The sequence below is a fragment of the Aurantiacibacter odishensis genome, from assembly GCF_003605195.1.
Taxonomy (GTDB): domain Bacteria; phylum Pseudomonadota; class Alphaproteobacteria; order Sphingomonadales; family Sphingomonadaceae; genus Alteraurantiacibacter; species Alteraurantiacibacter odishensis.
Genome location: NZ_QYOS01000023.1, coordinates 1 through 112,160, shown reverse-complemented (window position 1 = coordinate 112,160; position 112,160 = coordinate 1). Strand labels below are relative to the sequence as shown.

The window sequence follows — 112,160 nt, the reverse complement described above, 5'->3', positions numbered from 1 at the left end:
ATAGCCGCCACGATTCGCATGGTGACGGCGGTTCCCCTGCCGTTCGTCCACGCCCGCCGAATACCCGCGCGCGTAGGAATCGTTGCGGCTGTTGTTATGGTAGGGATAGTTGTAGAGGCCGTCGCGGTAGCCGGCATCGAACTGCTCGCGGTTCTCGCCCCTGTCGTCCTCGTCGTTATCGCGGTGGTGCGACTTGCTGGAGAGGAGTGCCCCCAGGATCGCGGCACCCGCCCCGATGGCCAGCGCGGTGCCGACGCCGCTGCCGCCATGACCGCAGTCGCCATCCTCGGCATCGTTGATGGTCATCACCCGGCCGGCGTATTCCTCCACCACGACGCAGTTGTCGTCCTCGCGGTCCCACCAGTAGCTGTAGGTGTAGCCGTTGGCATGGCTGTCATGACTGGATTCGTGTGAGAAGCCGCGACCGCGCAACGCGCTTTCCGCCTCGGAGGCATACATGCCGTTGATGTCGACAAGCTGCCGCGCCTCTTCCGCTGCCGCTACGATCGGCAGTGCGGCGGTCGAAACACTCGCCAGGCTCAATGCTGCAATTCGTGAAAAAGTCATAAAAACCTCCCGTCCCGCGAAGCAGGGTGACGAGAAGTGGGTCACCCCTTCACCGAGTCGCGATGGTCAACAACAATATCGAGGGGGTCAATACCCCTAGCCTAAAGACTAGGTGCAAGGAAGCAGCGGTTCAGTACTTGTTGCATGGCGCGCATGCTGGAGTATCGTTCCTTCTCGTTCGCAAACGGCGGAAGACAAGGAGTTGGAAAATCATGCAATTGCGGAAACTGTTCTGTCTGACCATCGGTGCCGGCTCTCTTGCCGCCTGTGCCACGACCCCCGATCTCTCGCCCGACGAGGGTGCGCTCGTGTCCAGCGAATGGGCGCTGGTGTCGATCATGGACGATAACGAGGACGTGCGCCTGCGCCCGCAGTTCAGCGAGCGCCATACTCTCAACTTCGAGGCCGACGGCTCGCTCTATATCCAGCTCGACTGCAATCGCGGCACTGCCGACTGGCGCGCCTATCCCGGTTCGGCGGGCAGTGGCGATCTGAATATCGGCCCTGTGGCATCAACCCGCGCGCTGTGTCCCGAACCGTCCTACGGAGAGCGGCTCGCTTCCGCCCTTCCGGGTGCGACAGGCTACCGCGTCACGCCGGGTGTCGGCACGCTGACGATCATCACGCAGGACGCGGTATTCGGTTTCGAGGCGCGGCCCTGAGCCAAGCCCGCCGCGCTAGGCGCACTGGGCGCGGTGCAGTAGCTTTTGGTCCGCCAGCACCAGCGCCATCATCGCCTCGACCACGGGAACGCCGCGAATGCCCACGCAGGGGTCGTGGCGGCCCTTGGTCTGGATCTGCGTCGCCTCGCCTTCGCTGGTGATCGTGTCGACGGGCGTCAGGATCGAACTGGTCGGCTTGAACGCCACGCGGCAGGTGACGGGCTGGCCGGTGGAGATGCCGCCCGCGATGCCGCCTGCGTGGTTCGCCTGGAATTCCACCGTGCCGTCAGCGCCGGGGCGCATCGGGTCCGCATTGCTCTCGCCGGTGTTGGTGACGGCGGCGAAACCGTCGCCGATCTCCACGCCCTTGGTGGCGTTGATCGTCATCATTGCGGCGGCGAGTTCACTGTCGAGCTTGGCGTAGATAGGCGCGCCCCATCCGGCGGGCACGCCCTCTGCGCTTGCTGTCACCAGCGCGCCGAGTGAAGAGCCCGACTTGCGCGCGCTGTCGACCAGGTCTTCCCACCGCGTCACCGTGTCGGGGTCAGGGCAGAAGAACGGGTTGGAGCGGATCGTGCCCTTGTCGAAGCGTGCATAGTCCAGCGCCACGTCGCCGATCTGCTCCACCCATGCGGTGATCTCGACTTCGGGGATCACCTTGCGGGCGATAGCTCCTGCCGCCACCCGCGCCGCCGTTTCGCGCGCGCTGGAGCGCCCGCCGCCGCGATAGTCGCGGAAGCCGTATTTCGCATCGTAGGTGTAGTCCGCGTGGCCGGGGCGGTAGGCCTTGGCGACTTCGGAATAGTCCTTGCTGCGCTGATCGGTGTTCTCGATCATCAGGCTGATCGGCGTGCCGGTCGTCTTCCCCTCGAACACGCCGGAGAGGATGCGAACCTCGTCCGCCTCGCGCCGTTGCGTCGTATATTTCGACTGGCCGGGCTTGCGCGCGTCCATGAACGGCTGGATGTCTGCCTCCGACAGGGCGATGCCCGGTGGGCACCCGTCCACCACCACGCCCAGCGCGGGGCCGTGGCTTTCCCCCCAGGTGGTAAAGCGAAAGACGCGTCCGAAAGTGTTCCAGCTCATGGGGCCTGCCTTGGTCGATTTGTGCGCGCGTGTCGAGTGGAGCGAAACTTTCCTACTGCCGGGGCGGCCTGCAATATGCGGGCATGATGACACTCGGCCTCGCACTTGCTGACACTTTCCGGCCAATGGTTCCGCTTTCCGGGGCGAGGGTTACACTTTCGCCGACCAGAGTGACGCAAGGGCCGGCTTTTGCTCCTGGACAGTGTTCCATGTGTTCCAGGTCAGCGGCCCGGCTGCGGACAAAGCGCGCTTTGCACTGGCTTTCGGCGGCTTCCGCGGGCAGGAACAAACCATGATTGCAAAGCTATCGGGCAGGCTGGACGAAACCGGCGAGGATTGGGCTATCGTCGATGTGCAGGGCGTGGGCTACCTCGTCCACTGCTCGGCCCGCACCTTGAGCGCGCTGGGCGCGGTGGGCGATGCCTGCACCGTCCATACGGATTTGCAGGTGAGCGAGAACGACATGCGCCTGCTGGGCTTTGCCGAGAGCAGCGAACGCGACTGGTTCCGCCTGCTGACAGGTGTGCAGGGTGTGGGTTCCAAGGTGGGCCTCGCCATCCTCTCGGCGTTGTCGACTGCCGAACTGCGCGATGCTTGTGCGGCCGGTGACGCCGCCAGCGTGGCGCGCGCGAACGGCGTGGGTCCGAAGCTGGCAGGCCGCATCGTCAACGAACTGAAGGACAAGGCTGGCGCCATGCCGGGCGCGGCTGGCGGCGGAGCGACCCGCGGCACGGTAATGCCCGCAGGCGGGGCAAGTGCCGATGCGGTGAGCGCCTTGCAGAACCTCGGCTTCAAGCCTGCCGTCGCGGCGCAGGCGGTCGCGCGGGCGCAGGAGGAACTGGGCGAAGGTGCGGCAGAGGGTGACCTGATCCGCGTGGCGCTGAAGAAGGCGGCTGGGTGATGGAAGAACAACCCATCCACTCCCCCGACCGCCAGCCAAACGATCCGGATGCCGCGCTGCGGCCGAAGTCGCTCACCGAATTCGTCGGACAGGAAGCCGCGCGCGATAACCTGCGGGTCTTTATCGAGGCCGCGAAGGGCCGGTCAGAGGCGATGGACCACGTGCTGTTCTTCGGCCCGCCGGGGCTGGGCAAGACCACGCTGGCGCAGATCGTGGCGAAGGAACTGGGCGTTGGCTTTCGCGCCACCAGCGGCCCGGTGATCGCCAAGGCGGGCGATCTTGCCGCGCTGCTGACCAACCTCGAACCCAATGAAGTGCTCTTCATCGACGAAATCCACCGTCTCAATCCGGTGGTGGAGGAAGTGCTCTACCCGGCGATGGAGGACCGCGCGCTCGATATCATCATCGGGGAGGGGCCGTCGGCGCGCAGCGTGCGGATCGACCTGCCGCCCTTTACGCTGGTGGGTGCGACCACGCGGCAGGGCCTGCTCACCACGCCCTTGCGCGACCGCTTCGGCATTCCCGTGCGGCTGGTGTTCTACACCGAGGAGGAACTGATGCGGGTGGTCACGCGCGGGGCGGGCCTGCTCGGCATGGCGATAGACCCGACGGGCGCGCGGGAGATCGCGCGGCGCTCGCGCGGGACGCCGCGCGTCGCCGGTCGCCTGATGCGCCGCGTGCGCGACTTTGCACAGGTCAAGGGCGCCAGCACGGTTACCGCGCCCATCGCGGACGAGGCGCTGACGCGGCTGGAGATAGACAACCTGGGCCTCGATGCGATGGACCGGCGCTACCTCACCATGATCGCCACCACCTACAAGGGTGGGCCGGTAGGCGTGGAAACGCTGGCGGCGGGCCTTTCCGAACCGCGCGACACGGTGGAGGAAGTGATCGAGCCCTATCTCATCCAGCTCGGCCTGATCGCCCGCACCGCGCGCGGGCGCTGCCTGAACGACGGGGGCTGGGCGCACCTGGGGATGTCCGCTCCCGAATCGGGGCGGGGCGCGCAGGGCGGCCTGTTCGAGGACGATGGCTGAGGGGCGGTCGTAAGTCCGCGCTAACCATGCGGCCCTGCCATTCGGTTCCATAACGGGACAAAGCGCCGCGAAGCCCGGAAATCCCGCGATTTTTCTGGCTTCCTGCTGCTGAAATGATGGTTAACCCCATTGCCGGTAGAGGTTTTGCGCGTCTCATTGGCAGGAACTGGAGAAGACCGGGAGTGTCGCGCGGGCACTCTCGGCCTTCGCCCCGCCAAGCTGAGAGAGATTACGCATGTCGGTACGTATGGCCATTGCGAAGCTGACCGCCGCCGCTGCGGGCGGGGCTGTCGTTGGCGGAGGCGCGGTACACGTTGCCGAGCCGCAGTCGGCACAGGTCGCCTACAAGTCCGACAAGGATGCCGAAGACGAACTCGCCTATGTGAAGGGTGAGCCGACCGCGCGCCGGACCATTCCACCGCGCCCGCGCGAACAGATGCGACTGCGTCGCGTGATCGAAACCGAATGTTGCGAGGAAGAAGTGGTCGCCATGGGCGCCCCGCTTCCCCTGCCGCCCCTGCCCAGCGCGCCGATCGGCGGCGGTGGCGGCGGCCAGCCGATCATCATCGGCGGCGGCGGCGGATTTGGCGGCGGCTTCGGCGGTGGTTTCTTCGGCGGCTTCTTCGGTGGTTCGGGCGGAGGCGGCAGCGCCACCGTCGACATGAGCACCACGACGACGACCACAGGCGGCACATCGGGTGATTTCCCTCCGCCGTCGCCGCCGTCCAGTAGCGGCGATTTCCCGCCGCCTTCCCCGCCGTCGAGCAGCGGTGAGTTCCCGCCGCCTTCCCCCCCGTCCTCCTCGACGGGGTCCACCGGCAGTACGACAACCACGACGACGACCACGACCTCGGGTAATGTGAGCAGCACGACATCGGGCAATGTTTCCAGCTCGACTTCGGGCAATGTCAGCACGTCCACATCGGGCAACGTGTCGAGCACGACTTCGACGTCCGGCAACGTAAGCACATCGACTTCAGGCAATGTCTCGAGCACCACATCGACTTCAGGCAATGTCTCGAGCACCACTTCGACATCTGGCAACGTCAGCACCACGACAAGCTCGTCCTCAAGCTCGAGCAGCTCCAGTTCTAGCAGTTCCAGTTCTAGCAGTTCCAGTTCCTCCTCTTCAGGTGGCTCTGGCAGCAGTTCGTCGAGTTCAAGTTCGAGTACTGGAAGCACGACCGGCGGTCCGCCACCGCGACCGCCTTCGTCCAGCACGAGCACAAGCACGAGCAGCAGCACCAGCACGAGTTCGAGTTCCAGCAACGGAGGGCCGCCACCACCACCCCCTCCGCCGCCTCCTCCTTCGAGTTCAGGCACACAGGTTCCGGCACCCGGAATGTTGCTGCTGTTTGGCGGTGCTGCTGGCGCAATCGCGGTGCGGCGCAAGCGCAAGAAGCCGATTTCGGACAAGGAAGAACAAGCCGACTGAGGCTTGCTGACTTCAATGGGGGGAATGGGCGGTCTTCGGGCCGCCCATTTTGTGTCAATCGTTCAGCAACCGCCAGGGGCCTTCGCGGAACCATAATGTGACCACGTGCTTGATGCCGCGCAGCACCGGCATCCCGGCGTGAAGGGTCTTCATATTCGGCCGACCGTGACGATCCATATTGTTCCACATCAACAGTCTTCCGGCACGTGGCGTGAAACGGAACCCCAGGTGGGGGAAGTCGGTCTCCCCGCCTTCCCTTGGTTCATTCAGGGCCAGCATCGCTGTCCATGTGCGCTGGCCACCGCGCCGGGCTTCATCGTCCCAGTATCGCTGGCCGGTGTGAAAGAAATCGTGGTGATGCTTGTATTGCTGGCCCTTCTGATAGCGCTGGCCCTGCATTCGTTCTGCATGAAGAATATCCAGACCGCTGACCTGGCAGATGTAATGTTCCAGATCACGCGTAAGTGGATCGTCCTTGCCGAAATGGTGTGTGTGGCTGGTGCGGTATCCCGGCTCTCCGCCTTCGTAGAGCGTGGATGGCACCGCCAATTGGTTGATCGCCTGCACGATGCGCTTGCAGTCCGGACCGGTAAGAAACTTCTCGGCGACATACAAATCGGCGAGGTCTGATTCCACACGCTCAATTCCGCGGATGCGGTCCAGTCTTTGGTGAACATCATGGCCGATTTTCGCAAGCGCAACCGCATCGCTTGCGGGGCGCAACATTTCTGCAGATTGGTGCGACATGATCGCCGACATAACGCGGACTGAGCAAAATAGTCTTAACGCTGGTGCTGCCTATCTCTCGGCAGTCAGCGCAGTTCGAGCGACCAGGCTTCCTGCCGATACCACTGGGTGACGATGTATTTGTCCCCCTCGACCACCGGCGTGCCGGCATGCAGCGTCGCCGGGTTCGGGCGACCGTCACGGTCCATGTTGTTCCAGGTCAGCATGGCCCCGCGCTGCGGCTTGATGGACAGGCCGAGTTCGGGGAAATCGGTCTCGCCACCTGCGGAAGGCTCGTTGAGGAACACCATCGCCGTCCAGGTCCGCTGCCCGCCGCGCTGGCGTTCCTGCTGCCAGTAGGGCTGGTCGGTGGTGAAATAGTCGAAGTGGTGGCGGAATTGCTGCCCGGTCCGGTAACGCTGGCCCTGCGGCACCTCGGCGTGGCGGTGATCGATGCCGAGCGTATCGTCCATCCGCTGTTCCAGTTCCCGCGTCGCCTCGTCCTCGCGGTCGAAGTAGTGGGTGGAACTGGTGCGAAAGCCGTCGACCTGCGTCCCCTTGAAGAGGTCGGAAGGACCGAGGCGGGAATCCACCGTGCGCAGCAGGCGTTTGCATTCCTTGCGGGACAGGAAACCGGGAAGCAGGAAGATATCTGCCTTCTCTCCGCCGAGCGCTTCGGCTTGCGGATTGGCATCCAGCCGTGTCCGGACCTGCTCGCCGAAAGCGGCAAGCTTGGCCGGATCGGCCATCGGATCGTCAGAGTGTGGCGGGGAAGGGGCCAGCGGATTGCGCATGGGCCCAGCATATCGAACGGCGCGCCGCGATGCACCCTGTCCAGCGGAGACCGCCGCGCGGCTGCCTCTGCTCGTCGCCGTTATTCAGCAGGTTCGTCGGCAATCGTTTCCAGCCCGGCCTCGTTCCACGCAGCGATGCCGCCTTCGAGATGGCGAACAGTGGTGCCGAGGTATTCGGAGAGGGTCGTTGCCGCGATGCCGGAGCGGCGGCTGGATCCGCAGTAGAGGATCGTCTCGCGATCATCCTCGATCGGGATAGTGGCCGGCTCGAAAGTGCCGAGCGGCGCGTTGAGCGCACCGGGCAGGCGGCTTTCGGCAAACTCCGCCGGAGTGCGGACGTCGATCAGCACGACATCACCGGATGCCACCAGCGCCGCGAGTTCGGCGGCGGGCAGGGTCTCTACCGCTGCTACCGGGGTGGCCGCCGCGCTCGTAGTGGCCGGAACCGGGGCGCAGGCCGCAAGGCCCGACCCCAGAATTGGCAATGTTGCCAGAGCCAGCGAGAGCGCGGCGCGCCGCATCAGGCGGCGGCCAGCTTGCGCAGCACGTAATGCAGGATGCCGCCGTTGCGATAGTACTCCATCTCGTTGGCGGTATCGATGCGGCATAGCGCGGTGAAGGTGAAGGTGGTGCCATCCTCGCGGGTGACCTCCACGTCCACGTCCTGGCGCGCGCTGAGGTTGTCGAGACCCTTGATCGTGAAGCTGCATTCACCCGTCAGCCCCAGCGTTTCGCGCGTGTCGCCTTCCTTGAACTGCAAGGGCAGCACGCCCATGCCGATGAGGTTGGAGCGGTGGATACGCTCGTAACTTTCCACGATCACGGCGCGCACGCCCAGCAGGATGGTGCCCTTGGCCGCCCAGTCGCGGCTGGAGCCGGTGCCGTATTCCTTGCCTGCCACGACAACCAGCGGAGTGCCGTCTTCCTTGTGCTTCATGGCGGCGTCGTAGATCGCCATCTGCTCGCCCTTGTAGGTGGTGTAGCCACCTTCGACGCCGGGGACCATTTCGTTGCGGATGCGGATGTTGGCAAAGGTGCCGCGCATCATCACGTCGTGGTTGCCGCGGCGCGAGCCGTAGGAGTTGAAGTCCTTCTTCGCGACCTGATGACTGATCAGGTATTCGCCGGCGGGGCTGTCTTCCTTGATCGAGCCTGCGGGGCTGATGTGGTCGGTGGTGACGCTGTCGCCCAGCACGGCCAGCGGCTTGGCGCCCACGATGTCTTCCACCGGTGCGGGTTCCATGCCCATGCCTTCGAAGTAGGGCGGGTTGGCGACGTAGGTCGAGGACGGGTTCCAGTTATAGGTGTCCGAAGCCTCGACGTTGATCGCTTGCCAGTCCTCGTCGCCCTTGTAGACGTCGGCATAGCGGGTTTCGAACATCTGCCGGTCGATGTTGGCGGCGCGGTGCTGGCGCACTTCCTCGTTGCTCGGCCAGATGTCGGCCAGCATCACGTCGTTGCCGTCCTGGTCCTGCCCGATCGGGGTCTCGGTAATGTCCTGCGTCACGGTGCCCTTCAGCGCGTAGGCCACCACCAGCGGCGGGCTGGCGAGGAAGTTGGCGCGCACGTCAGGCGAGATACGGCCCTCGAAGTTACGGTTGCCCGAAAGGACGGAGGCCGCGACGAGATCGTTCTCGTTCACGGCCTTGCTGATCGGTGCGGCCAGCGGGCCGGAGTTGCCGATGCAGGTGGTGCAGCCGTAGCCGACGAGATCGAAGCCGATGGCATCGAGATCGTCCTGCAGGCCGCTCTTTTCCAAGTAGTCGGTGACGACCTGCGAGCCCGGCGCGAGGCTGGTCTTCACCCACGGCTTGGGCATCAGGCCCTTCTCGCGCGCCTTCTTGGCGACGAGGCCGGCGGCGATCATCACGTCCGGGTTGGAGGTGTTGGTGCAGCTGGTGATGGCGGCGATCACGACGTCACCATCGCCCACGTCGTGGCCCGCGCCTTCCACGTCGACGCGCTGCGGCGCATCCTTCTTGTAGACGCTCTTGAGGTCGCCGTTGAAGTTCTCGTCCACCAGCGGCAGGGCGATCTTGTCCTGCGGGCGCTTGGGACCGGCAAGGCTGGGCACCACGGTGCTCATGTCGAGCTGCAGGGTGGAGGAGAAGACCGGCTCCGCAGCCGGATCGAACCACATGCCCTGTTCCTTGGCGTAGGCTTCGACCAGCGCGATGTCTTCCTCGCTGCGGCCCGTCAGTTCCAGGTATTCCATCGTCTTTTCGTCGATGCCGAAGATGCCGCAGGTTGCGCCGTATTCCGGGGCCATGTTGGCGATGGTGGCGCGGTCGGCCAGCGTCAGGTTAGAGACGCCAGGGCCGTAGAACTCGACGAAGCGGCCGACAACGCCGTGCTCGCGCAGCATCTGCACGCAGGTGAGCACGAGATCGGTCGCGGTGACGCCCTCGGCCATCTCGCCGTCCAGACGGAAGCCGACAACTTCAGGGATGAGCATGGAAATCGGCTGGCCGAGCATCGCTGCCTCGGCCTCGATGCCGCCCACGCCCCAGCCCAGCACGCCCAGGCCGTTGATCATGGTGGTGTGGCTGTCGGTGCCGACGCAGGTGTCAGGATAGGCGACGAGTTCGCCGTTCTGGTCTTCGCTGGACCACACGCCCTTGGCGATGTGCTCGAGGTTCACCTGGTGGCAGATGCCGGTGCCGGGAGGCACGGCGTAGAAGTTCTTGAGGCTCTTGGCGCCCCATTTGAGGAAGTCGTAACGCTCCGCGTTGCGCTGGTATTCGAGCGCCTTGTTCGCCTCGAACGCCTTGGGCGTGCCGAATTCGTCGACCATCACGGAGTGATCGATCACCAGGTTGACAGGCACCTGCGGATTGATCTTGGCGGTGTCGCCGCCCAGCTTGCCGATGGCATCGCGCATGGCGGCCAGGTCCACCACGCAGGGAACGCCGGTGAAGTCCTGCAACAGCACGCGGGCGGGGCGATACTGGATCTCGTCGCCGGTAGTGGGGTTCTTCTGCCAGTCGGCAATCGCGCGCACGTGCTCTTCGCCGACGGTGAAACCCTCGTCCTCGAACCGCAGCATGTTCTCCAGCAGCACCTTCAGGCTGAACGGCAGGCGGCTCACGTCACCGACCTTCTCGCTCGCCGCAGCCAGCGAATAGTAGGCATATGTCTTGCCGTTTACATCGAGTGTCTTGCGAGTGCCGAGCGAGTTGGAGCCGACCTGGGTCATGGGCGATTGGTCCTCTAGAGTGTTGCGGATCGGCCCCGTTCTTGCGAGGGAGGGGCCTGTTCGGGGGCGACCTGCGCGTTTGCGCGCGTTTGGTCAAGTGGGCGATAGTGCAACGCGGCATCGCGACGGGTTGTTCCGCCGCGCCGCAAAGGGAATTTGAAGGCTTATGGCCATTGGAAGTCCACGAAAACGCTCGGCTTCGCTGAACGTCCTGGCAATGCTGATCGCGCTGGCGGTGTCGGCGTTCATCGGGGCAACGGCGGGCCTGATCTGGCAAAGCGCCGGCTGGTTCGAAGACGAGCCGGAACACGAGGTCGTCACGGCAGAAGCGCCCGGTGACTGATTCCGGACGACGGATCGAGGCGTCAGACGCTGGCGATTTCCGTGTTTGCGGCGCGTTTTGCGCGCGGGGCGGCGATCCAGCAGGCCAGCAGGATAAGCACCACACCGACGATGGTGGGCAGGGTCACCGCCTCGCGGAAGAAAAGCCAGCCGAACAGGGCGGCCCAGCCAAAGCCGGTATATTCCACCGGCACCAGCACCTGCGCCTCTGCCCGCGCATAGGCCCAGGCAATCGCCATTGATCCGCCCACGGTGAGCGCGGCGGCCCCGGCGATGGTCAGCATCGCCTCAGAACCTGGCATCACGAAGAAGAATGGCGCGGCGAGAAGCTGGACGATGCCGCTGATCCCGGCATGGAACGTCGCCACCTCCACCGGTCCTGCAACTTGCGACTGCTTGCGGATTACCACGAAATTGTAGGCATAGAGCAGTGCCGAGACGAACAGCGACGCGAGGCCCAGCAGCACGTCGTCCTCCATCTCGGTACGGCCCAGCCTGCCGCTTACGATTACAAGAGTTCCCATAAGCCCCAGCACCGATGCTCCGATAGCTCCCTTGCTGATCTGCTCCCCCAAAAATACCCGCGCGAAATACAGCGCCAGCAGGGGCGCCACGAAGCTGATCGCGATGGCCTCCGCAATCGGCAGCTTGGTGAGGGCGTAGAAGAACGTCAGCGCCATGAAAGCCGAGATCATCCCGCGCTCCACGTGCAGGCGCATCACCTTGGGGGCTGGCCATGCGCTCTTTTGCACCAGCCATAAAGGCGCGATGAAAGCCGCGGCCAGCAGGGAACGCAGCAGCGAGGCTGTGAACACCCCCGTTGCCAGCGAAGCGCTTTTCATCTGCGCGTCCATCAGCGACATCAGGCCAACGCCGATGAAGGCCGCGAGGAACGGCAGCAGGTGGCGTTGCGACATGCTCATGCAAGGTTCCTAATGGTGGTGCCGTACCGCGTCACCATTTGTGTGCGCCGCCTGTCCCCGTTCAGCCGCCGCTAAGCGGTCCTGCTTGATCGGAAGGACGTCAAGGGGCAGAATTACAGGGCTATCATGGTTAACAAAGGTTTGATTCGTATGCGCCGTGCGCACTTTGGCGGGATTGCCCTTGCGGCATTGCTGGTTTCCGCGCCGGTCGCGGGACAGACGCTGTTCGCGCAGGACCCGTTGCAGAACGAAGATGGCGCGCAAGTCACCTCCACACCCGAGTTCGAAAGCCGCGAGGTGATGCAGGAAGATCCGCGCGATGCGCTGGTGCAGAACTGGAGCGTCGAGAACGCAATGGCGCTGGCCGCCGTGATCGACGGTATCGCAGCCGAGGGACTGAACCCGGCGGACTACCGCGTGGATCTGCTGCGCGAGGAGATTGAACGCGGCGAGAGCCGGGCGCTGGACGTGCGTGCCAGTGGCGTGTTCACCTGGCTGGTGGAAGACCTGCGCGATGGCCGCACGCCGATGGACTCGCGTCGGCAGTGGTTCGTGGTCGATCCCGATGCGGACCTGCTGCCCACCGCGCGGCTGATGGAAGACGTGCTGGAAAGCGGCGACATTGCCGGGATCGTCGAGGCACTGGCACCCACGCATGAGGACTATGCCGCCCTGCGTGCCGCGCTGGCGGAGACACCGGGGGAGGATAGCGATACCCGCAAGCTGATCCTTGCCAACATGGACCGCTGGCGCTGGCTGCCGCGCGATCTTGGCGGTCAGTATCTCATCACCAATGTGCCGGAGTACCAGCTACGCCTGATGGTAAACGGGCAGATCATCCGCACCTATCGCACAATCGTGGGCGCGCCGGGCCGCACGGCCACGCCGCAGCTTGCAGAGACGGTGGAAGGCGTCGTGTTCAACCCCACCTGGACGGTGCCGCAGAGCATCGTGGTGGGCGAGGGACTGGGCAACCGGGTGCTCAATAACCCGGCTTGGGCGCGATCGCAGGGTTATCGCGCCACGCGCGGGGCCAACGGCTACATCAGCGTGGTGCAGCAGCCGGGGCCGACCAATTCGCTGGGCAAGATGAAGCTCGACATGCCCAATCCGCACGCGATCTTCCTGCACGATACGCCCAACCGCAACCTTTTCGACAGCGACAACCGCGCGCGCAGCCACGGCTGCATCCGGGTGGAGCGGGCGCTGGAACTGGCGATGACCGTGGCGATCCTTGGCGGCGGTGCTTCGCGAGACGAGGCCGTGGGCATCTCGCAGAGCGGCGATTACACGCGGGTGCCGGTGGAACGGACCATGCCTGTCTACATCACCTATTTCACCTATGGCCTCGATGCGGACGGAACCTTGCGCAAGTTCGAAGACCTTTATGACCGCGACGCGCCGGTGCTGGCATCGCTGGACGCGCCGCGCGTCGGCAATCGGGCAACTTTCTCGTCGGAAGAGATCATTCCGATCGAACGACCGGGCGCCTGATAGCGCGTCCGCTCAGCTGGCGCTGTTTTCGGCCGCTATTGCTTTGAAATCGGGCGTAGCCTGCTGCGGCTGGGCCACGCTTTCACCGTCCGGTCCGATGCCGAGCGAGTCGGCAAACAGCAACCGTCCGCCCATCATCCGGGTCAGGGCCTGCGGGAACACGTCCGGCCCGAAGGCAAAGCAACCGTTGGACCGGCCAAGGCGGCCCCAGCGCGCCACGTGTTCGGGTGTGGCGTAATCGGCGGCATGCATCACGATGGCGCGGGGGAAGGCGTTGGAATTGCTCTCGTCAAGGCCGCCGAGCCGAACGGAAGTGCCGAAACGCCCCTCGTACCATTCCCAGGTGATGTAGGCGCCGCGGCTGGTGGCCCAGCTGTCCTGCATGTTGGAATAGGCGTTGAGCCAGCCGTCATGCTCCGGGTCTGAGCCGCTGCCGTGAGTCACCAGCACGCTGTCCGCCGTGCCGTTTTCGAGGTTCACGAAGTGGAAGCGCGGCAGGCTGGAATGAAGGCCGAAATCGGCGATCCCCACGACATCGCGCCGCCACAATTGCGAGCCCGCGCGCGCAACCTCGCTCTGGGCGACTTCCAGCAGCCGGCGCGTGCGCGGATCGGGCGCGGCCTGCGCGAACACGCGGGCAGGCGCGGCGGCCAGCGCGGCCCCTGTGGCAAGAGCTCCGGCAAGAAGATCGCGGCGGTTCATAGCTGCATAATAGCGCACGAATGCTGAACCTTCCATATCAGCCTTTCAGCTGGTCGATAGCCTCGCAACTGGCGGCGATATAGGCGCCGTTGTCGTGCCGGTGTGTGCCGACGAAGTGGATGAAGCCGGTGTCCTTGCCCCACGGTTCGTTCCAGTAATTCATGTACCGGCCGTAGGGCAGCACCACCGGTTCGGGTTCGTTGGAGAGGTGGAAGTTGCTCGTCACCTGCTCGGTGCCCCAGATCGTCACGTCTTCCTCGCCGATCATGCGCTTCATCTCGTGGAGGAAGGCGGCGGCGAGCGGGCGGGAATTGCCCATCGCGGCAAACCCGGCAAAGCCCGAGCAGCCGCGCGTGTACTTCCACCCTCGTGCGGCATCGATGGTGTCGAGTCGGCTTTCGATCCGTCCCTGAACGTGGCCGTCCATGGGGCCGTCGGGATAGAAGCGTTCGCGAAAGTCCTGCAGCGGCAGCGGGCCAACCTCGGCATCCTTCCCGCCCAGGAACAGGAAGCTGCGATTGCGCGCGATGGCCTCGGCAATTTCCGGCACCGGGCCAATGGTGACGGTGTCGCTGTCCAGCTGGATCCAGTATTCGCCCGCGCGGTTGTCGAGGATGGTGAGCAATCGCTCCCACGTGCCGCCTGCAGGAAATTCGCCCAGCTTCACATCGGCGATGCGCATGATCTGCGGATCGCCGCAGTGATGCGCCAGGATCGCGCGGTCCTGCGCCGTCAGCGTGCCATCGTCGAGGATCGCCACGCGCCCGCGGCCAAGGTGATGCCAAAGCGATTTCACCGCCACGAGGTAGGGCAGCAGCACCGCCGTGCCGATCATCGAAAACAGCACGACGCCGTCCTGCTTCGGCGCGATCGGCGGGGTTTCCAGCACGCCGCTGATCGCCTCGGCATGGCGGTTCGCTTCCCGCTTGGTGCGCCAGCGGTGCGGCAGGAGGTTGCCCATGTTCATCGGGCTAGTTCTCCAGCACCATGCGATCGTCGGCGATGCGCACGTTACCGATGGTCTCGAGGAACGACTGGCCGAGCAGCGATATGCCAAGCCCTTCGGGAATGATGACGGCGCGCACGTCCTGCGCCTCGAAATCGCCGAGGCGCATCCGGGGAAGGGTGATGTTCACGCCGTAAACCGCGCCACTGGCTCCCTGAGCTACCGGTGCGACTTCGTTCTCGTCCCAGTATAGCCCCATGGCGAGCGCATCTTCGCCTGTCAGCGCCACCACACTGGCGCCGGTATCCACCAGCATCCGCGAAGGTACGCCGTCCACAGTCACATCGGCGTAGAAATGCCCGTCACGCTCGCGCTCCAGCGCGACTTCGTGTCCCCAGCCCGTGTTCGTCACCTGCTGCGCCGCGCCGAGCGTCAGTTCGCTCTCCTCGACCGCCGCTGCTTCGCTTGCCAGTTCCTGTTCCACCTGCATGGCGGGCACGGAGAAACCGATGGCGAGGCCAACGATCATTACACAGGCGAATGGCAGGCGCATGTCCATATGCGCGACAGGTTAGCGGCGAGGTATTGCCACGGGGTAAAGGCGGTTCTCGTCCGCCATGGCCAGCATGGAGGCGGCATGGCGCCGGGCAACGGCACGCTGGTCTGCCCCGTAGCCCCCGCCAAGGGCGCTGGCGACGGGCAGGCAGCGCCTGCGGGCCTCAGCCACAACAAAGCGATCGCGCCGCTCCAGCCCCGCGTCCGTCAGGGCCAGCCGGCCCAGCTTGTCCTCCCCGTGCGGATCGACGCCCGCCTGGTAGAGCACGATATCGGGCGCGAAGTTCTCGATCAGCGGCGGCAGTTCGCGTTCGAGGACGTCCATGTAGCCGTCGTCGTCCAGCCCGTCCGGCAGGCCCACGTCGCGGTTGGAACGGGCCTTGCGCGCCGGGAAGTTCTTCTCGGCATGGATGGAGAGGGTGAACACGTCGTCGCGCAAGGCGGTGAGGCTGGCCGTGCCGTCGCCCTGATGCACGTCGAGGTCGACGATCAGCACCCGGCTCGCATCGCCCTCTGCAATCAACCGGTTGCTTGCCACGGCCAGGTCGTTGAATACGCAGTAGCCCGCGCCGGTATCGTGCAGCGCGTGATGGCTGCCCGCCGCGGAGTTGGCCGCGTAGCCGTGCTCCATCGCCAGTTGCGCGGCGAGCCAGGTGCCACCGTTGGTGTGGCGCACGCGGCTGGCAATGTGCGGCGTGACGGGAAAGCCGATGCGCCGCTCCTTCTCGCGCGGCACGGTGCTGGTGAATACCTGCTCAACGTAGTCGGGACAGTGCACCGCCTCCAGCCACTCTCGCGGCATGGGATCGGGCGCGTGCTCGGTGACGGGCGCCTTGCTGGCCCGCAATTCCTCCATGACGAGGTAGTACTTGTCGAACCGGAAAGTGCCGCGCTCTGGCTGCGGGGCCATGTAATCGGCGTGGTGGACGACGTGGAGCAATGCCTCAGCCAGCGTCGGCCCAGCCTTGCAGCGTGGCCAGCACCTCTGCCGAAGTGCGGCTGGCCGAATTGCGCCAGCTGACTGCGTCTTCTTGCGAATTGAGAAGTCGCCCTTCTCCGTCCAGCACCAGCACGTTTGGCGTTCCTTCGGACGAGACACCGAACCGCTCTGCCACGTCGAGATTGAAGCCGTCGCCGGTCTGCGGCAGGCCGACGTCGATGGTGACGAGTTCGTACTCCGCCTCCAGCAGGGCGGCGAGTTCGGGTTCCATCAGGTAGCTCGCCAGCGCGCGGCTGTCGTGGCACCAGTTTGCGCCCATCACTACGAGGACGAGGGTGTCTTCAGATTGCGCCGTCGCCAGCGCCGCATCCACCGCTGCGTGGGCATCGACGGAGGGATCGAAAATCGCGCCTTCGGGATGGCTCATCGCCGCCGGACCGGCAGTGTCGTGCGTCGCGGTGGAGGCGCAGGCGCTCAGCGATGCGAGGGCGAGCAGCGCGGCAAGCGCGCTCTTGCCGATCATTCGGCGGCCTCTGCATGGGGATCGAAGGCCGTGGCGGTTCCTGCCTCGATCTGCGCGGCCTTTTCCTCCACCAGCTTCACGATGTGGTCGAGCATGTCCTCGCTCTGCACGTGGTGGTCGGTCACGCCGGAGAGATAGACCATGTGCTTGCCAGCGCCGCCGCCGGTGATGCCGATGTCGGTCTCGCGCGCCTCGCCGGGGCCGTTCACCACGCAGCCGAGGACCGAGAGGCTCATCGGTGTCTTGATATGCTCCAGCCGCGCTTCCAGTGCCTCCACCGTGCGGATCACGTCGAAACCCTGGCGCGAGCAGGAGGGACAGGAGACCACGCGAACGCCGCGCGTGCGCAGGCCCAGCGCCTTCAGCATCTCGAAGCCGACGCGCACTTCCTGCTCCGGCTCTGCCGAAAGCGAGACGCGAATGGTGTCGCCGATGCCCGCCCAAAGCAGGCTGCCGATGCCTATGCTGGATTTCACCGTCCCGCCGATCAGGCCGCCCGCCTCGGTAATGCCGAGGTGCAGCGGGCAATCCACCGCTTCGGCAAGACCGTGGTAGGCCGCGACGGCCAGGAACACGTCGCTGGCTTTCACCGCCACCTTGTATTCGTGGAAATCGTGGTCCTGCAGCAGCTTGATATGGTCGAGCGCGCTCTCGATCAGTGCCTCGGGGCAAGGCTCACCGTATTTCTCCAGCAGGTCTTTCTCAAGACTGCCAGCGTTCACGCCGATGCGGATCGCGCAGCCGTTGGCTTTCGCCGCGCGCACCACTTCGGCCACCCGCTTAGACGAGCCGATGTTGCCGGGATTGATGCGCAGGCAGGCCGCGCCCCTGTCGGCGGCTTCCAGCGCGCGCTTGTAGTGAAAATGGATGTCGGCGACGATCGGGATGTTCGCCGCTTTCGTGATCTGGTCGAAGTTCTCGGTCGATTCCGCCGTGGGGCAGGATACGCGAATGATATCCGCGCCCGCGTCCTCGCAGCGGCGGATCTGGTCGATCGTCGCGCCCACGTCCTCGGTCGGCGTGTTCGTCATCGTCTGGACGGTGATCGGCGCATCTCCGCCGACCGGCACGTTGCCGACCATGATCTGGCGGGACTGGCGGCGCTCTATCATGCGCCAGGGGCGAACCTTGGAAATGGCGTCTGCGGACATGGGCAGGGATATAGGCGCGCTTCGATGAAGGAGCAATGACAGGCTCTGGCCCATGTTCGCTCCCGCAATTTGACTTATCCGGCCTTTCGGGAGACATTCGCCGCACATTGCGGGTCGCAAGCACACTTTCGAAGGGGCGAAGGATGTTTGCGAACCCATGCATGACGGACAATCGCCCGATGCGCTTGTCGACAATTCTCGTCCTTTACCTGGCGCAGGGCATTCCCATCGGCCTCTTGGAATTCGCGATCCCCGCCTGGATGGCCGCGAGCGGCGCGACGGCGGGAGAGGTCGGCTACGTCATCGGCATGGCGGCGATACCTTGGAGCCTGAAATTCATCAACGGCGCGCTGATGGACCGCTATGCGTACCTGCCAATGGGACGGCGCAGGGCGTGGCTGATCGCTTCGCAGGTGGTGATGATCGCCAGCCTGCTGGTCTGCGCGCTGCTTGAGCCGGGCCCGCGCGACGAGGTGCTGCTGGGCGCAATCGCCTTCGTCGTCAGCCTGGCCGTGGTGTTCCAGGACGTGGCTGCCGATGCGCTGGCCGTCGACATCTGCGATGGCAGCGAACGGGGCTATGCAGGTGGGATCATGGCAGGCGGGCAGGCGCTGGGCATTGCCATCACGGCTTCCATCGCGGGGCTGATCATCTACCGGTTCGGCGTGGGCGCAGGCTATGTCAGCGCCGCCGTCGCCATCGTGTTCATCACCGCCTACCTCGTCTGGGTGCGGGAACGGACCGGCGAACGCCGCCTGCCGTGGAGCGAGGGCGTGGCATCGCCTGCATCCCTTGCCGTGCAGCCCGATAGCTGGGTGGAGTTGGTGAAGTCGGCGTTCCGCTACATGTTCCGCCGCGACAGCCTGATCTGGTCGGCATCGATCTTCCTGCGCGGAATGGGATACGGCACCATGGCCGTGGCAGTGCCACTGATCGCGGCCAACTACGCGGGCTGGAACGAGGCGCAGTTGGGCGTCGTCAACGGGACTGCGCAACTGGCCTCTGCGATCGTCGCCATTACGCTGGGCGGCTGGCTCTGTTCGCGGATGGGCGCAAAGCCGTTCCAGATCGTTACCTACGGCTTGTTCGCCCTTGTCATCGCTGCCATCGCTTTCGGCGAGCCGCTTTGGGACCAGGGCTGGATGATCTGGTTCATCGCGGTCGGCTGGACGGCGATGTACAATCTTGTCGGCACCGGCAACGGCGCGATCAACATGGCGTTCTGCGAGCCGAAGACCGGGGCGACGCAGTTCTCCATCTACATGGCCTTCGTGAATCAGGGCACCAGCTTTGCCGGGTTCTCCTTCGCGTTGCTGGCCGGCTTTGGCGGCTTGCAGGCCCCGCTGTTCTTCCTCGCCATCGGTATCCTCGTCGCGACGGGGCTGACCGTCCTCATCACCATTCCGGCGGACCACGATGAACCGCTGATTGCGGCCGAACGAGGCGCGCCCGCCTGACCGCCTTCGTGCAGCGATGACAGCAGCGTACAATTGCGGCATGGAAGGCAGCGATGGACGATCCCGAAACCGTTTCCGCACCCGATTGCCCCGACGATCACCCCCTGCTTTTCGCCCGCGTGCTGGACGGCGTTGGCGCAGGTCGCCCGCTGGAATGGGCGGAGGCGCGTAAATGGCAGCCCTCGCAACCGGGCGAAGTGCTGTGGGTGCACCTGTGCCGCAACCGCCCCGGCGTGATGGAGTGGCTGGAACAACTGGACATCCCCGAGCCGACGCGTGAACTGCTGGTGAGCGACCGCACCCGCCCGCGCGCCTTTCGCGAAGGCAATACGCTGGTAGCCACGCTGCGCGGCATCAATTTCAACCCCGGCGCGGAGCCGGAAGACATGCTCTCGATGCAGCTTTGGTGCGACGGCACGCGCCTGCTCACATTGCGCCGCCTGCCGCTGCAGACCCCGCGCCGCGTGCTGGCCATGATCGACCGCCGCGAGGCCGGGCCGACCGATGCGGGCGCGCTGATCACCGAGCTGACCGAGGCGATGATCAACCGCATGAATCGCTCCATCGTCGACATGAACGAGCATATCGACGAGCTGGAGGAGGCAGAGGCAGACGACGACGCGGAAGAGATGCTGGAGAAGATCGCCATCATCCGCCGCAATTGCCTGGGCCTGAAACGCCACATGGGCCCGATGCATGAAGCGCTGGAGGCGATTTCCAAGTACGCCCCGCCCTGGTTCGAGGAGCACGACCGGCGCGAGATCGCCGAGTCGATCGACCGGCTGCGGCGCTACCTCGAAGACCTCGATATCAGCAAGGAAAGCGCCGTCGTGCTGATGGACGACATTCGCGGGCGTTCCATCGCCCGTAACGAACAGGCCACCTACCTGCTCACCATCGTTGCAGGCATCTTCCTGCCGCTGGGATTCATCACCGGGCTGCTTGGCATCAACGTCGGCGGGATGCCGGGGGTGGACGATGGCGATGCCTTCTGGATCGTGGTTGCCCTTTGCGCAGGCATCCTTGCAGTGCAACTGGCGCTGTTCTGGAAATGGAAATGGCTTTGAGAATGGTCGCAGGGCAGGGGGCTGACTGATGGAAGAACACCACGCCGGACTGATGCTGCGCGATGCCATGCTGATGCTGGGCTTCGCGATGGTGGCCGTGCTCGCCTTTCGCCGCGCAGGGCTGGGGGCGACGCTGGGCTACCTTGTCGCGGGCGCGCTGCTGGGACCGCATGTTCTCGGGCTTGTCGGCAATGCCGAGGAAATGGCCGAGGTTGCCGAGCTCGGCATCGTCATGCTGCTGTTCGTTGTGGGGCTGGAACTGTCCCCGGCGCGGCTGTGGCGGCTGAAAGGCGCGATCTTCGGGCTTGGGCTGGCGCAGGTGACCGCCTGCGGACTGGCGGTGACGGCCACCGTGCTGGCGCTGGCAGGCTATCCCTTGGCCGCCGCGCTGGCGATCGGCCTCCCGCTCGGCCTCTCGTCCACCGCGCAGGTGCTGCCGATGCTGCAATCGGGCGGCAAGCTGCGCACGCCCTTCGGGGAGCGGGCCTTTGCCATCCTGCTGTTCCAGGACCTGTCGATCATTCCTCTCATCACGATTGTCGCGGCGCTCGGCAGCGGGGCCGAGGACGGGCCTTCGGGCTGGATGCTGGGCGCCCTCACGCTGGTCGCCGTCGTCGGGCTGGTGGCGGCGGGACGCCTGCTGATCCGTCCGCTGTTCAGCCTGATCGGCACACTGGGAGAGCGCGAGCTGTTTATCGTCGCCGCCCTGTTCACCGTGCTGGCGAGCGCGGTGGTGATGGAAGCGCTGGGCCTCTCCGCCGCGCTGGGGGCCTTTATCGCCGGGGTCATGCTGGCCGACACGCGCTACCGGCACGAACTGGAAGCCGATATCGAGCCGTTTCGCGCCATCCTGCTGGGGCTGTTCTTCGTTGCCGTTGGGATGATGCTGGATATCGGCGTGATTGCCGAAAACCCGCTGTTCGTCATCGGCTTTGCGGTGCTGCTGATCGTGGTGAAAGCGGCCATCATCATGGGGCTGGGGCTGCTCGTGAAGATGCGCTGGCGCGCCGCGCTGGCGCTGGGCCTGCTGCTTAGCCAGGGCGGCGAGTTCGCCTTCGTGCTCTACACCCAGGCGGTGCAGGGCGGGCTCATTTCCAACGAGCAGTCGAGCCTGTTCGGCGCCATTGTCACCCTGTCGATGGCGGCAACGCCGTTCCTGATGATCGCCACGCGCAAGATACGGCAGGAACCGCAACGGGAAGGCGGCGAGCGCGAGGGACCGCATGACGAGGGCGCCGGCGCGCTGGTAGTCGGCTTCGGTCGCTTCGGGCAGACGGTGGCGCAGACGCTGCTTGCGGGCGGGCTTTCCGTCACACTGATCGACAGGGACGACGCGCAGATCGACACCGCCGAGGATTTCGGCAGCAAGGTCTACTACGGCGACGGCACGCGGCTGGACCTGCTGCGGCAGGCGGGCGCGGCCGACGCGCAGCTCATCATGTTCTGCATGGACGAGGTGCCGGGCCGCGAATTCATCGATTCGGTTGCCGAGACATTCCCGAAAGCGACGATCTACGTGCGCGGGTTCGACCGCAAGAGCGTGATCGCGCTGGCAGGCAGCAAGGCCGAATACGTCATGCGCGAGGTCTACGAGAGCGCCCTGGCACTGGCGCGCATGGCGCTGGAAAATGTCGGCCTCAGCGAGCGCGAGATCGACGAGGCGGAGACGACCTACCGCGAGAACGACCGCAAGCGCATGGACGTGCAGATCGAGGGCGGCGATATCTACGCGGCGAAGGAAATGACTCGCCAGCAGCAGCGCGCCCTGCGCGGCGAGAGCTAGGGAAGCCTAGCCTCCCATCGCCACGCCCAGCAGGTGCTGCTGGGCGGCCACCACGGGTAGGGGGCGCGCGAACAGGTAACCCTGGCCGTAGTCCACGCCAAGATCCTGCATCACCGCGCGCTCGGCTTCGGTCTCGATGCCTTCCGCCACCAGCTTCGCGCCGATATCGCGGGAGAACTGCACCATGGCAGCAGCGATGGCGCGGCGCGCAGGATCGCTGTCGCAATCGCGGGTGAGGACCATGTCCATCTTCAGGATGTCCGGGCCCAGTTCGATCAGGTGGCGCAGGCCCGCGTAGCCGGTGCCGACATCGTCGATGGCGATTTTCGCAAACGGCTTCAGCGCCTCGATCTCGCGGGCGAGGGCGGCGTAATCGTCAACAAGCTGGTGTTCGGTCACCTCGATCACGAGGTTGGTTGCGTCCGATTGTTCCAGCACCTGGCGCAGGGTGCCCGACATGATCGTTTCCGGAGAGGCGTTGATGGCGGCGTAGATGCCTTCGGGCACCTGTCCCACCGTTTCCAGCGCGCAGCGCACGGCAGTCATTTCCAGCTCGTTGCCGAGGCCAGTCCGCTCCGCATCGTCGAACCACGCCTGCGGCCCGCGCTTCGTGAGGTCGGGGAAGCGGGCGAGGCATTCCACGCCCACCGGCTTCCCGCTTTTCAGGTCGTGGATCGGCTGCTGGAACATGGTGACGGCGTGGCCATCCAGCATCGCCTCCACCCGCCTGCGCGCCTGGCGCAGCATGACGTCTTCTTCCAGCGCGGCCTCGATCCGTTCGGCAGCGAGGCCGGCGAAGCTTTTCAGGATGGCAAGGTCACGCGGGGACAGCGTGCGGTCGGGCTTGCGGCCAAGAGCGCAGAAACTGCCCCACACGGTGCCATCGGCAAGGCGCAGCGGCGTGTTGACGTGGCAGCCCACGGGCAGAAAATCGGTAATCGCCAATTCCCGTGTCATAGGATGATCGGACGGGTCCTGGATTAGCTCCGGCAGGCGGCCATTGAGGATGTGCCAGCAGTAGCTTTCCTCCCGGTTCTCGCGGAAACCGGGGCCCATCGGCAGGTCCAGATCGGTGCTTACATGGGTGAGTTCGCGCTGCTCGTCCTCCACGTAGCGGGAGACGAAAGCGATCTCCACGCCGAGGTGTCCGCGAACGGAAGAAAGGATGCGATCTATTCCCGGATTGTTGACCAGTTCATCGGCCAGCGGGCGGGCAGGAGCCTCGAAGGCCGGTAATTTCAGTGCGACGTTTACCATTGATCCGGGCTATGACGGGAAAGCCCTAAGGCCCTCTTAACCCAAATCGCCTTTGCGCCAATTAAAGGCGCAATTCGTAGAGAAATTCGGCATCGCGCTGTTCGCCGACCCAGAAGCCGATGTCTGCAATTTTCGTAAAACCGTAGCGCTGGTAGAACCTCTGCGCGCCGGGATTTTCGCTGTAGACCGAAAGCTGGATCGCATCGCAGCCGCGATCTCTGGCAAGGGCGAGGCACCATTCCATCAGCGCGGCGCCCAGCCCTTCGCCGGTGCGCGCGGGGTGGGTGTAGAGCTGGCCCAGGCACAGCGGGCGGCGGGCATCCGAATGTTCTTTATAAGGGCTTTCGTACTTCACCTTGATGAAGGCGCTCAGCGGTTCGCCCGGCGCATCCTGGGTTAACTGGTGGCGAATACCGGGATCGGCGATTTCCTGCGCCACGGCTTCGGGCGAATAGACTTCGCGCAGGAACGGGCGCAAGTCTTCCGGCCGGTAGAGGTGCTCGAACGCGTGGCAGAAGCTGTCCCGCCCCAGTCGGGCGAGAGCCTCGGCATCTTCCGGCCTGGCATCGCGCAGGATCGTCATGAGAACTTGTCCTTCTTGCGCTTGCCGAAGCGCATGTTGCCTTCCAGGTGGCCGCGCAGCGCGGCGTAGAACGCCTCCAGGAATTCGCGCTCGTCACCGGTGCCCAGCTGCCAGCCGATCTTGCCGGTAATCGCCTCGGCCACCTCGCGCAGGGCCCCTGGCCGGTCGTCGCGCAATACTTTTTCCAGTACCTGCAGCTCGTGCTCGCCGTAGACGGAGAGTTCGGCCTCCCCGAAGCGATATGTGTCCTGTCTGTCTGGTGCGAGCGACATGGCTTCCTTCAACTTCGCGCGGCTGGCTTCCACCACCCAGGTGCCGGCCACGATGTCGCCCGCGCGCAAGGCATCCTTGTTGAAGAAGGGAAATAGCACGAAGACCGCGAGCCAAACGAACGCCGCCCAGCCCGCAACGCCTGCCTCCTGCCCGCCACCCAGCAGGAAGAACAGCGGCAGGAACACCTCCACGTCGCGCATCAGGTTGCGGGCGATCACCATTTCGGCAGACAGCCGCCCGCCGTCTCTCGCGGCGACGCGCAGGCCCACCAGCCGCTTGCCCGGCGTGGCGGCGCGAGGGCCCAGTTCGAACCACAGGAAATAGCCGTAGCGGGCGAGGAACATGAACAGGATAACCATGACCAGCACGCCCTGCAGCACCGGGTTCGTGTCCGGGCTTGAGCCCATGTCGAACAGGCCGAAGCCGATGGCGGAGAGGATGACAAGCACGACGATTGTGCCCGTCATGAGGATGACGAGATCGAGGATCAGCGCGCTTGCCCGTGCCCCCTTGCCGCCCACGGTCAGCGGCAGGGAAAGCCCCTCCGGCGTCACCAGCGTGCGGGCACGTTTGGAAAGGTTTGCCTGCATCGCGGCTCGGGGCGAAGCGGTCATGTCTCGCGCTCCTTCGGGGCGGGCATGGCGGCGAAATAGACGATCCACAGGGCCAGCATGGTACCGCCGATGGCAAGGCGCGAGGGCGTGTCTCCCACAAGTTGCCGCACATAACCTTCCAGCAGGCCCGCCACGATCAGCATGATCGTGCAGCCCACCATCACCTGCGCCGCGCGCACGCCTGCCGTCTGCATCGCGGCGAGGATGGAGCGGTCGCCGGGAAAGGCCATCGTGCGCCCCACGTGCAGGCCCGCTGCGCCCGACAGCAGGATTGCGCCCAGCTCGGTCGTGCCGTGCACGCTCAGCCAAGCGGCGAAATCGAGGCCGAGGCTGGCTTCCTGGAACACCCAGAACATCGCGCCCAGCAAGGCAAGGTTGTAGACCAGCAACAGCAGCGTGGGCACGCCGAAGGCAAAGCCCAGCGCAAAGGCCATGATGCAAACGCCGGTGTTGTTGGAGAACAGGTAGGCGGCGAACACGCCAAGCCCGTCCGAATTCTCTGCGGTGCCGAGGGTTTCTTGCAGGGCAGCTGGGTCAGCACCGGGCGCGCGGCCACCGGCCATGCCGCCGGGCACCAGCGAATAGTACCAACGCTCGTCCTGATCGACTAGCAGCCAGCCGACGATCGTGCCTGCCACCATGACGGCGAAGGCAATGCAGATATCCAGCCAGATAGCGCGCACCGCCGCGCTCCACCCGCCGCCGAGGAACCGGCGCAGCCAGCCGAACAAACCGATGCGCGGGCCGTAGACCTGAAACCACGCCCGGCGCACCAGCGATTCGAGGTAGGCGAGCGTGGCCGCATCGAGCGAGGTTTCGCGCGCCACGGCGAGGCTGGACGCGGTCTTGCGGTAGAGCACCGGCAGTTCGAGCAGGTCCTCGTCACTGATGCGGCGCGGGGCGTTCTTTTCCAGCGCGGTGACGATCCGGTCCAGCCGCTGCCATTCCACTTCCCGCTCCAGCCGGAACCGGTCGGAGCGCAAGGATGCCGCCTCGATATCGGCGGGCGGCTCGATCTCCGCTTTCCTGAACAGCGCCAGCACCATCAGCCGATCGCCTCCGCACGCTTGGTTTCGAGATAGAGGTCGATCAGGCGGTAGCCGATCGTCTCGTGCGGGGCCTCGATCACGTCGACGCCCAGCCGCTTCAGCCGTTGCAGCACCAGTTGCCGCTGGCGGGCAAGGGCATCGGCGTTCACCGCGACGGCGAGGTCGCCCAGCGTGTCGGGTTCGCCCGTGGTCAATTCTTCCAGTTCGGTGTCCACCATGGTGACGAAAATCACGAGGTGGTGGCGCACCAGCCGCTCCACGCTTTCCACCATCAGTTCGGCCGATGTCGGGTCGGAGAAATCGGAGAACAGCACGATCAGGCTGCGGCGTTTCAGGCGCGCGGTCAGGGTGGCGAGCGCCAGCGTGAAATTGGGCTCGCGCGCGGTGTAGTCGAGATCACCCGCCGCGCTTTGCAGGCGGTGGAAGGCACGGGTGTCGGTGACGAAGGGCGTCATCATCTGCGGCTGGTCGGCAAAGCCGAACAGGCTCACCTTGTCGCCGCCCTTCAGCGCCACGTAGGCGGCCATCAGCGCGGCGGAAACGGCGCGGTCCAGCCGGGGAAGGCCGTCCACCGGCTCGATCATCGACTGCCCGCAATCGAAGGCGAAGACGATCTGGTTGTCGCGCTCCGCCTCGTTCTCGCGGGCATAGAGCGCGGTATGGCGGGCGCTGGCTTTCCAGTCGATGCGGCGGCGGTCCATGCCGGGCTCGTACTCGCTCAGCGCCTCGAACTGGGTGCCTTCGCCGCGAATGCGCCGGGCGACGAGGCCGAACTGGCTGTCGCGCAGGAAACTCTGCAGCACGGGAGACCGCACCGGCGAAAGGTCCGGCCACACCCGGATGCGATCATCGAGGCGGGTGTGGACCTGCCGCACGGCAAGGCCCAGCGGCCCCGGCCAGCGCAGCCACAGGTCGTGCAACTCGCCAGGCCCGCGGCGGACAGGCGCAATGTGGCCCTCGCCTGCGAACATGCCAGCGTGGCCGGTCGGCTCGAGGCTGAAAGCGACCGCACCGCCTTCGCCAAGGCGCGGGTCGAAGCCGAGCGCGGCTTCGGGTGCGGGCGCATCGCTGTCGCGCTCGATTTCCGCCTCAATGCGGATCTGGGCCTGTTGCCCCACCTCGGCATCGGCGGGCGCGTGACAGGTGAAGCGCACCATGCGCCCCGCCAGCCATCCGTCGACCACCGCCAGCAGCATCAGCGCCAGCGCCGCCGCCGGAGCCACCACCCATGCGCCCGGCGCCGTCGCCGCGACCACCGCCGCCACCGGGGCGAGCAGCGCCAGCAGCACCAGCGTACGCGGCGTGGGCACGATGGGCACGGCAGGCAACCGGGCCAGCAGGGCGCGCAGGCGGTTCATGGGGCTCAGCGCGGCGCCTCGGTCTGCTCCACAAGGTCGGCGACGAGGTCTTCCACCTGCTTGCCCTCGATCTCCGCCGCCGGAGACAGCAGCAGGCGGTGGCGCAGGCAAGCGGTGGCGAGAGCCTTCACATCGTCAGGGATCACATAGGCGCGCCCTTCCAGCGCGGCGCGGGCGCGCCCTGCATTGGCCAGCAACACTGCGGCGCGTGGGGAAGCGCCGCTGGCGATATCGGCATTCTCGCGCGTGCTGCGCACCAGTGCGACGCAGTAGTTCACCACCTGGTCCGACAAGGTGACGCCCTTCACCGCGGCCTGCGCGGCGGAAATCCTGCCCGCATTGGCGACTCGTTCGATACCGAAATCGAGCGGACCCTGCGGCCCGGCGCGCTCGCCGAAGCGCTTGACGATGCGCACCTCCTCCTCCGCGCTGGGATAGGGCACCAGCAGCTTGAAGGCGAAACGGTCGAGCTGCGCCTCGGGCAGCGGGTAGACGCCCTGGTTCTCGATGGGGTTCTGCGTTGCCACCACCATGAAATTGTCGGACAGCGCGTGCGTTTCCCCGTCCAGCGTCACGCGGCGTTCCTGCATAGCTTCCAGCAGGGCGGCCTGCGTCTTTGGCGGGGTGCGGTTGATCTCGTCCGCCAGCAGCAGCTCGCGGAAGATCGGCCCGCGCGTCAGGGTGAACTGGCTGGTCTGGAAGTTGAACAGGTTGGAGCCCAGGATGTCGCCCGGCAGCAGGTCCGGCGTAAACTGGATGCGGCCGAATTCCATGCCCGTTGCATGAGCAAAGCACTGTGCAAGGAAGGTCTTGGCCGTTCCCGGCGGGCCTTCCAGCAAAACGTGCCCCTGCGCGATCAGGGCGATCAGCAGGTGGTCCACCACCTCGTTCATGCCGACGATGGCCTTGCCCACCTCGGCGCGAATGGCATTGGCCATTTCCGCGGTCTGTTCCAGCGTCATGGTCGCAGGGGTGTCACTCATTGCGTCAGCGTCCTTTCAAGTGTCCGTAGGCGCCGTGCCGCGCGCAGGATGTCGCGCGGTTTTTCGGCATCGCGCAGGTCGGCGGCAAGGCGAGAGAATTGCGGGCCATCGTGGCCGCGCCGGTGCAGTGCTTCATCGATGGCCTGTTCGCGGGCGCCTGTCTCGGCATTGCGCAAGCCCAGCGCCTTCGCCACGCGCCGCCCGACTATGTCTTCGTAGGGCCGTTTCAGGAGGTGCCAGCGCTTCACCCGCTGCAACAGCGCCGCACCGTTACGCGCCAGCTGCCGCTTGCCCTGCGACATTGCGGGCGCTTCCGCCACGGCCGGGCCGAAGCGGCGGAACGCGCGCCAGCCGATCACCAGCGCGGCGAGCAGCAGGCACAGCGTTGCGGCGAGGAACGGCGGCCGGAAAGCCAGCGTAAGCAGATTCTCGGCAGCGCCGAGGCCGTTGAGGGACAGGTCGAAGCGGATCGGCATGTCCTCGCCCAGCGTGGCCCGTTCCACCAGTTGCAGCGCCACTTCGGCGCGCGCCCGGTCTGCCATGCCGTAATTGTTCATCAGGTCCGGCTCGAACACCACGATGACCGGCCAGGGATCGTAGTTTTCGCGTTGCACCAGTTCGGCGGCGAGCACGTCGCCCTCGCTATCCGTCAACAGCGCGCGGAACGCGTTTTCCTCGTCAGAGGTGAGAGCCTGGACCTGCGTCTCGTCAGGCAGGTTCCCCGAACCGCCCAGTCCCTCCCAGCTTCCGGTTTGCCCGACCGTGAGGCCAGCGCCTTCGGCAATCTCCAGCTGATCGAACCACAGCGGCGACGTCGCGCCCAGCAGCATGACCCAACCATCCCCGCTCTCGACGTCCTGCGCATCCGGCACGGGCATGGCGATCCACTTCGGCAGGATGACGAGAGTCGGCCCCATCCCGCCGTCCATGCGCTGATCGAGGAGTTCGCCCAACTCCTCGGCGCTGGCCATCATTGGCGGGGTGAGGACCTGAAGGCCGTATTCGCGCATGTCCGCCGGATTGCGAGAGAGCGACACGTTGCTGCCCGTCCGCTCCAGCAGGGTGACAAGGCCGGAAAATCCATTCAGTCCGTTGGCCGCGGCATGGTTGCCGCCATCGCTCTCCTCGCTCCCGGTCCAGCCCTGACCCAGCGAATAGAGGAACAGCAGGAAGGCCAAGGCCCCCACCGCCAGCAGGGCCAGCACCGTGCCGGGACGGAAGGGGCTGGTCCGCCGGCTCATGCGACAATCGCCTTCCGCGCCAGCGCGAAATCGGCATAGGCGGCGCGGGCGGCCTGCCAGTCGGCCTCCTCCAGCTTGCGCAGGGCGAACAGGCTGCGCTCCACCGGAGCGGCGATCAGGGCGAAGGCCGTGCGCGCCGCATCGGGCAGTCGCGCTTCGGCGGCCAGTTCGCGCGCGGTGCTGCTCGGCTCCACCAGGTCGGGCCGCGCTTCGGCGATCTGGCTGACGGAGCGCTTTAGCAAAAGGTGCGTCGCTTCATCGAACTCGCCCGCCGCCGCCAGACGGTCCGCCTCCTCCAGCAGGGCCAGAGCCTCGCCCTCGCGCGGCGTCCATTCGGGCTCTTGCGAGGCTTCTCGCCTGCGCCGCCTGACGCCGGGCCCGAAGGTATCGTAGAGGAAATAGAGCACGGCCAGCACAGCGGCGCCGATCAGCACCCACATCAGGACCGGCCAGATATCGACCAGCGCATTGCCGACCGGGCTGAGCATTTCGCCCAGCCAGCGGATGAATTCGGTCAGCCAGTCGGGCGGGGGCTCCTGCTCCGGCATCTCGACAGGGGCGAACTGGACATCGCCATCGGCCTGCAGCTCTCGCCACGCCGATGCGAAATCGTCCGTCCCTGCGGGCGGGGCCGTGGTGCCTTGACCTGTCGTCACAACAGCTTGGATACACGGGCGGGCAGGTGACGCAACGCCTCCATTGCAAGGCTGCCCACAAAACCGCAAAAGGATGCGCATGACGCAGATTGCCAAGAACGAATACGCGCTCCAGTCCCCGCGAGAGGAGCGGGTGCGCAGGGTGCTGGTGGTGGGGGGCGGCTCCTCCGGCTGGATGGCGGCGGCAGTGCTGGCTACGGCGCTGGCGCGCGATGTCGAGGTGCAGCTGGTGGAGAGCGAGGCGATCGGCATCGTCGGCGTGGGCGAGGCCACGATCCCGCCGATGCAAAAGTTCAACCGCTTCCTGCAGCTGGACGAGGCGCAATTTGTCGCCGCAACCAACGGCACCTTCAAGCTGGGTATCGAGTTCCATAACTGGGGGCGCGTAGGCGACAGCTACCTGCACCAGTTCGGTGCCGTGGGAAGGGAGATCGACGCGCTGGTGAAGCTGCACCACTGGTGGCTGCTGGGCCGCCAGGCGGATGACGGCGCGGACTATCCAGAGTGGCAGGAATGCCATGTCGCCTACCACGCGGCAGTGCAGAACCGCTTCGCCCCGTCCGGCCCCCGGAAGGGCGATCTGCACAACCGCTACACCCACGCCTATCATTTCGATGCGCACCTTTATGCAGCGCACCTGCGGCAGGTGGCGGAAAGCCGCGGCGTCAAGCGGATCGAGGGCATGATTACCGGGGCGGAGCGCGATGGCGAGAGCGGCTTCGTCACCGGCGTCAAGCTGGAGGATGGCAGGGTACTGGAGGCGGACCTGTTCATCGATTGCTCCGGCTTCCGCTCGCTGCTGCTGGGCAGCGCGCTGGAAGAACCCTGGACCGACTGGTCGAAATGGATTCCCTCAGACCGTGCGCTGGCCGTGCCCTCCGTGCGGGCGGAAGGCGCGCTCACGCCCTACACGAAAGGCATCGCCCATCCGGTCGGCTGGCAGTGGCGCATCCCCCTGCAGCACCGCACGGGCAACGGCCACGTCTTCGCCAGCGCTTTCTCCAGCGAGAGCGAAGCGGAGGAAAGGCTTCTGGCAACGCTCGACACCAAGGCACTGGGCGATCCGCGCCTCGTCAAGTTCAGTACCGGGCGGCGCGAACGATCCTGGGTGGGGAACGTGGTCGCCGTCGGCCTGTCATCAGGCTTCCTCGAGCCGCTCGAATCCACTTCGATCCATTTCGTCCAGAGCTCGCTGGAGAGGCTGGTGGAGCTGTTCCCGACCCGCGCGATGGACCCGGAATTGCGCGACCAGTTCAACGCCCGCACCCGCCTAGAATGGGAGCAGGTGCGCGATTTCATCATCGCCCACTACAAGTTGACCGAGCGCGAGGATTCAGAATTCTGGCGCTACACCCGCAACATGGACGTGCCCGACACGCTGGCCCAAACGCTGGACGTGTGGCGCGCGCGCGGGCACCTCGCCGTAGATGGCGGGCACCTGTTCCAGATCGGCAGCTGGGCATCCATGCTGATCGGCCAGCGCTTCCTGCCCCGCGGCGTACATGCGCTGGCGAACAGGGCGGATCCGGCGGAAATCGCGCGGATGGTGCGCCGGATTGCAGCAGACTGCGCCGCCGCCGCCAGCCGGTTGCCGCTGCACGAGGAGTTCATCGCGCGCAATTGCGCGGCAAAGGCCGCTGCCTGACGGGCGATCAGCCCCTTTGGCGGGCGAGGGGATAGGTGCCGAACATGCGCACGCCCTTGCAGTGGAACGCCAGTTCCTCCAGCGCGCGGTCCACGGCCGGATCGCCCCCGTATGCTGTGGGAGCGCCGATGATATCGGCGTAGAACATGGTGGCAGCGAAGCTGGCGCCCTTCTGGTAGCTTTCCAGCTTCGTCATGTTGACCCCGTTGGTGGCGAAGCCGCCCATCGCCTTGTAAAGCGCAGCGGGGATGTTCTTCACCTCGAACACGAAGGTGGTCATGGTTTCCTGCCCCGCCAGCGTTGCCGGGTCGAGCGCCTCGCGCGCCAGCACCACGAAGCGCGTGGTGTTGTCGGCAGCGTCCTCCACGTTCTCCTCCACGATCTTGAGGCCGTAGAGATCGGCCGCAAGGTTGGGCGCGATGGCGGCAAATTCCGGATCGCCAAGTTCGGCCACATGCGCGGCGGCCCCGGCAGTGTCGGCATGGCTTAGCGGAACGATGCCCCGCTCTTTCAGGTACTGGCGCGACTGGCTGAGCGCGTGGGGATGGCTGTACGCGCCCTTGAACGGTCCCTTGTCATTCAACGCCATCAGCGAATGCTCGATCGACAGGAAGTGCTCGCCCACGATGCACAGCTCGCTCTCGGGCAGCAGGAAGTGGATGTCCGCCACGCGCCCTGCCTGCGAATTCTCGATCGGGATCATCGCACAGGACGCGCGCCCTTCCTCCACCGCCTCTATCGCGGCGGCGAAGCTGAAGCAGGGGAGCGGGAGGGCATCCGGGTCCCATTCGTTGATGGCGCGGTGCGAGTTGGCTCCGGGCGCCCCCTGGAAGGCGATGGCGCGCGCCGGGTCCTGCGCGGCGGCGGCGTGCATTGACTCGACCATGGCGAGAGCGGGTGCGGGATACGAATCCATAGGGCGAAAGTCGGTAGCGAGGCCGTGCGCCGCCGACAAGCGCGCATACGCCCTTGCGAAGCGCGGCCATGGGCACTAGAGCGCGACCGCATAGATTCTAACCGGCAGAAATAATCGACATGAGCAACACCAACACCATCTTCGGCTGGGTCCTTGCCAGCGGTATCGTGGCCTTGGGCCTCAACTCGGTCAGCGACAAGCTGTTCGCCAGCGAAGTCGAGGAATTCGGCTACGTGATCGAAGCTCCCGAGGAAGGTGCTGCCGCCGATAGCGGCCCCGATTTCGCCACCCTGCTGGCCAATGGCTCTGCCGCTGCCGGTGAAGCCGTGTTCGCGAAGTGCACCGCCTGCCACACGATCGAGCAGGGCGGCGCGAACGGCATCGGCCCGAACCTCTACGGCGTGCTGGGCACCGGCATCGGTGAACACGCGCCGGGATTCGCCTACTCCTCCGCCCTCGCCGACAAGGGCGGCACCTGGGACTACGCCGCGATGGATGCCTGGCTCGCCAGCCCCCGCGCTTTCGCCAACGGCACGAAGATGAGCTTTGCCGGTCTTTCCAGCGCGGAAGACCGCGCCAACGTCGTTCTCTACATGCGTGAATACGGCGGTGGCCCGGCGCTGCCCGAACCCGTCGCTGCGGTCGATGTCGAAGGCGAGCTGGATGGCGCAGGCGAAGGCCCCGGCCAGACCGAAGGCGCGCCTGCCGATTCCAACGAGGCGGCTGGTGCAATGGGTGCAGAGCAGCCCGTGCCCGAAGATGCGGCAGCCACCAACACTGGCAGTCCCAACTAGAACTGAGGTTTATGGATTGGCCGCCGCGGAGTCGGCGGCTAGTCTCGCCCCTTGAAATCCTGCGCCACGACGTACCACTCGCTTGAGCCCTTGCGGCTGGCGGGTGGCTTGGCGTGCTTCACGCTCCTGAAGTGCTTCTTCAGCAGGTCGAGCAATTCGCGGTCCGTCCCCCCGGCAAAGCCCTTCGCAATGAAGGCACCGCCCTTTTCCAGCACTTCCACCGCGAACCATGCAGCGGCTTCCACCAGCGCCATGGTGCGCAGGTGGTCGGTCTGCTTGTGGCCCACGGTGTTGGCCGCCATGTCCGACATGACGAGGTCGGGCGCGCCATCCAGCGCCTCGGTAAGGGCGGCGGGCGCAGCATCGTCCATGAAGTCCATCTGGAAGATGGTCACGCCTTCGATCGGATCGGTTTCCAGCAGATCGATGCCGACAATCGCGGCCCTGGGCGCGCGGCGGCGCACGACCTGCGCCCAGCCGCCCGGCGCAATGCCGAGGTCGACCACGCGTTTCGCGCCTTTCACCAGGCCGAACCTGTCGTCCAGCTCGATCAGCTTGAAAGCCGCGCGGCTGCGATAATCCTCGTCCTTCGCGCGCTTGACGTAAGGGTCGTTCAACTGCCGCTCCAGCCACCTCTGCGAGCTGGCCTTACGCTTCTTTCCGCTTTTCAGGCGGCGCTGCGAATCCTGTCCTGCCCGCGCCATCAGTTCGTCGCTCCCGCCTTTCCCTGGCCCTGTTTCAGGCGGCGAAGGGCGGCCTGTGTTTCCATGCCCTCTGCATCGGCGGCCATAAGGCTGCGAAGGATGCCTTCGCGAATGCCGCGATCGGCAACGCCCAGCCGGTCTGCGGGCCATATCTCCAGGATCGCTTCCAGGATTGCGCACCCGGCAACCACAAGGTCGGCCCTGTCGGAACCGATGCAATCGAGCTGGCTGCGTTCCTCGGGCGACATGCCCGAAAGCCGCTGCGAGATATCGCGCATGGAATCGGACGGCACGATCAGTCCGTCCACCGCCTTGCGATCGTATTGCGGCAGGCCAAGGTGCACGCTCGCCAGCGTCGTTACCGTGCCGCTGGTGCCCAGCAGGCGCTGGTCCGGCGCCTTGTGCGCCTCGATACGTTCGGCGAACTCGGCGAAGCTATCCAGAACGAGCTGTTTCATCTTCGCATACCGGGCAAGGCGGCCTTCGTCGTCGGCGGGTTCTTCTCCCACCGTTTCCGACAGCGAGACCACGCCCCACGGCACGCTCTGCCAGTCGAGAATGCGCGGCACGGGTGCGCCGGGTTCTATCAGCACCAGTTCGGTGGAGCCGCCGCCGATATCGAAAATGATCGCAGGGCCGATGCCGTCCTCCAGCAGGATGTGACACCCCAGCACGGCCAGCCGCGCTTCTTCCTGCGCGCTGATGATATCGAGCACGATACCGGTTTCCTCGCGCACGCGCTCTATGAATGCCTCTCCGTTCGATGCGCGGCGGCAGGCCTCTGTGGCGACGGAGCGGGCGAGGTGGACGTTGCGCTTGCGCAGCTTGTCGGAACATACCTTGAGCGCGCCCAGAGCGCGGTCCATCGCGTGGTCTGACAGCTTGCCGGTCTGCGCCAGCCCTTCGCCCAGCCGCACCACGCGGCTGAACGCATCGATCACCACGAAGTTCTCGTCATTGGGGCGCGCGATCAGCAGGCGGCAGTTGTTGGTGCCAAGGTCAATCGCGGCGTAGGCCTGCTTGTAGCTCTTGTGTGGGGGGCGGCGCCAGTTGCGGGTGTCCCGCTGCGTCCTGCCGTTCTGATCGCCGGAACTGCTGTGCTGGCCGTTTCGATTGTTCTGGCGCCCTGCTTGCCCCTGCGGCGCCGTTTTCCTGGCCTTTTCGCGTCGGTCCGGCGGATTGATATCCGCCATAACTTGCTTGCTTTCATCTATTCTATCACCCACCCAAACGGGCGGAACCTGGTTACAGGCTATACCAACCGGGGAAGGGGCACAAGTCGGGAGGGTTTCAGTGCGCTCCCGGCGTGTGGCGGTAGTGGGTAAGCGCGAAGGGCGCTTCCAGTGCGGGCAGCAGGGCGATGTCGCGCTCCGCCGCCGGGTCGTCCACGCCGATGGTGATGGCGTGCTGCGGCACGTCGGCGCGGAAAGTGCCGTGCAGCCTGTCCCAGAAACTGAAGCCGGAGGTCCAGTTGGAATCCATCTCGTCCAGCCTCTGGCTGTGGTGGATGCCGTGCATCCGGGGTGTCGTGACGACGGTGCTGAGTGCCTCGTCCACGCCTTTGGGCAGGCGCAGGTTGGAATGGTGGAACAGCACCGAGCCCAAGAAGAACCCGCGCCAGATATTGTGCGTGACGGGGTCCGCGCCCGACAGGCGGACCTGCAGCATCCGCATCGGGGTGGACAGCAGCATGTCGGCAGCGTGGAAGCGCACCGCTGTGCTCATGTCGAGATCGGGATCGACGTGGTGCACGCGGTGGAAGCGCCACAGCAACGGCACCTTGTGGGTGGCGACGTGCCACAGGTAATAGGTGTAATCCATCAGCAGAACGGCGGCGAAGCGCCCCGGCCACCCGCCGATCAGGTGCTGGAGGCCGCGTCGCTGCCGCCTGTTCTCCTGCGCGATGGCCTCCGTGATCGGCGCTTCGCTGGCCATGATCACGGCCTGGCAAGCAGCGCCCATCGCGGCGTTGCGGGCAAGGCGCGGCAATTCCTTGCGCGTGCGCTGGCGCAGCGGACGGGCGCGCTCTGCCAGCATCAGGGTGCCGACCGCGGCACCTGCCACGGCGATGCCTGCAATTTTCGCAAGACGGGAAGCCATGCGTCACATTGGGCCATCGCTTCGGGCGCGTCCAGCGGTTACAGCGACGGGCATGAATGTAACACCGACGATTGCCCTGTTCGCCAGATATCCGACTGCCGGAGAGGCGAAGACGCGGCTGGCCCCGCTGCTCGGCGATGCGGGCGCGGCGCGGGTCCACCGGCGGCTGGTGGAGCGCACGCTGGCGACGATGCGCGAAAGCGGCCTGCCGTTCGCTGTCCATCACACCGGGGCGAGTGCCGCGCACTTCGCCGAATGGCTGGGCGAAGATGTGCTGCTAGTCGAGCAGGGCGAGGGCGACCTCGGGACGCGGCTGGCGCGAGTTGCACCCCCGGCAATCCTGCTGGGCGCGGACATTCCGGCACTCACGGCAGATCACCTCCGCGCTGCCGCGCGGGCGCTGGAAGAGGTGCCGGTGGTGATCGGACCGGCCACCGACGGTGGCTATTACTTGCTCGGCTTCACGCAGGCCGTCCCGCAACTTTGGCAGGACATGCCGTGGGGCACCGACTCGGTGCTGGCAGAAACGAAGCGCAGGCTGGACGACCTTGGCCTCGCCTACAGCTTGCTCGACGAACTCGACGACTGTGACCGTCCGGAAGACCTTGCCCGTTGGCCGGAACTGACCGCGTGAGCGACACCTGCCTGCTGATCCCGACGCTCGACGAGGAAAAGGCGCTGCCCGCGCTGATTGCCAACGTCGCCCGGCTCGACCAGCAACCTGCCGAAGTGCTGCTGGTGGATGGCGGCAGCGAAGACGCCACCGTTTCGCTGGCGCGCGAGGCTGGATGGCGCGTGATCGAGAGCGAGCGGGGCCGCGGCGTGCAGATCAACACCGGCGTGGCGGCGGCCAGCGCGGCGAACGTGTGCGTGCTGCACGCCGACACTGTGCCGCCGATCGACATGGTGACCGTGATCGAGCAGGTGCTGGCGGACCCGAAGACCTCGCTCGCCGGGTTCACCCCGATCATACGGGGCCGGAAGACCCGCTGGGGCACCACGGCGCACAACTGGGCCAAGACCTGGTACGCGCCGCTCCTTTTCCGCCCCTCGCTGTTCTTCAAGGGAGGGCGGCTGCTGTTCGGCGACCACGCCATGTTCTTCCGCCGCGCCGATTTCATCGCCAGCGGCGGCTGTGACCCGGCGGCCAAGGTGATGGAGGAAGCGGACCTGTGCATCCGCATGACCGAACTTGGCCGGGTGCGGCTGGTGCCGCGCACTATCGAGACATCCGACAGGCGTATTGCCGAGTGGGGCGGCTTGAAGGCCAACTGGATCTACCTGAAGGTCGGTTTCCTCTGGGCCATGGGCGCTAGGCAGCGGCTTGAGCGCCACTACCCCCACGTTCGCTAGGGAGGTATCCCCTCGCAATCCCGTAGGCAATCAGCCGGTCGAGCCAGGCGCTGTCCGTCACCGGGCATTCCAATCCCGTCACGGCGCGGAACTGGCTGTCGTCGAACCGGGGATCGCGGGTGAAATAGGCGCCGAAAGTCGCCATCATCCGCTCCAGCAGCATCCTCTCCGCCGGGCGCAATGCCTGCGGATCGAATGCGGCAGGGTCGACCACTTGCGGGTCGGGGAAATGGTCCACGCGGGATACGCCGTGCGCGAGTTCGGTGGCGGGCGTCGGGCTGTTCGTTACAAGATGGAAATAGCCCTCCTGCGCCGCATCGAACCGCTCTGCCAGCAGCGCGATACCCTCCGCCACGTGGCACAGGGGCACGAGGTTCAGCGTTGAGGACTCGCGCGCAGGAAAGGTGCCGACCTTGCCCCGCGCCATCAGGCGAAAGACATTGCAGAGCGAGGGGAAATCGCGGATCGCACCGCTTTCGAAGTCGCCCAGCACGATGGAGGGACGCGCCACGGCGAAGGGCACGCCGCTGGCTGCCACCACAGCCTCGGCCAGCGCCTTGCTTTCCTCGTAATTGTTGGTGAACTGCGTTCCTTCCGGAACTGGCCCCTCAACAATTGCGCCATCGCGGGTGCCGCTGACGTAGGCGGTGCTGACGTGGAGGAAACCCGCACCAGCGGACCTGGCGAAGTCCAGCGCGTTGCGCGTCCCCTCGATATTTACCGTCGCCAGCACTTCGCGTGGGGCATCGAATTCAAGGCTGGCTGCACAGTGGATGACGAGATCGATATCGTGCGCTTGCGGGTCGAGGCCCATCATAGGCTCTGTCACATCGCCGATGACTATTTCGATGCCGTCGACAGTTTCGCCGTCGTTGCCGCGCACTTCCCGCGTCTTGCGCACCATGGCCGTCACCCGCGCACCGCGCGCCGAAAGACGTGCGCAGACTTCGCCGCCGATCAGGCCGGCGGCTCCGGTGACGAGGACTTTCAGCAACAGGGCGCTTCCGACTTGGCCGGGTTCGCGTCGGACTGGCCGAAAGGCACGGCCGAACCGCAGCCCGGAAAGACGCCGAAGTGCTTCGAGAAGTTGCCGATGAAGTCGAAATGCGGCGCGAAGCGGGTATCGCACAGCATCATCCAGGTGTTGCCGCACACCGGGAAGGCACGGCCCGCCTCGATCGCGTGATGAGCGTCGAGTTCGAAGACCTTCTCGTGCTCGGGCACGGTGCCCTGGTAGATCACCGCCTGCCCGTAATCCTCGCACTGCGGCTCCAGCCCATCCAGCTTGAACAGGCGGTAGGTGGCGGAAACGAAATTGATGCCCGCCAGCTTTTCCGCCGCTTCGGCATCGTTGATGGCCAGCGGGCGATCGGTAACGAGGCGCGGATCGGCAAAGCCTGCGGCCCTGGCGATTCGGTCGAAATCGCCCCAGTAGAGCGCGCCCGATAGGCATTCGCCGTGAAGGACGGGATCGTCCAGCAGGTGCGCAGGCACGCGGCGGTCGGCATAGACGTCGGAGAAATAGATTTCGCCGCCCGGCTTCAGGAGCCGGTGCGCGGCGCGGAAGACGGCCTCCTTGTCGGCGACGAGGTTGATGACACAGTTGGAGACGATCACGTCGAAGCTTGCCGGCTCCAGCCCCAGCTGATCGAGCTTCTCGATATCGCCTTCCACGAATTCGACGTTGGCATAGCCGAAGCGCTCCGCATGCCAGTCCTTATGGGCATTGGCGACGGCCAGTTGTTCGGGCGTTGCATCCACCCCGATGACGGAGCCTTTCGGGCCGACCAGCTGCGCCAGCAAATAGGCGTCCTGCCCGCTGCCCGAGCCGAGATCGAGCACCCGGCATCCTTCCAGCGCCTGCGGCACCACCAGTCCGCAGCCGTAATAGCGCGCCTTTACTTCCTCGTGCACGTTGCGCAGCGCTTCCCGCACGCTGGGCGAGGGCATCTCGAAAGTGCAGCACGCATCGGTGCGCAGGTCGGACGAACCTTCCAAAACCTTGCCGTAGTAGTTCTGCGAATTTTCAAGGTTCATGAAACTGAATCTCCTTGGGGACCGAAAGGATGCATGGACGAGTTCACTTTCGTCGGCCATCCTGAATTCGATAGGTGAAGGGAATTTTCTTGGATTACACGCATGACGTGATCGTGATCGGCGGCGGGGCGGCAGGGCTTACCGCGGCGGGCGGCTGCGCGCTATTCGGCCTAAAGACTGCCCTCATCGAAGGGCACAAGATGGGCGGGGAGTGCCTGAACAACGGCTGCGTCCCCTCCAAGGCGCTGATCGCCGCCGCCCGGCGCGCCGCTGAAGCGCGCGAGGAGAAGCGTGCAGGCGTGCAGCTTGCCCCGCCGATCGTGGAGTGGGGCAGCGTTCACAGGCACATCCACGATGCGATTGCCCATATCGAGCCGCACGACTCGCCCGAACGGTTCGAGGAGATGGGCTGCGAAGTCATTCTGGGCTGGGCGAAGCTGACCGGGCCGAAGAGCGTCGAGGTCGACGGCCGCACGCTCACCGCGCCGCGCATCGTGATTGCCACGGGCTCCGGCCCGCTGGTGCCGGACGTGGAAGGGCTAGGGGAGGTGCCCTACCTCACCAACGAGAACCTGTTCGACCTGACCGAGCAGCCGGAGCACCTCGTCATCATCGGTGGCGGCGTGATCGGCATGGAAATGGCGCAGGCGTTCTGTCGGCTCGGCAGCGAAGTGACCGTGATCGAGCCGGGCGAACTGATGAAGCGCGACGACCGCGACAGCGTGGCCGTGGTAAAAGCCGTGATGGAAGCCGAGGGCGTGCGCTTCGTCGACGGCAAGGCTGAGAAGGTCTCCGGCGGAGAGAGGGCAATCACCGTCACCACCGATAGCGGCGAGGGTATCACGGGTTCGCACCTGCTGGTCGCCGTGGGGCGCAAGGCGCGCACCACGGGGTGCGGGCTGGAGGAACTGGGCATCGAACTGGGCCGCAACGGCATCAAGGTGGACGAACGCCGGCGCACGAACCTCAAGCACATCTATGCCATCGGCGATTGCCGCGAGGGGCCGCGCCTGACGCACGTATCGGGCTACGAAGGATCGAACGTGGTGCTGGAAATCGCGCTTGGCCTGCCCGCCAAGGTGGACTGGCGCGCGCTGCCCTGGTGCACCTACACCGAACCTGAAATCGCCCAGATCGGCATGACCGAGAGCGAAGCGCGCGAGGCATTTGGCGACAAGCTGACCGTCGTCACCGAAGGTTTCGACCACAACGAGCGCGCCATTGCGGAAGGACTGGACAAGGGCCACCTCAAGGTGATGCTGAAGGGCAAGAAAGTGGTGGGCGCCTCCATCTGCGGTGTGAACGCGGGCGAATTGCTGCTGCCGTTCACCCAGATGATTACCGGCAAGAGCGGCACTTTCGACGTGGGCGGCGCGGTGATTTCCTATCCGACCCGCGCGGAAATCGTGAAGGCGGCCGCGTTCAAGGCGTGGGAGCCGACTGTGTTCGGCAAGTGGCCGAAGAAATGGGTCGCTCTGCTGGCGAAGATGCGGCGAGCGTTCTGATGGCATCGCGTGCGAAGACGAGAAATACGCCAGCGGGCGCCTCGCCCTTCACCGTGGATGGCGAACGCCTGCCGCCCGCCAAGTTCACCGATCCGCAGGTGACGGCGAAGGGGGAGCCGCGCGCCAGTGTGGGCCTGACGCGGCTCGACACGCTGTGGTTCGCCACCGGCACGCTGTGCAACCTCGCCTGTGCCAACTGCTACATCGAGAGCAGCCCCACGAACGATGCGCTCGTCTACATGGCAGCCAGCGACGTGGCGCGCTTCCTCGACGAGATTGCGGACAGGGGCGTGCGCGAAATCGGCTTCACCGGCGGGGAGCCGTTCATGAACCCCGAGATCATCGCCATGATCGAGCAGGCCCTGTCGCGCGGCCACGAAGTGTTGGTGCTGTCCAACGCGATGAAACCGATGCGGCGGCACGAGGCGGAACTGCTGCGCCTACGCGAAACCTATGGCGACAAGCTGACCATCCGCGTTTCCATCGACCATCACACCAAGGCCGTGCACGAGGCAGAGCGGGGGCCAAGCAGCTGGGCACCCATGCTGGAGGGGATGCGCTGGCTTTCGGCCAATGGCTTCTCGCTCGCTGCTGCCGGGAGAAGCCTTGCGGGAGAAACGCAGGAGCAGGCGCGAAACGCCTATCGCCTGCTGTTCGAGGCCGAGGGCATCGCCATCGACACTTTCGATCCCGCACGGCTGGTGCTGTTTCCGGAAATGGACGACGAGGCTGACATTGCCGAGATCACCACCGCTTGCTGGGATATCCTCGGCAAGTCGCCGGACGACGTGATGTGCGCCACGCAGCGCATGGTCGTCCACCGCAAGGGCGAACCGGCCCCGCGCGTGGTCGCCTGCACGCTGCTGCCCTACGATCCCGGCTTCGATCTTGGGAATACCGTAGCCGAGGCGGACCGCGAAGTGCCATTGAACCATCCGCATTGCGCGCGGTTCTGCGTGCTGGGCGGGGCAAGCTGCTCTGCCTGAGCGCCAACGGACTCAGGCGCCATTCACCGCGCTCGTGCGTATAGAGGAGCATGATGCTGAAAAACCTCGCGCCCTTCGCCGCAATCGCGCTGCTTACCGCTCCCGCCGCCGCGCAGAGCAACATTGACGGCACCTACGTTGATTCGGGCGGCTATACCGAGATCACCGTCGCCCCCTGCGGCAATGCCCGCTGCGGAGAGATCACGCGGATCATCAGGAACAAGCCCGGCGAGACCAACCGCGACCGGCACAACGACAACCCCGCCCTGCGCGACCGCCCGATCCTCGGCATCACCATCCTCCAGAACCTGCGCTGGGATGATGGCGCATGGCGCGGGGAGGTCTACAATCCCGAGGATGGCAACACCTACCGCACCGAAGTGCGCCGCCGCGCCAACGGCTCGCTGGAGGTGAAGGGCTGCGTCACCCTGTTCTGCCGCACCCGCGTCTGGCCTGCCGTAAACTAGACAGGCGAGCTCAGACTTCAGCCGAGACTGGGGTTGACCGAATCCGGAGGCGGCGTTAATGGCGCCCACCTCTGGTGCCCCGTCCTCTAACGGTAAGAGAGCGGACTCTGACTCCGTCAATCAAGGTTCGAATCCTTGCGGGGCATCCAGCTTTCACCAAATAAAACAATAGCTTGTGCGATGGTGACGCACGTTCCCGCGTGTTCTTCGGCGTTCTTCGCTATTCCGCTGATTCCCGCCGATTCTCGTGGCAGCACGGCGACTCCGTGCAACATGGATGCAGCATGCGGGAAGCCAGTGGATGGCAGGAAACCTTCTCATATCGGCTGATTGGCACCATCAGGGTCAACAGAGCTGGAAATTTGTAGGACTTCTGCTTTTGACCTTCGTCACCAGCGTGGACGCTACGTTACCCCTGCTCGATGTCCTTCCGCAGCTCCTCATAGAGCTGCCCTGGCCCTAACAGCACATCGCGCAGTCCCTCGCGCACCTTCGCCGAATTCAGTGCTTGCGAACTCATGATTTCGTGCGCGGCCATGGCATCGATGATCGCGTCGAGGATGGCACTCGAAAGGGTCGGCGAACTGGCAAATTGTGTCTTGCTGTTGTTCCGCGCTTGAGAGCGCAGCTCTTCTGACTCAAGCAGCTTTCCCTTGATCACGTTGTTCACATAGATGAGCTGATCGTCATCGGTTAGGTCACCGTCGAACAGGTCGTTCACCTTGGCGATGATCTCTGCGAGCAGCGTCTTTTCCTTCTCCTGCACCGCTCCAGAGCCAACCCCCGTTATTGGTGGAAGCGCGGGACGATCATCACCGACCTGTAGCGTGCGAGCGCCCTCGTTCTTGAGGTTGTGGTGCGTAAGCCGAACTCCTGACAAGTCCACGCCATCTCGCTCACGTCCGAACTGCAACAACGGGGTAAGGCGCTTGTAAAACATGTAGCGCTTCTCGATCTCCGTGCTGCCGTAGTCGAAAATCTGGGACAGGAAGGCATAGATGCGTGTGAAGGTGGCCATGTCGCCGCGCACCTGAAGCAGCACGTCCATCTCTTCCTTGGCCTCGTTCGCGGCAGTCTTGTCCTTTGCGTCTATAGCCGCCTTGTATTGATCCTTGGCCTCACTAAACTGCGTCAGCATGCGCTGCGCGATGGGTTCGATCGCGCCGATTAGCTGCCCCTGTGTCGCATTGGGATCAAGTTCGACTGCTACCAGCCGGTCGATCTCGAACTGGTCGTAGTGACCCGAAGCATCGAGCTTCTGGCGCAGATCGAAGATAAGGTTCGGGTCGGTCTCGGCCTCGATCTCTGCGGTCTCGTAATACTGCCTGAAGGCCGCCAGCACTTCCTCGGAGCTGTTCACGAAGTCGAGGATGTATGTGGTGTCCTTACCGGGGTGCGAGCGGTTCAGTCGCGACAACGTCTGCACCGCCTGAATACCCGCCAGCCGACGATCGATATACATGCCGCACAGAAGCGGTTGGTCGAACCCAGTCTGGAACTTGTTTGCGACGAGTAGCAGCTTGCATTCCTCGTCGTTGAATGCATCGCGAATGTCGCGGCCAAGCAGACTGGGGTTCAGCTTCGCGCTCGTCTCCGTGAAGCTCTCGCCCTTGTTGTCTGGATCGTTCACCTCGCCCGAAAACGCCACGAGGGTGCGCATGCGATAGCCTTGCGACTTGATGTAGGCTTCGATCGCCAATTGCCACCTGACAGCCTCCAAACGACTTCCAAGCACAACCATCGCCTTCGCCTTGCCATCCAACAGTGGCGCGACATTCTCGCGGAAGTGCTCGACCACAATCTGGACCTTCTGCGAGATGTTGTAAGGGTGCAGCCGAACCCAGCGCATTATGCCTTTCATTGCCGCGCTCTTCTCGACTTCCATCTCATCCCATTCCTGCCCGCCACTGGCGAGTTTGAAGGCGAGCTTGTAGGGCGTGTAATTCTTCAGCACATCGAGGATGAAGCCTTCCTCGATCGCCTGCCGCATTGAGTAGACGTGGAAAGGCCGTGGCTTGTTGTCGTCGCTTGCCGGTGCGTCAGGGTTCAGCCTGCGCCCAAAAAGCTCCATTGTCTTCGTCTTGGGCGTTGCTGTGAAAGCAACGTAGGTCACCCCATCCTCGGCTGCACGCGCGGCCATTTGCGCGGCGAGAACGTCTTCCGCGCTTACCTCACCGCCATCACCTAGCTCTTCGAGTTCTTCGGGCGACAGCACAGCCTTGAGCTTCGCGGCGGTCTCGCCGGCTTGGCTGCTGTGCGCCTCGTCGGCGATCACGGCGAACTTCTTGCCATCGGTCGCTGCGCGTTCACGCACAGCCTCCAAGGCAAACGGGAATGTCTGCATGGTGCAGACGATGATCTTCTTGCCCGCGTCGAGAGCATCGGCCAGCGCAGCGCTCTTGCTACCGCTGTCGCTCGTGATGGTCGCGACGACACCTTTGGTGCGCTCGAACTCGAACAACGCTTCTTGCAGCTGTGCATCGATCACGTTGCGGTCAGAGACCACGATCACGCTCGAAAACACCTTCTGATCGTTTTCGTCGTGCAGGTCAGCAAGGAAGTGCGCTGACCAGGCGATCGAGTTGGTCTTGCCCGATCCGGCGCTGTGCTGGATCAGGAAGCGCCCGCCGGCCCCTTCGGCGCGCACCTGCTCACGCAGCTTCCTCGTCGCGTCGAGCTGATGATAGCGCGGGAAGATCACCGTGGTGATTTGCTTCTTCTTGTCGCGCTTCGCGATCATGCAGCGGCCGATCAGTTCGAGCCAGCTGTCGCGCTGCCAGACCTCTTCCCAAAGATAGGCTGTCGGGTGGCCGGGACCATCGGCGACGTTCCCCGCGCCGCCCTTGTTGCCCCGGTTGAACGGCAGGAAGCGCGTCTTCCCGCCTTCCAGCTTCGTGGTCATCATCACTTCGCGGTTAGACACGGCGAAGTGAACGAGAGCGCCGCGAGCGAAGGTCAGCAGTGGCTCGTTCTTCGGATTGCGATCGAACTTATACTGGTCGATTGCGTCGCCGATGCTCTGCGTGAAGTCGGTCTTCAACTCCGTCGTCGCGACGGGAATGCCGTTGAGGAACAGGCCGATGTCGATGCTTTTTTCGTTCGAGCGCGAGTAACGGAGCTGGCGCACGACCCGCAGCTTGTTCGCCTCGTAGCGAGACACGATGTCGGGGTTCATGCCTGACGCGGGAGCGAACTGCGCGAGGCTTACCAGACCGCGCACACCGATCATTTCGAGACCATGGCGCAGAACATCCAGTGTGCCGCGATCGTCGAGCTGTTTGCGCAGGCGATCGCCGAGGACGTCTAGCGCCGCTGCGCCGTGCGCTTTCTCAAGCGCCTCCCACACCTTCGGCTGCGTCTCCTGCAACCAGTCGCGAAGGTCTTCGGGGAAAAGCGCACGCTCGCGGTCATAGCGCGCCGCAGCGCCTTCCTCGTAGATCCAACCAGCCGCATCCAGATGGTTGCAGATTTCGTCCTCGAAGCTGATTTCCTTGTGCAGGCTCACGGCGCCCCCTTACAACTCTAATGCCAAGACAGGATCTCGCACCGCTTCGTTCAGTCGGATCATTGCATCCACCAGCTCCTGATGAACCTCCGGCCACTTGTCGCTGGGTGTGCGCCAGCCGCCATCGACGATGTAGCGAATGCGGCAGCCGTCGCTGTCTGGAAGATCCATCCATTCCAGCTCATCGCCGAATTTTGTCTCGATAGCCTCGCGCTGCGCCTTGAGCGCTTTAAAGGCCGCCATGTTCTTGTCAGCAGTGCCTTTGCCCAAAGAGATCCATAGCTCCACCTGACTGTCCGTCTGGCGCACCGAGTAAGTCAGCGAAAATCCCGATCTGCCCAAGCCACCTGAAATCCACCCGTCCTGCGAAGGCTTGCGGTTTGCGTGGATCGGCGTCTTGGTCTTCGCGTAGTTGAGCAGCTCCTCCCAGAACTTGTAGCGTATCGTGTGCCGCTCGGTCTTGTTTTGGCGCTTTGCCTGGCTCTTCACGCCGATCTGCGTCTGAAAATCAGCGGCCTCCGGCGGTGGAATGATCTGCTGGATGTCGAGCAGGAGCGGGCCGTCCTGCATGCGATGGGGCTTCAAACGCACGCAGCGGATGTCGATGCCGCGTTCATTGAGCCACAAGACCGCCGTGGTTAGTTCCTTGCCGAAATTCGCAGAGGCGAGAATGATGCGCACATCTTGTGCGAGCTGGTCCTCGTCAGGTGCAGCCCAACCAAGAAATTCGAGGATGGCGGAGCGAGCGGCATCTTCGTCAGGCTGCAACGGGTTCTTGAAGCGCGCATGGGTATCGACGAGCTGATCGAACGTCATCCTCGCGACCATGGCCGCATAGCGCAGCGCCTGTAGCTCCATGTGACCGCCGTCGTCGGTGCGTTTGAGTTCGACCACGACCAGGTTGGCGTCGGTGTCGAGGCATAACAGGTCAATCCTGCGTGAGCTGTCGAGCCAGTCGCCGAACTCCTCGGCAATCACCATCAAGCCCTCATCGAGAACCTCGATGTTCATCTTGAGGAGGTTTTGGATGTCCTTCCTCTCGTAAATGCCCTCGGCACTGAAATTTGTCTCGGCGATAGCGACGAGACCTTGGCCGTTGACTTCGTAAATCGCCATCAGCTTTTGCCCTTCAGACCCAGCTGTGCGAAGGCTGCCGCGACATCAGGCTTCATGGTGAAGCGGCTCGTATCGTTGTCGAAATCCGCGAGGATGCCGGTGTAGAACTTGCCGTTGGGTGTCGTCGCCTTGGGGGGCTGGCCGAGATAGACGCCGCGGTTCGCGCACATGGTGCCGAAATGCAGATGCCAGCTCATGCCCTTCCAGCCGATCTTTTCGGTCAGTTCGCCAGACATCGAGTTGGGGTTATCGAGCAGCACCTGGATTAGCTTCTGCTCTGTATCCGTCATAGGCTCGGCCTTGAATGCCTTGATGACCCTCTCCGCTGGTTTCAAACCTTCGACTTCGGCGATCAGCTCCGCGTGCTCGTCTGCTTCGACTTCATCGAGTGCTGCGAGGAACTGCTGGGCTTCGGTTGCCTTCTTGGCGTCTTGGCCCTCGGATTGCTCGATGGCGTTGAGCCGCATCTGTTTGCGCTCTCCAGCAGACCTGCCGGGAAGCGATGCGATGATTTTCTCCAGGCTCATGCGGCCTCCACTTCGTGTTGCTCGGCAAGTCCGCGCACGTCGATCTTGCCGGTGACAGCGGCAGAGATCAGCGCGGAGCGACGCTCCTTCAAAAGATCGATAGCTTGCTCGGCTGCCCTTATTACTTCGATGTAACCACCTGTGACCTCTCGAACGTGAGATAGAATCGCTTTCTGCTCGGCCAAAGGTGGGACTTGCACTCTAATGCCGGACACTACGTTGTTCATCAGTTTTGGGTTGATGTCCTGCCGAACAAAATACCTCGTGGCTTGCGAGAGGGCGGCTTGGCAAAAGTCGAGATCAATGTCCTTTTGAGGCTCCAATGTTCCGCAGACGTTTGTGCAGTTGAAACGGCCTGACCTGCGGAAAACCGTCCCGGCTCTTGCGCCGTCAGTCGTCCATGTCAGAAAGTCGCCGTCGAAGTCGAAGGAGCCAATGTGGCCCATCACGCCGTCGTTTTCCGTCTGCGAGGAGTAGACTGGGTATGGGCCGGGATTCCCCGCAATATCATCATGACTCAAGACGCGGCCACGCCCCATCCTGAACAGCATCCAGACCGCTGGTAGCGTCCAGTGAGCGGGGATTTCGCCGAGCCATTCGATGCCGCTGTCTTTCATAGGTGCGTCGGGGTCGAGACCCTTGGTGACGGCGTGCGAGATGACCGCCTGCCGTTTCTCCTTCAGCAGTGCGATAAGCTGCTCCTGCTCCGCCACCAGCGCATCGATCTTCACCGTCTCGCGGTCGAGGAAGCCGGCGATGGCTTCTTGTTCGGCGCTCGAAGGGAATAGCACTGGTAGCGAGGTGAGATGGTCGGGATCGACGTCCCACTGGTTGATCCTGATACCTTTCGAGATCGTCATGTAACCAGCCGCATAAGGCGGTGACCGCAGCAGGTAATGCATGAAAGGCGGATGAAACTGCTTGCGTGGACTGAACACGAAATATGCGGGACTCACGATGCCACGAAGGTCCGACACGCCGAGCGATCCTTGCCATGCCTTCATTTTGTTCATCGCTAGGTCGCCGGGCTCAACCAGCTGGTATGATGACAGGTCGTCCGAGGCATTGTTGAAGTTATCGTCCCTGTCCGACTTGCGAATAACACCATAGTCTCGATAGACTGACAGGAGTTCCTCTTCGCCATGGCCCGTCCGCTTGATGCGACGGAACATCATCCCGAAAGGGATCGAGGACCAGCTTTTGGGCACCTTGCCGAGCCACTGGAAGCCGCTGTCCGCGTATTCAGGGTAGGCCGGGAAGGTCACGCAGCCATGTCCTTCAAAAGCGCGCGAATTCGGTCGGACACCTCGCCAAGCTCCGCGTCGATCTCTTCCAGCGCACGCGGCGGCTCAAACACGTAGAAGTGGCGGTTAAACGGGATTTCGTAGCCGATCTTGGTTTTCGACTTGTCGATCCATGCGTCGGGTGCGTGTGGCTTCACCTCCCGCTCGAAATAGGCGTCAACGTCTTCGATCAGCGGCACATTCTCGCTGTCGCGTAGACTGGTGTCGGCGACCGGCTTGCCCTTGGCCTTTCCGCGCTGCCCCAGCACCGGCTTTCCATCCTCATCCAGCTCCGGTCGCTCGACCGTGATGGTGTGGTAGCCGAAGTTTGTGTTGTCGAAGATGCGAGAGAGCGGCGCGAGCTTCACCTTGCCACCTTCCGGTGCGGACGGTCCCGTCTCGCCCTCGCGCACGATCTGCCGAATGACCTCCTTGCCCTCCGCGTCCAGCACTGTCGCCAACTCTGCCTCGACAAACGCGCCGAACAACTGCGTCACCTCGCCGATCTGCTCGTCACCCATCTGCTTGCGCTTGCTGCCGAGCGATTTGCGCATGCGCTGCCAGAAGCTGCTGGCGTCGATCAGCTGCACCTTGCCCTGACGCTCCGTCGGCTTCTTGTTCGACAGTATCCAGACATAGGTAGCGATGCCGGTGTTGTAGAACATGTCGGTCGGCAGTGCGATGATCGCCTCGACTAGGTCATTCTCCAGCACATAGCGCCTGATCTCGCTCTCCCCGCTACCAGCCGCCCCGGTGAACAGCGGTGAGCCGTTGAGCACGATGCCGAAGCGGCAGCCGCCTTCGGCCTTGGGTCGCATCTTGGAAAGCAGGTGCATCAGGAACAGCAGCGAGCCATCGGAAACACGGGGCAGGCCAGGACCGAACCGACCTGCATGACCCAGCCGTTGGTGCTCCTCCTTCACCTCCTTCTGCACCTTCTTCCATTCCACGCCGAAGGGCGGGTTGGAGAGCATGTAATCGAAGGTCTGGCCGGGATGACCGTCATCGGAGAGCGTGTTGCCCTGCACGATCTTGGTGATGTCCTGCCCCTTGATGAGCATGTCGGCCTTGCAGATCGCGTAGGACTCCGGGTTCAGCTCCTGCCCTGACATGGTGAGGTGCGCCAGCGGGTTATGCTCGTGCAGGTATTCCCCCGCGATGGAGAGCATGCCGCCGGTGCCCGCCGTGGGATCGTAGATGGTGCGCACGACGCTCGGCTTGGAGAGCACATCGTCATCCTCGACGAAGATAAGGTTGACCATCAGCCGGATGACTTCGCGCGGCGTGAAATGCTCACCAGCCGTCTCGTTCGAGATTTCCGCGAAACGCCGGATCAGCTCCTCGAAGACGAGCCCCATCTGGTTGTTATCGACGGTGCTGGGGTGGAGGTCGATGCCAGCGAAGCGCTCGGTCACCTGATAGAGCAGGCCGTTCTTGGCGAGCCTGTCGATCTGCGCGGCGAATTCGAACTGCTCAAAGATGTCGCGCACCTCCGGCGAGAAGCCTTGGATGTAGGAGAGTAGGTTGGTGGCGATGTTGTCTTGATCGCCGACCAGCTTCACGAGGTCGAGCGGACTACGGTTGAAGAAGGTGGTCTGCGATGCGCGCAGCAGCATCGGGTCGGGGTGCCCCTTTCCAGCCGCTTCGAGCACCGCGTCCTTGGTGGGAGCGAGCACGCAGTCGAGGCGCCGAAGCACCGTGAACGGGAGGATGACGCGCCCATATTCAGATTGCTTGTAGTCGCCGCGCAATAGGTCCGCGACCGACCAGATAAACGCCGAAAGCGATTGATGATTCACTGGTTTCCCCTTTGCAGGGGTTAGTGCCGCACTGCGAAGTTATCGGCAAGGCAGTATTCGGAGCGCGCAACCGCGATACTGGGAGATGCGACGAAGAAAAGCTTGTCGTGAAATGGAACACCAAAACACGACAAGCTCGATTCAGTAATATTCAGCTAGTCCTTGAACGACCAGCCGCTCTCGGTAAACATCGCGAGGCCAACGGGGCCGAACTCCAGAAGCGCTGGCAAACCTCGAAGCGCCTCGTTCTTCAGGCCGATCGCGCCGTCATGGATGCGGAACATTCGCGCTTCGCCTTCCTTCAGCTCGACACACTCACAGTAGACGGCCGCAGCGACATCTCCGGTGGGTGCGACAACGAAATGCTCGTCGCCGGACACTTCCTCGATCCGATAAAGATGCAGCTTCGGTGCGGGGAGCGCATGCGCGATCCAGCCGACCTGTGGATTGAAGCTGGCGAAGCCCGCCGGAGCGCATTCGAGCAGGGCGTCGAGTCCCAGCCGTTGGCCCTCCGGCAGTGTGTCGTCCACCCGCTCGACGGTGAAGCCGTCATTCTCCTGATTAAGTTCGACTTCGTTGGCGACGACGATTTCCTCGGCCCGCTGTGGGTCGGAGGCCAGCACGAAGCCGGTGACACGCCGGTGAGCACGAGAGATCGTGACGCGATACAATTCAAAACGCATTTGAGCATTACCTTTTGCTGTTGGTGATGCTCGATGCGTAGCTGCGCGCTGTGGTGGATGCGGGTGGGCAATGCTGTGGCGGCGATGGGAAGTGCGCGCCGCGAAGAAGTTGAGCGAGTCAACCGGCGGTGAATTTGTGCGGTCGCTGAAAACGGCGGATATTCGGGATTGTGGGCAAGCGCCGATGAAGGGCGGAAAGCGTCTACGCAGACATATTCGTCGTGTCGCCGGCGAACGCTCGCCACGAAAACACCGGAATCCGCTCAACAAAACACCAACAAAAATCAACTTATCAGCTAGGCCGCCAAGCAGTCGTCGCGCCGCACAGCCCATGCCAGCCGAGCAACCTGTGTATAGCTCCTGCTGATGTAGACCCGACGTTTCCCGAACCGCCTGTCGTAGAGGTGCGCGTTCTTCGTAATGTATGAGACCCAGCGGAACCGCCCCATGGGATCATTGGGCTTCGCGTATCCGCGTTTGACCTGAACCGCGGTCCGACGCTTCCTCTTGTCGAGGCCGGTCGCCAGAGCGAGTTCGAGCGCGAGCTTCAGCTTTGTCGCGAGCAACGGATCTTCGCAAATGGCAATGCCATGGATGTGCGGCTTGTTGCGGCTCTTGCCGCTCTTGGTGCGCGCTTCCAGCACCCAGCAAATCGGCATGTCCGATATGCCCTTCGCGCCCATGTGGCGCTTTACCCGCTGCTGCACATTCGCAACGAGGTCGCTTCCCTCGGTTTTCCATTTGTCCACCAGGTCAGGAGAAATGTTGGCGGTGAATGTGAAGCACCAGCCGAACTCCATAGCCACATCGAAGCCGACGAACATCTTCATCCGCTCACTCATGCTTTCCCATTCAGGTAGTTCGCATGGTTGCAGCAGTGTCTCGTTCCAGCTTTGGTCAGAATCCACCCATACTGACATAGGGTCGCGAGGGCGCCCCATGACAGTGTCCCAGAAGGCTCGGACTGCATCGTCGAAGAACAGCGCCTTCAGCAGTTGTTCTTCGTCAGCGAGCAGGGTCGAACGCTCACGCTTCTGCGGATTCAGCTTCGGTTTTGCGCGCCGTGGCCCGTTGTAATCGGCTAGACGACTTGCCGAGATTTTACGCACCGACATCTCACGGTCGCCATGGAAGCGATGACATGTTTTTGTGCGGCATTCGTTATGCGGCTTCTCGTGTGCTGAACGCACGGTCGAGTTCCGACTTGCGGAAATAGAGGCGGCGTCCCTTACGGACAGCCGGGATGTGACCCTCTTCGACCAGCCTGTAGACGGTGCGCCGAGAAAGTCCTGTGTAGAGGGCAGCGCCATCAGCGCCGACGATCAAATCCGAGTGCAAATGAAGATCCTTTTCTAGATGACGGTAACAATAACGTGATTTCCCATGGAGGACGCTTTTTCGCTTGTCAAGATATGACGGCAAGGCTAACGTCATTGTCATGATCCAGCTTTCCACACGAGAAGTCGAAAAGATCGCTGCGCATGTCTTCAGCGTGCCTGACGCTGATAAGCTCGCGCTGCGTGCGCGATTGGAGAATCTGCGAAAGAAGGGGTGCCCGCAGGGGTTGGCGACCGGGCGTGGCAAAGTCGCCAAGTTCGACTTCGAGCAGCTTGCCGACGTGTCGATCGCGCTTGCGCTAATCGATGCTGGCCTGTCGCCTGATTACGCAGTCTCGGCTGTCGAGGACACCGATGGTGTTGTGAGGGAATGCTTCGGGTTTCTGGCCCATCATGATGTATCACCGGACGAATTGAGGCTGGCGGTGGATGGAGGAGAATGGCCTGGCGGGAAGACGGTCACGGCGTGGTGCTGCATGCACCGGCTCCTTTCGACTCCTCGCGATCTCGGCGTTCGAGTGGCTACTTGGATCGCTTCCGAATGCACCGGCGACCAGCAACCCGCGGAAGTGCCCTTTTCCGCTGTTCGCATCGACGTTGGAGCCCTGTTCGTAAGGCTCGTGAAGGCAATCGCCCACGTCGCGGACGTTGATGCGGTTGAGCTTGCAAAGGGTCTGTTGGCCCATGCGGAGGATTATGTCGTCCGTCCGTAAGCGGTCTTGGAAGACGCCTTCGGGAGAAAAGCGATCCGCTTGGATCGTTGACTATCGCGATGCTGCTGGAAAGCGCAGGGCGAAGCAGTTCGCTCGGAAGAAGGACGCTGACTCTTGGGCGGTCAACGCTCTCGCCGAGGTGCAGCAAGGTGTCCATACACCTGACAGCATCTCCACCACGGTCGCCAAAGCAGCGGAGCTTTGGTTGGACAGCGTGCGCGCGAGCGATCGCGAACCCACCACCATCGCTGCCTACGAGCAGCACATTCGGCTGCATATCGTGCCACGGTGTGGAGCACAGAAGCTCTCGCAGCTCACCGCGCCGAAGGTGCGCGCGCTTCTGGATAGCTGGCTGGCCGATCTTTCGCGGCCGATGGCAACGCGCGTCTTTCGAAGCTTCAAGGCGATCCTGACCGATGCTCAAGCAAGGGCGTTGGTCGGGCAGAACGTAGCGCTGGCCGTGAAGGTCCCAAAAGCTCCTCGCAAAAGGCGTCAGGTTTCTCCACCCAGCAAGGCCGAGATTCGTGCGATCCTCGAAGCTGCCGCCGCGTCCAAAGACTTAATGGGACGCGCGATTGTCGAATTGGTGATCTTCACTGGGATGCGAGCTTCTGAAGTTCGCGGCCTTGCTTGGTCCGCAATCAATCTGAAAAATGGCAGTGTGCGGGTCGAACAGCGTGCAGATGCGAAAGGTCAACTCGGCCCTCCGAAGTCGGCTTCTGGATTTCGAGAGATACCGATTCCCAGTCGAGTTGTATCGACTCTCCGCGAATGGAAAATGGCCTGCCCCTTCCACCCCCTTGAGCTGGTGTTTCCGAGCCAAAAGGGCAGGGTTCTTTCTCATACCGTGATGGCGAAAAACCATCTCAAACCGATCCTAGTCGCTGCAGGAGTAACCAAGCGGGGCGAACGTGAAGACGCAGACGTCGCGAAATACACTGCACACATATTTCGTCATGCTGCTGCTTCGCTCTGGATTGACCAGCGACTGAACCCGAAACGGGTGCAGACGCTCGTAGGGCATGGGTCGATCCAGGTGACCTTCGACATCTACGGTCACCTTTTCGAGCAAGCGGACCGGGGTGCTGCGGACGCGCTCGCGATCGAACGGGCTCTGTTCGCCAATACTGACTAAATTGCTGTGACCGAGGGGGTGGGTGCTCCAGTCCACGTCAGACGCCATGTCGCCCCTTGACGCACATTCTGCACCAAATTTGTGCGGAATGCAGCTAGGCACAGACCACCAGCACGCCGCACTGACGGATATAGCACGCCATTTGCGCCAATTCCTCGTAGCTCGCGCGCAAGCAATTGACCCGCTTCGTGTCCTACCGTTGCATCAGGTGATAGGTAAGGCTCTTCTTCCTTCCCGCGCAAATCGATGAACGGCCCAATAAACGCCGCGACAAGTTCGCGATAGTCCGTGGTGTTCTCGAACACTCCAACGTTTTCGAGTTCACGAGCGAGATGGAATGATACCTCCGAAACTGCTGTCTCGGATGCGTCAGCGCCCCAAGCAGCATACCAAGCTCCTCGATTTGCATCGTTGAAACGATTGCCGCTCGGTCGCGTGTAGCAGAAGGCTGCGTTTACGTAGGTCCAGCCGTAACCCGATGCTTCTGTCAGCAGTTCACGACGGTCCACGTCTGGCGGCAACGGCAAATCTTCATTCTGCCGCATGGATGTTTTGCGCTCGATCTCCGCGAGAAAATCGAGATCAGCCTCGTCATCTGCTAGTGGGGCCATGGCCGGCTCATCGATATAGGCCGTGCTGATGAGCCTTATCGTATCGTTTTCCGCTATGTCCGTGGTTTCCAGCGCATGCGGAAGCGCAAGGGGGGCATCGTCGCTCACGGTATTGCGTCAAACGCCTCCCCGAAGCGCATCAATGTGCTGTCGCACAGCTCCCATTGCTGGAATACCTCCTGCTATCATCAAGTCGATCGGCCTCTGGCCATTGTAGGGCGCTCCCCGATTGGGAAGTGTCGGCCAGTTGTATGTAAGAGGCCCATTGAACAGCAGTCGAAGTCCCTTGAAAATGCCAATGATGAGGCTTGCTCTCGTGACTTTGTCGCGGTCTAATTGGCCCTTGTATGTGCCGGCCTTCATCCGACCCCACGTCGCCATGGACACGTCGAACAGCGCAGCGGCTTCCGCGCTGGTCAAGTCCCAAGCGGCCGAAGCGCGCACCACGGCCTTAACGATCTTCGAGACCTGACCGTGGTCGGTAATCGGTTGTATCTGGGGTTCGACTAGCTTGAGGTCCGCAACCATGTTGTCCTCCATATGAGAGTAAATTATCTATCATATGAGTAAATGGGTGTCAATGTTCAAGGTGGTGCGATTATCTCGCTCTCCATTGCATGCGACATGGATGCGACACGCCAACCGACACAGCAGCATTTCTGCGGGGTCATGACGGACTCTGACTCCGTCAATCAAGGTTCGAATCCTTGCGGGGCATCCATTCCTTCCCGATAGAAGCCATTCTTTCCGGCGTTCCCGGTGACTGTATGGTTGCGGTTTCCATTGCCGTTGTTTCCGCTGATTTTGGGCGATTTCCCCGGCTGTTCCGGCGTTTGCATGCAACAACGCCACGACTTTGCCTGGGCTAACCGAGATGAGTAATATCAGGAGCAACGCCCGTGTTCTTCGAGTTGCCCCATCGTGACCCGAAAATGTTCCAAGTCCGGGATTTGGCATGGATCAGAAGGAAGCGCCCACGTGATCAGACAAGTGGCCTTGGCGGGTTTCGTGTATTTCGTCACACTCTTCGCGGCGGGCTTCATCCTGGGAACGCTGCGGGTCCTCCTGGTCGTTCCCCAAGTGGGAGAGGTTGCCGCCATCGCGATGGAACTGCCCGTCATGCTGCTCATCGCATGGTTCGCATGTGGCTGGATCCTGAGCAATTTCCAATTGGTGCGGAAGCCACGGGACAGCCTGCTCATGGGGGCAATTGCGCTCATCCTCCTGCTGCTGGCAGAAGCGGTGCTTGCGGTGACCCTGTTCGGCTCGTCCCTGCTAGAGTATTTTCAAAGCTATAGCGAGACAGGCCCCATGCTTGGGCTAGCCGCCCAGATATTATCTGCCGGGTTCCCGCTTATTCGGACACGCAGGTATTGACGGCTGAGGCCATGACGTCGGCCATCCGGTCTATATCGTCTTGCGAGATGCAGTAGGGTGGCATGGTGTAGACGGTGCTGCCGAGCGGCCGGATCAACACGTCGTTCGCAAAGAAATGCGCTCGCATCTGCGGGCCGATCTCGGCGAGGTACCCCGCGTCGCCCCCCACATCGACGTCGAAGGCGATCATGGTGCCGCACTGGCGTGGATTCACCACGTCCGGCCGCTGTGCCAGCTTCACCAGCACCGCGCCGAGCCTGTCGGCAAGGGTGGCGACGCGTTCCAGCACCGGCTCCTCCTGCCAGATCCGCACATTGGCAACCGCAGCCGCGCAAGCGATGGGGTTCGCCGTGAAGCTGGAGGAGTGAAAGAACAGCTTTGAGCGGTCTGTAGAGTAGTGAGCGTCGAAAATCGGCGCGGTTGCCATGGTGACGGCCAGCGGCATGGAGCCGCCCGTCAATCCCTTGGCAAGGCACAGGATGTCTGGCGTGATGCCCGCCTGCTCGCACGCCAATAGCGTGCCGGTGCGGCCCCAGCCGGTCATCACCTCGTCGGCGATGAAAAGCACGCCGTGGCGGGCACAGACGTTACGCATTTCGGCCAGCACCTGCGGCGAATAGGTCAGCATCCCGCCCGCGCCCAGCAGCAATGGCTCGACGATGAAGGCGGCGACATCGCCTGCCGCGCAGGCTGCTTCCAGCGCATCGAGGCTGGGTTGCGGATTGGCGGCGGGGAAAGGCACGGTGCCCACGTCGAACAGCAACGGGGCATAGGGGCGGTTGAACACACCGCGCGCGCCCACGCTCATCGCGCCGATGGTGTCACCGTGGTAGCTGTGCTCCAGCACCAGGATACGGTGCCGCGCCTCGCCCCGGTTGTGCCAGTATCCCAGCGCCATCTTCAGCGCGACTTCCACCGCGGTAGATCCGCTGTCGGAATAGAACACATGGTCGAGGCCATCGGGCATAAGGTCCACCAGCGCACTTGCCAGTGTCTCGGCGGGTTCGTGGGTCCAGCCAGCGAAGATGAGCTGGTCCAGCTTCTCGGTCTGTTCGCGAACGGCTTGCATGATCGCGGGGTGGTTGTGGCCGTGCGTGGTGACCCACCAGCTTGAAATCGCGTCGATTACCCGCCTGCCGTCGGCGGTGTGCAGCACGGCTCCTTCGGCGTGGGTGACGAGGGGAATGTCCTCTTCCAAGCCGTGCTGGTGGAACGGATGCCAGACGGGCGAGCGCGTCATGCCAGCAGGTCCATGCGGATATGGGTGGCGAAGGCGGCAGCCAGCGCGTCGGCATCGAGCGGAGCCAGGCGTGGGAGACGGCCGAGGTGCGGCACTTGGGCAATGCGCGTGATCGCGCCTTCGGCCACCGTCTCCTCTTCACCGATGAAGGCGACACCCGCCACGGCGATGCCGCGCACCCGCAGCGCTTCTATCGAAAGCAGCGTGTGGCTGATCGTGCCGAGCGTGGTTCGCGCGACGACAATAGCGGGCAGGCCCCAGCGTGCGAACAGGTCCGCCGCCAGCAGGTCTTCACGATAGGGGACAAGCACGCCGCCCGCGCCCTCGACCACCAACGGCCCTTCGACCGGTGGCAGAGCCAGCGCCGCGTCGTCGATCTGCACCCCGTCCACCCGTGCGGCTTCATGGGGTGAGCAGGGCGTTTCGAGGCGATAGGCTTCGGGCAATACGCTCGCATCGGGCGCAAGGCGCGCGACGGCCTGGCTATCGGTTTCGCCCTCCAGCCCCGCCTGTGCGGGCTTCCAGTAGCTTGCCTTCAGCGCCTGCGATAGCCCGGCGGCAAAGACGGTCTTGCCGACGTCGGTATCGGTGCCGGTGACGATATGGCGGGTCATGATTTCTTCCATGCGGCGACGGCGGCCAGCACCGTGTCGATATTGTCCTCCCCCAGCGTTGAGCGTAGGGCGAAACGGATACGGCTGGTGCCCTTGGGCACGGTAGGCGGGCGGATGGGCAGGGCAGCTATGCCGCTCTCCAGAAGGTGCTCGCCCAAGGCCAGCGCGTCGGCTTCGGGCCCGACCACCAGCGGGACGATTTGCGTGGTGGAGCCGAGCGTGTCGTAGCCCAAATCCTGCAATACTGCGCGCAGCCGGTCGCCCAGCGCGCCAAGGTGCGCGCGCTCTTCGTCCATACCGGGCACCAGTTCCAGCGCGGCGTCCATTGCGCCCAGCATCGCGGGCGGAGGCGCGGTGGTGAAGATCAGCCCGGCGCACATGTTGACGAGGTATTCGCGAACCACGGCCGGGCAGGCGATGTAGGCACCGAACCCGCCCAGCGCCTTGCTGAACGTGCCCATCACGATCTGCGCGCCCGGATGGTCCGCCGTCAGCCCCGCGCCGCCCTTGCCCAGAACGCCGGTGGCATGGGCCTCGTCCACATACAGAAGCGCATCGTGCTGCGCGGCCAGGGCATTGAGCCGCGGCAGGTCCGCCCGGTCGCCGTCCATGCTGAACACGCTCTCGGTGACGATCAGCCGCGCGGGCGCACTGGCGTGTTCCTGCAACAGCGCGTTGAGATGGTCGTAATCGTCGTGATCGTAGAACTGCACCTCTGCGGTCGAGCCGCGAAGCCCGGCATGGATCGAGTTGTGCACTAGCTTGTCGGCGAAGATCACCGTGCCCTTCGCCGCCTTTGCGAGCGCCGGGATGGCGGCAGCATTGGCCTGCCAGCCGGTGGCGAACAGCAGCGCGGCCTCGGTGCCCTTGAACGCCGCGACTTTCTCTTCGATGTCCAAGTGCAGAGCACTGGTGCCGGTGATCAGCCGCGAAGCCCCAGCACCCGCGCCGTGCTGGCGCACGTAATTGGCAGAACGCTCCACCAGCAGCGGATGCTGCGCAAGGCCGAGGTAGTCGTTGCTGGAGAAGTCCAGCAATTCGCGCCCGCCGCGCACCAGCCTGCCGCCGGGGCGCATTTCCACCGCGCGCAGCGCCCGCGTGCGGTGCTTCGCTGCGATGATCTCCAGCGACTGGCGGATATGTTCGAGCATTGTTGCGCGCTCAGGTGAGTTCGGCTTCAGCCTCTGCCTGCGTGGCACACCCGCCAGAGCATCCCCCTACCGCGCGCATGGGTTCTTCACCTTCCATGGCCTTCAGGCCGAGGCGCGCAAACAAGGCCGCATCGCTGTCGTCGCCCGCGTTGGGGGCGGTCAGCAGTTTTTCGCCGGTGAAGATCGAGTTCGCGCCAGCCATGAAGGCCAGCGCCTGCGTGGCATCGCTCATGGATTCGCGGCCTGCGGACAGGCGCACCATGCTCATCGGCATGCAGATGCGCGCCACCGCGACGGTGCGGACGAATTCGATATCGTCGATCTTCGCCATCGGCGTATCGGCCAGCATGTCGCCCAGCGGAGTTCCCTTTACCGGCACCAGCGCGTTCACCGGCACGCTTTCTGGGTGCCGCTCCAGCGTGGCGAGTGTGTGGACGAAGCCCACGCGGTCCTCGCGCGTTTCGCCCATGCCCACGATGCCGCCGCTGCACACGTTGATGCCTGCCGCCCGCACGTTTTCCAGCGTGGTCAGCCGGTCCTCGTAATTGCGGGTGGTGATCACGCGCTCGTAATACTCGGGGCCGGTGTCGATGTTGTGGTTGTAGTAGTCGAGACCCGCTTCCTTGAGCTGCTCCGCCTGCGATGGGGTAAGCATCCCCAGCGTCATGCAGGTTTCCATGCCCATTTCGCGCACGCCTTTCACGATCTCCACGATCTTGGGCATGTCGCGCTCTTTCGGGTTGCGCCATGCCGCGCCCATGCAGAACCGCTGGCTGCCCGCATCCTTCGCCTGTGCGGCCGATTGCAGCACCTGGCGCACGTCCATCAGCTTGGTCGCTTCCACGCCGCTGTCGGCGTGGGCGCTTTGCGAGCAGTAGCCGCAATCTTCCGGGCAGCCGCCGGTCTTGATGGAAAGCAGTGTGCACAGCTGCACCTCGTCCGCGCTGTGGTGTTCGCGGTGCACGCTGGCGGCGCGGAACAGCAGTTCGGTGAAAGGCAGGTCGAAGAGTTCGGCGATCTCTTCGCGGGTCCAGTCGGTGCGGATCATGCGGATTTTCGTCCTGTTATGCGAATGGGGCGACGCTTTGCATCGCCCTTTGGCAAAAAACGACGCCCGCGTGAAGCGCCGGGGCGATGAGTTGTGCAGGCTAGATATGGAGTCTGGCGAAATTGGCGACACCCGAGGCGGCCTTGCGGCCACTTTCGGACGCCGCAGGCGCGCCCCGATCCGGCGACAGCGGGCTGAGCGCGTGGCAAACCTTTGCCATGGTCGCATCGTCGAGCGAGTAGTAGACCAGCTTGGCCTGACGCCTCGTGTCCACCAGTTCCGCCTTGCGCAGGATAGCCAGCTGCTGGGAAAGCGTGGGCTGGGCGATCCCGGTCGCCTCCTCGATCTCGCCCACGTTCGTCTCCCCTTTCGCCAGCGTCTGCAGGATCTTCAGCCGGGAGGGATGGGCGATGGCCTTCAGGGCTTCCAGCAGTTGTTCCTCGGTCACTTGCCCTGCTCCTGCCAGAACCAGTCGCCGGGCTTCTCCGCGGCGTAAACGGCATCCAGCGCCTCTCCCGGCGGGCTGAGCAATGCATCGCCCCTCTTCCAGTCGGCAGGAGTGAGGGCCGTGTTCCTGTCCGCCGCCTGCAAGGCATCGAGGATGCGCAGCATTTCGGGGATCGAGCGGCCCACGTTCGGCGGATAGCAGGTGATCGCGCGGATCGTGCCTTCGGGATCGATGAAATAGGTGCTGCGCACGCCCCAGTTGTCGGCATCGCCCGGCAGGGTCATGCCGTATGCGCTGGCGATCACCATGGTCGGGTCCTCGATCACCGGGAAGCGCACTTCCACGCCGAAACGGTCGCGGATGAGACGCAGCCAGGCGAAATGCGAGAACAGCGTGTCGATCGAGAGCGCCATCAGCGCGCAGTCGCGCCTGGCGAATTCATCAGCCTTGCGGGCGAGCGCCACGAATTCCGACGTGCAGACGGGCGTGAAATCCGCAGGGTGCGAGAACAGGACCAGCCACTGCCCGCGAAAATCCGCGAGGTCCACGTGGCCGGTGGTGGTGCGCGCAGAGAAGGCCGGTGCCTTGTCGCCGATGCGGGGCGGGACAAGAATGGGGATGTCATTTTCAGGTTGCATGCAAGTGACCTACCACTTGACGCGAATCGAGGCAATACATATTATCAGTTTACGAAATTGATTAGAGGATTGCGAAGATGAGCACAGACCAGGCCCTCGCCAGTGCCAGCGCGCAGATCAGGCGCGCTCGCGAGGATGAGACGAAGCGCCCGACAATCGCGGGCTTCTTTGACGAAGCGACCTATACCATCAGCTATGTCGTGCACGATCCCGCCACGAAAGAGGCGGCGATCATCGACTCGGTGCTGGACTATGCCCCCAATTCGGGCCGCACCTCGTTCGGTTCGGCGGACCTCATTATCGAATATGTCGAAACCAATGACCTGAAAATGACGTGGCTGATCGAGACGCATGCCCATGCCGATCACATTTCCGCCGCGCCCTATTTGCAGGAGAAATTGGGCGGCAAGCTGTCGATTGGCAAGGATATCGTCCGCGTGCAGGACGTGTTCGGCAAGCTGTTCAACGCCGGCACCGATTTCGAGCGCGACGGATCGCAGTTCGATCACCTGTTCACCGATGGCGAGACTTTCAAGGTGGGCGAGCTGGAAGGCATTGCCCTGCACGTGCCCGGCCACACGCCTGCCGACATGGCTTTCATCATCGGCGATGCGGCTTTCGTGGGCGACACGATCTTCATGCCCGATTTCGGCACCGCCCGCGCGGATTTCCCCGGCGGCGATGCGCGGCAGCTTTTCCGCTCGATCCGCCGCCTGCTCTCTCTGCCGGACGATACGCGCCTGTTCCTGTGCCACGACTACAAGGCGCCGGGCCGAGACGTCTATGCCTGGGAAACCACCGTCAAGCAGCAGCGCGAGGAGAACGTGCACGTGAAGGACGGCGTGACCGAGGAGGAATTCGTGGAGATGCGCACCAGCCGCGACAAGACGCTGGACATGCCCACCCTCATCATGCCCAGCGTGCAGGTGAACATCCGCGGCGGCCGCCTGCCGGAGCCGGAGGATAACGGCGTCTCCTACATCAAGATTCCGGTGAACGCGGTATGACGATCCCCAGCTTTCCCGACGCAGCGCCCTTGGATGGGCTGATTGGCGGCGCGCTGATCGGCCTCGCCGCAGCGATCATGCTGCTGGCCCTTGGCCGCATCGCCGGTGTTTCCGGCATCGCTGCGAAAGCGGCTGGCCTCGGCGGCAGCGGCATGGACAGGATCGGCGCATGGGCATTCGTGATCGGCCTGCCGCTGGGCGCGCTGGCCGTGATGCTGGCAAGGGGCGGGCTGGAGCCTGCCTTTGCCGGGCCTGTTCCGCTGATCGTTGCCGGGCTGCTGGTCGGCTTCGGCACGCGGCTGGGAAGCGGCTGCACCAGCGGCCACGGCGTGTGCGGCATCAGCCGCCTCTCGGGCCGCTCTATCGCCGCGACGATCACCTTCATGGCCGCAGGCATCGCCACGGTGGCCTTGATGAACATGCTTGGCTGGGAGGTACTGCAATGACGAAGAACATGGGTTCACTAGATCGCACGCTGCGCATCGTCGCGGCGCTCGTCCTGATCGCATTGGCTGCGACCGGCACGATCACCGGCACATGGGCCATTGTCGCCTATGTCGTGGCGGCGGTTTTCATCGTGACCAGCCTCGTGCGCTTCTGCCCGGCCTACCTGCCGTTCGGCATCAACACCTGCGGCAAGGGCTGAGCCATGAAGACACTCTTCTCCCTCATATCCGGCTTGCTGTTCGGTGCGGGCTTGACCATCGGCGGCATGACAGAGCCTGCGCGCGTTCGCGGGTTCCTGGACCTGTTCGGTGACTGGGACCCGACGCTCGCCTTCGTCATGGGCGGCGCGCTTGTCGTCATGGCGATTGCCTGGCGCATCGTCCCCGGCATGGCGCGCCCAATTTTCGAGGATGATTTCCACGTTCCCACCAAGAGTGAACTGACCCCGAAGCTGATCGGCGGGGCGGTGCTGTTCGGCGTGGGTTGGGGCATCGCGGGCCTGTGCCCCGGTCCCGGCTTCGCGGCCCTGGCGATCGAGCCTGCGGGCGCGGCGATCTTCGTCGTCTCGATGCTGGTGGGGATGGCCCTGCTACGACTGACCGAAGGAAAAGCCTGATGGAACCTGTAAAACTGACAGATACCCTCTCCGTTGCTGGACAGGTGCAGCCCGAAGAGGTGGAGCAACTGGCAAAGGCCGGGTTCAAGGCAATCATCTGCAACCGCCCCGATGACGAGGAGCCGGGCCAGCCGGACTTCGCCGAGATCGCCGCCGCTGCCGAGGCGCAGGGGCTGGAAGTGCGCCACATCCCCGTCGATGCATCGCGTCCCGTCGAAATGCAGAAGGATGCATTCGCCCGCGCGCTGGCCGAACTGCCCGCGCCCGTGCTCGCCTATTGCCGCACCGGCAACCGCTGCACGCTGTTACACCAGGCCGTAACCGGCTGAACCGGAGATCACCATGACTGCCCACCAGAGCCACCACACCGTCGTGATCGCTGGCGGCGGATCGGCGGGGATCGCCACTGCCGCCTCGATGCTCAATCGCCATCCGGGCCTGGACATCGCGATCATCGAGCCTGCCGACGAGCACTATTACCAGCCCGGCTGGACCATGGTGGGCGGCGGCGTGTTCGAAAAGGACGAGACGGTGCGGCCCGAGGCATCGGTGATGCCGAAAGGCGTGACCTGGCTGAAGGCCGCCGTCACCGGCTTCGATCCGGACAACAAGACGGTCGAATATGAAGGCAACGGACGCGTCACCTACGATGTGCTGGTGGTGGCGATGGGCAATCGACTCGCGTGGGATGAGATCGTGGGACTGGAGGAGACGCTCGGGCATAACGGCGTCACATCCAACTACCGCTACGATCTTGCGCCCTACACCTGGCAACTGGTGCAGCAGACCCGCAAGGGCCGCGCGCTGTTCACCCAGCCGCCCATGCCGATCAAGTGCGCAGGCGCGCCGCAGAAGGCGATGTATCTCTCCTGTTCCGAATGGGAGAAGCGCGGCGTCCTCGGCGATATCGAGGTGGAGTTTCATAACAACGGGGCCGTGCTGTTCGGCGTGGCCGACTACGTCCCCGCGCTGATGGAATACGTGGAGCGATACGGGATTGGCCTCAATTTCGGCTCCACGCTCACCCGCGTCGATGGCCCGGCGAAGAAGGCCTGGTTCGCCACCGAGAACGGCGAGGTGGAACGCAGTTTCGACATGCTGCACGTCTGCCCGCCGCAGAAGGGCAACCCGGTCGTCGCCGCCAGTGTGCTGGCGAACGAGGCGGGCTATGCCGAGGTGGACGAGCACACCCTGCAACACGTGCGCTATCCCGATGTCTTCGCGCTGGGCGATTGCGGCAGCACGCCCAACGCCAAGACGATGGCGGCTGCCCGCAAGCAGGCCCCGGTCGCCGCTGTCAATGCGCTGGCGCAGCTTGAAGGCAAGCCGCTGAAGGGCAATTACGACGGCTACGGCAGTTGCCCGCTGACGGTGGAGCGCGGCAAGATCGTGCTCGCGGAATTCGGCTATGGCGGCAAGCTGCTGCCGACGTTCCCGACATGGGCGATCGACGGCACCAAGGCCTCGCGCGCGGCCTGGACATTGAAGGTGGACGTGCTGCCCGGCATCTACTGGCACGCGATGCTCAAGGGCCGCGAGTGGATGGCCCGGCCCATCGGCGGGGCCTGACGCGGCGGCAATGCTGAAACGCTATTTCCCGATCCTCGACTGGGGCCGCACCTATAATGGCGAGGCGCTGGGCAGCGACATGGTGGCAGCCGTGATCGTCACCATCATGCTGATCCCGCAAAGCCTCGCCTACGCGCTGCTGGCGGGCCTGCCGCCGGTGGTGGGCCTCTACGCCTCGATCCTGCCGCTGGTCGCCTATGCCATTTTCGGCACCAGCCGCACGCTGGCCGTGGGGCCGGTGGCCGTCGTCAGCCTGATGACGGCGAGCGCGGTTGGCGCCGTGGCGGCGCAGGGAACGGCGGAATATCTGGAGGCGGCGATCACGCTGGCCGCGCTGTCGGGCGTGATGCTGTTCGTGCTGGGCGTGCTGCGCATGGGGTTCCTTGCAAACCTGCTGTCCCACCCCGTTATCAGCGGCTTCATCACCGCCAGCGGCATCCTGATCGCCACCAGCCAGCTACGCCATGTGCTGGGCATTCAGGGCGGCGGCGACACCTGGCCCGACATGCTCGGCTCGCTGGCCGCCAACATCGGCAACGTGAACCCGTGGACGCTGGCCGTCGGCGCGCCCGCGGTCGTATTCCTGTTCTGGGTGCGCAAGGGACTGAAACCTCTTCTGGTAAGAATGGGCCTCGCGCCCAAGGCTGCGGACATTGCTGCCAAGGCCGGACCGGTGCTGGCGGTTGCCGTCAGCATCGTGGCCGTGATCGCTTTCGATCTTGCGGGCAAGGACGTGAACATCACCGGCGAAATCCCCTCTGGCCTGCCGCCGTTCGCTATGCCCAGCACCGATGTTTCGCTAATCCAGCAACTGTTCGTGCCCGCGCTGCTGATTTCCATTATCGGCTTCGTCGAAAGCGTATCCGTGGCGCAGACCCTGGCCGCCAAGCGCCGCCAGCGAATCTCGCCCGACCAGGAGCTGATCGGCCTCGGCGCATCGAACGTGGCCAGCGCCTTTTCCGGCGGCTACCCGGTGACGGGCGGCTTCGCGCGTTCGGTGGTGAACTTCGATGCCGGCGCGCAGACGCCTGCTGCAGGGGCCTTCACCGCCGTGGGCATCGCGCTTGCCAGCCTGTTCCTCACCCCGCTCCTGTTCAGCCTGCCGATTGCCGTGCTGGCCGCCACGATCATCGTCGCCGTGCTGGCACTGGTGGACCTGAAGACGCCGAAGCAGCTGTGGACCTATTCCCGCGCCGATTTCGCCGCGCACGTCGCCACCATCGGCATCACCCTGGTCGCGGGCGTGGAAATGGGCGTGATCGCGGGCGTATCGGTGGGGCTGCTGCTCTACCTGTGGCGCGCCAGCCGTCCGCACGCCGCCATCGTGGGCCGCGTTCCGGAAACCGAGCATTTCCGCAACATAGAGCGGCACAAGGTCTTCACTGCCGATCACGTGCTTTCAATCCGCATCGACGAGGCGCTGACGTTCCTCAACGCCCGCTGGCTGGAGGAATATGTGCTGGAACAGGTGGCCGACCGGCCCAAGGTGCGCCACGTGATCCTGATGTGCAGCGCGGTGAACGAGATCGACGCATCGGGCCTCGAAAGCCTCGAAGCGATCAACCACCGTATGCAGGATGCCGGGATCAAGCTGCACCTTTCCGAAGTGAAAGGCCCGGTAATGGATCGGCTGCAGCGCACCCACTTTCCCGATGAATTGAGCGGCAAGGTCTACCTTTCCCAGTCGCGGGCCTTCGAGGAAGCGCTGCGCGACAACGGCGACACTTTTCACGAGCCGAAGGACTGGCCGCGCGGAATGATTTGAGTTGAATTTACTGCACCTCGTGGTGCGCAATCGCGATTTGTTGCAGCGGCTGCAACAATGTAGGGACGCCGCAACGCGCTAAGGAAGAACCATGTTCGACGGCCTAGATGCCCTGATGCTCGCCCGGATACAGTTTGCCTTCACGGTAAGCTTCCACTTCTTCTTCCCCGCTTTCACCATCGGCCTCGCCAGCTACCTCGCGGTGCTGGAGGGGCTGTGGCTGAAGACGGGCAAGCAGCTCTATCTCGACCTGTTCAAGTACTGGGTGAAGATCTTCGCCATCACCTTTGCCATGGGCGTCGTCTCCGGCATCGTGATGAGCTACCAGTTCGGCACCAACTGGTCCGTGTTCTCGGACCTTGCCGGGCCGGTGATCGGACCGTTGATGGCCTACGAAGTGCTTACTGCCTTCTTCCTGGAGGCAGGCTTCCTCGGCGTGATGTTGTTCGGCATGAACAAGGTGGGCAAGAAGCTGCACTTCGCCGCCACGCTGATGGTGGCGGTGGGCACTTTCATCTCGGCCTTCTGGATCCTTTCGGTGAACAGCTGGATGCAGACGCCGGTGGGATACGAGATGGGCGCGAACGGTCAGTTCCTGCCGGGCGATAGCTGGGCGGCGATCGTCTTCAACCCCAGCTTTCCCTACCGTCTCGTCCACACCGTGCTGGCGGCCTACCTTACAACAGCGTTCGTGGTGGGCGGCGTGGGTGCGTGGCACCTGCTGAAGGACCGGGCAAAGGGCGGGGCGAACCTGCACGCGCGCAAGATGTTCTCCATGGCCATGTGGATGGCGGCCATCGTCGCCCCGATCCAGATCGTGGCGGGCGACATGCACGGCCTGAACACGATGGAGCACCAGCCGCAGAAGGTGATGGCGATGGAGGGGCACTATAACAGCTACCCCGACGGCGCGCCGCTCTACGTCTTCGGGATTCCCAACGACGAGGAGCAGCGGCTCGACTACGCCGTGGGCATCCCGAAGCTTTCCAGCCTCATCCTCAAGCACCACTGGAATGCGCCGATCGAGGGACTGGATACCGTGCCCGATGACGAACAGCCGCCAGTCTTCCTGGTGTTCTGGGCCTTCCGCATAATGATCGCCATCGGCATGGCGATGATGGCGGTGGGCGTGTGGAGCCTGTTCGCAAGGTGGCGCGGCAAGCTGTACGACTGGCCCTGGCTGCACCGCGCTGCGCTGGTGATGGGGCCGTCGGGTTTCCTTGCCGTGCTGTGCGGCTGGATCACCACCGAAGTCGGGCGGCAGCCTTACGTGATCTATGGCCTGCTGCGAACGGAGGACGCCGCCAGCCCGCTCGCCGCGCCTGCCGTGGGCGCATCGCTGCTGGCCTTCATCGTCGTCTACTTCACCGTGTTCGGCGCGGGTGTGTGGTACATCCTGCACCTGATGCACAAACCCCCGCACACCGGCGAACTGGGCGCGAAGCGCGGCGACAAGGGGCCGATCCGCACCGCCGGGATCACGCCCGGACCGACGCAGGACCCGACCGACGCCACCACGCGCGACCTGTCGGGCACCAAGCACGAACCGGAGGAAGCGCCATGATCAACGTGGACCTGACGACGATCTGGGCCTTCATCATCGCCTTTGCCGTGTTCGCCTATGTGGTGATGGACGGGTTCGACCTTGGCATCGGCATCCTCTTCCCCAGCTTCGATCCCGGGCGGGAGCGGGACCGGGCGATGAACTCCATCGCGCCGGTGTGGGACGGCAACGAGACCTGGCTGGTGCTGGGCGGCGGCGGCCTGTTCGCGGCCTTTCCGCTGGCCTACGCGGTGATCCTGCCCGCCACCTATCCGCTGATCATCGCCATGCTGCTGGGTCTCGTGTTCCGCGGCGTTGCCTTCGAATACCGCTGGCGCGACCCATCGCACCGCCGCCTGTGGGACTTTGCCTTCACCGGCGGTTCCGTGGTTGCGGCGATGGCGCAGGGGATGACGCTGGGCGCCCTGTTGCAGGGTATCGAAGTGGATGGCCGCGCCTATGCCGGTAGCTGGTTCGATTGGCTGACGCCCTATACCCTGCTGACGGGCCTCGGCACCGTGGCAGGCTATGCCCTGCTTGGCGCGACATGGCTGATCTGGAAACTGGACGGCGAGGGGCAAGCGCATGCCCGCAAGCTGGCCCTGCGCGCCGGGGCGATCACGCTGGTGCTGATGGGCGCGGTGAGCGTCTACAACGTGCTGCTGAACGCCGAATATGCCGAACGCTGGCTGACCGCCCCGGAAATCTACTTCGCCGCGCCGGTGCCGATCCTTACCGCCATCGTCGCTGTCTCACTGCTGCGCGCGGTGACGAAGGAGCGCAATTCCAAGCCGTTCTGGCTGGCGCTGCTCTTGTTCTTCCTCGGCATGGCGGGGCTGGGCGTCACGATCTGGCCGAACGTCGTCCCACCCGATGTCACCATCTGGGATGCCGCCGCGCCGGAGCGCAGCCAGGTCTTCATGCTGGTGGGCGTGGCGATCACCATGCCGCTGATCATCGGCTACACCGCCTGGGCCTACTGGGTGTTCCGCGGGAAAGTGGACGATGAAGGATACCACTAGGTCAGAGGCGGACGACAAGCCGCTGTGGAAGCGGCTGGCGTGGATGGCCGGGCTTTGGCTTGCCAGCATCAGCGTGCTGGGCGCGATCGCCATGGTGATCCGCTGGTGGCTCGCCCCCTGAACCTTGGGCGGATTTCCTGACTTTAAATCGCCGCGCCAAGGCCCTACCTCTCGATGCTGTTTATTATCGAGAGGAATACGCGTGGCAGACAGCCCCGAAAACGAAGACCACGACCTGAAGGATCACAAGTTCTACCACGCGGACATGGAGGCAGGCTTTGCCGACTCCATCGACGACGCGACCCCGCAAACTCGCCACCCGGCCTATCGCCTCGCTTTCCGCGACCAGGATTTCCTGCTGCGCGAGGAACTGCGCCCGGTGCGCTTCCAGCTCGAACTCCTGAAGCCCACGATGGTGCTGGATGAGGCACGCGTCGGCTCCACGCTGGTGATGTACGGCTCTGCCCGCATCCCGCCACCCGAGGCGACCGAGGAAGCGCTCAAGCAGGCCGAGAACCTGCCCGAGGAAGAGGCGCTGGTCGTACGCAACCTCGCCAAGAAGGCGAAATACTATGCCGAGGCCTATCGCCTCGCGCGCATGGTTACGGAAAAGTCGATCGTGGAGGATGGGCAGCGGCAGTTCGTCGTCACCTCGGGCGGTGGCCCGTCGATCATGGAAGCGGCCAATCGCGGCGCCAGCGATGCCGGCGGCGAGTCCATCGGCCTCAACATCATCCTGCCGCACGAGCAGGCGCCCAATCCCTACGTGACGCCCTATCTGTCGCTGAATTTCCACTATTTCGCCCTGCGCAAGATGCACTTCCTGATCCGCGCCCGCGCGGTGGCCGTCTTCCCCGGCGGCTTCGGCACGTTCGACGAGATGTTCGAACTGCTCACGCTGATCCAGACGGGCAAGATGAAGCCCATTCCCGTGCTGTTGTTCGGCAAGGACTTCTGGAACCGCGTGATCGATTTCAACGCGATTGCCGAGGAAGGCACGATCTCGAAGAAGGACCTCGACCTCATCACCTGGTGCGAAACCGCCGAGGAAGGATGGGAAGCGATCCGGGAATTCTACTGCCTGCAGGAAGACGCGCACGGAGGGCTGGACTGCGAGGACTGATACGGTTGCGCGGACCAGCGCGCGGACGCGTCCGGTCACCGGGTTAGCACGAAATTTACCCTGACGTGGCAAGCCCCTCGGTCACTGGTGGACCGATGGATGCGCACGAGAATAGAACTCCTTGAAAATTTTCCCGCAAGGTGGGTGTTCTGGTGGGTGCTGATGCCTAACCTGGCGCTGATTGCCATGTGGTTCGTGGGCGGCCCCAACATGACCTCGCGGATCATCATGGCAGGCGTTGCCGCGCTGGTATTCGGGTCGATCCCCAATCGCCTGGTGCGAACGGTCGGAATCGTCGCGATCTTCGCGTTCCTGCTGATCTCCTATTTCTCGCGCGTCTTCTACCTGACGATCGACAAGGCTTTCACCTCGCTCGTCTACCTCGGCGAAATGAACCTGTCGGCATCTCCCAGCTATGTCGTCAGCGGTGCGGTGCTGGCGCTGGCATTCGGCCTGTGCCTGTGGTTCGCACCGCGAACCGAGAGGCCACGCGGATTCCGCCAGTTTCTGCTCGCCTTCGTCTGCGTCGCCTTGCTGGCGCAAGCCGACGAACGCCTGAACAGTGCCGACCGCGGGGGTTACATGGTGAAAGCCCCCGCTGGCACGCCGATTGAATCGGCTATGCTGACGACGGCGCTTTCCCCCGAAGCGCTGGAAACGCGCAATCTTGTCATCATCATTCTGGAGTCGGTCGGTGTACCCGACAACGATCATGACCGGGCCATCTTCGACGCCATCTGGAGCGCGGACAAGTGGGCGCCGCAATATACGGCCAGCTACGGCGAAGTGCCGTTCTACGGTTCGACCACCAATGCCGAGATACGCGAGCTGTGCGAGGCGTGGGACGATCCCACACACTTCGACTTCGCCAGCGCCAAGTGCGTGCCGCACCGCTTTGCCGAGGCCGGTTTCGAGACGACCGCGCTGCACGGCTTCACGGCCGAATTCTTCGACCGCCGGGACTGGTATCCCAAGGTAGGCTTCGAGAACGTGCAGTTCGGCCCCGACCTTGCGAGGGAGGGGGCGCAACTGTGCGACGGCGTGTTCACCGGCGTTTGCGACCGCGAATTCCCCCGCGAAATCGCCGCGATCCTGGGAAGGGAGCCGGAAAAGCGCAAATTGGTCTACTGGTTAACGCTCAGCGGCCACCTTCCGGTGGACGACAACCCAAGCATGCAGCTTGGCACCTGCAACCTAGGTTCGCCCGAATGGCGCGAAAACTTTCCCATGCTGTGTCGCAGCTACATGCTGCAACGCCAGATTGCCGATGCGCTGCGGCAGGAGATCGACAGCCCCGGTTTTGCCGATACCGATGTCCTGATCGTCGGCGATCACATTCCCCCGTTCTTCCAGCGTTCGATCAGGAGTCGGTTCAAGACGGGTCTGGTGCCGTTCATCTATTTGCGCCGCCAGCAAGGCGCGGCAGAGCCTGCCGCCTGACACGACCATCGCGGTCCGGCTTTCCTGCACCGGCCCCGCAGCGGCACGCGTCGTTCGATGCCCCGCCGTGCTGACCCCCTACAATCGAAGAAACGGCACCATTGTCACGCTCCGCGATGCAAACCGGGGTGGTGTGCGTTCTAGGTTCACCGCACGGCCTGGTGCCCCAGCGGTCCGTTGCCAAAGCCGAAGCCGGGCGCACTCTTCAGCGCCTCGCGCACGAACAGGCGGGCATCGCCGATGGCCTGCTCCAGCGGCAGGCCGTGGCCAAGGTACGTGGCGATCGCGCTCGACAGTGTGCAGCCGGTGCCGTGGGTGTGCTTGGTTACGATGCGCGCGTCGCTCCACACGACGTCCTGTGCGCCGGGGCGCACGAGGCGGTCCTCCACCATCGGGCCATCCGCGTCTCCTCCCTTGGCAAGGTAGGCGACGCCGCGAGAAGCCATGCCTTCAGCGCCGCCCAGCGCCTCCAGCTCCGGCACGTTCGGCGTGGTGAGCGTGGCGAGGTCCATCAGCCATTCGAACACTTTGATGGTGGCCTCGTCCGTCAGCACGCTGCCGCTGGTGGCGACCATCACGGGATCGAAAACGATGGGCTTGCCAAGGTCCTCCAGCCGGTCCGCCACCACTTCGGCGATGTCGGCGCTGCCCAGCATCCCGATCTTCACCGCGTCGACGCCGATATCCCCGAGGCAGGCATCGACCTGCGCAGCCACGAAATCGGGCGAGAGCGCTTCCACCCCGGTGACGCCGCGCGTGTTCTGCGCGGTGACGGCGGTGATCGCGGTCATGGCATAGCCGCCCAGCATTGTAATCGTCTTGATGTCCGCCTGAATGCCGGCCCCGCCCGATGAATCGGACCCGGCGATGACAAGGATGCGGGGCGGACGGCCACTCATCGGCTCAAACTGCGGCCTTCACCGCGTCGCAGATGGAATCGACCACTCGCTCAACCTGGGCCTCGTCGTCGCCTTCGGCCATCACGCGGATCAGTGGCTCTGTTCCGGATTTGCGGATCACGAGCCGCCCGCTGCCGCCAAGTTCGCCCTTGGCAGAAGCAATGGCGTCCTTCACGCTTTGGTCCTCCAGCGGATCGCCGCTTTCGTAGCGCACGTTCTTCAGCAGTTGCGGCACGGGATCGAACAGGTGCAGCAGTTCGCTGGCGGGCTTGCCGGTGCGCACCAGCGCGGCCAGCACCTGCAGCGCGGCCACCGTGCCATCGCCGGTCGTGGCATGGTCCAGCAGGATCATGTGCCCCGACTGCTCCCCGCCCACGTTGTAGCCGCCGGATTTCATCGCGCCGAGCACGTAGCGGTCGCCCACCTTGGTGCGTACCAGTTCCAGGCCCTTGCCTTGCAGGAACCGCTCCAGCCCGAGGTTGGACATGACCGTGGCGACAACACCGCCGCCTCTCAGCCTGCCGTCGTTCGCCCAGCGGCTGCCGATCAGCGCCATGATCTGGTCGCCGTCGACAGGGCGGCCCTTCTCGTCGATCACGATAAGGCGGTCGGCATCGCCATCCAATGCAATGCCAAGGTCCGCGCCTTCTTCCACCACGCGCTGCCTGATCGCGTCGAGGTGGGTGGAGCCCACGCCATCGTTGATGTTGAGCCCGTTGGGAGCAACGCCCATGGCGATCACTTCCGCGCCCAGTTCCCATATGGCGGTGGGGGCTACCTGGTAGGCGGCACCGTGCGCGCAATCGACCACGATCTTCAGCCCGTCGAGACGCACGTCCTCTGGCAGCGACTGCTTGACGGCGTGGATGTAGCGCCCGCGCGCATCCTCGATCCGGCGGGCGCGACCGATGTGATCGCCTTCCGCCAGTGTCTGTTCCTCGCGCATGGCGGCCTCGATCGCTTCCTCGTCCTCGTCGGACAGCTTGAAGCCATCGGGGCCGAACAGCTTGATGCCATTATCGTCGTAGGGGTTGTGGCTGGCAGAGATCATCACCCCGATATCGGCGCGCATTTCCCGGGTCAGCAGGGCGACGGCGGGGGTGGGCAGGGGGCCGGTCATGATCACGTCCATCCCTACGCTGGTGAAGCCTGCCACCAGCGCGTTCTCCATCATGTAGCCCGACAGGCGCGTGTCCTTGCCAATGACCACGCGGTGCTTGTGATCACCGCGCAGGAAGTGGCGGCCGGCGGCCTGGCCCACCTTCATCGCCGTTGCTGCGTTCAGCTTCCTGCCATTGGCGCGGCCCCGGATGCCATCGGTGCCGAAATACTCGCGTCCCATAAATGTCCTTCGTTGCCCGTGAGGCTTTGTGCCGCAGCAATGCCGACATTCGGCCCTCTTGTCACGGCCCGCTGTTCCGACCCCCTGTTCCTCCCCCTTGCCTTGCGATGAACGCATCGCCAGATATGCCGGGATTTCTCGTGCGGGACATGCAACGACCAGCCTTCTCGCGCATTGGTTACACGACAACCGGATCAACAGGAGACAGATCACATGGCTTTTTCACTGATGTCGCTTCCCTATGACAAGGAAGCCCTAGCCCCAGCGATCACCGCCGAGACGTTCAGCTACCACCATGGCAAGCACCACCAAGCCTATGTAGACAAGACCAATGCCGCGATTGAAGGCACCGCCCACGCGGACAAGTCGCTTGAAGAAGTGATCGCCGCATCGCGTGGCAGCGACGGCGGCCTTTTCAACAATTCCGCGCAAGTGTGGAACCACGGCTTCTACTGGCATTCGCTGACCCCCTCCACCAGCGGCCCGTCTGGCGACCTTGCTTCCAAGATCGACGAGGCATTCGGCTCGCTCGACAAGCTGAAGGATGAACTCAAGTCCAAGGGCGCGGGCCACTTCGCCAGCGGCTGGGTGTGGCTGGCGGAAAAGGGCGGCAAGCTCGAAGTCGTCGACACGCACGATGCCGACACCCTCGCCGACCAGGACTACAATCCGCTGCTGGTGATCGACCTGTGGGAACACGCCTACTACCTCGACCACCAGAACGCCCGCCCGAGCTACCTCTCGGCTGTGGTCGACGGGCACCTGAACTGGGATTTCGCCGCCGACAATCTCTCGCGCGGCAGTACCTGGACTTACGAAGCCTGATCGGGTGAACCGAACGGGAGTCCGCTTGGCGGACTGAGCAAGGGGCTCGTTTCCACTCCGGAAGCGGGCCCCTTTCCTACATGGGCTGAAGTTGCCTAGTCCTCTTCGCCGAGTTCGAGAATGTTCGTCTTGAACAAGGGCTCACCGAAAATGAAGCCGACGAAATTGGGCCTGCCGAGGTGATCGACGAGCGCGGTCAGCGTCAGCAGGATCGGCACCGAGAGCAGGGCACCGGCAACGCCCCAGATCCACCCGAAGTATGACAGGGCGAGCAGGATCAGCACCGGATTCATCGTGAAGCGCGCGCCCAGCACGGCAGGTGTGATCACGTTCGCCTCCACCGTGTGCAGGCCGAGGTAGGCAGCCGCGGGAATGAGGCCGACGAAGACCGAATCCGCAGAGCCGATGCCGAACAGGCCCAGCAGGATCACCATCATCAGCGGGCCGACGTACGGAATGAAATTGAGCAGGGCGGCAAGACCGCCCCACATGACCGGGGCATCCAGCCCCATCACCCATGCACCCAGCGCCACGACGATGCCGACGCAGGTGTTGATGAGGCCGACAGTGAGGATATAGGCCGCCACCCTGTCCTGCACCTCGCGAATGGCGCGCGCAGCCTTCAGGCTGGCACCGACCTGCTGGCGCTCCAGGAGTAGCCGGCGGCGCAGGCGGATACGGGCCTCGATCATGAAGAAGGCCAGCATGAATGTAAGCAACGTCTCGAGCAGTACTGTCGGGGTTGCGAACGCCAGCTGCTCCAGCATGCTCGGCCCTGCAAGAACGACCTGCTGACCCTCTTCCACGCCGGTGAGAGAGGTCAACTGGTCGTTCAGTTCCCCGACCCAGGCAAAGGCCGCCTGCAGTTCGCTGAAATGCTCGCCCACCTGACGAGTCATGCGGGGAACCTGGTCGTACAGCGAGATCGCCGGCGCGAAGACGGCGGTGAAGGCGAGGGCGAGGATGCCGAAGAAAACCAGCAAAGCGAGGATAGAGGCGAGGAAGTTGGGCAGCCACGTCGCCAGCTTGTCCGCCAGCGGAGACAGGATGATCGTCAGGATAAGCGCGGCAACCAGCGGCAGGAACACCACCGATCCGATGGAAAGAACGAAGGGCAGAGCGAGGAACAGGCCGATCGCAAGCAGCACAACAAGCGACGATATCAGGCGCAATTCCTGCGCGGCAAATGTCATCGCCCGGCGACGCCCGGTAGCGGAATTGCTCGGCTTGCTGGGACTTTCCCCCTCGGCGTTCATCGGCGCGTGCCTGTCTTTCCCTGCCCGTTCGCGCGCAGCATGTCGCCTTGCGCGGGCGTGATCAAGCGGCGACTACTTGGAAGCAGCCGCTTCTCCGCGGCCGGCAGCCACTTCGTCCAGTTCTTCGAGAATGGCTCGGTGTGCCGCAGGGTCGCTCAGGTCGCGATCGGGGATGTCGCCATCTTCCATCATGCTGGAGAGCGCGGCGCGGGCGCGGCCCACGCGGCTCTTGATCGTGCCCACCGCGCAGCCGCAGATATTTGCCGCTTCCTCGTAGGAAAAGCCACCGGCGCCAACCAGCAGCAGCGCTTCGCGCCGCTCTGGCGGGAGCGTCAGAAGCGCACGGTGAAGGTCCGACAGGTGCAGCGGTTCTTCCTGCCCGGCGGGCGCCGTCAGGATCCGTTCCGCCACGGTCTCGTCATACTCGCCGCGGAAGCGGTTTCGACGCATGTCGGTAAGGTAGGCGTTGCGCAAAATCACGAAGGTCCAGGCGCGCATGGACGTGCCCGGCTCGAACCGTTCCTGTGCCGCCCATGCCTTCAGCAGCGCTTCCTGTACCAGATCATCGGCCATGTCGGGGCGGCCGCACAGGCCGCGAGCGAAAGCGCGCAGGTGCGGGACCACTTCGGTCAGTTCCCGCTTGAATGCGCGTTTGTCTTCGGCGCTACGCTCGGGCAGCTCGCGTTTGGTTTTCGTCTTGCTCATTTGCCCTCGTCGTCCAGCTTCGAGAGCAGGCTCTTGAAGGAGTCTGGCAGCGGTTCGTCCACCACCGAATTGTAGAGTTTCTTGAGGCTGGACGTCCATTCGGGATCGCCCGCCTTGCCGGCTGCGTCGCCCTTCAGGCCCTTGGCAGCCTTACCTCCGTCGTTTGACGATGACATAAGTGAATAATTTCCCGTCGCCATGCATATTCCCGCTACAGTGGTGATCGCCCTTTCATGCAGCGGCAACCAGTGCGTTATTGCCATGTGTATGATTGCGGAACGAAACGCGGGCCATCCGGTTCCCCATGTAGGAATTTCGTGTCGTGGGCCGATTGCAATCTTGCTGCGGGCCGGGCACCGTCAATATCGCTGGGGTAACTGATCCCTGTCGGGCCGAGGAATCGAATTGCAGCAGCAGGGTAGCAAGCGTAGCAGGACGAAGCGGTGGCTGATGCGCTATCCAAGAGGAATGCCGCTTGGCATTTTCCTCCTGATATCGGCCATCACCATCCTTTCGATCTTTGCGATCGAGCGCGGCGAGTACGAGCGTCAGGCTGCGCAGCTCAATGCCCGCGCCACGGCTATTGCGTCCGCGCTGGAGCGCCGCTCCAACGCCAGCAGCGCTTACCTGCGCGCTGGCGCGGCATTGCTGTCGACGATGGACGACGTACCTGCGGACGATTTTCGCCGCTTCGTTTCCGAACTGCGGCTGGATGCAGACTATCGCGGGGCGGAAGGCATTGGCTGGGCCATGGTAGTTCGCCCCTCCGAGATCGCCGAGTTCGAAGCGCTGCTTGCCGAAGAAGCGGCAGTCGAGACCCAATTCTATCCCGCGTTCAGTGGCGATCAGCCTTTTGCCGCGCCGGTCACCTATCTGCAGCCCGATACCGAGCGCAACCGGCGTGCCCTGGGCTACGACATGTATTCCGAACCCACCCGTCGTGCCGCGATGATGGAAGCCGAGCGTACGTCACGCCCGACGGCGACTGATGCCATCGTGCTGCAACAGGAAGGCGATGAAGAGGCTCCGGGGTTCCTCATCTACATGCCGGTTTTCGAACCCGGTGCCGGTGGCCGCACGCTCAAGGGTTTCATCTACTCTCCGTTCAATGCCGGAGATTTCCTGCAAAGCGCGCTGGAGCTGGAAGATGCGGGCTCTTACGGCGTGCGCCTCTACGATGACGAGGACGAGGAGGGCGAGGACACGCTTCTTGCCGCGACATTCGACGATGACCTTGTCGATCGCGATGTCGTGACCCGCACCGTCACCATTGCCAACAACCCGTGGCGGCTTGCCGTCAGCACAAGGGAGGACAAGGGATTGTCCGGCCTTTCCATGGCCACGCTGATTTTCGGACTTCTGGTGGCCAGCCTGCTGATGCTGCTGGTGCGTATGCTGACCCAGCAGGCACAGGAAGACGAGAGCGCGCTGGCCTGGTTCGAGGAACAGGCTTCCATCCGTAACTCCCTCACCCGGGAATTGAACCACCGTGTGAAGAACACGCTCGCGAACGTCCTTTCAATCATCGCGCTAACCCGCCGCCGGGCCACAGACGTCGACGAATTTGCCACCGGCCTCGATGGTCGCATCCGCGCCCTTTCCGCAACGCACGACCTGCTCACCCAGTCCGACTGGGGTTCGACCCCGGTCAGATCCGTGATCGATGCTGAATTGCTGCCCTATGCCCACAATGACGATCACTCTGTCGAGATGATCGGTCCGGAAGTGGAGCTTGCGCCCAACGATGCCCTGTCGTTGGGCCTTGCCGTTCACGAACTGGCGACCAACGCCGCCAAGTACGGCGCACTGAGCAAGCCGGGAGGCAAGGTGAGTGTTCACTGGCGGCTCGTTTCCCAGGATTTGGTACGCGTGGAATGGCTGGAGCGCGGCGGACCGCCGGTGAAGCAAGAGCGTTCGCGCGGGTTCGGCATGGACCTGATCGAACGGATCGTCGCGCACGAATTGCGCCATCCGGTGGAGCTGGATTTCGACCCCGAAGGCGTGCGCTGCGTTCTGCTGATCCCTGTCCGCCGCCCCAGCGAGTTCATGATCCGCGCCGCAAAGGCGGAGCAGAAGACCGACGATAGCTGATATGGACGGCAGATTCCTGTCGCTCTAAGGCTGGTGGCCATGCGGGGCACTCCTCTCCTTTCGAGCATTGCGGCAAGTTTCTCGGCTTTCCTGCTGGCCTGCTGCGCACCTGCCGAGCAATCGGGACCGGTGGTGCTGGCTGCGTCCAGTATGCAGGAGGGGCTTGGCGCAGCTGCGGAGCGATGGGCCGGGAAGGGGTACGAGAGGCCCGTACTTTCCTTTGCCTCGAGCTCCGCCGTGGCGAGGCAGGTGAGTGAAGGTGCACCTGGTGACCTTGTTATCACATCCGATGATCGCTGGATCGACTGGTTGGCAGAGCGCGGTGCCTTGTCGGGTGCTCCGCTTCCGCTAGTGGCGAATTCGCTGGTCGTTGTCGCGCCGGCAGGGGCCGCAGGTCCCAGAAGCCTCGAAGCTTTCGCGGCAGATCCCGACGCAGGACGCCTTGCCATCGGCGAGCCGGACAGCGTGCCGGCAGGTGAATTCGCGCGGGTGGCACTGCAGTCGATGGGGCTGTGGGAGGCGCTCTCCTCGCGGCTTGCTCCGGGTGAGAACGTGCGCGCCTCGCTTGCGCTGGTGGAGCGGGGAGAGGCTGCGCTAGGGATCGTCTATTCAAGCGATGCTGCGGCGAGCGATTCCGTCGAAGTCGTGGAGACAATCGATTCGCGGACCCATCCGGCCATCATCTATTATGTGGCCGTGGCAGCAGGTTCGCGCCATCCCGATACCCGCGAGTTTCTTGAGTACCTGATTTCGCCGGAAGGCCGCGCCGCAATCGCCGAAGAAGGGTTCTCCCTGCCGTGAGCGAGGCGGAATGGACCATCGTCGCGCTTTCGCTGAAAGTCAGCCTGGTGGCCGTGCTGGTTACCCTGCCGACCGCCTACGGGCTTGCCTGGGTCATCGCCCGCCGCCGCTTTCCGGGGCGGATGCTGCTGGACGCGCTGGTCCACTTGCCGCTGGTCCTGCCGCCGGTGGTGACGGGCTGGTTGCTGCTGATCATTCTTGGCCGAAACGGAGCCGTCGGTGGCTGGCTGTTCGAGACGTTCGGATTGATGCTGGTGTTCAACTGGACAGGCGCTGCGGTCGCGGCGGGCGTGATGGCCCTGCCGCTGATGGTGCGCGCCATGCGGCTTTCGATCGAGGCGGTTGACCGGCGACTGGTCGGCGCGGCCCGTACGCTGGGCGCATCGCCGTTCCGCGCCTTCCTCACCATTACCCTGCCGCTCAGCCTGCCGGGAATTGCGGCGGGCGCCATGCTGGGCTTTGCCCGCAGCCTGGGCGAATTCGGTGCGACCATCACCTTTGCCGCCAACATCGCGGGTGAGACGCGCACCTTGCCGCTGGCGATCTATACGGGGCTGCAGGTGCCAGGTTCGGAAAGCGATGTCGCGCGGCTAGCGATCATTGCCATCGTGCTCTCGCTGGGCGCGCTGCTGGTGTCCGAGTGGCTGGTCAGGCGATCGCAGGGGACCCGTGCCCATGTCCTTTGACGTCAGCCTAGATATGGCGGTGGATGACCACGCCTTCGCCTTGGAATTTGCCTCCGATGCGAAACTGACCGCGCTGGTCGGCCCGTCCGGCGTGGGCAAGACGAGCACGCTCAATGCCATCGCCGGACTACTGCGACCGCGCGCAGGCCGGATCGCGGTTGCCGGAGAGGTGGTGTTCGATAGCGCCGCGGGTGTGAACCTGCCGCCCGAAAAGCGGCGGGCGGGTTACGTGTTCCAGGATGCCCGCCTGTTCCCGCACAAGCGCGTTTCGGCCAACCTTGCCTATGGCGCGCGGTTCGCTCCCGCAGGCGGGGAAATCATATCGCAGGACGAAGTCGTCGACCTGCTGGAGATCGGCCACCTGCTCGATCGCCTGCCATCGACGTTATCGGGCGGGGAGGCTCGCCGTGTTGCCATCGGGCGTGCGTTGCTTTCGGCGCCGCGTTTCCTGCTGCTGGACGAGCCGCTGGCCTCGCTAGACGAGAGCCGCGCGGAAACCTTGCTGAGCCTGATAGAAAGGCTGCGCGACGAACTGGACCTGCCGATGCTGCTGGTCAGCCATTCCAGCGCCGAAGTGGAGCGGCTGGCGGGCCGGGTGGTCGAGATGACCGCCCCCGGCCCGGCCTAGCCCTTACGCAAACAGCGACGTGTCGATCGGCAGGGAGCGCACGCGCTTGCCGGTGAGGGCAAACAGCGCGTTCGTCAGGGCCGGAATCACCGGGGGCAGGGCGGGTTCGCCAAGACCCGTGGGATCATTGTCGGACAGCACCCATTCGACGTGGATCTGCGGCGTCATCGGCATGCGCGGCAGCGGATAGTTGTGGAAGTTGGACTGTTTCACAGCGCCACCCTCGATCTCCACCGCAAGCTGCATCGCCTGCCCGATCCCGTCGATGATGGAACCTTCCACCTGGTTCAGGGCACCGAACGGGTTGATGATCTGCCTGCCCACATCGCCTGCCGCCCAGACGTTGTGAACGACAGGATTGTTGCGATCGTCGAGGCTGGCCTCCACCACTTCGGCGAAATAGCCCATGTGGCTGTAATAGAAGCCGAAGCCCCTGGCGCGGCCATCGGGAGACGGCGTGGCCCAGTCGGCCATCTGCATCACCTTGCGGGTGACGGCCTGCAGGCGCGGTGCTGAGAAGCCGGGCTGCGGGCCCATGAACCCTTCTGCCGGCGGTTCTGCCTCGACGCCGTCCGTCAGCTCCAGCATCAAGGTGGGCAGGTCCTTGCCGGTGGCATGGGCCACTTCGTCGAGGAAGCTCTGCATCACGTAGGCAATGGCGTTGGATCGCGGCGCACGAAGCGCACCCATCGGCACAGCAGTCTGCATTTTCGTCTGCTCGAAATGCAGGTTGTCGACGTATTTCGCGGGGAATTCGTCGGCATCCATTACGGCCGGGTTGAATTGCCCGTCGCCCAGGTCGAACGTCACGAAGTGATCGGCCCAGCCGGTGATCTTGCCTTCCGCGTTCAGCGCGGCGCGCAGCTTGTGCCAGCCTGCCGGGCGATAGAAGTCGCTGCGAACATCGTCCTCGCGGCTCCAGATCAGGTTGACCGGCGTGCCCGGCATCTGCTTCGCAATGGCGGCAGCCTGCACCATGTAATCGTTGTTGAGGCGGCGACCGAAGCCGCCACCCATGCGGGTGATGTGGACTGTCACCTGCGAAGGCTCCAGCCCCAGATATCCCGCCACGGCAGCCTGTCCGCCCTGCGGCGTCTGCGAGGGGGCCCACATTTCCATGGTGCCGTCCTCGTGCATCAGCGCGGTGCAGTTCATCGGCTCCATCGCCGCGTGGGCAAGGAAGGGATAGCTGTATTCGGCTTCCAGCACCTTGTCCGCTTCGGCAAAGGCTGCGTCGGCATCGCCTTTTTCGGCGAAGACTTCGTCACTGCTGCCCGCGGCCCAGGCTTCCTGCGCCGCCTGCGCATAGCCCGCGCTGGAATGCTCGGCCCATTCGCCGTTGTCCCATTGCGGCGACAGGGCAGCGCGGGCCTTGTTGGCCAGCCACCAGTTGTCGGCGATGACGGCGACGCCTTGCGTCAGTTCGACCTGCGGCGCTGCATCGATCGTAAAGGCATCGATCACGCCGGGCTGGGCCTTGGCGGCATCGAGATCGGCGGAGACGAGGCTGGCGCCGAACACCGGCGAACGCTCGAACGCGGCATAGACCATGCCGGGAAGCTGGGTATCGACACCGAAGATCGGCTCCCCGCGCACAACCTTGGGGCTGTCCACCCCGCCGATGGCACGGCCGATGATGCGGAAGTCCGCCTGGTCCTTCAGCTTCAGCGTGGCAGGATCGGGTACGTCCATCAGCGCGGCATCGGCAGCCAGTTCGCCGAAACTGGCGCTGCGGCTACCTGATTTCTCGACCACGCGGCCCGGCTCCGTCGCAAGGCTCGAGACGCTGACGCCCCAGCGCTGCGCCGCGGCGGACAGCAGCATCGCACGGGCGGCGGCGCCCGCCTGGCGCATCGGGATCCAGTTCATAGGCGTGGCAAAGGAGCCGCCAGCCAGCTGCGGGCCGTATTTCGCCGCGTTGGTGTCGGCCTGTTCGACGCTCACGCTGTCCCAGTCGGCATCAAGCTCTTCGGCGATCAGCATGGGCAGCATGGTCTTGATGCCCTGGCCGATCTCCGGGTTCTTGCCGACGATGGTGATGGTGTCGTCCGCATTGATGGTGATGAAAGCGGAAAGCTGGCTCGGTCCGGCCGCGGCATTGGCGCGCGCTGCCATCGGGAAGGTGGCCGCAAGGGCGAAGCCGCCACCGGCAACAGCCGATGATTTCAGGAACAGGCGGCGCGAAAGCTGGATCGCCTCAGACATTGGCTGACTCCTCGTTCCGCGCGACCCTGGCGATGGCGGAATGGATCCGCTTGTAGCAGGCACAGCGGCAGATATTGCCCTGCATCGCCGCCTCGATCTCGCCGTCACTCGGGTTGGGATTGTTGTTGAGCAGAGCCGTGGCATTCATCAACTGACCCGCCTGGCAATAGCCGCACTGCATCACGTCCTCGTCCAGCCAGGCCTGCTGCAGCGCCTGGCCGACGGGAGTTTCGCCCAGCGATTCGATGGTCGAGACCTGCTTGTCGCCCACGGCAGACAGGGGTAGCGAGCAGGACCGCGTTGCCTGGCCGTCCACGTGCACGGTGCAGGCACCGCACATGCCGATGCCGCAGCCGAACTTGGTGCCGACCATGCCCAGTTCGTTGCGCAGGGCCCACAGCAGGGGCATGTCGCCCGGCGCGTCGATCTCGCGCGTTTCTCCGTTGATGGTGACACTGTAGGCCATGGGCAGGGCTCCGATGCTGTTTCGTCCAAGGGGCGCGCAGGGGGCTGCGCAGATTGACAATGTCTACATGAGGGCGCGCGCCCTGCCAACAGCGACGATGGTCGATACTTCTGTCACCGCCCAAGGACGATCGGGAATCAGGCTCAATAAGGCCCCGGATAACATGCGCTGGTGTTCATCGGCGCGGAAAGAATGCCCGTTCCGGCAAACCAGTTCAGCGTGCCCGAGGCAGTGACCCTGTATCCATCGCAGTCGGCATCGCCATCGTTGGCGACGAAAGTCAGGTTATCGAGAAAGGGGCCCTCGTACTGGTTTTCCGCAAAAGTGGCGATGTTGGCGACGGAACAGTCCGTGCGCTGGGCCGAGAGACACCTTGCGGAAACCTCTGTCGCGCGTTGCAGCGCCATCGCGCTGTTCATCATTATGCCAGCAGCAAAAACGCTGAAAATGAGCAGGATGAAAAGCGGCAGGACGAGCGCGAACTCGGCTGCACTTGCACCGTCCTCGTTGCGGAAAAAGCTCCTGCAAAAGCTCAAAGTCCTGCCCCCCGGTTCATCAATCGAGCCTCATCCAGCCCTCGGCCGTGAGCGGGTTGCCGAGGACCGATGCCACGGACAGGCCCGGGAACAGCGGATTGAACGTATAGGAGGCGGTGGCGTAGACATAAATACCCGGTTCTTCGGCCGTTCCATAGGTTGCGCAGGCATCGGCAGCCGGCGGGCTTGCCAGCGTTCCAACCTCGACCAGCGTTTCGTTGCTGTCCTGGCAGAAGTAACCCTCGCTCGGTTCGGAGACGACGATCCTGGGAATTGACGCGTCACCGATAGAGACGCGGTTGGCTGCCTGTTCCATCTTTTCCTGAAGGTCGATGCTCTGCGTCGTCTCGCAATTTATCGTGGCTGGAAGGTCCGTTTCCTGCTGGCACAATGATGCGGCTTCCGCAGCAGCGGCCTGGGCGGCCGTGCGCACCTGCACCGAGCAATAGGCCATCCACCCGAAATCGAGGATCTGGGCGATTAGGATCGCGAGGAAACCGGCGACGAAAGCCATTTCCGCACCGACCGAACCCGATCGATCCCGGCGGAAGACCCGCGCTCGCCTGGCAACCCGGTTCAGAAGACCAGCCATGGACGACCACCTTCACCACCAATGCTGGGGACATCAAGGCCCTGCTGATCACACTGGCTTGCCGGATTGGCAAAGATCTGCGCCGTGCCGTTCAGCTCGATCGTATTGCTCACCCAGACGAAGCAGTTGTAGCCGGTGCCTGCCTTGTTGATGATGCCGCTGATCAGGGAATCCGAATTCGGCGTGTAGAGAAGCCCTGAAAGGTTGAACGCCGGCGACTCACCGGACTGCTCCATATCCACATTCACGGTCAGCGACGGATCGGTGTAGACCGCGACGCCGGACCAGTTGCCGGAAGTCGGCGAAGAAATCGTGAATGCGCTATCGGGCACGTTGGAATTGCCGACCTTGTCGGTCAGATAATGATGATAGCTGGCGTTGTTATCGCCAGCAAAGACAACGGTCGAATTGTTCGCCGTGAAGTTGTTGCCATTGGAAATCAGTCGACCATTGTAAATCACCAGCGTGGTGTTCGCCAACGTCGTCTCGCCGGTCAGCAGGACGTCGCCGCACATCTGCACCACACCGCCACCGACAATCGCACCCGGAAGCTTGTTCGACGCCGGCAGGTTGTCCATCTTGTTGTTCGAAACAGGATAGCTGCTGCACGGATTCGCCGGAATGTTGCTGGCGTAATGGGTGTACGGATCCTCGAAAGGCTCGGCTCCCGACACCCATTCCTCGCCGCAGCTCGAATTCGATCCGACCGCGACGCCAGTGCCTGCCCCCATGTTATGGCCGTTACAGTTCATGTCGTTATTCGAAAAAATATCGCAGCCGTTGAGATCGGCTTTCGGCACGCCGTCGCCACTGATCCCGTTCACGCCGGATGTCGTGTCTAGGGACAATAGGCAGAATTCGAGCCCGCCATCGGCGACGCCGTCACCGGCAATCGCCACGGCGGCGATGCCTTGTGAGTTCCCATCGGCGCCATCGCCGAAGAAGCCGACGATCGGAGAGAAGAACAGGGGTGAGTCGTAACCGATGCTGACGCGGGTGCAGGTCCGGGTCGGGTCCGCCGGACATGGCACGCGCGTTGCGTCGACCGATACCGAACCCTCGTCATGCTGGTAGCCGTAACGCAGGGCCGTGCCGCGAGCGGCCTTGATGAAGTCGTCGTTCGTCCCGTCGAAACCGACATCTTCATCGGGAGTCTGTGCGGCCGCGATAGCCGCCGAGTCCGCGGCATTCTGCATGTCGCGCTGCTTGTAGTACCAGTAACCCACGTCGACCACGAGGCCGACTGTGCCAAGGAGAGGGATCAGCAGCAGCGCGGTGAGCGGACTTACCGCGGCATGTGAGTCCCTGGCGAAATTCCTGACAAGCTTGTGCACAATAACATCCCCGTCTTGCCCCTGGACGCGCATATGCCCATCATAATTCCCTGTAACGCAAGTAAGAGCATGATGAATGCTGCGCGCAAAACAACGTTAACTATATCGCAACTCGATGTGAACGGCAAATCATTGCGTCCGGCGAAGTTGCTTCCAAGACGAAATGGTAGAGCGACTCGCTCCGAGAGCTGCAAGTTAATTGCCGGATGTGTCCCAATGCTGCATGGGTTGCATCACTTGATTGGCGCGGTTCAATCAGGTCTCGCCGGAGCGTTGCGGAATTTTAGCTGAAATGATTCAATGCATTAGTATTCCGCGTAAGGTAACTCGACGTCACCCGGTGATACCTGCGTCAGAAGAACAACGGCGATCACCAGCCAGAGGCAGATCAGTAGGATTTCACGCGAAATCTTCATGCGAGAAAGCTGTAGTTAGCGAGATATGACAGGCCAATGACGGCGACCCAGGTCAGGACTCGCTCCATCAGCCTCGCGAACGGACTCTTCACGGTCTTTGGCCAAAAGGCGAGAAGGCAACCATGAGCCACGCCCCAGATGAGATAACCCGCCGACAGGTTGTGCCAAAGCCCCATGAATACAAACGCTGCGATAGTGGCGATCTGTGCGTTCGCACCGCGCATCTGCAATGGCAGAAAGATGTATTGCATGACGAAATTCGCCATCGAGCGATGCCACCGCTGCCAGAATTCTCGTATGTTGCCAGCTCTCCACGGTCGGTCGAAATTGTAGGGTAAAGTCAGTCCGAACAGGCGTGAGGTGTATTCGGCAACCAGGCTTTGTCCGTAGAAGCCCGCAAAAAGCATGGCGAAGAGCAGAGGAGAGCCTTCCCAGCCCAGGTTCATTTCGTTGCGCGGTGATGTCGCCACCCTGGCCAAGAGGGCGAGATATGGGTTCACAAGAAGTACGCAAACCAGACCCGCTATGAGAAAGCGCACTGTCTGCGCGGAAACGTCCGGCTTCGCACCCGCTTTGACCTGTTTGCGAAGGTCCATTCCCGAGAAAACCGGTCCGACGATTAAAGCGGGAAGAAAGAAAGCGGCGGCAAATATCCATTTGAGTTCGGAGACGTTGTAGCCAGAGCGCATTGCCAGCAGTTGCTTCGCTGTCATGAAAATACGGATGGTCGAGAAGGATATCGCCAGGGTTTCTACCGAAACGAGAAGTACCTGGGGGTGCAGGTCGACGAAAAGCAGGTTCGCTAAAAGGATATAAGGCAGATATTGCCGCGTGTTACTACCCCGGTCCTTGTTTTCTAGCCAGTGTACCAGGAGGCAGGCCTCGATCGAGGTCAATGCGATCCACGCCAGTGCAACCGGCGCGTAAGCGGCAGTGAAGGCGAGTCCGAAAAGCGACAGGATTAGCGTGGCAAACCGCTGTCCTGCTATCGCAAAGACAAGCCACGCAATGACAATGAAGATCAGGTGGGTAACTGGATTGATCACCGCACGTGTCGCTTCAATTCCGTCGCTACTCGCCGGGTGATGATCTCCGCGCCCGCGAAATCAAAGTGGAGCGGGTCGCGATAGTGCATCGCGAGCGCAGCGATCTCATCCGGAGACATTGTGCTTCGTACGTTTAGGATCGGCCTTCGGAAAGCATCCGCAGTATCGGCTATATCTTCCGCTTCAGCATCGTCATAACCGAAGCTTGGAAAGTCGATCAGCATCACCTTGCCGCCCGCCGCCTCTATCTCAGCGAAAGTCTGCAACAATTGTTCGCGTTCGAAACTGCGCTCGTGGCTTGACCAGGCGAGCGGTTGGCGCGTGCTCAAGGTCTCGTCCCAGCCTTCGCGGTGTTCGGGAGCGACGTGTAAGGCGTCTTCATCACCGGCGGCAAGTGGCAGGTCGCCCCAGGGCCACCCGCCTGAAAGGCGTTCTTTCTGCTCGCTACGACAGATTTGTCTCATACCTGCCATGCGCAGGAAACTGAGGCCTGCACTCGCGCGGCTCGCCTGTTGATCCACGACGAGAGCTAGCGAGGTTCGATAACCCTTCTGCGTCCAGGGAGGCATGGAATCATCGTTTTCATCGGCGTTAACATTGGCTCGGATCGAAAACAGGTCTTCCAGATCGTTGAATGCCAGATTCGCGTTTGAATGCACGGGGCGCCCGGCGGGGGATTGGCTCGCAAATCGAACAGCGATCGGCTGGAACATCACGAGGTCCGGAGCGCCGCGGTTCTCTATGTAGGTGCGCATAAGCATCCTAAGATCGACGACGTTGCCTCTGAGTGTGGCTAGTTTTTCTACGGTTACCGGATGATCGTCGCCAAGGAGTTCCTCCATGTAGAGGGTGTCGATGGCTGAACCTGTGAAGCTGTTACCGATGAAGAGTATATTGGCAGCAGGCTTGTCCTGGCGGGCGACTTCATAGCCACAATGATAGACTGAACTCAGGGGATAGGTTTCTGCCTTGAGTCCAAGAAGAACAAGTCCTGCCAGCAGACTTGCTGCAAACAATGGTGGGACCATGAACCTCACTGCAGGAGTTGCCCTACTGCACGCCTGTCGATCTTGCCGTTCGAATTTGTCGGCAACACTGGAAAGCGGCGTGCTTCCTTTGGCAGCATGTAAGACGGAAGCTGCGTGCGCAATTCGTCAAAATCCGCTTTGGGATCACCTTGATACGCGATGAGGATGCGTTGATTTGCGCCATCGCCCACCAGCACCGCAACTGCTGCCTCGACACCGGCAACTCGCAAGCAGGCCGTCTCTATTTCCGAAAGTTCTACCCGGTGGCCCCTTATCTTGACCTGGTTGTCGAGCCGACCGAGAAAACGCAGCTCTCCATCTATGCAGCGAACGAGATCGCCGGTGCGGTATAGGCGTTCACCCGCTGCATCCGTCACGAAGGGATCCTTCTCGATCGCTGGAAGGTAGCCATCGAAAACCTGCGGTCCACCCAACAGCAGTTCGCCTTCCGCGCCATCCTCCGCAGCAACAGTCGTGTCTCCAGCCAGAATCGCGATGCGATTACTGCCGAATGGTCGGCCCAGTGGCACGACGTTGCTGTCGAAATCCTTTTCTTCAAGCCGATGCGCGGTGAAAGCGATAGTCGCCTCTGTCGGTCCGTAGAGGTTCCACAATTCACCGTTCGGGACCAACAACTCCCGCATCGCCTTTGCATATGCGCCCGGCAGAGCTTCGCCGCAGAAAAGAGCCTGCTTCAAACGTCTTTCTGCGGGCATTGCGGCCTGTCCCCGCGAGGCAGTCACCGCCAGAAGCGGCACAGAGAACCATAAATCGATGTCATTCGCCGCCACGAACCGGTGCGGCATCATTTGCGCCATGTCACTTGCCGGAACCAGGGTTCCCCCGGTGGCCAGTGTCACGAAAATATCGTGGATCGCCAGATCGAAGCTCAGATCGAAGAATTGCGTGGCTCGCTGATGTTTTGCGATGCCGACAGTTTCGATGATATTCTCGACATAGTGAGAGAGCGATCCATGCGACACCGGAACGCCTTTCGGTGCACCGGTACTGCCCGAGGTGAACAGATGATAGGCAAGATCTTCTTCGTCTACCGGAGGCGGTATCGCGTTTTTACTATCGATCGACAGGTCGATCAGACGTGCGGGGCATCCAAGGCTGGCCACCAATTTTTCGTGCTTGGCTTCAAAAAGGCATTCACGCGCACCAGACTGTTCGAGAATGACCTTAAGACGCTCTGGCGGGAACGACGGATTGAGGGGAACAAATGTCCGTCCGAAGCGGAAACAGGCAAGCACCGCCACGTAGGCTTCGAGCGAACGGTTTGCGAAGATGGCTACCGGTCCGTCACCCGCGACCGACGCCGCAATCGCAGCAGTAATTTCGCGCAGGCGAGCGTATCCTATGGCGTCCGCTTTCTCCGGTGCGAATGCAGGCCGGTCGCCCTCATCGGCCAACCGCATTTCGATCGTGTGCCAGAGTTTCGAGCCGGTCACAGTATGTCGTTAAGGAAGGCGTGCATGGCCGTGATGGACGTAAAGTGAAAAGCATCGTCATCGGCCAATTCAACGTTGTAGGCGGCGGCTACGGCAACAAATATTGCAACAAAAGAAAGTGAATCCCACTCTTCGGGCTGGCCGAGCTTAGAATCGGCGCCTACCGAAGTGGAAAGAGATTCAACGTTATGGACCTGGAGCAGGGTTTCCTCCACGAGGGAAGCCAGTTGATCTAATTCAACTTTTTCCATCACAGATTTCCAATTTTCTCTTGCGCTTCTTTGGCAAACACTTGCTCGGACTTGGACCACTCGCTCATCGGCCCGATTTGATAACCCGTCGCTTTCCGATTTCGGTGTTCTTGCGCTGAAGCAATCGCTGCTGGAATCCCTGTTTCAGGAATTTTCAGATGATCGACGATATCGACCATGAAGCCTTCGGCATCGCGAACGAGCTTTTCGAAAGGAAGTAACAGCACACGCCCCCCGTGTTTATCCCGTGCGGCAAGCAGTAACGCGTTAGTTTCCTGCCACAACCAAATATTTCTCATGATGGCCGACCAACTTTCCCAGCGAACCGCGGAGCTGCTTCCGATCCTGGGCTTCATTCTACCCATTTCGATAAAGCGTTCGCGAGGGGTCAAAGGCTTTGCAGGATCGGGCCAACCTACCGGTAACATATCCTCTCCCTCTATCGCCGTGGCGCTGCGGACGAACGGTTCAAGTTCGCGAATAATCGCGACGATCCGGGTCTGCGGGTGCGCATCGAGAAGTGCGTCGGCCAGTACGGAGTTGTAATATGCAACATCTATCAGCGCGGTTGCGCCGGTTTTGCGAGCGATCGGAGACATCACCGTGTCACCGCGCTTGTCGGCCACGATATCCCTTGCCCTGGCCTGGCTGTAATACGCCAGTCGGTTTTCGAGGTTGATCAGCGGAAGCAAGGGCGCGGCCTCTTTATCCGCGGCAACGTAGCCTTCGTGACAAGCGACAACCCCGGTCAGTTCGTGAAGCGCGCGGGCAAGAAAAGTCGTCGCCGTGCGCCCCGTGCTTGCAATCGCGTGAAAATGCACTCTGCCCTCCAGATATTTACTCGCAGATCAGATACGCGGCCGCAGTAACAACAGCTTGTTATGAGAGGGGACGTGAAAATATTGTAACCGCGTCATATTTGGCTCGAAGTCTGGATAATTCAGTCTCTCTGAAAACAGAATGCGCGCGCTGATGACGGCCTCAGTGAATCCTCGCAAGGGATCGATTCATTCTGTCAGCTTGCCCGGCTCCTCGTATTCGTCGCTATCATTGCCAAAACCACCACGTGCATGGCGGCGAGGAAATTTCATAGGCTGCCTGTCTGCCGTCAGCAGCGCACTCGCTTTCCACACAATCAGCGTCAGCACGACCGACACGTAGCCATCGACGGCATAATGATAGGCCAGGTGCACAGAGCCGATCAGGACGATCAGCATGAAGCCGAGCATCACACGGCCGAACGTCTGGTTGATCTGCCGCGCAGCGATCCAGAACAGGAAGGCAAGCGCCACATGCATCGAAGGCATGGCCGTGATGCCGCGACCAAGGCCGTGCAGGCCCGCCTCGTATCCCGCCAGCAATTGTTCCTGCACCGGCAATACCATGATCGGCACGACTTCGTTGGCGCGGACGAGGTATCCGGTTTGTTCCAGGAAGCGGGGGTCGCCCAGGATCGGTTCTAGGAACACTGGGCCAACCGATGCTAGCCAGGTCGCAAGGGCTATGCCGAGCAGGAACCAGATCAGGAAGAACGCCGTGAAATAGCGTAGGACGAGGCGGTCGTCCCGGACGTAAACCGCGAAGTACACGCTTCCCGGATAAATCAGCAGCACCCACACGTGGTAGGCCAAGGCGAGCAGGGCGGTTGCGACCGGAAAGCCCAGAACAGGTTGCAGCAAGCGCCAGGGGTCCGTGCCGTGGATGGCGGCATCCCATGCGATGAATTCACTGTCCCAGGCGAACTCGTTGAACAGGGGTATCGCAGACTTCATGGCGGAAAAGGTCGGCATGAAGAGAGCGACGGCCAGCAGCAGCGGCAAGGCGCGCAAGGCGGTAGCCTTGTTCTCCTTGATGACCTGCGCGCAGTATCGGATCGGGCTTGGGGGGCGCTCTCGCCAGAGGACCAAAAGGCAATGCGGGCCTAGTATCATGGCTACGGAAAGCGCGACGATCTGGAGGTTGAGGACGTAACTGCCCGGTGCCAGATCAACGCCAACACTCTTCAGCGCGACGAACGAGGCGAAGATCATCGCCATGGCCAAGGCCAGGACATGCCAACCGCTTCTTATCATCAGCTACCCCCCGTGCTGCGACATTGCAGTTCTATGCCTGTTTCCGAGATTTAATCAAACGTGGGATCTGCCGGTTTGCAGGGAAAAATATCGCAGTCAGCGAACGTGCACGGTTCGCATGGAGACGTGCCGGCCTATCAATCCTGTTCCCTGACGCTGTTCGTGGAGCGAGGGGCGGAGAGGGGCTGCTTGCCGGTATACTTCAGATTGCGAGAAGCTTGAGCTTGACCAGTTCGGCGCGAATGCGCTGGTAGCGACGGAGTGTTGCGATCGGATGCGTAAGAGTGAAAGCCATCTCAGGTCTCCTTGGGCTCACGGCGAATAGCCGCTCGGCTGTTGGAAACAGGGGTAGATGAATATGGTAAAAAAGTTCTTAAGAACGGCTTTAGAATAGACTGCCCAGCTCACCAGACTGCGAGTTTTCGAAGCTATGCTTCCGCTCTACTTCTCAAGCGGGCTGAAATGATGTAACAAAGCCAAAGCTTGAGGGGGCGACGACAATGTCATCACGGGTTGAAGATCACTCAAGGGCGAAGTGCTGGCTTGCAGCGCTTTTCTTGCCGTTCTTTTCCGCCGTCCCCGCACTCGCCCAATCGGAAATGGTTGACGATGAGGCCGCGGTATCGGTCAGGATAAGCGGCGCCCCGCTGATCGGTGGCGAACGGGCGCTGAGGCCATCCGAACTGAGTTCGGACGCCGTTGTTCTGCACGAGGGCGCGACCGTGTCTTTCACGGTCAGCCGGGGAGGGGACCTCATTGGCGCTCCTACGAAAGCAGTTAGGGAACAGTTCGGCGACGAAGTCTCCGCCGCCTCGTTTTCGGATAAACCCATCGTAATCATCGGCGCCGCTCCGGTCATCGCCGGGGCACCGCTGGCCAACCTTCGCGTAACGAGCCGGTACGGCGCACGGCGGCACCCGATCGATGGTGTCACGCGCCAGCATGCCGGCATCGACTACGGGGCGGCTTATGGAACTCCGATCATGGCTACCGGCGATGGCACGGTAACTCTTGCCGGGAGGGCAGGCGGGTACGGCCTCCTGGTGAAGCTTGATCACGGCTCCGGCCTCGAAACGCGCTACGCACACATGTCGCGCATAGCTGTCTCGGTGGGGGATCGCGTCACCAATGGCCAGGTTATCGGCTATGTCGGAGCGACCGGACGAACGACCGGTTCACATCTTCATTACGAAACTCGGGTAAATGGCAGAGCCGTCGATCCTCTCAGCAGGTAGTCGGAATTAGAACATGACCGAGCTTCAGGCCAAAAAGCCGATCCGGCTTTCATTAGCTGATATTGTCTCCGATAATTGGCGTATCATGGCAGGGTACGGCGTGGTTGTCGCATTGGCGATCTTGCCGGCCGCACTGCTGCGTTTCCTTTCAGGCCGCTACGTCCTGCCGGAATGGGGTGAGGCGAGCTTCCCCTTCGTGGTCTTCTCGGTAACGATTGCATTCATGATCGCCATGGTGCGGCCGCTCTACCTGGTGGCGAAGCGTCATCCGCAGCCCACTCGCCAGCTAATAGAAGACGTCAGGCTTCATTGGCCCACACTGCTCGGCATGGTGGTGATGCTCCTCGCCGTTCCGGAAACGCTGGAAGCAGCTTCCCGCTTCAAGAAGCTGATCCCGCAGATTCAGCCCTTTTATCTCGATCCCTTACTGGTCGACCTGGAGAGACAGATACTCGGCATGGACGCGTGGCGATACACTCATGCAGTACTGGGTGCCGGCGCGACGCGGGTCATCGATGTGATCTACGGGCTCTGGCACTTGGTCAACATCGGATTGCTCTGCTGGATTTGCCTGAGCCCGAACCGCCGGATGCAGCTGCAGGCCGGTATCTGCTACCAGCTGGCCTGGCTCGGCCTGGGCGCTGTGCTGGCGACGGGAATGGCTTCGGTCGGGCCCTGCTTCTACGAACATTTCTTCGGACGCGATGACTTTGCGCCTCTGATGGCGCGCTTGCACGAGATTGGCGGCAGCGAAGGTCTCCACTCGCTCACTGCAATGCAATACCTGCTTGCATCCGCCGGAACCGATGCGCTTGGAGGCGGCATATCGGCCATGCCCTCGCTCCATGTTGCCATTGCCGTTCTGGCCCTTCTCGTCGTCAGGGATCAGTTCCCGGAGAGGACGGCGCTGAAATTGCTGATGTGGGCCTATGTCGCGGTCATCTTTGTCGGGTCTGTCCACCTGGGCTGGCATTATGCTCTGGACGGCGTGGTGAGCGCGGTTGGCATGCTGCTCATCTGGGCTGCAGTGAAGGCTTTTCTGGCACGCCTGCTCGGCACATCCGTGCCGGTCGCGAAGCGCGTTTGACGGCCCTATACTTTTGCAGCGGTGGATTTACTTGCCACAAATAGCGCAAGTACATGTTTTCTCATCGTAAATGCATGAGTTCATGTCAATAGCAGCGGTTTTTAGCTTGCCGAAGGCGCTGAGACTTTTGGCAAGCCCCTACGCGCAGGCCACGAGTCGCGAATCTTTCAAGCACGCCATTTGGGGTCGAGGGCGGCTCGGCCCGGACGTTTACCATTCTTGGTAACTTTTGCCCTTATGAAGTAATTGAATTCCCGACAAAGTATGGAGGTACTAACAAATACCTTCCGAAAATTAAGCGTCTATGAAAAACATAATGGCAGAAGCGGGACGGCAGTTACCAAGCCAACCGGGTTCTGGGGGCAGAATATCCAACCCGATCTCCGCTTTGTCGAACCGGAAATAGATGCCGGGATTGTCTTGATCCGATCAATGATCGGAATTGAATGCACTTAGAGGGGAAATTTCATGCGTAACTTTATCAACCTGTTCGTCCGCGACGAGTCCGCTGCTTCGGCTGCCGAATATGCTCTGATCCTCGTGATCGTGGGTATCGCCATCGTGGTCGGCGCCCTGGCGCTGGGTGAATCGATCGGCGGCGCCATGAGCGGTGCTGCGGCATGTATTGACGCCGGTACTTCGGGTGCTTGCGCCAGCTTCTAATCAGTAGCTGTTGCTATTAAGAGTCGGCCCGTTCCTATTTGGGACGGGCCGATTTTTATGTTGAGTTAACAAAAATTTTAAGTCATGCTTCGCGTTCATCAGGGGGGTTTTGATGAACCAGCGAAACATAATCATTCTGGTCGTCGCCGGTGTGCTTGGCATACTAGCGGTTTACCTTGCGAACACGTGGTTCAGCGGCGTCGAGGAGCGGCAGGCGGCGATCGCCGAGCAGCAGGAACTCGTCAATGTTGCGGTCGCCTCGCAGGAGCTAGAGTTCGGCACTGCGCTGAACAACGACAACATCCGCCTTGTCAGTTGGCCTGCGAACTCGGTTCCCGAAGGGGCCTTCAACGATCTTTCCGCAATTGAGCCGGGGCAGGTCGCCATCCGGCCAATCGCGATTGGCGAGCCGATCCTCCAGTCGAGGATTTCCGGGCGCGCCTCACTCTCCGCCAACCTTCCCGTAGATATGCGGGCTGTCTCCATCCCTGTGAACCAGGTTTCCGGTGTCGCAGGTTTCGTGCTTCCGGGTGACGTGGTGGACGTGATGCTGACGCGGGACAACATCACCACGGTCCTTCTCGAAAACGTGCCCGTACTCGCGATCGACAGGCGGGCCGATGATCAGAGCAATGAGCCGGCTGTGGTCGATACTGCCACGCTTCAGCTGGATCCCGTCTCTGCGCAGCGGATTACGTTGGCGCGCCAGGTGGGGAGCCTGTCGCTGGCCCTGCGCAACGTGGAGAACCAGGAAATGGGCCCACGTCCGCGAGTTACCGTTGCCGACCTTGGCTATTTCGCCGCGCCGCAGGCTCGTGTCCGGGCGGCCAGCAATCCTTCTCCCGCGCGTTCTTCGCCATCGCGACAATCGTCCGGAGCAACGGTGGCCCGTGCCGCCCCTCCAGCGCCGCGCATGACAATCAACCGAGGAACCGAAACCGCAGAATATGAGGTGCCGCGTTATGGCTCGCGCTAATTTTCTCATCGCCGCGTCTCTCGCTATTGCGGGTCTCGGTCTCGCCGTTTCTTCTGGTCCGGCTGCCGCTCAGGCGGAAATCCAGGACGTTCATGGCGGGACCATCGACTTGCCGCTCAACAAGAGCCGGGTCATCAGTGTCGACAGGCCGATCGCGCGTGCGATGATCGGCAATTCCGAGATAGCGGATATCCTGCCTCTCACCAGCCAGTCGGTTTATGTTCTGGGCAAATCGATGGGCACGACAAGTCTCACGCTTTATGGTGAAGGCGGGCGGGTGCTTTCGGTCCTCGACGTGGCCGTTGGGCCGGATGTCGATGCCTATCAGCAGCAACTGGCTCGCCTGATCCCCGATTCGAACATCCAGGCTTCGATCTCAGGGTCCTCGATGGTGTTGACCGGCGTCGTTTCCGATGCCGGCGCAATCGACAGGGCGCTGCGGCTGGCATCGACTTATGCTGGTGACAACGTGGTGAACATGATCTCGCTCGGCAGCAGCCAGCAGGTCATGCTCGAAGTCCGTTTTGCGGAAATCAGCCGACAGGTGCGGGACGAGATCGGCATTCGCGGTATCGGCACTTCGCAAGGCGGAAGCTTCAATGGCGTGTTTGGAGACGGCGCCGTCTTCTCGCCCGGCAACGGGGCTATTGGTGGGGACGCAGGAGCAGGCCTGATAACCGATTCCTTCGGTGTCTTCTCGCAGCTTTTCTCGATCGGCAATATCGACATCGAGGGCATTCTGACCGCACTGGAGCGGCGGGGGTTCGCCAGGACGCTGGCAGAGCCGACGCTTGTCGCGCTGTCGGGCGAAGAGGCGTCCTTCCTTGCCGGCGGTGAATATCCCATCCCCGTCACACAGGGCAGCAGCAACGATTCCAGCACGATCACGATCCAATTCAAGCAGTTCGGCGTGAGCCTAGGCTTCGTGCCGACGGTGCTCGCCGACGATACGATCAACCTGCGCGTGCGGCCCGAGGTATCTTCCATCGATCCGGCATCGTCGGTCACTCTCAACGGGATTACCGTTCCAGGGCTTCAGACCCGCCGTGCCAGCACCGTGATTGAACTGCGAGATGGCGAGAGTTTTGCCATCGCCGGCCTATTGCAGGAAGATTACGAAACGGTCGTCCGCCAGCTTCCAATCCTTGGTTCGATACCGATCCTGGGTTCGCTGTTCCGTTCAACGGAATTCCAGAAGGGTGAGACCGAACTGCTTATCGTGGTGACGCCGCGGCTGGTTCAGCCGATCCGGCCCGACCAGGTCTACTTGCCGACGGACCGTGTCGAGACGCCCGAACCGCTTGATATCTTCCTGCTGGGGGAGGGGGAAGATCCACTCCCCTCGCGGCGCGCGGCACCTCTGCCGGAAGAGAGTTTCGAAGGGGGCGACTATGAATACTAAGGCGAAATTACTGGCCGCAAGCGGTACGGCGTTTCTGCTGAGCGGGTGTGCCACGCACTCCGTGCTGCAGAACCCAGGGGACAGCGTCTACGGGGAAGCAAATCGCCAGACGATGATGGCGCAGGTCATAAACCCCGAGCCTGTGTATCTCGAGCCGATGACGACGAGCGGAGAGCACGCGGCGGCGGCAATCGAGCGCTATCGCAACAACGAGGTGCCTGACCCATCGGCGACAAGCACGACGGCGGGTGTAACAGGTGGACGTGGCGGAGGAGGCGGCGGCGGCAACTGATGTTGTCGCAAGGATCCGGAAAGACCTGATGACCGTAGCCACATCATCTCACGTTGCAGAGGTAGGTTCAGGCTTTCCACCGGTCGCACTGCCTCTCGATAGCGAACGGCTTTCGAGGACCTCGCAGGGAAAATCCGAAAGTACCGGAAAAGAATTGCCGCGGCCGGTGAACGCGAAGTCTGAAGCCAGTTCATCAATGGGAATGTTTTTGTCCGAGTTCAGGACATCGAACTCTCGACAGTTAATCTTTCAAGACTTGGAATTAAGGTCGCACAGGAAGAGATTTGCGCTTTCTTCGAAGGTGTTGGAAGCATTCGGATTTGTCGGAAAGTGAAATGACAAGGGAAGGTCTCAACTTGACTCGCGATGGAGATCGGAAAGTGCGCATCCCGGCAAAAGTGTCGGTTGTTGCCTCGGACTCTGCGCTGGAGGTCTTGCGGCCTGATTTTCACAGTCGCACGTCAGATCAGTTGCAGATCTTCGAGATGGAGCCCGGTGCCAAGATACCGGAAGAAATCATTCAGGACGCACAGGTGATGGTTGTCGAAGTCGACCCTGCCGTTGCCAGCTCCATGGATCGCATCAAGCAGATTCGTGGATTGCGTCCGAACCTTCCCCTGGTTGTCGGTTTGCGCGATGCCGGTGTTTCGACCGTTCGTGTGCTGCTGCGCCAGGGCGTCGAGGATATCGCCTCGGTGCCGTTTCAACTGGAGGAAATGCTGGATTCGATCGCGAATGCTGTCGAGGACAGCTATTCCGAGGTCGAGGCCGAAACTGAACTCGCCCCATTGATCGCCGTGGTCAAATCGAGGGGAGGTGAAGGCGCGACGACTGTCACCACCCACCTCGGGAAGCATTTGCTCGAGTGGGGCCAGTCCGGTCGCGGGGTATGTATCCTCGACCTGGATATCCAGGCTGGGTCTGTAGCGCCCTACCTCGGCGTTACGCCCCGACGCAGCCTTGATGATCTGCTGGAGGCGGGGCACCGCCTCGATAGCTCTGTATTGCGATCCGTGGCGATGCGGCGTGACGACGGAATTCACGTGATCGCGGCGCCATTCGACATCCAGCCCCTTGAGACGGTGGATTCCGACCAGCTCTTGCGTGTGATCAAGCTTGCGCGCCAGGAATTCGATTTCGTGCTTATCGATCTGCCTGCGAACTGGACGAACTGGAACCTCTCCACTCTCCTCGAAGCTTCGCAGATCCTGATGGTGGTCGAGCTGGAGATTTCCAGCCTGCGACAGGCCAAGAGATGGCTGGAACTCTTCAATTCGGTCGGTGTGAATGCCTCGAAAGTCGCGGTCGCAGTCAACCGGGTCGAGAAGAAGCTTTTTGGCAGCATCAGCCTGCGCGACGTGCGTGAGGCGCTCAAGCGAGACGTGCTGGTCGGGCTTCCCAACGAGGGATCGAAAATTCTGACGGCCCAGGATCAGGGAATGCTGTGTTCGGAAATCCAGGGCAAGAACAAGTTCGATGCCGAAGTTTCGAAGCTTACGGAAATGCTTGTGGATCGAATTTCCAGGGAGCACGGCGCATGAGATGGCAAGTCAAACGTCAGGGCGAGGGCGCTGACCCCAGCGCCGGGGACAGTGACGGCGGTTTCTCCGAGGGCATCCCAGAACTCACGTCGCTCGAGAAAAAGAACTCCGAGGACGTCGATCGCTGGCTGAAGCTCAAGTCCAGCATCCATCGCAAGCTGCTCGACCGCATCAACCTTGCCATGCTCGACAAGATGTCGCGCGAACAGATCGGTGAGGAAGCCGGCAGCCTGATCCTCGATCTTCTGACCGAAGAGAATGCCGCGCTGAATACGCGGGAACGCTCCCTGATTGTCGACGAGGTCCTGGACGAGCTTCTTGGTCTGGGACCGCTTGAACCGCTGCTGGCGGATGACACGATTACCGATATTCTCGTCAACGGATACAAGACGACCTTCGTCGAGCGTTCCGGCATGCTCGAGAAGGTGCCGGTTCGTTTCCAGGACGAGAAGCACCTCATGCGGATAATCCAGCGCATCGTGAGTGCGGTCGGACGCCGTATCGACGAGTCCTCGCCGTTCGTCGATGCAAGGCTGGCCGACGGTTCGCGCGTCAACGCGATTGTCGCACCGCTGGCAATCGATGGCTCGCTGTTGTCGATCCGCAAGTTTTCCAAACGGCCTTACAGCCTGGATCGCCTCGTCGATATCGGGAGTATCCCCGAGCAGGTCGCCGAAGTGATGAAGGGGGTGGTTCAGGCACGCCGCAATGTGCTCATCTCCGGGGGTACGGGTTCGGGCAAGACGACGCTCCTGAACGCGCTCTCGGCCTACATTTCCAACCGCGAACGCATTGTCACGATCGAGGATTCGGCGGAACTGCAACTGCAGCAGGAACACGTCGCCCGCCTCGAGACGCGACCGCCGAATATCGAAGGGCGCGGCGAGATAACGCAGCGCGACCTGGTAAAGAACGCGCTCCGCATGAGGCCCGACCGCATCATCGTGGGCGAGGTTCGAGCCGGCGAGGCATTCGACATGCTGCAGGCCATGAACACAGGTCACGACGGATCGATGACCACCGTGCACGCCAACACTGCCCGCGACGCGCTTTCGCGTGTCGAACAAATGATCGGCATGAGCGGTATCGATATCCCGGCCGCCGCAGCGCGTTCACAGATTGCCTCGGCAATCAACGTGATCATCCAGATCGCTCGCTATTCGGATGGCAGGCGTCGCCTCGTCAGCCTTTCGGAAATCAGCGGGATGGAGGGCCAGACCATCACGATGCAGGAGATCTTCCGCTTCAAGCAATCGGGCCGTGCGGATGACGGCACTGTTCTGGGTCAGTTCGAAGCGACAGGAATTCGTCCGAAGTTCCTCAACCTTGCACTCGAGCACGGGATCGAGATGTCGCCGGAACTCTTCAGGCCGGGGCTGAAAATCGGATGATAGACTTTCTGGACAGCTCGCTTGGCCGCTTCTTCATCCTGCTGGCCATTTTTGCCACGGTCTTCCTTGTTGTCCAGGTGGCCCTGCGAATGGGGGTCGAAAACCGGGCTTATGCTTCTGCGGTAAACAAGCGCCTCAAGATGATTGCGCAAGGGACCGACCGGGAGCGCATCATGACGTTCCTACTCAGGAACGATCCGAACCGCGGCCCGGACCTGCCCGGTATCTGGGGCAATGCTGTCCGAAGCCTCAGGCGAAACCTGATGATGGCGTCTCTGCCCTACAGCCCCATGCAAGTGTTGCTGGTGATGGGCGTGGCGTTTGCGATCGTGCTCCTCGCCGTGCTGGTCCTGGCATGGTCTGCCAGCTACGCCCTTACACTGGGTGTGATCCAACTCATCACGGCTTTCGCCGCCGCAGTGGCTATCGGTATCCCTCTCCTCATCATCAGCTTCCTCGCGCAGAGGCGGAGGAAGAAGATGCAGGATCAGTTCCCTGTCGGACTCGATATCTTTGTCCGGGCGCTGCGGTCGGGGCATCCGGTCGCCTCTGCGATCGACCTTCTCACGAACGAAATGGAAGATCCCATCGGCAGTGAATTCGGTCTCGTTTCGGACGAGGTATCCTACGGTGCCGAACTGACCGAAGCGCTGAGCGCGATGGCCGAGCGCTGGGACCTGGATGATATCAGGATGTTCGTCGTATCGCTCTCGTTGCAGAACGAAACTGGCGGCAATCTCGCGGAAATCCTCGAAAACCTGGCGCATGTCATCCGTGAACGGGCGGTCCTCTATCTGAAGATCCGCGCCCTGAGTTCGGAAGGCCGAATGACCGGATGGATCCTGACGGCACTGCCCGTCATCACATTCGTGATGCTCTTCTCTCTCAACCCGGATTTCTATCTTGAGGTCGCCACCGACCCGATCTTCTACATCTCGTTCCCGCTCATGATCGTGTGGTACTTTGTCGGCGTGTTCGCCATTCGCAAGATGATCAATCTGGAGGTCTAGGATGATTGATTTCATTGCCACGAATGATGTCGCCCGCCTCGCGGTTCTGATCCTTGTCTTTATCGTTGTCCTCGGGCTGGTCGCCTTTCTGGTGCGGTATTTCTCCGACCGGTCCACGGTGCAGAAGCAGATCGCGCAGATCGGCGCCCCGAGCCGCCAGTCGATTTCGTCCGGCAAGCTGGTGGAGACGAAAAGCAGCGCCTGGCTCGGCCTTCTCGACCGTGTGGAGAAGAGCGGCCTGAGCCTTGCGGATACGCGCGGGGACAAATTGCGCAAGCAGCTGGTGGCAGCCGGTTACACCGCCAGCCATGCTCCGCGCGTCTTCACACTGACGCGGATTTTCCTCGTCTTCCTGCTCCCGGTCCTGTTCTTCGTCGTGGTCTCGCTGACGGACCAGGACATGGGCATCTTCCAGCTCTATCTGCTGGGCGTCGTGTTTGCAGCCGCGGGGCTGTTTCTTCCGAACCTCTATGTCTCCGCTAAGGCAGCCCGGCGCGAGGAAACCATTCGCAAGGGCTTTCCGGATTGCCTCGATCTCATGCTCGTGTGCGTCGAAGCCGGCCTCGGTCTGGAGTCCGCGATGGATCGCGTGGGACGCGAAATGATCGGATCGCATCCCCTGATATCGGAACTCCTGTCACTGGCGACTCTCGAAATGCGGGCAGGGGCCTCGCGCGATGATGCGCTGCGCAAGATGGGCGACATGAGCGGCGTTGACGAAATCCGCAGTTTCTCCACCTTGCTGATCCAGTCCGACCGGATGGGCACCAGCGTTGCGGAAACGCTGCGGGTCTACGCTGACGAAATGCGGGAAAAGCGCAGGCTGAGGGCGGAAGAGAAAGCCCACCGCCTTCCCGTTCTCATTTCAATTCCTCTCGTCGTCTGCATGCTGCCGACGATGATCGGAGTCCTTATGATACCTGGGGTCGTAAGGGCAGTCAGAACTCTTTTCCCAGCACTATCGGGGGGATAGGCCATGAACTCTCTACACAAGATCGGTGTCGTTGCTGTGACGGGAATTCTGTTGTCCGGATGCAGCCTGTTTCGCGGCCACGAATCCGCCGCGCTCAACGCCAACATCCATGCGCAGCAGGCAACCGCCGAAGCGATCGCGGAAATAGAGCTGGAAGTCGGCCGGAAGAACCTGGCCGAAGGGAACCTGGCAACCGCCGCGCGCTACCTTGCCAGCGCGCGGACCAACCCGCTCACGCGTGCCGATGCCACAAACGCGCTTGGCGTCGTCTACGTCCGGCTCGGTCGTCTCGATGTCGCGCAGCGGTATTTCCGCGAAGCGCTCGAAGTTGAACCGGACAATGCTCGGTTTGCGACGAACCTGGCCCGCGTGGAAGGAGATGTGAGTTTTGCACGGGCACGTGCGCTCGACGCGGATATCCAGTCTGCGACCGCCGAAGTGGCGCAACTGGAACTGCCTGCTCTTCCCACACCGCAGCAGGTCGATGCGCCGGCTCCGGCTCCCGTTACCGCAACATCGGCCAGGCGGCAGGGCCATGTCATCCATATCCGAACGACGGACGGGCCGGCCCATGCGCCCCCGCGGATGGAGGTCTACGCCCGGCGACCGGTCGTCCAGATGGTCGAGCGTGACGAAACGCAAGGCGAAGTTCCGCAACAGCAGGAGCGCGAGGTCTCGCGTATCAAGGTCGTAGACTATCCGGTCAGGATCGAGATTTGATCTCAGCAGCAGGGTTGGCGCTTTACCTCTGTATCGCGCTTTGCGTTGCTGCGGCAGTTTGCGATATTCGCTTCAGGCGCATTCCCAACGCGCTCTGCGCGGCAATAGCCTTGTCAGCGATCGCCTCCAGCTATCTTGCGGGCGGCTTGACCTTGCTTGGCCTCTGCGCTCTTCACGCACTTGCCGTGCTACTTGTGGGCATGGGTCTTTTTGCTGGCGGCCTCATCGGGGCGGGCGATGCGAAAATGTACAGCTCGCTTGCCTTTGCTGTCCTGCCTTCGCAGGCGCTCCAGTTGCTTGGCTGGATTTCCGCCGCCGGACTGGTCGTTCTCGCGGCCATGGCCATCGCGAAGCGCTTGAAGGGAGTGCCGCTGCGTGAGATGGGAAAAAGCTTCACTGTCCCCTTTGCCGTGCCCATTGCTGCCGGCTTCGCGATCACCGTCCTGTCGTAGATGAAGTCAGGGGATCGAAGGCAGACCTATTGGAGTTACGCCGGGCTTTACTGGCTTTCCGCCAAACGTTTTCGTTCGGCCAGTCGTTTGACTTTCTTGGCTGCGAACAGGGGAACGACAACGGAAAGCGCAATACCGCCGAGAGAGCAGATCGCCATCCAGATAGCCATGAGCGAACCACCAGCCTGGTAAAGACCATAGAAGACAGGTGCCGTAAGTATGATCCCGCGTATCTCGTTCGCCACCAAGAGGACAGCAAACGCCTTCGCCAGCATGTCGATCACAGGGGAGGTCAAGAAGCTCATAAGTCCGTCGTAGAAAAACATGATTGATAAATCGTTTCTCCGGAAGGCAGCGCTAACACTTGCGAAGAGCCATACGGCTACTCGCAGGAATGTTTTCAGAACTTCATGAAACGACTTTCAATGAAGTTCAGCTTCCGGCTAAACGGTGTCGATAGGTCAATGCTCTTGGCAGAATGACGTTCCGACCTACCGCCCAAAGACGGTATCAGGCGTTCGCCATTCGGGGCAGACTGAAGGGGGATAGAGCAATAGCGTATCGTCAGGATGTCGCGGGCGGCGTTGCCGCTTCGGACCGTTCATCGGGAGTGCCCTTTACCCTCTCCTGGGGGAAATTTGGGCTTCAGTTCCTCACCGTACTGGCGGCCTTTGCCCTCGCGTCGGCCGTGCCGATCCTGCTTCTCGGGCAATCCGGCCTGGGTCTGGCGCTTTCGGCATTCGGCAGCATGGGCGGTGCCTTGCTGGCGGCGTGGCTGTGGCTGCGAAGGGAAGGAGCCGTGGCCGCTGCCTTCGACCTATCGGAACCGGCAAGCTGGTCGAGAACGCTTGCGGCCGGGCTGGTCGCAACGTTCGCGATCCTCGCTATCCTGATTGGTGGCGGCAGATTGATGGATGCGCTCGGCCTCGGCGCTCCGAACACGCTGGATGTGATGACCATCATCCGCGAAAGCCCGTGGATGCTTCTCCTCTGGATCTCGCTGGTGGCCTGGGGAGCTGCTGCCTTTGGCGAAGAACTGTTGTGGCGCGGTTTCCTGATCGACCGCCTGTCTCGCTTGAAAGGGCTTGCTGGCAGACCTCCTGCAATCATTGCGGTGCAGGCGGCGATCTTCGCGCTTCCCCACGCTTATCAAGGGCTCGGCGGCGTGGTCGTAACCGGTGCAGTCGGCCTGTATCTGGGGTGGCTGCGTATGCGCATGAATGGCAATCTGTGGGCGCTCATTTTCGCTCATGGACTGGTGGACACCACCATGCTTACGGCCGGATACTTCGATGCGTTCGCTTTGGTGGCCGAAGCGTTCGAAAGGTAGGAAGAACAGCACCTGGGTGAAGCTCGCTTGCATGGCGCCGCCTGCAGCCAGGGACCTTGCCCCCGTCAGAGCTTGGGAATGCGACCACCGAGCTGCGTCAGCTTCCTGGCGATGTTATCGCGCTCCACCGGGCAAACGCGCGTGTCGATCGTCAGGAAGACGCTGCCCTTCTTGAGTTGCTGTTCGAGATAGTTCGAAGCCAGCCCGTCGACGTCGAAGTCCGACAGGACCTTCGTCAATGCTGCGCCAGTTGCGCCGATCACACCGCTTAGCGCTGCCACGGACGAGAACGCGGAGGCTGCCACTGCACCGGCAGCTGCGACCGGGCCGACGCCCGGAATGGCAAAGACCGCGAGACCGAAAAGCGCACCCACGATACCGCCGCTCGCGGTCACACCGGTAATCTCCAGCGTTCCGCTGCCACGCGGCCAGACAATGTCCTCGTCCGAATAAAGCGAAGCCTTCGAAAGAATGCAAAGAGACTCCTTCGAAAATCCGCTTTCCACCAGTTCCAGAACAACCTCGTCCGCCGCTTCGCGAGACGGGAAGATTGCCGTCACCATGAATTGTCGGCGGACCTCCTCTTCCTTCACGGCTCCGCTGAATTGCTGCGCAAATTCATTGCGTTCCGAATCGGACGCGAAGATGGCGCGAAGCCCGGAAGTATCTCTCAGCCGGGCAGCGCTTTGCGACACGTTGTCGCAATAGAGCGTGCGCAGCAACTGGTTGACGCTGGACGGACGCAAGTGCTGGTCGGTCGCGCGGTTAATCCATTCTAATTGCTCGGGTTTCGGGCAACCAGCGTCGAGGTAGTTCAGGGCGTTCAGATCCCCGGACTTCACCACGTAACACTGGCTAGGATTAATCGTCATACTCATCATGCGTGCCATTTATCAGCATGTAAATTTCGCAGTCGAGAGCTGTGCTCCCCCTGTTTCAAAAGAGCACGCATCATAGTGAAGTTATTGTTAAGAATAAACCTGTTTGGGCGAAGCGCATTACTGGGTGCTTTGAGCGTAGCATGTAGATCAGGCCGCTTTGCCCTTGGCCCCATGGCGAGTTTCACTTGCAGCATCAAAGGGGGTTCGGGGTCTGCTCTGACCAACGCCGCGACGAGAGTCTGATGGACAAGGTTGCAGGTGTCCTTCGAGTCGCAGCGATCGATCTGCCTCGCAGAAAGGCTTCCCAAGCGTTAGGAATATGTGCCTGAACGAGACGACTATAAACTGCGATCGGCATTGGTGCTGACTGACGGAATTCCAGAAGTCGGATAATTCTCCCAATAAAATAGTGATTTGCCGAACGTATCGGCAAGCAAGGCGTCTCGAACTGAACAGACGCGATTTGGCTCCGCAGGGTTAACAGCCTTGTAACCATTCGAGATTCCTGTTCTCCTATTTTCGCGAGATGGCTCCAACAGGGGGATGCCTCTTCATTTGAAAACTGCGGCCGGGGGCCTTTATCGCTTCTGCCCGCAAGTGGGGTGGACGATGAGTGAAGAACTGAACGGCTTCGAGGGCGACTTCAACGACGGCGACGACACTTCTGGTACGACCGGACGCGTTGCCTCCTTGCAGGGCGCCAGCCAGAACGCATCGCAGATCGTGACTGCCGGCGCTGACAACACCGTGGTGTTGCCCGCCGGCCAGGCCATCGAGAGCCTGGAGTTCGACGGGCGCGACCTTGTCATCATCCTTTCCGACGGTAGCCGGATCGTGGTGCCGGATGGCGCGATCGTCATTCCGCAGCTCGTCATCGACGGGACGCCCATTCCGCCTGCGAACGTCGCGGCACTGCTGGTCGGCAACGAGCCCGAGCCGGCGGCGGGCCTCGTGCCAAGCTCGGGCGGCAACTTCGCCACCGATCCCGGCGAGATCCAGTCGGCTTTCGACCTGGGCGACCTGCTTCCCTACACCGAGCTGCCGCAGGATGAGCAGCCGGAAGAAGAGATCATTCCGGACCGGAATGACGAGGAACCCGACATCGTCATCGAAACGCCCGACAACCCCGTCGGCGTTTCGGATGCCATCGCCACGGTATTCGAAGAAGGCCTGCCGGCGCGCACAAATCCTGCCGAACCCGAAGGCAGCAATGCCGAGGGTAACGGCGAGACCACCAGCGGCACCATCATCTTCAACGCCCAGGATGGTCTTTCGGCGATCCTGATCAATGGCGTTGAAATCACTACGGTCGGACAGACCTTCACTTCGCCCATCGGCACGCTGACGATCACCAGCATCGATATTGCGACGGGTGAAATCGGCTTCAGCTACACGCTGCAGGATAACACCCTCGCGGAAGAATTCGACGGGTTCTTCGAAGCGACCGTGATCGATACCGACGGCGATCAGGCAAGCGCCACGCTGCAAATCCGCGTCGTCGATGATGCGCCCGAAGGCGTGGATGACGCGGGAACCGTTCCCGGCGGCACGTTCGGCCCGATCACCGGCAACGTGCTGAACAACGATATCAGCGGCGCCGATGGTTTTGACGGCGTTACGGGCTTTGCGAACGAAGGCGGAAGTGCCGAGCCGGGCGAAACGCTTGTGGGCACCTATGGCGTGCTCACTCTCAACGCCGACGGCAGCTACGAATACGTGCGCAATCCGAACACGCCCGGGGGCGTGGAAGAGGCGTTCGACTACGATCTGGTCGACCAGGACGGCAGCACCTCTTCGGCGGTCCTGACGATCACGATCGAGGATGCGCCCACAGAGATCACCTTCATCCCCGAAGTGGGCGAGGGAACGATTGTCGATGAAGGCGGCCTGCCGCCCCGCGGCGATGACCCGGTGGGGACTGGCGAGATCGCCGACAACGATCCCGACAACAACAGCGACACCAGTGAGACGACCGGCGCGACGGTAACGTTCAACTCGCCTGACGGGCTTGGCAGCATTGCCGTGAACGGTGTGACGATCGACCAGAACAACCTGCCGCAGACTGTCGTCTCGGACGGCACCGGCACGCTCGTAATCACCGATGTCACCTACGATCCGGCAACGGGCGATGGCACGATTACCTACGAGTACACGCTGGGTGACAACACTTCGGGCGACGACACTTCCGTCGATTTCGAAATCACCGTGACCGATCTCGATGGCGACAGCGCCAGCGACACGCTGACGATCCATATCGTCGACGACGAACCGATTGCGGTCGATGATACCGGCATGGCGGGTGACGACGAGAATGCGCCCATCACCGTCGACGTGTTCGCGAACGACACTCCCGGCGCAGACGGCGTGGCATTGGACGACATCGCCTTCGTCGAAGGCTCGCTGCAAGGCGGCGGCAGCGTCAGCTACAATGGCGACGGCACCTTCACCTACACGCCCGCACCGGGCGAGGAAGGCGAAGTTTCCTTCGACTACTCGATCACCGATGGCGACGGCGATGTTGCGACTGCAACCGTGACGATCACGCTTGCCGACGACTCCGAACCGCAGATCGCAGTCGAAGGCGATGATGACGTTGACGAGGCCGGCCTGCCCGCACGCGACGGTGAGCCGGAAGGCTCGGATTCCGCCAGCGACAGCGAGATCGCGCAGGGCGATATCGCCATTTCCACGGGCAACGATACGCTCGCCTCGCTGGTCATCAACGGCCAGGACGTAACCGGCGGCGGTACTGTGACCACGGCCAAGGGGACCCTGTCCGTCTCGGTCACCGGCGGCCAATACAGCTATACCTACACGCTGACCGACAACACGCTCAGCGATCCGGACAGCGACACCTTCACTCTCGTTGCAACCGACAGCGACGGCGATACGGCCAGCACCTCGCTGGTCATCGCGATTGCCGACGATACGCCGTCGGCCGCCGATGATGCAGCGGCCATCGCAGCGGGTGAATATGGGCCGGTTGGCGGCTCCGTTCTCGCCAACGATACGCAAGGCGCCGACGGCGCGCTCGTCACTGCCTATTCGGGCGCTGGCGGCAGCGGCGCGGCGGGCGATGTGGTGCAGGGTGAATACGGTACGCTGACAATCGCTGCGGACGGCACGTTCAGCTACACCCGCGATGCAGGCACACCGGGCGGGGTGAGCGATACCTTCAGCTACACGATCACGGACGGCGATGGCGATGTCGCCACTGCCGATCTCGTAATCTCCATCGCGGATTCGCCGACGGATCTCGATCTGCCGGTTGCCGGTGAGGATGGCACGGTTGTCGACGAGGCAGGCCTCGACGGGCCGCCCGCCGGTTCGGCCGCAGGCACGGATGGCGAGTTCACTTCCGGCACCTTCACCTTCAGCGCGCCGGACGGCCCGGCTGTTGTCACGATCGATGGCGTGGCTGTTACCGGAGCCGGACAGACCTTCGCAGGCGCATTCGGCACGCTGACGATCAATTCCGTTTCCGGCGGCGTGATCGCCTACACCTATGAACTGACGACCAGCACCGACGGCGACAACACGTCGGACAGCTTCGCGGTCGTCGTGACCGACCAGGACGGCGATTTCTCCGACGGCACGCTTTCCATCGCCATCCTCGACGATGTCCCGACGGCCAATCCTGACGTGGATTCCGTCACCGAGGATGGCCCGTTGTCGGCCACCGGCAACGTCATTACCGCCACCGATCCGGCGCCCGGCGACGCCAATGCGACGGACGGGGTGGAAGACGTGACAGGCGCCGATGGCGCTATGGTGAGCGGCGTGGCCGCCGGCCAGGCCGCAGGCGATGTTTCCGGTAATGTCGGAACCTCGGTCACCGGCACCTACGGCTCCATTACCATTCTCGCGAACGGCGACTACGAGTACGTTCTCGATAACCAGAATGCCGCGGTGCAGGGCCTCGACGGTACAGAGTCGCTGTCCGAAGTCTTCACCTACACGCTGACCGACGGTGACGGCGATACCAGCACGACCACGGTCACGGTAACGATCAATGGTGCGGATGATCCGGTGGTGCTCACCGGCTTCAATCTCGAAGGTGCCGAAGAAGTCGTGGACGAAGACGACCTTGCTGACGGCAGCTCTCCCGACAGCGGCGCGCTTACGCAGGCGGGGTCCTTCGATGTTACCAGCGTCGACGGTCTCGACACGCTGACGATTGACGGCACGGCGATCTTCGGTGGCGGCGTCACCTATCCCGTCACGATAACCGGCAGCTACGGCACGCTGGTCGTCACCGGAGTTGCCACCACGCTTGACAGCACCGGCGATGTCGTCGCGGCCACGGTCTCTTACGAATATACCCTGGCCGACAACACGGTCGACCACTCGGTGAGTGGCGAAGACCGCGTGACTGACAGCTTCTCGGTCCAGGCGACCGACACCGACGGCAGCGTTGCCAATGACGTGCTCGACGTGGACATCATCGACGACGTTCCCACTGCGAACGACGACAGCGGCGGCCAGGTGAGCGAGAACCAGGCGTTCACGATCGATGCGCTGGCGAACGACGTGTTCGGCGCGGACGGCGTGGATACGAGCGATGTGGCCGATGTCTATGTCTCGACCCAGGCGACCTACGGCACGGTGACCTACAACCCGGTGACGGGCCTGTTCACCTACACGCCTGCGCCGGGCGCGGGCTCGAACGGCAACCTGACCGACAGCTTCGAGTACACCATCGTCGATGGCGACGGCGACATGTCGACCGCGACGGTCAACGTGACGCTGCAGCCCGACAGCGAGCCGCAGGGCGGCCAGGCCAGTGCGGCAGTGGACGATGACGGCCTGACGGGCGGCAACCCTGCTTCGACCGATGGCGACCTTGATGCCAATGCGGGCGACGATCCGCTCGACACGAGCGAGGCGAGCTTCACCGGCAACCTGGTGGTGAGCGTCGGCAACGACACGCCGGCAAGCGTCAGCTTTGCAGCGGGCGTCGACGGCTCGACCGCGAGCGTGGGCACCGAGACCGTGACCTACTCGGTGGT

At 62.9% G+C, this 112,160-nt stretch carries 111 protein-coding genes and 1 tRNA gene (1 of these 112 running past the window's edge); 51 read left to right on the top strand and 61 right to left on the bottom strand.

Going from position 1 to position 112,160, the window contains the following annotated elements:
• Window positions 1–567, bottom strand: the 5' portion of a protein-coding gene (locus D4Q51_RS07645) for a hypothetical protein (RefSeq protein WP_120077160.1). 222 nt of this gene lie to the left of the window's left edge; 567 of the gene's 789 nt are visible here — the first part of the coding sequence; its start codon is at window positions 565–567; its stop codon lies off the left edge, out of view.
• Between the two features lie 212 nt (window positions 568–779).
• Here D4Q51_RS07645 and D4Q51_RS07640 point away from each other — a divergent pair, with 212 nt between their 5' ends.
• On the top strand, window positions 780–1,229 hold the full coding sequence (locus tag D4Q51_RS07640; protein ID WP_162925218.1) for an META domain-containing protein: 450 nt from the start codon (window positions 780–782) through the stop codon (window positions 1,227–1,229).
• A 15-nt stretch (window positions 1,230–1,244) separates the two neighbouring features.
• On the opposite strand, the gene aroC is transcribed toward D4Q51_RS07640, so the two are convergent.
• Window positions 1,245–2,315, bottom strand: a complete 1,071-nt coding sequence (gene aroC / locus D4Q51_RS07635; RefSeq protein WP_120077158.1) for a chorismate synthase — start codon at window positions 2,313–2,315, stop codon at window positions 1,245–1,247.
• A gap of 292 nt (window positions 2,316–2,607) precedes the next feature.
• Between aroC and ruvA the strand changes: the two genes are divergently transcribed.
• From ruvA to D4Q51_RS16080, 3 genes are all read left to right on the top strand, one after another.
• Window positions 2,608–3,216, top strand: coding sequence for a Holliday junction branch migration protein RuvA (gene ruvA / locus D4Q51_RS07630; protein WP_120077468.1), 609 nt, complete (start codon window positions 2,608–2,610; stop codon window positions 3,214–3,216).
• Window positions 3,216–4,253, top strand: coding sequence for a Holliday junction branch migration DNA helicase RuvB (gene ruvB, locus D4Q51_RS07625; protein WP_120077157.1), 1,038 nt, complete (start codon window positions 3,216–3,218; stop codon window positions 4,251–4,253). Before ruvA ends, ruvB begins: the two co-directional genes overlap by 1 nt.
• 235 nt (window positions 4,254–4,488) lie before the next feature.
• On the top strand, window positions 4,489–5,688 hold the full coding sequence (locus tag D4Q51_RS16080; RefSeq protein WP_120077156.1) for a PEP-CTERM sorting domain-containing protein: 1,200 nt from the start codon (window positions 4,489–4,491) through the stop codon (window positions 5,686–5,688).
• Between the two features lie 54 nt (window positions 5,689–5,742).
• Here D4Q51_RS16080 and D4Q51_RS07615 read toward each other — a convergent pair whose 3' ends face one another.
• The 4 genes from D4Q51_RS07615 to acnA all read right to left on the bottom strand — a co-directional run bounded on the left by D4Q51_RS07615 (window position 5,743) and on the right by acnA (window position 10,404).
• Window positions 5,743–6,447 (bottom strand): prolyl hydroxylase family protein, encoded by a 705-nt coding sequence (locus tag D4Q51_RS07615; RefSeq protein ID WP_120077155.1) that lies wholly within the window; start codon window positions 6,445–6,447, stop codon window positions 5,743–5,745.
• A gap of 53 nt (window positions 6,448–6,500) precedes the next feature.
• Window positions 6,501–7,208 carry a prolyl hydroxylase family protein gene (locus tag D4Q51_RS07610; RefSeq protein WP_240624617.1) on the bottom strand — a complete coding sequence of 236 codons (708 nt, stop codon included), beginning with the start codon at window positions 7,206–7,208 and terminating at the stop codon, window positions 6,501–6,503.
• Window positions 7,209–7,288: 80 nt separating this feature from the next.
• A complete protein-coding gene (locus D4Q51_RS07605) occupies window positions 7,289–7,729 on the bottom strand; it encodes a rhodanese-like domain-containing protein (protein ID WP_162925217.1) in 441 nt (146 codons plus the stop codon).
• A complete protein-coding gene (acnA, locus tag D4Q51_RS07600; protein ID WP_120077152.1) occupies window positions 7,729–10,404 on the bottom strand; it encodes an aconitate hydratase AcnA in 2,676 nt (891 codons plus the stop codon). Before acnA ends, D4Q51_RS07605 begins: the two co-directional genes overlap by 1 nt.
• A gap of 166 nt (window positions 10,405–10,570) precedes the next feature.
• Between acnA and D4Q51_RS15670 the strand changes: the two genes are divergently transcribed.
• Window positions 10,571–10,747 carry a hypothetical protein gene (locus tag D4Q51_RS15670; protein WP_162925216.1) on the top strand — a complete coding sequence of 59 codons (177 nt, stop codon included), beginning with the start codon at window positions 10,571–10,573 and terminating at the stop codon, window positions 10,745–10,747.
• A 22-nt stretch (window positions 10,748–10,769) separates the two neighbouring features.
• On the opposite strand, the gene D4Q51_RS07595 is transcribed toward D4Q51_RS15670, so the two are convergent.
• Entirely contained in the window at window positions 10,770–11,669 is a 900-nt protein-coding gene (locus D4Q51_RS07595; protein WP_240624616.1) for a DMT family transporter, read from the bottom strand.
• A 150-nt stretch (window positions 11,670–11,819) separates the two neighbouring features.
• Here D4Q51_RS07595 and D4Q51_RS07590 point away from each other — a divergent pair, with 150 nt between their 5' ends.
• Window positions 11,820–13,163 carry a L,D-transpeptidase family protein gene (locus D4Q51_RS07590; RefSeq protein WP_240624615.1) on the top strand — a complete coding sequence of 448 codons (1,344 nt, stop codon included), beginning with the start codon at window positions 11,820–11,822 and terminating at the stop codon, window positions 13,161–13,163.
• 12 nt (window positions 13,164–13,175) lie between these two features.
• Here D4Q51_RS07590 and D4Q51_RS07585 read toward each other — a convergent pair whose 3' ends face one another.
• The 6 genes from D4Q51_RS07585 to ispG are packed head-to-tail and all read right to left on the bottom strand — an operon-like array spanning window position 13,176 to window position 17,965.
• Window positions 13,176–13,865, bottom strand: coding sequence for a murein L,D-transpeptidase catalytic domain-containing protein (locus tag D4Q51_RS07585; RefSeq protein WP_120077466.1), 690 nt, complete (start codon window positions 13,863–13,865; stop codon window positions 13,176–13,178).
• 37 nt (window positions 13,866–13,902) lie between these two features.
• Window positions 13,903–14,832, bottom strand: coding sequence for a hypothetical protein (locus tag D4Q51_RS07580; protein ID WP_120077150.1), 930 nt, complete (start codon window positions 14,830–14,832; stop codon window positions 13,903–13,905).
• Between the two features lie 4 nt (window positions 14,833–14,836).
• Window positions 14,837–15,340: a retropepsin-like aspartic protease family protein gene (locus tag D4Q51_RS07575; protein WP_240624614.1), complete on the bottom strand. Its 504-nt coding sequence runs from the start codon at window positions 15,338–15,340 to the stop codon at window positions 14,837–14,839.
• 42 nt (window positions 15,341–15,382) lie between these two features.
• A complete protein-coding gene (locus tag D4Q51_RS07570; protein ID WP_120077464.1) occupies window positions 15,383–16,276 on the bottom strand; it encodes a histone deacetylase family protein in 894 nt (297 codons plus the stop codon).
• A 34-nt stretch (window positions 16,277–16,310) separates the two neighbouring features.
• A complete protein-coding gene (locus D4Q51_RS07565; RefSeq protein ID WP_120077149.1) occupies window positions 16,311–16,829 on the bottom strand; it encodes a thioredoxin family protein in 519 nt (172 codons plus the stop codon).
• Entirely contained in the window at window positions 16,826–17,965 is a 1,140-nt protein-coding gene (ispG, locus tag D4Q51_RS07560) for a flavodoxin-dependent (E)-4-hydroxy-3-methylbut-2-enyl-diphosphate synthase (RefSeq protein WP_120077463.1), read from the bottom strand. The genes D4Q51_RS07565 and ispG overlap by 4 nt, the downstream gene beginning before the upstream one ends.
• A 176-nt stretch (window positions 17,966–18,141) precedes the next feature.
• Between ispG and D4Q51_RS07555 the strand changes: the two genes are divergently transcribed.
• From D4Q51_RS07555 to D4Q51_RS07545, 3 genes are read left to right on the top strand one after another with little or no spacing between them, the layout of a single operon-like run.
• Window positions 18,142–19,437 (top strand): MFS transporter, encoded by a 1,296-nt coding sequence (locus D4Q51_RS07555; protein WP_162925215.1) that lies wholly within the window; start codon window positions 18,142–18,144, stop codon window positions 19,435–19,437.
• 53 nt (window positions 19,438–19,490) lie between these two features.
• Window positions 19,491–20,504 (top strand): CorA family divalent cation transporter, encoded by a 1,014-nt coding sequence (locus tag D4Q51_RS07550; RefSeq protein ID WP_120077147.1) that lies wholly within the window; start codon window positions 19,491–19,493, stop codon window positions 20,502–20,504.
• A 28-nt stretch (window positions 20,505–20,532) separates the two neighbouring features.
• Window positions 20,533–22,287, top strand: a complete 1,755-nt coding sequence (locus D4Q51_RS07545; RefSeq protein WP_120077146.1) for a cation:proton antiporter domain-containing protein — start codon at window positions 20,533–20,535, stop codon at window positions 22,285–22,287.
• 6 nt (window positions 22,288–22,293) lie between these two features.
• Here D4Q51_RS07545 and D4Q51_RS07540 read toward each other — a convergent pair whose 3' ends face one another.
• The 8 genes from D4Q51_RS07540 to D4Q51_RS07505 form a co-directional block, all read right to left on the bottom strand.
• Window positions 22,294–23,544, bottom strand: a complete 1,251-nt coding sequence (locus tag D4Q51_RS07540; protein WP_120077145.1) for a sensor domain-containing phosphodiesterase — start codon at window positions 23,542–23,544, stop codon at window positions 22,294–22,296.
• 61 nt (window positions 23,545–23,605) lie between these two features.
• Window positions 23,606–24,127, bottom strand: a complete 522-nt coding sequence (locus D4Q51_RS07535; RefSeq protein ID WP_120077144.1) for a GNAT family N-acetyltransferase — start codon at window positions 24,125–24,127, stop codon at window positions 23,606–23,608.
• Complete coding sequence (locus D4Q51_RS07530) at window positions 24,124–25,014, bottom strand: RDD family protein (protein ID WP_120077143.1); 891 nt, start codon at window positions 25,012–25,014, stop codon at window positions 24,124–24,126. Before D4Q51_RS07530 ends, D4Q51_RS07535 begins: the two co-directional genes overlap by 4 nt.
• Window positions 25,011–26,060: a stage II sporulation protein M gene (locus tag D4Q51_RS07525; RefSeq protein ID WP_120077142.1), complete on the bottom strand. Its 1,050-nt coding sequence runs from the start codon at window positions 26,058–26,060 to the stop codon at window positions 25,011–25,013. Before D4Q51_RS07525 ends, D4Q51_RS07530 begins: the two co-directional genes overlap by 4 nt.
• The gene (locus D4Q51_RS07520) at window positions 26,060–27,421 is read right to left on the bottom strand and encodes a DUF58 domain-containing protein (protein ID WP_120077141.1); all 1,362 of its coding nucleotides are present in this window, start codon (window positions 27,419–27,421) and stop codon (window positions 26,060–26,062) included. The genes D4Q51_RS07525 and D4Q51_RS07520 overlap by 1 nt, the downstream gene beginning before the upstream one ends.
• A gap of 5 nt (window positions 27,422–27,426) precedes the next feature.
• Window positions 27,427–28,404, bottom strand: coding sequence for an AAA family ATPase (locus tag D4Q51_RS07515; RefSeq protein WP_120077140.1), 978 nt, complete (start codon window positions 28,402–28,404; stop codon window positions 27,427–27,429).
• Window positions 28,401–29,645, bottom strand: a complete 1,245-nt coding sequence (locus tag D4Q51_RS07510; protein WP_120077139.1) for a DUF4350 domain-containing protein — start codon at window positions 29,643–29,645, stop codon at window positions 28,401–28,403. Before D4Q51_RS07510 ends, D4Q51_RS07515 begins: the two co-directional genes overlap by 4 nt.
• Entirely contained in the window at window positions 29,642–30,301 is a 660-nt protein-coding gene (locus tag D4Q51_RS07505) for a hypothetical protein (protein WP_120077138.1), read from the bottom strand. The genes D4Q51_RS07510 and D4Q51_RS07505 overlap by 4 nt, the downstream gene beginning before the upstream one ends.
• A 79-nt stretch (window positions 30,302–30,380) precedes the next feature.
• On the opposite strand from D4Q51_RS07505, the gene D4Q51_RS07500 reads away from it, so the two are divergent.
• Entirely contained in the window at window positions 30,381–31,946 is a 1,566-nt protein-coding gene (locus D4Q51_RS07500) for a tryptophan halogenase family protein (protein WP_120077462.1), read from the top strand.
• A 7-nt stretch (window positions 31,947–31,953) separates the two neighbouring features.
• On the opposite strand, the gene D4Q51_RS07495 is transcribed toward D4Q51_RS07500, so the two are convergent.
• Window positions 31,954–32,862, bottom strand: coding sequence for a prephenate dehydratase (locus D4Q51_RS07495; RefSeq protein WP_120077137.1), 909 nt, complete (start codon window positions 32,860–32,862; stop codon window positions 31,954–31,956).
• A gap of 119 nt (window positions 32,863–32,981) precedes the next feature.
• Between D4Q51_RS07495 and D4Q51_RS07490 the strand changes: the two genes are divergently transcribed.
• On the top strand, window positions 32,982–33,656 hold the full coding sequence (locus D4Q51_RS07490) for a c-type cytochrome (RefSeq protein WP_120077136.1): 675 nt from the start codon (window positions 32,982–32,984) through the stop codon (window positions 33,654–33,656).
• A gap of 38 nt (window positions 33,657–33,694) precedes the next feature.
• Here D4Q51_RS07490 and D4Q51_RS07485 read toward each other — a convergent pair whose 3' ends face one another.
• From D4Q51_RS07485 to D4Q51_RS07475, 3 genes are all read right to left on the bottom strand, one after another.
• On the bottom strand, window positions 33,695–34,360 hold the full coding sequence (locus D4Q51_RS07485) for an RlmE family RNA methyltransferase (protein WP_120077135.1): 666 nt from the start codon (window positions 34,358–34,360) through the stop codon (window positions 33,695–33,697).
• Window positions 34,360–35,553, bottom strand: a complete 1,194-nt coding sequence (locus tag D4Q51_RS07480; RefSeq protein WP_120077134.1) for a Ppx/GppA phosphatase family protein — start codon at window positions 35,551–35,553, stop codon at window positions 34,360–34,362. Before D4Q51_RS07480 ends, D4Q51_RS07485 begins: the two co-directional genes overlap by 1 nt.
• A gap of 97 nt (window positions 35,554–35,650) precedes the next feature.
• Window positions 35,651–36,460, bottom strand: coding sequence for a sterol desaturase family protein (locus tag D4Q51_RS07475; protein WP_120077133.1), 810 nt, complete (start codon window positions 36,458–36,460; stop codon window positions 35,651–35,653).
• A 52-nt stretch (window positions 36,461–36,512) separates the two neighbouring features.
• Here D4Q51_RS07475 and D4Q51_RS07470 point away from each other — a divergent pair, with 52 nt between their 5' ends.
• Together D4Q51_RS07470 and D4Q51_RS07465 are read left to right on the top strand one after the other, a co-directional pair.
• Entirely contained in the window at window positions 36,513–37,094 is a 582-nt protein-coding gene (locus D4Q51_RS07470) for a TIGR04282 family arsenosugar biosynthesis glycosyltransferase (protein ID WP_120077132.1), read from the top strand.
• Window positions 37,091–37,813, top strand: coding sequence for a glycosyltransferase (locus D4Q51_RS07465; protein WP_240624613.1), 723 nt, complete (start codon window positions 37,091–37,093; stop codon window positions 37,811–37,813). The genes D4Q51_RS07470 and D4Q51_RS07465 overlap by 4 nt, the downstream gene beginning before the upstream one ends.
• On the opposite strand, the gene D4Q51_RS07460 is transcribed toward D4Q51_RS07465, so the two are convergent.
• Together D4Q51_RS07460 and D4Q51_RS07455 are read right to left on the bottom strand one after the other, a co-directional pair.
• A complete protein-coding gene (locus tag D4Q51_RS07460) occupies window positions 37,773–38,807 on the bottom strand; it encodes an SDR family oxidoreductase (protein ID WP_240624612.1) in 1,035 nt (344 codons plus the stop codon). The genes D4Q51_RS07465 and D4Q51_RS07460 overlap by 41 nt on opposite strands.
• On the bottom strand, window positions 38,801–39,850 hold the full coding sequence (locus tag D4Q51_RS07455) for a methyltransferase domain-containing protein (RefSeq protein ID WP_120077131.1): 1,050 nt from the start codon (window positions 39,848–39,850) through the stop codon (window positions 38,801–38,803). The genes D4Q51_RS07460 and D4Q51_RS07455 overlap by 7 nt, the downstream gene beginning before the upstream one ends.
• 89 nt (window positions 39,851–39,939) lie before the next feature.
• Here D4Q51_RS07455 and D4Q51_RS07450 point away from each other — a divergent pair, with 89 nt between their 5' ends.
• From D4Q51_RS07450 to D4Q51_RS07435, 4 genes are all read left to right on the top strand, one after another.
• Entirely contained in the window at window positions 39,940–41,355 is a 1,416-nt protein-coding gene (locus tag D4Q51_RS07450; protein WP_120077130.1) for a dihydrolipoyl dehydrogenase family protein, read from the top strand.
• Window positions 41,355–42,341: a radical SAM protein gene (locus D4Q51_RS07445; protein ID WP_120077459.1), complete on the top strand. Its 987-nt coding sequence runs from the start codon at window positions 41,355–41,357 to the stop codon at window positions 42,339–42,341. The genes D4Q51_RS07450 and D4Q51_RS07445 overlap by 1 nt, the downstream gene beginning before the upstream one ends.
• Window positions 42,342–42,394: 53 nt before the next feature.
• A complete protein-coding gene (locus tag D4Q51_RS07440; protein ID WP_205689463.1) occupies window positions 42,395–42,808 on the top strand; it encodes a DUF2147 domain-containing protein in 414 nt (137 codons plus the stop codon).
• 75 nt (window positions 42,809–42,883) lie between these two features.
• Window positions 42,884–42,957: transfer RNA gene (locus tag D4Q51_RS07435), tRNA-Gln, on the top strand.
• 260 nt (window positions 42,958–43,217) lie between these two features.
• Here the strand turns inward: D4Q51_RS07435 and D4Q51_RS07430 are convergent.
• The 8 genes from D4Q51_RS07430 to D4Q51_RS15955 form a co-directional block, all read right to left on the bottom strand.
• Complete coding sequence (locus D4Q51_RS07430; RefSeq protein ID WP_120077128.1) at window positions 43,218–46,313, bottom strand: type I restriction endonuclease subunit R; 3,096 nt, start codon at window positions 46,311–46,313, stop codon at window positions 43,218–43,220.
• A 9-nt stretch (window positions 46,314–46,322) separates the two neighbouring features.
• A complete protein-coding gene (locus D4Q51_RS07425) occupies window positions 46,323–47,429 on the bottom strand; it encodes a DUF4268 domain-containing protein (RefSeq protein WP_120077127.1) in 1,107 nt (368 codons plus the stop codon).
• Window positions 47,429–47,956 carry a hypothetical protein gene (locus tag D4Q51_RS07420; RefSeq protein WP_120077126.1) on the bottom strand — a complete coding sequence of 176 codons (528 nt, stop codon included), beginning with the start codon at window positions 47,954–47,956 and terminating at the stop codon, window positions 47,429–47,431. The genes D4Q51_RS07425 and D4Q51_RS07420 overlap by 1 nt, the downstream gene beginning before the upstream one ends.
• Entirely contained in the window at window positions 47,953–49,221 is a 1,269-nt protein-coding gene (locus D4Q51_RS07415; RefSeq protein WP_120077125.1) for a restriction endonuclease subunit S, read from the bottom strand. Before D4Q51_RS07415 ends, D4Q51_RS07420 begins: the two co-directional genes overlap by 4 nt.
• Complete coding sequence (locus D4Q51_RS07410) at window positions 49,218–51,038, bottom strand: type I restriction-modification system subunit M (protein WP_120077124.1); 1,821 nt, start codon at window positions 51,036–51,038, stop codon at window positions 49,218–49,220. Before D4Q51_RS07410 ends, D4Q51_RS07415 begins: the two co-directional genes overlap by 4 nt.
• A gap of 155 nt (window positions 51,039–51,193) precedes the next feature.
• Window positions 51,194–51,721, bottom strand: a complete 528-nt coding sequence (locus D4Q51_RS07405; RefSeq protein ID WP_120077123.1) for a hypothetical protein — start codon at window positions 51,719–51,721, stop codon at window positions 51,194–51,196.
• A 296-nt stretch (window positions 51,722–52,017) separates the two neighbouring features.
• A complete protein-coding gene (locus D4Q51_RS07400) occupies window positions 52,018–52,836 on the bottom strand; it encodes a hypothetical protein (protein WP_162925214.1) in 819 nt (272 codons plus the stop codon).
• Between the two features lie 46 nt (window positions 52,837–52,882).
• The gene (locus D4Q51_RS15955; protein ID WP_240624611.1) at window positions 52,883–53,059 is read right to left on the bottom strand and encodes a helix-turn-helix domain-containing protein; all 177 of its coding nucleotides are present in this window, start codon (window positions 53,057–53,059) and stop codon (window positions 52,883–52,885) included.
• A 100-nt stretch (window positions 53,060–53,159) separates the two neighbouring features.
• On the opposite strand from D4Q51_RS15955, the gene D4Q51_RS07390 reads away from it, so the two are divergent.
• Window positions 53,160–53,771 (top strand): hypothetical protein, encoded by a 612-nt coding sequence (locus D4Q51_RS07390; RefSeq protein WP_120077121.1) that lies wholly within the window; start codon window positions 53,160–53,162, stop codon window positions 53,769–53,771.
• Window positions 53,743–54,906, top strand: coding sequence for a tyrosine-type recombinase/integrase (locus D4Q51_RS07385; protein ID WP_240624610.1), 1,164 nt, complete (start codon window positions 53,743–53,745; stop codon window positions 54,904–54,906). The genes D4Q51_RS07390 and D4Q51_RS07385 overlap by 29 nt, the downstream gene beginning before the upstream one ends.
• On the opposite strand, the gene D4Q51_RS07380 is transcribed toward D4Q51_RS07385, so the two are convergent.
• Together D4Q51_RS07380 and D4Q51_RS16110 are read right to left on the bottom strand one after the other, a co-directional pair.
• Window positions 54,903–55,625 (bottom strand): RES family NAD+ phosphorylase, encoded by a 723-nt coding sequence (locus tag D4Q51_RS07380; protein ID WP_205689462.1) that lies wholly within the window; start codon window positions 55,623–55,625, stop codon window positions 54,903–54,905. The two genes, D4Q51_RS07385 and D4Q51_RS07380, sit on opposite strands and share 4 nt — an antisense overlap.
• 9 nt (window positions 55,626–55,634) lie before the next feature.
• Window positions 55,635–55,937, bottom strand: a complete 303-nt coding sequence (locus tag D4Q51_RS16110; RefSeq protein ID WP_420807532.1) for a hypothetical protein — start codon at window positions 55,935–55,937, stop codon at window positions 55,635–55,637.
• 558 nt (window positions 55,938–56,495) lie between these two features.
• Here D4Q51_RS16110 and D4Q51_RS07370 point away from each other — a divergent pair.
• Complete coding sequence (locus D4Q51_RS07370; protein ID WP_120077118.1) at window positions 56,496–56,894, top strand: hypothetical protein; 399 nt, start codon at window positions 56,496–56,498, stop codon at window positions 56,892–56,894.
• On the opposite strand, the gene D4Q51_RS07365 is transcribed toward D4Q51_RS07370, so the two are convergent.
• The 6 genes from D4Q51_RS07365 to D4Q51_RS07340 all read right to left on the bottom strand — a co-directional run bounded on the left by D4Q51_RS07365 (window position 56,872) and on the right by D4Q51_RS07340 (window position 62,033).
• The gene (locus D4Q51_RS07365) at window positions 56,872–58,134 is read right to left on the bottom strand and encodes an adenosylmethionine--8-amino-7-oxononanoate transaminase (protein ID WP_120077117.1); all 1,263 of its coding nucleotides are present in this window, start codon (window positions 58,132–58,134) and stop codon (window positions 56,872–56,874) included. The two genes, D4Q51_RS07370 and D4Q51_RS07365, sit on opposite strands and share 23 nt — an antisense overlap.
• A complete protein-coding gene (gene bioD, locus D4Q51_RS07360) occupies window positions 58,131–58,748 on the bottom strand; it encodes a dethiobiotin synthase (RefSeq protein ID WP_120077456.1) in 618 nt (205 codons plus the stop codon). Before bioD ends, D4Q51_RS07365 begins: the two co-directional genes overlap by 4 nt.
• A complete protein-coding gene (locus tag D4Q51_RS07355; RefSeq protein ID WP_120077116.1) occupies window positions 58,745–59,899 on the bottom strand; it encodes an aminotransferase class I/II-fold pyridoxal phosphate-dependent enzyme in 1,155 nt (384 codons plus the stop codon). The genes bioD and D4Q51_RS07355 overlap by 4 nt, the downstream gene beginning before the upstream one ends.
• Window positions 59,900–59,909: 10 nt before the next feature.
• Window positions 59,910–60,947 (bottom strand): biotin synthase BioB, encoded by a 1,038-nt coding sequence (gene bioB / locus D4Q51_RS07350; RefSeq protein WP_120077115.1) that lies wholly within the window; start codon window positions 60,945–60,947, stop codon window positions 59,910–59,912.
• 100 nt (window positions 60,948–61,047) lie between these two features.
• Complete coding sequence (locus D4Q51_RS07345) at window positions 61,048–61,395, bottom strand: ArsR/SmtB family transcription factor (protein ID WP_120077114.1); 348 nt, start codon at window positions 61,393–61,395, stop codon at window positions 61,048–61,050.
• The gene (locus D4Q51_RS07340) at window positions 61,392–62,033 is read right to left on the bottom strand and encodes a peroxiredoxin (RefSeq protein WP_120077113.1); all 642 of its coding nucleotides are present in this window, start codon (window positions 62,031–62,033) and stop codon (window positions 61,392–61,394) included. The genes D4Q51_RS07345 and D4Q51_RS07340 overlap by 4 nt, the downstream gene beginning before the upstream one ends.
• A 77-nt stretch (window positions 62,034–62,110) precedes the next feature.
• On the opposite strand from D4Q51_RS07340, the gene D4Q51_RS07335 reads away from it, so the two are divergent.
• The 12 genes from D4Q51_RS07335 (at window position 62,111) to D4Q51_RS07285 (ending at window position 72,565) form a co-directional block, all read left to right on the top strand.
• On the top strand, window positions 62,111–63,040 hold the full coding sequence (locus D4Q51_RS07335; RefSeq protein WP_120077112.1) for an MBL fold metallo-hydrolase: 930 nt from the start codon (window positions 62,111–62,113) through the stop codon (window positions 63,038–63,040).
• A complete protein-coding gene (locus tag D4Q51_RS07330; RefSeq protein ID WP_120077111.1) occupies window positions 63,037–63,486 on the top strand; it encodes a YeeE/YedE family protein in 450 nt (149 codons plus the stop codon). Before D4Q51_RS07335 ends, D4Q51_RS07330 begins: the two co-directional genes overlap by 4 nt.
• A complete protein-coding gene (locus tag D4Q51_RS07325; protein ID WP_120077110.1) occupies window positions 63,483–63,686 on the top strand; it encodes a YgaP family membrane protein in 204 nt (67 codons plus the stop codon). Before D4Q51_RS07330 ends, D4Q51_RS07325 begins: the two co-directional genes overlap by 4 nt.
• A gap of 3 nt (window positions 63,687–63,689) precedes the next feature.
• Window positions 63,690–64,103 carry a DUF6691 family protein gene (locus D4Q51_RS07320; protein ID WP_120077109.1) on the top strand — a complete coding sequence of 138 codons (414 nt, stop codon included), beginning with the start codon at window positions 63,690–63,692 and terminating at the stop codon, window positions 64,101–64,103.
• Window positions 64,103–64,432: a protein tyrosine phosphatase family protein gene (locus tag D4Q51_RS16075; RefSeq protein WP_338068463.1), complete on the top strand. Its 330-nt coding sequence runs from the start codon at window positions 64,103–64,105 to the stop codon at window positions 64,430–64,432. The genes D4Q51_RS07320 and D4Q51_RS16075 overlap by 1 nt, the downstream gene beginning before the upstream one ends.
• Before the next feature lie 13 nt (window positions 64,433–64,445).
• The gene (locus D4Q51_RS07315) at window positions 64,446–65,672 is read left to right on the top strand and encodes an NAD(P)/FAD-dependent oxidoreductase (protein WP_338068462.1); all 1,227 of its coding nucleotides are present in this window, start codon (window positions 64,446–64,448) and stop codon (window positions 65,670–65,672) included.
• Window positions 65,673–65,682: 10 nt separating this feature from the next.
• Window positions 65,683–67,437: a SulP family inorganic anion transporter gene (locus tag D4Q51_RS07310; protein WP_120077108.1), complete on the top strand. Its 1,755-nt coding sequence runs from the start codon at window positions 65,683–65,685 to the stop codon at window positions 67,435–67,437.
• Between the two features lie 91 nt (window positions 67,438–67,528).
• Complete coding sequence (locus tag D4Q51_RS07305; RefSeq protein ID WP_120077107.1) at window positions 67,529–69,001, top strand: cytochrome ubiquinol oxidase subunit I; 1,473 nt, start codon at window positions 67,529–67,531, stop codon at window positions 68,999–69,001.
• Window positions 68,998–70,002 carry a cytochrome d ubiquinol oxidase subunit II gene (cydB, locus tag D4Q51_RS07300; RefSeq protein ID WP_120077106.1) on the top strand — a complete coding sequence of 335 codons (1,005 nt, stop codon included), beginning with the start codon at window positions 68,998–69,000 and terminating at the stop codon, window positions 70,000–70,002. Before D4Q51_RS07305 ends, cydB begins: the two co-directional genes overlap by 4 nt.
• A complete protein-coding gene (locus D4Q51_RS07295; protein ID WP_120077105.1) occupies window positions 69,986–70,123 on the top strand; it encodes a DUF2474 domain-containing protein in 138 nt (45 codons plus the stop codon). Before cydB ends, D4Q51_RS07295 begins: the two co-directional genes overlap by 17 nt.
• A 144-nt stretch (window positions 70,124–70,267) precedes the next feature.
• Window positions 70,268–71,125 (top strand): LOG family protein, encoded by an 858-nt coding sequence (locus tag D4Q51_RS07290; protein ID WP_120077455.1) that lies wholly within the window; start codon window positions 70,268–70,270, stop codon window positions 71,123–71,125.
• 156 nt (window positions 71,126–71,281) lie between these two features.
• Window positions 71,282–72,565, top strand: a complete 1,284-nt coding sequence (locus D4Q51_RS07285) for an LTA synthase family protein (protein ID WP_162925212.1) — start codon at window positions 71,282–71,284, stop codon at window positions 72,563–72,565.
• 146 nt (window positions 72,566–72,711) lie between these two features.
• Here D4Q51_RS07285 and thiD read toward each other — a convergent pair whose 3' ends face one another.
• Together thiD and glmM are read right to left on the bottom strand one after the other, a co-directional pair.
• Window positions 72,712–73,464 (bottom strand): bifunctional hydroxymethylpyrimidine kinase/phosphomethylpyrimidine kinase, encoded by a 753-nt coding sequence (gene thiD / locus D4Q51_RS07280; protein ID WP_120077103.1) that lies wholly within the window; start codon window positions 73,462–73,464, stop codon window positions 72,712–72,714.
• Between the two features lie 4 nt (window positions 73,465–73,468).
• Window positions 73,469–74,806: a phosphoglucosamine mutase gene (gene glmM / locus D4Q51_RS07275; protein WP_120077102.1), complete on the bottom strand. Its 1,338-nt coding sequence runs from the start codon at window positions 74,804–74,806 to the stop codon at window positions 73,469–73,471.
• A gap of 213 nt (window positions 74,807–75,019) precedes the next feature.
• On the opposite strand from glmM, the gene D4Q51_RS07270 reads away from it, so the two are divergent.
• Window positions 75,020–75,631 (top strand): superoxide dismutase, encoded by a 612-nt coding sequence (locus D4Q51_RS07270; protein ID WP_120077101.1) that lies wholly within the window; start codon window positions 75,020–75,022, stop codon window positions 75,629–75,631.
• A 95-nt stretch (window positions 75,632–75,726) separates the two neighbouring features.
• Here the strand turns inward: D4Q51_RS07270 and D4Q51_RS07265 are convergent, their stop codons facing one another.
• From D4Q51_RS07265 to D4Q51_RS07255, 3 genes are all read right to left on the bottom strand, one after another.
• Window positions 75,727–76,887 carry an AI-2E family transporter gene (locus tag D4Q51_RS07265; protein ID WP_120077100.1) on the bottom strand — a complete coding sequence of 387 codons (1,161 nt, stop codon included), beginning with the start codon at window positions 76,885–76,887 and terminating at the stop codon, window positions 75,727–75,729.
• Between the two features lie 72 nt (window positions 76,888–76,959).
• Entirely contained in the window at window positions 76,960–77,592 is a 633-nt protein-coding gene (locus tag D4Q51_RS07260) for a sigma-70 family RNA polymerase sigma factor (protein ID WP_120077099.1), read from the bottom strand.
• Window positions 77,589–77,768 carry a NepR family anti-sigma factor gene (locus D4Q51_RS07255; RefSeq protein WP_120077098.1) on the bottom strand — a complete coding sequence of 60 codons (180 nt, stop codon included), beginning with the start codon at window positions 77,766–77,768 and terminating at the stop codon, window positions 77,589–77,591. Before D4Q51_RS07255 ends, D4Q51_RS07260 begins: the two co-directional genes overlap by 4 nt.
• Before the next feature lie 292 nt (window positions 77,769–78,060).
• On the opposite strand from D4Q51_RS07255, the gene D4Q51_RS07250 reads away from it, so the two are divergent.
• The 4 genes from D4Q51_RS07250 to D4Q51_RS07235 are packed head-to-tail and all read left to right on the top strand — an operon-like array spanning window position 78,061 to window position 81,798.
• Complete coding sequence (locus D4Q51_RS07250) at window positions 78,061–79,683, top strand: CHASE domain-containing protein (protein WP_120077097.1); 1,623 nt, start codon at window positions 78,061–78,063, stop codon at window positions 79,681–79,683.
• Between the two features lie 39 nt (window positions 79,684–79,722).
• Entirely contained in the window at window positions 79,723–80,484 is a 762-nt protein-coding gene (gene modA, locus D4Q51_RS07245; protein WP_120077096.1) for a molybdate ABC transporter substrate-binding protein, read from the top strand.
• A complete protein-coding gene (gene modB, locus D4Q51_RS07240; RefSeq protein WP_120077095.1) occupies window positions 80,481–81,170 on the top strand; it encodes a molybdate ABC transporter permease subunit in 690 nt (229 codons plus the stop codon). The genes modA and modB overlap by 4 nt, the downstream gene beginning before the upstream one ends.
• Entirely contained in the window at window positions 81,160–81,798 is a 639-nt protein-coding gene (locus tag D4Q51_RS07235; RefSeq protein ID WP_120077094.1) for an ATP-binding cassette domain-containing protein, read from the top strand. The genes modB and D4Q51_RS07235 overlap by 11 nt, the downstream gene beginning before the upstream one ends.
• A gap of 3 nt (window positions 81,799–81,801) precedes the next feature.
• Here the strand turns inward: D4Q51_RS07235 and D4Q51_RS07230 are convergent, their stop codons facing one another.
• The 11 genes from D4Q51_RS07230 to D4Q51_RS07180 all read right to left on the bottom strand — a co-directional run bounded on the left by D4Q51_RS07230 (window position 81,802) and on the right by D4Q51_RS07180 (window position 93,162).
• Window positions 81,802–84,003: a xanthine dehydrogenase family protein molybdopterin-binding subunit gene (locus D4Q51_RS07230; protein WP_120077093.1), complete on the bottom strand. Its 2,202-nt coding sequence runs from the start codon at window positions 84,001–84,003 to the stop codon at window positions 81,802–81,804.
• Window positions 83,996–84,469, bottom strand: coding sequence for a (2Fe-2S)-binding protein (locus D4Q51_RS07225; RefSeq protein ID WP_120077092.1), 474 nt, complete (start codon window positions 84,467–84,469; stop codon window positions 83,996–83,998). The genes D4Q51_RS07230 and D4Q51_RS07225 overlap by 8 nt, the downstream gene beginning before the upstream one ends.
• Before the next feature lie 143 nt (window positions 84,470–84,612).
• Window positions 84,613–85,005 carry a TadE/TadG family type IV pilus assembly protein gene (locus D4Q51_RS07220; RefSeq protein WP_162925210.1) on the bottom strand — a complete coding sequence of 131 codons (393 nt, stop codon included), beginning with the start codon at window positions 85,003–85,005 and terminating at the stop codon, window positions 84,613–84,615.
• 19 nt (window positions 85,006–85,024) lie between these two features.
• The gene (locus D4Q51_RS07215; protein WP_162925208.1) at window positions 85,025–85,597 is read right to left on the bottom strand and encodes a hypothetical protein; all 573 of its coding nucleotides are present in this window, start codon (window positions 85,595–85,597) and stop codon (window positions 85,025–85,027) included.
• On the bottom strand, window positions 85,582–86,931 hold the full coding sequence (locus D4Q51_RS07210) for a pilus assembly protein TadG-related protein (RefSeq protein WP_162925206.1): 1,350 nt from the start codon (window positions 86,929–86,931) through the stop codon (window positions 85,582–85,584). Before D4Q51_RS07210 ends, D4Q51_RS07215 begins: the two co-directional genes overlap by 16 nt.
• 412 nt (window positions 86,932–87,343) lie before the next feature.
• Window positions 87,344–88,393: an MBOAT family O-acyltransferase gene (locus D4Q51_RS07205; RefSeq protein ID WP_120077088.1), complete on the bottom strand. Its 1,050-nt coding sequence runs from the start codon at window positions 88,391–88,393 to the stop codon at window positions 87,344–87,346.
• Window positions 88,390–89,421 (bottom strand): hypothetical protein, encoded by a 1,032-nt coding sequence (locus D4Q51_RS07200; protein WP_162925204.1) that lies wholly within the window; start codon window positions 89,419–89,421, stop codon window positions 88,390–88,392. Before D4Q51_RS07200 ends, D4Q51_RS07205 begins: the two co-directional genes overlap by 4 nt.
• Window positions 89,422–89,426: 5 nt before the next feature.
• A complete protein-coding gene (locus D4Q51_RS07195; RefSeq protein WP_120077086.1) occupies window positions 89,427–90,875 on the bottom strand; it encodes an amino acid adenylation domain-containing protein in 1,449 nt (482 codons plus the stop codon).
• Complete coding sequence (locus tag D4Q51_RS07190; protein ID WP_120077085.1) at window positions 90,872–91,126, bottom strand: hypothetical protein; 255 nt, start codon at window positions 91,124–91,126, stop codon at window positions 90,872–90,874. Before D4Q51_RS07190 ends, D4Q51_RS07195 begins: the two co-directional genes overlap by 4 nt.
• The gene (locus D4Q51_RS07185; RefSeq protein ID WP_162925202.1) at window positions 91,126–91,947 is read right to left on the bottom strand and encodes a sulfotransferase; all 822 of its coding nucleotides are present in this window, start codon (window positions 91,945–91,947) and stop codon (window positions 91,126–91,128) included. The genes D4Q51_RS07190 and D4Q51_RS07185 overlap by 1 nt, the downstream gene beginning before the upstream one ends.
• Before the next feature lie 186 nt (window positions 91,948–92,133).
• Entirely contained in the window at window positions 92,134–93,162 is a 1,029-nt protein-coding gene (locus tag D4Q51_RS07180; RefSeq protein WP_162925200.1) for a phosphatase PAP2 family protein, read from the bottom strand.
• A gap of 536 nt (window positions 93,163–93,698) precedes the next feature.
• On the opposite strand from D4Q51_RS07180, the gene D4Q51_RS16070 reads away from it, so the two are divergent.
• From D4Q51_RS16070 to D4Q51_RS07125, 12 genes are all read left to right on the top strand, one after another.
• Entirely contained in the window at window positions 93,699–94,433 is a 735-nt protein-coding gene (locus D4Q51_RS16070) for a peptidoglycan DD-metalloendopeptidase family protein (protein ID WP_120077082.1), read from the top strand.
• 13 nt (window positions 94,434–94,446) lie between these two features.
• Window positions 94,447–95,520 carry a phosphatase PAP2 family protein gene (locus tag D4Q51_RS07170; RefSeq protein WP_120077081.1) on the top strand — a complete coding sequence of 358 codons (1,074 nt, stop codon included), beginning with the start codon at window positions 94,447–94,449 and terminating at the stop codon, window positions 95,518–95,520.
• Between the two features lie 468 nt (window positions 95,521–95,988).
• Window positions 95,989–96,183, top strand: coding sequence for a Flp family type IVb pilin (locus D4Q51_RS07165; protein WP_120077080.1), 195 nt, complete (start codon window positions 95,989–95,991; stop codon window positions 96,181–96,183).
• A gap of 112 nt (window positions 96,184–96,295) precedes the next feature.
• Window positions 96,296–97,159: a Flp pilus assembly protein CpaB gene (gene cpaB, locus D4Q51_RS07160; protein ID WP_120077079.1), complete on the top strand. Its 864-nt coding sequence runs from the start codon at window positions 96,296–96,298 to the stop codon at window positions 97,157–97,159.
• Complete coding sequence (locus D4Q51_RS07155; protein WP_120077078.1) at window positions 97,146–98,561, top strand: type II and III secretion system protein family protein; 1,416 nt, start codon at window positions 97,146–97,148, stop codon at window positions 98,559–98,561. The genes cpaB and D4Q51_RS07155 overlap by 14 nt, the downstream gene beginning before the upstream one ends.
• Before the next feature lie 61 nt (window positions 98,562–98,622).
• Window positions 98,623–98,853, top strand: coding sequence for a hypothetical protein (locus tag D4Q51_RS15665; RefSeq protein WP_162925198.1), 231 nt, complete (start codon window positions 98,623–98,625; stop codon window positions 98,851–98,853).
• Window positions 98,854–99,233: 380 nt separating this feature from the next.
• The gene (locus tag D4Q51_RS07150) at window positions 99,234–100,394 is read left to right on the top strand and encodes a CpaE/TadZ family protein (RefSeq protein WP_162925197.1); all 1,161 of its coding nucleotides are present in this window, start codon (window positions 99,234–99,236) and stop codon (window positions 100,392–100,394) included.
• Window positions 100,391–101,785, top strand: a complete 1,395-nt coding sequence (locus tag D4Q51_RS07145) for a TadA family conjugal transfer-associated ATPase (protein WP_120077076.1) — start codon at window positions 100,391–100,393, stop codon at window positions 101,783–101,785. The genes D4Q51_RS07150 and D4Q51_RS07145 overlap by 4 nt, the downstream gene beginning before the upstream one ends.
• An 89-nt stretch (window positions 101,786–101,874) precedes the next feature.
• Window positions 101,875–102,795 carry a type II secretion system F family protein gene (locus tag D4Q51_RS07140; protein ID WP_240624608.1) on the top strand — a complete coding sequence of 307 codons (921 nt, stop codon included), beginning with the start codon at window positions 101,875–101,877 and terminating at the stop codon, window positions 102,793–102,795.
• Window position 102,796: 1 nt separating this feature from the next.
• Window positions 102,797–103,768 carry a type II secretion system F family protein gene (locus tag D4Q51_RS07135; protein ID WP_120077074.1) on the top strand — a complete coding sequence of 324 codons (972 nt, stop codon included), beginning with the start codon at window positions 102,797–102,799 and terminating at the stop codon, window positions 103,766–103,768.
• A gap of 3 nt (window positions 103,769–103,771) precedes the next feature.
• Window positions 103,772–104,488, top strand: coding sequence for a tetratricopeptide repeat protein (locus tag D4Q51_RS07130; RefSeq protein ID WP_120077073.1), 717 nt, complete (start codon window positions 103,772–103,774; stop codon window positions 104,486–104,488).
• 14 nt (window positions 104,489–104,502) lie between these two features.
• Window positions 104,503–104,940: an A24 family peptidase gene (locus D4Q51_RS07125; protein WP_162925195.1), complete on the top strand. Its 438-nt coding sequence runs from the start codon at window positions 104,503–104,505 to the stop codon at window positions 104,938–104,940.
• 47 nt (window positions 104,941–104,987) lie between these two features.
• On the opposite strand, the gene D4Q51_RS07120 is transcribed toward D4Q51_RS07125, so the two are convergent.
• Window positions 104,988–105,224: a hypothetical protein gene (locus D4Q51_RS07120; protein ID WP_205689461.1), complete on the bottom strand. Its 237-nt coding sequence runs from the start codon at window positions 105,222–105,224 to the stop codon at window positions 104,988–104,990.
• A gap of 326 nt (window positions 105,225–105,550) precedes the next feature.
• On the opposite strand from D4Q51_RS07120, the gene D4Q51_RS07115 reads away from it, so the two are divergent.
• Window positions 105,551–106,270, top strand: a complete 720-nt coding sequence (locus D4Q51_RS07115) for a CPBP family intramembrane glutamic endopeptidase (protein WP_162925193.1) — start codon at window positions 105,551–105,553, stop codon at window positions 106,268–106,270.
• A gap of 65 nt (window positions 106,271–106,335) precedes the next feature.
• Here the strand turns inward: D4Q51_RS07115 and D4Q51_RS07110 are convergent, their stop codons facing one another.
• Window positions 106,336–107,148, bottom strand: a complete 813-nt coding sequence (locus tag D4Q51_RS07110; RefSeq protein WP_162925191.1) for a hypothetical protein — start codon at window positions 107,146–107,148, stop codon at window positions 106,336–106,338.
• Between the two features lie 612 nt (window positions 107,149–107,760).
• Here D4Q51_RS07110 and D4Q51_RS07105 point away from each other — a divergent pair.
• Window positions 107,761–112,160, top strand: a 4,400-nt coding sequence (locus D4Q51_RS07105) for a beta strand repeat-containing protein (protein ID WP_120077068.1), incomplete at its 3' end; no start/stop codon positions are given.

What these genes read in the sequence shown, in the direction of transcription:
- D4Q51_RS07640 (WP_162925218.1), top strand. Translation starts at nt 780, where the DNA reads ATGCAATTGCGGAAACTGTTCTGTCTGACCATCGGTGCCGGCTCTCTT.
- aroC (WP_120077158.1), bottom strand. Translation starts at nt 2,315, where the DNA reads ATGAGCTGGAACACTTTCGGACGCGTCTTTCGCTTTACCACCTGGGGG.
- ruvA (WP_120077468.1), top strand. Translation starts at nt 2,608, where the DNA reads ATGATTGCAAAGCTATCGGGCAGGCTGGACGAAACCGGCGAGGATTGG.
- ruvB (WP_120077157.1), top strand. Translation starts at nt 3,216, where the DNA reads ATGGAAGAACAACCCATCCACTCCCCCGACCGCCAGCCAAACGATCCG.
- D4Q51_RS16080 (WP_120077156.1), top strand. Translation starts at nt 4,489, where the DNA reads ATGTCGGTACGTATGGCCATTGCGAAGCTGACCGCCGCCGCTGCGGGC.
- D4Q51_RS07615 (WP_120077155.1), bottom strand. Translation starts at nt 6,447, where the DNA reads ATGTCGGCGATCATGTCGCACCAATCTGCAGAAATGTTGCGCCCCGCA.
- D4Q51_RS07610 (WP_240624617.1), bottom strand. Translation starts at nt 7,208, where the DNA reads ATGCGCAATCCGCTGGCCCCTTCCCCGCCACACTCTGACGATCCGATG.
- D4Q51_RS07605 (WP_162925217.1), bottom strand. Translation starts at nt 7,729, where the DNA reads ATGCGGCGCGCCGCGCTCTCGCTGGCTCTGGCAACATTGCCAATTCTG.
- acnA (WP_120077152.1), bottom strand. Translation starts at nt 10,404, where the DNA reads ATGACCCAGGTCGGCTCCAACTCGCTCGGCACTCGCAAGACACTCGAT.
- D4Q51_RS15670 (WP_162925216.1), top strand. Translation starts at nt 10,571, where the DNA reads ATGGCCATTGGAAGTCCACGAAAACGCTCGGCTTCGCTGAACGTCCTG.
- D4Q51_RS07595 (WP_240624616.1), bottom strand. Translation starts at nt 11,669, where the DNA reads ATGAGCATGTCGCAACGCCACCTGCTGCCGTTCCTCGCGGCCTTCATC.
- D4Q51_RS07590 (WP_240624615.1), top strand. Translation starts at nt 11,820, where the DNA reads ATGCGCCGTGCGCACTTTGGCGGGATTGCCCTTGCGGCATTGCTGGTT.
- D4Q51_RS07585 (WP_120077466.1), bottom strand. Translation starts at nt 13,865, where the DNA reads ATGAACCGCCGCGATCTTCTTGCCGGAGCTCTTGCCACAGGGGCCGCG.
- D4Q51_RS07580 (WP_120077150.1), bottom strand. Translation starts at nt 14,832, where the DNA reads ATGAACATGGGCAACCTCCTGCCGCACCGCTGGCGCACCAAGCGGGAA.
- D4Q51_RS07575 (WP_240624614.1), bottom strand. Translation starts at nt 15,340, where the DNA reads ATGATCGTTGGCCTCGCCATCGGTTTCTCCGTGCCCGCCATGCAGGTG.
- D4Q51_RS07570 (WP_120077464.1), bottom strand. Translation starts at nt 16,276, where the DNA reads ATGGCCCCGCAGCCAGAGCGCGGCACTTTCCGGTTCGACAAGTACTAC.
- D4Q51_RS07565 (WP_120077149.1), bottom strand. Translation starts at nt 16,829, where the DNA reads ATGATCGGCAAGAGCGCGCTTGCCGCGCTGCTCGCCCTCGCATCGCTG.
- D4Q51_RS07555 (WP_162925215.1), top strand. Translation starts at nt 18,142, where the DNA reads ATGACGGACAATCGCCCGATGCGCTTGTCGACAATTCTCGTCCTTTAC.
- D4Q51_RS07550 (WP_120077147.1), top strand. Translation starts at nt 19,491, where the DNA reads ATGGACGATCCCGAAACCGTTTCCGCACCCGATTGCCCCGACGATCAC.
- D4Q51_RS07545 (WP_120077146.1), top strand. Translation starts at nt 20,533, where the DNA reads ATGGAAGAACACCACGCCGGACTGATGCTGCGCGATGCCATGCTGATG.
- D4Q51_RS07540 (WP_120077145.1), bottom strand. Translation starts at nt 23,544, where the DNA reads ATGGTAAACGTCGCACTGAAATTACCGGCCTTCGAGGCTCCTGCCCGC.
- D4Q51_RS07535 (WP_120077144.1), bottom strand. Translation starts at nt 24,127, where the DNA reads ATGACGATCCTGCGCGATGCCAGGCCGGAAGATGCCGAGGCTCTCGCC.
- D4Q51_RS07530 (WP_120077143.1), bottom strand. Translation starts at nt 25,014, where the DNA reads ATGACCGCTTCGCCCCGAGCCGCGATGCAGGCAAACCTTTCCAAACGT.
- D4Q51_RS07525 (WP_120077142.1), bottom strand. Translation starts at nt 26,060, where the DNA reads ATGGTGCTGGCGCTGTTCAGGAAAGCGGAGATCGAGCCGCCCGCCGAT.
- D4Q51_RS07520 (WP_120077141.1), bottom strand. Translation starts at nt 27,421, where the DNA reads ATGAACCGCCTGCGCGCCCTGCTGGCCCGGTTGCCTGCCGTGCCCATC.
- D4Q51_RS07515 (WP_120077140.1), bottom strand. Translation starts at nt 28,404, where the DNA reads ATGAGTGACACCCCTGCGACCATGACGCTGGAACAGACCGCGGAAATG.
- D4Q51_RS07510 (WP_120077139.1), bottom strand. Translation starts at nt 29,645, where the DNA reads ATGAGCCGGCGGACCAGCCCCTTCCGTCCCGGCACGGTGCTGGCCCTG.
- D4Q51_RS07500 (WP_120077462.1), top strand. Translation starts at nt 30,381, where the DNA reads ATGACGCAGATTGCCAAGAACGAATACGCGCTCCAGTCCCCGCGAGAG.
- D4Q51_RS07495 (WP_120077137.1), bottom strand. Translation starts at nt 32,862, where the DNA reads ATGGATTCGTATCCCGCACCCGCTCTCGCCATGGTCGAGTCAATGCAC.
- D4Q51_RS07490 (WP_120077136.1), top strand. Translation starts at nt 32,982, where the DNA reads ATGAGCAACACCAACACCATCTTCGGCTGGGTCCTTGCCAGCGGTATC.
- D4Q51_RS07485 (WP_120077135.1), bottom strand. Translation starts at nt 34,360, where the DNA reads ATGGCGCGGGCAGGACAGGATTCGCAGCGCCGCCTGAAAAGCGGAAAG.
- D4Q51_RS07480 (WP_120077134.1), bottom strand. Translation starts at nt 35,553, where the DNA reads ATGGCGGATATCAATCCGCCGGACCGACGCGAAAAGGCCAGGAAAACG.
- D4Q51_RS07475 (WP_120077133.1), bottom strand. Translation starts at nt 36,460, where the DNA reads ATGGCTTCCCGTCTTGCGAAAATTGCAGGCATCGCCGTGGCAGGTGCC.
- D4Q51_RS07470 (WP_120077132.1), top strand. Translation starts at nt 36,513, where the DNA reads ATGAATGTAACACCGACGATTGCCCTGTTCGCCAGATATCCGACTGCC.
- D4Q51_RS07455 (WP_120077131.1), bottom strand. Translation starts at nt 39,850, where the DNA reads ATGAACCTTGAAAATTCGCAGAACTACTACGGCAAGGTTTTGGAAGGT.
- D4Q51_RS07445 (WP_120077459.1), top strand. Translation starts at nt 41,355, where the DNA reads ATGGCATCGCGTGCGAAGACGAGAAATACGCCAGCGGGCGCCTCGCCC.
- D4Q51_RS07440 (WP_205689463.1), top strand. Translation starts at nt 42,395, where the DNA reads ATGCTGAAAAACCTCGCGCCCTTCGCCGCAATCGCGCTGCTTACCGCT.
- D4Q51_RS07425 (WP_120077127.1), bottom strand. Translation starts at nt 47,429, where the DNA reads ATGGCGATTTACGAAGTCAACGGCCAAGGTCTCGTCGCTATCGCCGAG.
- D4Q51_RS07420 (WP_120077126.1), bottom strand. Translation starts at nt 47,956, where the DNA reads ATGAGCCTGGAGAAAATCATCGCATCGCTTCCCGGCAGGTCTGCTGGA.
- D4Q51_RS07405 (WP_120077123.1), bottom strand. Translation starts at nt 51,721, where the DNA reads ATGCGTTTTGAATTGTATCGCGTCACGATCTCTCGTGCTCACCGGCGT.
- D4Q51_RS07400 (WP_162925214.1), bottom strand. Translation starts at nt 52,836, where the DNA reads ATGTCGGTGCGTAAAATCTCGGCAAGTCGTCTAGCCGATTACAACGGG.
- D4Q51_RS07390 (WP_120077121.1), top strand. Translation starts at nt 53,160, where the DNA reads ATGATCCAGCTTTCCACACGAGAAGTCGAAAAGATCGCTGCGCATGTC.
- D4Q51_RS07385 (WP_240624610.1), top strand. Translation starts at nt 53,743, where the DNA reads ATGCGGAGGATTATGTCGTCCGTCCGTAAGCGGTCTTGGAAGACGCCT.
- D4Q51_RS07365 (WP_120077117.1), bottom strand. Translation starts at nt 58,134, where the DNA reads ATGACGCGCTCGCCCGTCTGGCATCCGTTCCACCAGCACGGCTTGGAA.
- bioD (WP_120077456.1), bottom strand. Translation starts at nt 58,748, where the DNA reads ATGACCCGCCATATCGTCACCGGCACCGATACCGACGTCGGCAAGACC.
- D4Q51_RS07355 (WP_120077116.1), bottom strand. Translation starts at nt 59,899, where the DNA reads ATGCTCGAACATATCCGCCAGTCGCTGGAGATCATCGCAGCGAAGCAC.
- bioB (WP_120077115.1), bottom strand. Translation starts at nt 60,947, where the DNA reads ATGATCCGCACCGACTGGACCCGCGAAGAGATCGCCGAACTCTTCGAC.
- D4Q51_RS07340 (WP_120077113.1), bottom strand. Translation starts at nt 62,033, where the DNA reads ATGCAACCTGAAAATGACATCCCCATTCTTGTCCCGCCCCGCATCGGC.
- D4Q51_RS07335 (WP_120077112.1), top strand. Translation starts at nt 62,111, where the DNA reads ATGAGCACAGACCAGGCCCTCGCCAGTGCCAGCGCGCAGATCAGGCGC.
- D4Q51_RS07330 (WP_120077111.1), top strand. Translation starts at nt 63,037, where the DNA reads ATGACGATCCCCAGCTTTCCCGACGCAGCGCCCTTGGATGGGCTGATT.
- D4Q51_RS07325 (WP_120077110.1), top strand. Translation starts at nt 63,483, where the DNA reads ATGACGAAGAACATGGGTTCACTAGATCGCACGCTGCGCATCGTCGCG.
- D4Q51_RS07320 (WP_120077109.1), top strand. Translation starts at nt 63,690, where the DNA reads ATGAAGACACTCTTCTCCCTCATATCCGGCTTGCTGTTCGGTGCGGGC.
- D4Q51_RS16075 (WP_338068463.1), top strand. Translation starts at nt 64,103, where the DNA reads ATGGAACCTGTAAAACTGACAGATACCCTCTCCGTTGCTGGACAGGTG.
- D4Q51_RS07315 (WP_338068462.1), top strand. Translation starts at nt 64,446, where the DNA reads ATGACTGCCCACCAGAGCCACCACACCGTCGTGATCGCTGGCGGCGGA.
- D4Q51_RS07310 (WP_120077108.1), top strand. Translation starts at nt 65,683, where the DNA reads ATGCTGAAACGCTATTTCCCGATCCTCGACTGGGGCCGCACCTATAAT.
- D4Q51_RS07305 (WP_120077107.1), top strand. Translation starts at nt 67,529, where the DNA reads ATGTTCGACGGCCTAGATGCCCTGATGCTCGCCCGGATACAGTTTGCC.
- cydB (WP_120077106.1), top strand. Translation starts at nt 68,998, where the DNA reads ATGATCAACGTGGACCTGACGACGATCTGGGCCTTCATCATCGCCTTT.
- D4Q51_RS07295 (WP_120077105.1), top strand. Translation starts at nt 69,986, where the DNA reads ATGAAGGATACCACTAGGTCAGAGGCGGACGACAAGCCGCTGTGGAAG.
- D4Q51_RS07290 (WP_120077455.1), top strand. Translation starts at nt 70,268, where the DNA reads ATGGAGGCAGGCTTTGCCGACTCCATCGACGACGCGACCCCGCAAACT.
- thiD (WP_120077103.1), bottom strand. Translation starts at nt 73,464, where the DNA reads ATGAGTGGCCGTCCGCCCCGCATCCTTGTCATCGCCGGGTCCGATTCA.
- glmM (WP_120077102.1), bottom strand. Translation starts at nt 74,806, where the DNA reads ATGGGACGCGAGTATTTCGGCACCGATGGCATCCGGGGCCGCGCCAAT.
- D4Q51_RS07270 (WP_120077101.1), top strand. Translation starts at nt 75,020, where the DNA reads ATGGCTTTTTCACTGATGTCGCTTCCCTATGACAAGGAAGCCCTAGCC.
- D4Q51_RS07265 (WP_120077100.1), bottom strand. Translation starts at nt 76,887, where the DNA reads ATGAACGCCGAGGGGGAAAGTCCCAGCAAGCCGAGCAATTCCGCTACC.
- D4Q51_RS07260 (WP_120077099.1), bottom strand. Translation starts at nt 77,592, where the DNA reads ATGAGCAAGACGAAAACCAAACGCGAGCTGCCCGAGCGTAGCGCCGAA.
- D4Q51_RS07255 (WP_120077098.1), bottom strand. Translation starts at nt 77,768, where the DNA reads ATGTCATCGTCAAACGACGGAGGTAAGGCTGCCAAGGGCCTGAAGGGC.
- D4Q51_RS07250 (WP_120077097.1), top strand. Translation starts at nt 78,061, where the DNA reads ATGCCGCTTGGCATTTTCCTCCTGATATCGGCCATCACCATCCTTTCG.
- modA (WP_120077096.1), top strand. Translation starts at nt 79,723, where the DNA reads ATGCGGGGCACTCCTCTCCTTTCGAGCATTGCGGCAAGTTTCTCGGCT.
- D4Q51_RS07235 (WP_120077094.1), top strand. Translation starts at nt 81,160, where the DNA reads ATGTCCTTTGACGTCAGCCTAGATATGGCGGTGGATGACCACGCCTTC.
- D4Q51_RS07230 (WP_120077093.1), bottom strand. Translation starts at nt 84,003, where the DNA reads ATGTCTGAGGCGATCCAGCTTTCGCGCCGCCTGTTCCTGAAATCATCG.
- D4Q51_RS07225 (WP_120077092.1), bottom strand. Translation starts at nt 84,469, where the DNA reads ATGGCCTACAGTGTCACCATCAACGGAGAAACGCGCGAGATCGACGCG.
- D4Q51_RS07215 (WP_162925208.1), bottom strand. Translation starts at nt 85,597, where the DNA reads ATGGCTGGTCTTCTGAACCGGGTTGCCAGGCGAGCGCGGGTCTTCCGC.
- D4Q51_RS07200 (WP_162925204.1), bottom strand. Translation starts at nt 89,421, where the DNA reads ATGGTCCCACCATTGTTTGCAGCAAGTCTGCTGGCAGGACTTGTTCTT.
- D4Q51_RS07190 (WP_120077085.1), bottom strand. Translation starts at nt 91,126, where the DNA reads ATGGAAAAAGTTGAATTAGATCAACTGGCTTCCCTCGTGGAGGAAACC.
- D4Q51_RS07180 (WP_162925200.1), bottom strand. Translation starts at nt 93,162, where the DNA reads ATGGCGATGATCTTCGCCTCGTTCGTCGCGCTGAAGAGTGTTGGCGTT.
- D4Q51_RS16070 (WP_120077082.1), top strand. Translation starts at nt 93,699, where the DNA reads ATGTCATCACGGGTTGAAGATCACTCAAGGGCGAAGTGCTGGCTTGCA.
- D4Q51_RS07170 (WP_120077081.1), top strand. Translation starts at nt 94,447, where the DNA reads ATGACCGAGCTTCAGGCCAAAAAGCCGATCCGGCTTTCATTAGCTGAT.
- D4Q51_RS07165 (WP_120077080.1), top strand. Translation starts at nt 95,989, where the DNA reads ATGCGTAACTTTATCAACCTGTTCGTCCGCGACGAGTCCGCTGCTTCG.
- cpaB (WP_120077079.1), top strand. Translation starts at nt 96,296, where the DNA reads ATGAACCAGCGAAACATAATCATTCTGGTCGTCGCCGGTGTGCTTGGC.
- D4Q51_RS07155 (WP_120077078.1), top strand. Translation starts at nt 97,146, where the DNA reads ATGGCTCGCGCTAATTTTCTCATCGCCGCGTCTCTCGCTATTGCGGGT.
- D4Q51_RS07145 (WP_120077076.1), top strand. Translation starts at nt 100,391, where the DNA reads ATGAGATGGCAAGTCAAACGTCAGGGCGAGGGCGCTGACCCCAGCGCC.
- D4Q51_RS07140 (WP_240624608.1), top strand. Translation starts at nt 101,875, where the DNA reads ATGGGGGTCGAAAACCGGGCTTATGCTTCTGCGGTAAACAAGCGCCTC.
- D4Q51_RS07135 (WP_120077074.1), top strand. Translation starts at nt 102,797, where the DNA reads ATGATTGATTTCATTGCCACGAATGATGTCGCCCGCCTCGCGGTTCTG.
- D4Q51_RS07130 (WP_120077073.1), top strand. Translation starts at nt 103,772, where the DNA reads ATGAACTCTCTACACAAGATCGGTGTCGTTGCTGTGACGGGAATTCTG.
- D4Q51_RS07110 (WP_162925191.1), bottom strand. Translation starts at nt 107,148, where the DNA reads ATGAGTATGACGATTAATCCTAGCCAGTGTTACGTGGTGAAGTCCGGG.